Consider the following 112,101-nt stretch of genomic DNA (forward strand, 5'->3'; position numbering starts at 1 on the left):
GCGTCGGCGTCGCTCGCCAGCGCCGCCCAGGCGGGGTCGGGCCGCGCCGGGGCATGCGGGCGGGATGCCGGCGGCGGCGAGCCGCGTCGCCTCCGGCCCCGGCTTCTCGACCGCGGCCTCGACCAGCGCGGCAACCCCCGGGCGCAGCGCGGCGAGCGTGGCGTCGAGCGCGGCGCCGTCGCCCGCCATCACCTCCCGCGCGGCGGCTTCCTGCAGGCGGCGCAGCGGCAGCAGCGCCTCGAGCCGGGTGGCGGCCGGGGCGGGGGCGGCGTCGATCGCGGCGGCCGCCTGCTCGATCCCGAACAGCTCCGCCGCGATCCAGGCGGCGCGCACCACGGCAGCGCCGGGGTTGCTCGCGCCCGCCAGCCGCGACAGGCCGGCGACGCCCAGCCGGTTGGCCACCGAATTGGCCAGGATCGTCGCCAGCAATTCCCGCCGCAGCCGGTGGCGCGGGATCAGCGCGGCGAAGCGTTCGCGCAGCGCGGTCGGGAAATAGGCGACCAGCAGAGGCGCCAGCGCGGGCTCGTCCGGCAGGGTGCTGTCCTCGATCGCCTCGGTCAGCCAGAGCTTGCCGAAGGGCAGCAGGGCGGCGAGTTCGGGCCGCGTCAGCCCCTCTCCGGCCGCGGCGCGGGCGCGGATCGCGGCGGCATCGGGCAGCCCCGCCACCGCGCGGTCCAGCAGCCCTTCGCCTTCCAGCCGCGCCATCAGGGCGGAATGGGCCGAGAGATCCTCCGCCGCCGTCAGCGCCTCGAGGCTGATCGCCAGGGACTGCGCGTGGTTGTCGGCCAGCACCAGGCGGCCGACCTCGTCGGTCATCTCGGCCAGCAGCGCGTCGCGCTGGCGGCGCGTCAGCGCGCCCTCGCGCTCCGCCTCGGCCAGCAGGACCTTGATGTTCACCTCGTGGTCCGAGGTGCTGACGCCGGCCGAGTTGTCGAGCGCGTCGGTGTTCAGCCGCACGCCCGCGCGCGCCGCCTCGATCCGGCCGGCCTGGGTGACGCCGAGATTGGCGCCTTCGCCGAGCACGCGGGCGCGCAGGTCGCGGCCGTCGACGCGGATCGCGTCGTTGGCGCGATCCCCGGCCTCGGCCTGGGTCTCGGTGCTTGCCTTCACATAGGTGCCGATGCCGCCGAAATAGAGCAGGTCCACCGGCAGGGTCAGGATGGCGCGCATGATCTCGGCCGGTTCCGCGCGGTCCTTGTCGAGGCCGAGCATGGCGCGGGCCTGCGGCGACAGCGGCAGGGACTTCGCGTTGCGCGGCAGCACCGCGCCGCCGGGCGAGAGCAGCCGCGGCTCGTAGTCGGCCCAGGAGGAGCGCGGCAGGCGGAACAGCCGCTCGCGCTCCGCGAAGGACGCCTCGGGGTCCGGGTCGGGGTCGAGGAAGATGTGCCGGTGGTCGAAGGCGGCGACCAGCCGCGTCCGGCGCGACACCAGCAGCCCGTTGCCGAAGACGTCGCCCGACATGTCGCCGACACCCGCGCAGGTGAAGGGCGCGTCCGCCACGCCCGCGCCGCGGGTTTCCTGGAAGTGGCGGTCGATCATCACCCAGGCGCCGCGCGCGGTGATGCCCATGCCCTTGTGGTCGTAGCCCGCCGATCCGCCGCTGGCGAAGGCGTCGCCCAGCCAGAAGCCGTATTCGGCCGACAGCCCGTTGGCGATGTCGCTGAAGGTGGCGGTGCCCTTGTCGGCGGCGGCGACGATGTAGGGGTCGTCGCCGTCGCGGCGCACGACCTCGGGCGGGGTCGCGATGCCGTCGGCGGTGATGTTGTCCGTCAGGTCCAGCATGCCGCGAACCAGCGTTTCGTAGCAGGCGATGCCCTCGGCCTGGAACGCCTCGCGGTCGACGGCGGCGGGCGGGCGCTTCAGGATGAAGCCGCCCTTGGCGCCGGTCGGCACGATGACGACGTTCTTCAGCCGCTGCGCCTTCATCAGGCCCAGCACCTCGGTGCGGAAGTCCTCGCGCCGGTCGGACCAGCGGATGCCGCCGCGCGCCACCGGGCCGGCGCGCAGGTGGCAGCCCTCCATGCGGGGCGAATGGACGAAGATCTCCCGCCAGGGGCGCGGCGCCGGCATGTCCCCCGCCCGCGCGCTGTCGATCTTGAAGGCGAGGTAGTCCTTCGCCTGGAAGAAGTTGGTGCGGAGCATCGCGTCGAGCAGCGTGCGCAGCCGCGACAGGATGCGGTCCTCGTCCGGGTTGGCCACGCCGTCCAGCAGCGCGCGCCAGGCGGCGTCCGCCCCCGCCTCGTCGCGGTCCGCCTCCCGCGGGGAGAAGCGCCGATGGAACAGCTCCACCAGGATGCGCGCGGCATCCGGATGCGCGGCCAGGGCGGCCTCAACGCTTTCCTGCGCGAAGGGGAATCCCACCTGCTTCAGCCAGCGGTACATCGCCCGCAGCAGCCAGCAGTCCCTCCACGACAGGCCCGCGCGCAGGACCAGGCGGTTGAAGCCGTCCGCCTCCACCTCGCCGCGCAGCAGGGCGTGCAGCGCGGCGGCGATGTCGGGGAAGCGGTCCTCGGGGCAGTCGGCCCGCGCTTCCAGCCGGTAGACATGCAGCACCACCACCGGGCCGCCGGCCGGGGTCAGGCGGTGCGGCACCTCCTCGATCGCGCGGAGGTCGAGGCTCTCGAACAGCGGCAGCGCGTCCGAAAGCGGCAGCGGCCCGTCCGGGCTCGCCAGCCGCAGCGTCAGCGTCCTGAGATCGGCGCCGGCGGGGCGGGAGAGTTCGGCCCGCGGCCGGCCGCCATGGGCCAGCCCCTCGGCCAGGACCAGGTCGGCGACGCCCTGCGCCGCGCTTTCCGCCTGGCGGTAGGCGGGGGGAAAGGCCTCGCGCCAGCGGGCCAGCCGGCGGGGCGCGTTGGCCTCTCCCACCGCCTGCAGCAGCGCCTCCTCAAGCCGGTCGCGGAAGCCGCGCGTGGCCTGGACGATCGCGGCCTCGAGCGCGGCTTCCTCCACCGCCGGCAGGCCGCCGGGGGTGGTGCCGATCACGTAGTGGACCCGCGCCAGCGGCGCATCGCCGAGCAGCGTGTAGAAGGCCGAGAGCCGGCCGCCGAAGGCGCGCGCCAGCATCCCGCCGACCCGTTCGCGCATCTGCGTGTCGAAGGTGTCGCGCGGGAGCCAGGCGATGGCGGAGACGAAACGCTCGAACGGGTCGCGCCGCAGCACCAGCGCGGCGCGCGGCCTGATCTGGAGGTCGAGCGCACGGCGGCAGCCGGCGAGGATGGCGTCCTCCGGCGCCTGGAACAGCTCGTCCCGCGGCCAGGTGTCGAGGATGTTGCGCAGCGCGCGGCCGTCATGGCTGTCGGGCGCGACGCCGGCGGCGGCGAGGATGCGCAGCACCTTCTCCCGCAGCAGCGGGATGGAGCGCGGGTTGCGGTTGTAGGCCGCGGCCGCGAACAGGCCGTAGAACAGCCGCAGCCCGGTGATGCGCCCGGCGGCATCGGCGATGCGCGTCATCACCACGTCGGCGTGCTGCGGGCGGTGGACGGTGGCGCGCATGTTCGCCTTCACCACCGTCACCGGCTCGACGCGGGTGAGGTTGGCGCGCACCGCGGGCGGCACGTCCGGCAGGTGGCGCAGCGCGTCGAAGACCGGCACGGCCGGGTCGCGCAACAGGCCGAGGTCGTCCTCCGCCGCGACCGACAGCGCGTCCCCGTCCACATCCAGCCGGCGATGGCCGAGCAGCACGAAGTTCTCCTCCGCCATCCAGCGCAGGAAGGCCGCGTTCTCGCCGCCGCCCACCTCCGCCTCGGCGGCCTGCAGGCGGGCGAGCATGGCGGGGAAGTCGCCGACGGCAAGCCGCACATCGGCCATGGCGCGGGCCAGCGCCGCTTCCAGCGCCGCCCACTCCTCCTCGTCGGACGCAGGCGCCGGCCCGCCCGCGCCGAGCATGGCGCCCGACCCGCCGGCCAGCGCGATGCGCATCATGCTCTCCCGCGTCGGCGACGCCTCGTCGATGGCGACCAGCCGCCCGGCCCCGTCGCGCCGCACCGGCACGACCGGGTGCAGCAGCTGGCGCACCACGCGGCCGCGCAGCGTCAGCGCGGCCAGCGCGCTGTCCACCAGGAAAGGCATGTCGTCGGTCACGATCTCCGCCACCGCGCCGGCGCCGCGGGCGGGGGGCAGCACGCGCAGCCGCGCCTCCCGCGGGGGGCGGCGCTCGGCGAAGGCGAACAGGCTGGCCGCCGCCTCGGCCAGCGCCTCGGGCGGGGTGGCGGCAAGTTCGGCGGTGGGCACGGCGGCGTGCAGGCGGCGCAGCAGCTCCGCCGCCGCGGGCGGCAGGGCGGGGGCGAGGCGCCGCAGCGCGGCTTCGGCGGCGCGCATCACCTCCGGCCGGACGCCGTCCTCGGGCATGGGTGCGTCGGTCATCGGCGGTCCTCCCGGGTGGACCCTGAGGGTTCGGGGGCCCGTCCGCAAGCATGGCCGCGCGTCACTTACCCTCGGGTTGCCGCTGCCCGGATGCGCGGGGCTTTGCTAGAGTTCCCCGCATGATCGCCGACCTCGCCGCCCTGCTCGCCCCGGTCACGCCGGACGCCTTCTTCGCCGACCACTACGACAAGGCGCCGCTGCATGTGCGCGGCGACCCGGCCAAGTTCGCCTCCGTGCTGTCCTGGCGGGGCATCAACCGGCTGCTGGACATGACCCATGCCTGGACCGGCACGTCCCTGAAGCTGGTGCTGGACAGCCAGACCATCCCGCCCGAGTCGTACTGCATCCGCGCCCAGGGCCGCGACGGCGGCGCGCAGCTGCTGCAGCCCGACGCGCGGCTGGTGCAGGGCTGGATCGCCAAGGGGGCGAGCGTGGTGATGAACGACGTGGACAGCCTGACGCCGGGGCTGGCCAGCGTGTCCAACGCCCTGGAATCGGCCGGATTGGGCAAGAGCCAGGCGAATGTCTACATCTCCTGGCAGAGCCACAAGGCCTTCCGCACCCATTACGACACCCACGACGTCTGGGCGGTGCAGGTGGAGGGCGAGAAGACCTGGAACATCTGGGAAGGCCGCGCGGACTGGCCGATCCCCCACCCTGCCTTCCGCGGCCAGCCGCAGGACCACCACGACCAGGCCCGCGGGAAGCTGCGCGGCACGGTGCTGATGAAGCCGGGCGACCTGCTCTACCTGCCGCGCGGCTGGTACCACGACGCTCTGGCGGAAGCCCCGGCGAGCGTCCACATCGCCTATGGCGTCCACGCGCCGCTCGGGATGGACCTGGTGAACATCCTGGTGGAGCGGGTGCTCTACGACGCCGAGTTCCGCCGCCCCCTGCCGCGCCAGGACGGCAGCGCCCCGGCGCGCTTCGCGCTGACGCAGCGCGCCGGGCTGCTCGGCCAGCGGCTGGCGGAGCTGTGCCGCGACCCGAAGGTGCTGGAGGTGCTGGCCCAGTTCGTCGCCGGCTACCGCCACCAGCGCGGCGGCTACGACATCCTCGCCTCCCGCGGGATCGCGCCGCCCTCGGCCGGCGATGCGGCGGGCGGCGACGCGCCGGCCTTCCGGGTGGTGGCGGGCGGCGCCAAGCCGGTGCGGCGGGGCGCGGAATGGGTGGTGAAGACGGCGTCGGGCACGCTGCCGCTGACGCCGCCGGAGGCCGATGCCGCGGCCTGGCTGCTGGCGCGCCCCGACATCACCGCGGCGGAACTGGCGCAGGCGCATCCGGGCATCGACGCCGCGGCACTGGTCGGGCGGCTGGCCGGCGCCGGGCTGCTGGCGCCCGCGGCATGAGGCGCTTCCTCGCTGCGTTCCTGCTGCTGCCGGGCCTCGCCGCCGCGCAGCCGCGCCCTTTCAACTGCGTTGGCGCCGAGCAGTTGGAGGACGACGTCCTCGCGGTTCCCTTCGCGCGCGGCAGCGCGACGCTGCGCGAGGCGGGGCGCGCCCCGATCGCCGCCGCCGCCGAACTGGCGAAGGAGACGCCGGAGCGCAACATCTGCGTCCTTGGCCATGCCGACCGCAGCGCGGGGGCGGAGACCTCCACCCAGCTCGCCGCCCAGCGGGCACGGGCGGTGGCCAATGCGCTGGCCGCGCAGGGGGTGGAGCGCGACCGCATCCGGGCCGAGGCGCGGGTCGGCGCCTATAGCGGGCGGGGGGCGGAGCCGGGCGCGCGGGCCGTCACCATCGTGGTGCTGCCCGCCCCGCCCTGACGCCGGTGGCCGCCGGCGATTCCACCCCGGCAGCTCGGCCGCCAAGGATCCGGCAACGGATTCCTGAATAATTGATCATGTCTGTCGGTCCGTGATGGGCAGCCCATGAAGGCTGCGCCATCATGCAGGGGTTGAGGGGAGAAGCGGCCATGCCGAACCAGCCGGAGAATGACGACGGGCGGGAGACGCCGCCCCTGCGCCGGCGGCTCCTCGTGCTGAAGCTGGCGGCGCTCGGCGGCATCACCACCGCGACGGCGGCCTGCGTGCCGCAGCAGGGCCCGGTGGTCTACGCCCCCGCCCCGGTGGTGCGGCGCGGCACCGGCATCAGCGACAGCGACCCGTCGGATGCGCCGGGCAACGGCCGCGGCGGGCATCGCGGCAGCGGCATCAGCGACAGCGACCCGAGCGACGCCCCCGGCTATGGCCGCGGCGGGCGGCGCGTCAGCGGCGTGTCGGACAGCGACCCGTCGGACGCGCCCGGCCGCGGTCGCGGCGGCGGATACCGCGGGACCGGCATCACCGACGCCGATCCGTCGGACGGTCCCGGCCGCGGGCGCGGCGGCGGATACCGCGGCAGCGGCATCACCGACGCCGACCCGTCGGACGGACCGGGGCGCGGGCGCGGCGGGGCACGCTACCGCACCGGCGCGTCCGACAGCGACCCGTCGGACGCGCCCGGCCGCGGCCGCCGCGGCTGGTGAGGCAGCGGGCCCCGGCCCGCCGCCGCGCCCGGCAACCCCCCCCCGCAGGATCCCTTCCCGGTGACATCCCCCACCCTGGCCGAGGCCGCCTGGGCGCAGGCCTTCGGCGACCTTTCCGTGGATGACGGCCTGGCGTTGCGCGAAGGCACCGCCTGGCGCCACTTCCCCGCGCCCGATCCGGCGCGCCATGCCGGGCTGCTCTCCATCGCCGATCTCGACGCCTTCCTGGCCACGGACGCCGCGCGCGCGCCGCGGCTGTCCATGGCCGATGGCAGCCGCAAGGGCAGCGCCGCCGTGCCGCCGGAGGACTATCTGCGCGACGACGGCCGCGCCGACCTGCCGAACCTGTTCCGCCGCTTCGACGCGGGGGCGACGCTCGTCGTCTCGCAGTTCCACGAGATGCACCCGGCGCTGCAACGCTTCTGCCGCGGGCTGGAACAGGTCTTCCTGCATGCCGTGCAGGCCAACATCTACCTGACCCCGCCCGGCGCGCAGGGCTTCCGCGTCCACTACGACACGCATGACGTGCTGGTGCTGCAGGTGACGGGCGAGAAGAAGTGGCGGTTGTGGGACCACCAGCCCTTCCCGCAGCCGACGCGCCGCACCCCCTGGCCCGGCAACATCCAGCCGGAGGGCGAGCCCACGCATCTGACGCTGCGGCCGGGCGATTCGCTCTATGTCCCGCGCGGGGTCATGCATGACGCGGCGGCGCAGGACGGCGACGCGCCTTCGCTGCATGTCACGGTCGGGCTGCTCGAACCCTCCTTCGCGGCCGTGCTGCGCCTGGCGGTGGACCTGCTGGAAGGCAGCGACCCGGCGCTGCGCGCCGCCTTCCCGACCTGGCGCCTGGCGGAAGGCCCCGGGGCGCTGGCCGCGCTGGCGCAGCCGCTGGCGGCCCGGCTGGCCGAACCCGCGGCACTGGAGCGCACGGCGCTTGCCCTGCTGGACCGCCTGGCAGAGGACCGGCCGCCGCTGCTGTCGCGCGGGTTGTTCGTGGCGGCGCCGGCGCCGGGCGCGCCGCTGCGCATCGCCGCGGGCGCGCTGCACGCCCTGGTGCCGGATGCGGCGGGCGGCGCCAGCCTGCGCTGGGCGGGCGACCCGATCGCGCTGGACGGGACTCAGGCCGGCTGGGTGGAGCGCCTGGCCGAGGGCGCGAGCCCCGCGGAGCTGGGCGAGGGCGCGGCGGAGTTCTGCGCACGCCTCCTGCGGCTCGGCCTGCTGGAAGCGGCGCGGCCGGACTGACGGCGGCGGCCAGCGGCGGGAAGGCGCGCCCTGGACCGCCATCCTCGCTTCGATCAGCGCGGGTCATGGTCCAGGCTCTTGTCCTGTCGCGGGATTCACGCCCTATTGCGCGGCCACCGGGCGCAGCGGCGGCGCGGCCTCCTGCCAGAGCTCGGGGCGCAGTTCCTCCCGCCGGTCGGGGAAGAACAGCGCGCCGGCCAGCGTCACCACCCCGAAGGCCGCGAGCACGGCCAGCACCGCGGCCGACCCGCCGGCCGAATCATGCAGCCAGCCGACGATGGGGGACGCCGTGGCGGCCCCGAGGAAGCCCACGGAGAAGCGGATGGAATACAGCTTCGCGCGCAGCGCGGGGGCGACGTAGCGCGCCGTCATCGTCTCGTTCACCGTCACCTGGCCGAAGACGGAAGCGCAGACCAGCGCCGCCAGCAGCAGCACCGGCCAGCCCGATACCTGCGTCAGCGCCAGCAGCAGCGGCGCCTGCACGATGGCGAGCGGCAGGAAGACGCGCCGCAGCGTCATGCGGTCGATCATCCGGCCCACCGTGAACTGCGTCAGCCCGCCGCAGATCGTCACCAGGAAGGCCAGCAGCCCCACCACCGGCAGCAGGTCCGGGCTGCCGGCCAGCCTCTCCTCCATCAGCTTCGGCAGCAGCAGGGTGAAGCCGTTGAAGACGAAGCCGCTGGTCGTGGCGATCGCCAGCAGCACGATCACCGCGCGGCGGACCACGGCGGGCGGGATCTCGGGGAACGGCCGCGCCGCCGCCTTGGCCTTCGCCACGTCGGTCAGCCCGTTGGCCAGGTAGAGCAGCCCGCAGCCGATGCAGAGCAGCCCGGGCAGGATGAAGCCCCAGCGCCAGCCGAGGAAGGCGGAGCAGGCCGCCGTCACCACCGGCGCCAGCGCCACGCCGAGATTGCCGAAGACGCCATTCACCCCGACCGAGGCGCCGACCCGGTCACCCGCCGCATCCACCAGCATCGCCGTGCCGATCGGGTGGTAGATCGCGCTGAAGGCGCCGGCGACGAACAGCGCCGCCGCCAGCGTCCAGGGCCCGGCCGCCAGCCCGGCCAGGACCATCCCCGCCCCGGTGCCGAGGAAGAAGGCCAGCAGCAGCGCCGGCCGCCCCGTGCGTTCCGCCAGCCAGCCCATCGGCAGCGACCCGAGGCCGTAGACCACGAACATCCCCGTCCCCAGCGCCAGGATGGGCCCGTAGACCGTGCCGAAGGTCGCGCCGTCCTGCACCACCATGGCGAGGACCGCCGTGGCCAGGATCAGCAGCCCGTAATGGGTGAAGACATGCGCCGCGTTGACGAAGACGATCTGCCGCCTGGCCGCATCCATGGTGTCCGTCCGCTTCCGTCCGATGCGCCGCATGCTAGCCTGGCGGGGAAACGACGGGACGACAGTTCATGTCGCGAATCCGCCAGCCTTCGCCCCGCCGCGACCTGCCGCAGGACCAGGTGGACCGGCCGCTTTCCGCCTTCGCCCGCGACTATGCGGACGGGGAGGCAGTGCCGCGCCACAGCCATGAGAGGTCGCAGCTTCTCTACGCCACGCGCGGGGTCATGCGGATCGCGACCGATGCGGCGGGCTTCGTCGTGCCGCCCGGCCATGCGCTGTGGATGCCGGCCGGCGAGCCGCACCGCGTCGCGATCGAGGGCGAGGTGGCGATGCGCGCCCTGTTCCTGCGCGCCGATGCCGCGGCGGCGGGCCCGCCTGCCACCACCGTCCTCGCGGTGTCGCCGCTGCTGCGGGAACTCATCCTCGCCGCCTGCGCCGAGCCGCTGGAATGGGACCCGGCCGGGCGGGGCGGGCACCTGGCCGCGCTGACCCTGGACGAGATCGCGCGCGCCCGCCGCCTGCCCTTCCGCGTGCCCGAGCCGCGCGACCCGCGCCTGCTGCGCCTGGCCGCGGCCCTGCGCGCCGACCCCGCCAGCCCGCGCCGGCTGGACGAATGGGCGGACCTGGCAGGCGCCAGCCCGCGCACGCTGGAGCGCCTGTTCCGCACCGAGACCGGCATGGGCTTCGCACGCTGGCGGCAGACCCTGCGGCTGACGGAAGCGGCGGCGCGGCTGGCGGGCGGCGAGGCGCCGGCGCGCGTCGCCGCGGCCGTGGGCTATGCCAGCGCCTCGGCCTTCGGCGCGGCCTTCCGCGCGGCCTTCGGGGTGACGCCCGGGGCCGCGCGGTAGGGGCGCTATCCGTTCGCCCAGTCCGGCGCGAAGGCAGGGTCCACGAAGCGGCGGTCCTTCGGAAGTGCCGCGATGGCGGCCAGGTCCTCGGCGTCCAGCGTGATCCGCAGCGCGTCCAGGTTCTCCCGCTGGCGGTGGGCGGAGGCGGCCTTCGGCACCATCGCGACGCCCTCCTGCGCCAGCAGCCAGGCGAGCGCGACCTGCGCCGCCGTCGCGCCGTGCTTCTTCGCGATGCGCTGCAGCTCCGGCTGGTCCGGCGCCTGGCCCTTGGCCAGCGGCGAATAGGCGGTCAGCACCATCCCCGCCGGGCGCAGGATGCCGAGCAGCTTCGACTGGTCGAGCAGCGCGTGGCATTCCACCTGCAGGGCGGCGAGGCCGACATCCGCCTCGATCGCGCGGCGCAGCAGGCGCGGCGGGAAGTTGGACACGCCGATGGCCCTGGCGCGCCCTTCCGCGCGGATCGCGGCCAGCCCGCGCAGCGCGTCGGACAGTTGCAGCTCCGGGCTCGGCCAGTGGATCAGCAGCAGGTCCACATGCGGCGTCGCCAGCCGGTCCAGGCTGGCATCGAAGGCGCGGCGGATCGCGGCGCCGTCGGGCTTGTCGTACCAGATCTTGGTGGTCAGGAAGATCTCGTCGCGCGCCACGCCGGATGCGGCGATGCCGGCGCCGACCTCCGCCTCGTTGCCATACATCTCGGCGGTGTCGATGTGGCGGTAGCCGAGCGCGAGGGCGCCTTCCACGGCGCGCTGGCATTCCGCGCCCTTCATCGGCCAGGTGCCGAGGCCGAGGCGCGGCATGCGCAGGCGGGCGGTCTCAAGGACGGGCATGGTGACGGCCATCGGGGAACTCCTCAGCGGCGGGCGAGGTCGATCAGGCCGGCATGGCCCGATTCGGTGCCGAAGGCGAGCTGCGCGCCATTCGCGCTCCAGGCGAGCGAGGTGACGGCGCCGCCCCTCGGGGGGGCGATCGGCACCACCTTGCCGCTGGCGATCTCCGCCATCAGCACCAGCCCGTCGCCGAAGCCGGCGGCCACCACCTCGTGCTGCGGGTGGCAGGCCACCGCGCTGCACAGCACCTCGTCCCCGCCGGCGATCTCGGTCGGCGCCTTGCCCATCGGGCCGCCGCCGAAGAAGGGCCAGAGCACCACGCTTTCCGCCCCGCTGGTCGCGAGCCAGCGGCCGCGTGCGGTGAAGGACAGGCTGCGCGTCTTCGACGGATAGCCGGACATGCGCATGTGCTGCCCATCCGCCAGCCGCCAGCCATGCAGCGACGGCTCCTGCATCGCGGTGACCACATGCGTCCCGTCGGGCGAGAAGGCGATGCCGTGGTGGCTGCCCTTCCATTCCAGCAGCTTCGGCTTGTCCTCCTTCGCGCCGACGAACCACAGCGACGCGCCGTTGTAGTGGCTCGCTGCCAGCCGCTTGCCCTTGGCGTCGAAGGCGAGCCCGCCGACGGAGGACGGATGCGGGAGCGACTTCAGCGCCCGGCCCGCGCCGTCCAGCAGATGGGCGACCTTGCCGACCGAGGCGGCGCGGACCCCCGCCTCATGCGCGGCCACATGGTCCACCCACTTGCCGCGGTAGTCGGCCACCAGCGCGGCCGCGCCATCGGGTGCTATGCGCATCAGCTTCCCGTCGTCGCCGCCTGTCAGCCAGCCGTCGCGCGCATCGGCGCAGGCGGACAGCACCGCGCCGTCGTGCGCCGCGACGGCGCGCCATTCGCCGGCCAGCGCGCCGAGATGCAGCGTGCCGTCCGCCAGCGCGAAGGCCGGGCGGCCGGCGCGGTCGAACATCGCCGCCACCACCCAGGCGCCGAGCTCCCGCGCGGTCCCGCGGGAGGCGAGGAGGAAGTCGGCTTCCGCGACCTCAGCCATGGGACGCGGCCCCGCAGCCGCGGCCGGCGCGCGCCGTCATGCGGGCACCTGGCAGGCCTCGAACCCGCGCCGCAGCTGCGGGCGGTTCAGGTCGCGGCCGATGAAGACGATCTTGGATTTCCGCGGATCGCCTTCCTTCGCCTCGCCGATGTAGTCGCCATCCGCGATCATGTGGACGGCCTGGAAGGCGAAGCGGCGGCTGTCGCCCTGGTAGTGCAGGATGCCCTTGGTGCGCAGCAGGTCCTGGCCCTTGGTCTGCAGCAGCTCGTTGATCCAGGCGTTGAACCTCTCCGGGTCGATCGGGCGCGACACCTCGAAGGACACGCTGTTCACCGCGCTGTCGTGCTCGTGGTGGTCCTCGCCCGAGAGGAAGTCGGGCTCGCGTTCCAGGATGCGGGCGAGGTTGAAGGCGTCGCGGCCGATCACCGCGTCGATCGGCACGTCGGACTTCGTGCTGCGGCGGATCTCGGCATAGGGGTTGATGCCGCGGATCAGGCGCTCGACCTCGGCGGCCTCCTGCTCGCTCACCAGGTCCATCTTGTTCAGCACGACGATGTCGGCGAAGGCGATCTGCTCCTGCGCCTCGCTGCTGTCCTTCAGCCGCGCGGGCAGGTGCTTGGCGTCCACCACGGTGACGATGGCGTCGAGCCGGGTGGCGCGCTTCACGTCCTCGTCCGCGAAGAAGGTCTGCGCGACCGGGGCGGGGTCGGCGAGGCCGGTGGTCTCCACGATGATGCCGTCGAACTTCCCCTTGCGCCGCATCAGCCCGCCGATGATGCGGATCAGGTCGCCGCGCACGGTGCAGCAGATGCAGCCGTTGTTCATCTCGAACACCTCCTCGTCGGCGTCGACGACGAGGTCGTTGTCCACGCCGAGCTCGCCGAACTCGTTGATCACCACGGCGAATTTCCGCCCGTGGTTCTCGCTGAGGATGCGGTTCAGCAGCGTGGTCTTGCCGGCGCCGAGATAGCCGGTCAGCACCGTGACGGGGACCTGCGGGTCCTGGCTCTGGGACATGGAGTGGCTTCCCGAATGACCTGTGTTGGCGGCGTTATATGGTAACGCCGCCCCGCTTCCACCCCCGGCGCCTTCACGACGCCTGAGATGGGCCCGGCGAGAGGGCCGGCGCGGCGCGTGCGGCGCGCGCGCCCTCCAGCGCCGCCAGCAGTTCCGCCCCCCCGACGGGCTTGACCAGGTGGCCGTCCATCCCGGCGGCCAGCGCCGCCGCCCGCAGCCCTGCCCCGCCATGGGCGGTCACCGCGATCACCGGCAGCCCAGCCGCCGCGCCCGGCAGGGCCCGGAGGCGGCGCGTCGCCTCCAGCCCGTCCAGGCCCGGCATCTCCAGGTCCATCAGCACCGCGGCATAGGGACGCTCCGCGACGAGGGCGAGCGCCGCCTCGGCGTCGCCGGCCTCCTCATGCGCGAAGCCCGCGCGGTCCAGCAGGGCGGAGAGCAGGCGGCGGTTCACCGCCACGTCGTCCACCACCAGCACGGGCGGGGCGGCCACCGGGGGCGCCGCGTCCGTCGGCCGGGCGGGGGGACGGGGCGGCGTCGGCGGCGCCTCCCCGGCCGGGGCCTGCGGCAGCGGCAGGGTGACGGTGCAGGCGGTGCCCCGGCCGGGCGCGCTCCGCACCTCGATCCCGCCGCCCATCCGCGCGGCGAGATCCCGGCAGATCGACAGGCCGAGCCCGGTGCCGCCCTCGCTGCTGCCGAAGCGGTCGAACAGATGCGCCATCCGTTCCGGCGCGATGCCGCGCCCGGTGTCGGAGACGCGCAGCTCCAGCGCGCCGGCCGCATTCTCCCGCGCCTCGATCCGCACCTCCCCGCCTTCGGTGAATCGGAGCGCGTTGGAGACCAGGTTGGTCAGGATCTGCCGCAGCCGCGCCGGGTCGCCGTGCCATGCGGGCGGGGTGCCGGCGGCGACGGCGGTGGCCAGGCGGTTGCCCCCGGCCCGGGCGCGGGCGCCGAGCAGGCCGACCACCTGTTCCATCACCTCGTCCACGCGGAAGGTCACGGCTTCCGGCGCCGCGGCGGCGCCGGCAGGCACCTCGATCAGGTCGCGCAGCAGCAGGGCGAGGTCGTCCGCCGCCTGCCGCGCCGCCGCGGCATCGGCGCGGGCGCCGCGGGGCAGCGGCGCCGCCAGGACGAGGTCGAGCAGGCCGATGACGCCGGCCAGCGGCGTGCGGATCTCATGCGCGGCGGTGGCCAGCAGTTCGGCGCGGCGGCGCGCCTCCTCGGCCGCCAGGGCGGCCTGGGCGTCCCGGCCGGCCGCCCCGGCCCGCGCCGCCGCCTGCCGGAAGCGCCGCGCCACGAGCCACAGCGCGCCCGCGCCGGCCGCGCATTGCAGCCCGAGCATGGCGCCGAGCCACGGCCCCGGCGCCAGGCCCAGCAGCAGCCCGGCCGCGCCGAGGATGGCCGGGGCAGGCAGGACCAGGAGGACGAGGGGCGGGACCAGTTGCGGCGGCTCCGGAAGACCCGCGAAGGGAACACCGCCGTGTCGGGCCGGGCAAGGCCGGCCTCAGCGCAGGGGGCCGTGGCGCCACCCCGATGGCCGCATGGCCGCCCGCAAGGCCGGCCTCAGCGCAGGGGGCCGTGGCGCCACCCCGATGGCCGCATGGCCGCCCGCAAGGCCGCCCCGGACGCCGCCAGACGGTCCTCGGGCGTCGCCGCCGCGGCGCCGCGCAGGAACTGGGGCTGCCCGGTCCGGGTGCCGCCGTTCGGCCGGTCCTGCGCCGCGAGGGAGAGCGGCAGCAGCAGCGCGACGGCGAGCATCACGCGGGCATGGGTCGGCTTGTCGGACACCAGGCGTCCTCCGGCAGGGGTGGCGGTGGGGGCGGAAACGCCGCAGCGCAACGCGGGCGCGGCCCGGCATCCAGGGTCACGGGAATATCATTGCGTAACGGGGATACCGCGCGACCCGCCCTTCGTTGGAGTGCCACATCGGTCATGCGAGGCGACGGCCGGCCCTCCGGCCCACCCCGCGGAGCCTTCGTCCGGCCGATACCATGTGCCGCAGCACCTTGAGCCCCGCCGGCCCAGGCCGGCGGGGCGGATGCGGTCTTCAGCGCCGCTCCACCCGCCCCCCGGCCCGGCCGCGGTCGTCATAGAGCCGCGTCGTGCCGCCGCGCGTCTCGCCCCTTCCCTCGTAGCGCCCGCGTTCGTCGTAGAAGCGCGCCGTCCCGTCCCGCGTCTCGACCCGCCCGATGTTCCGGCCGCGGTCGTCGTAGCGGTGGATGGTGTCGCCGCGCCGTTCCTCCCGCCCGGTGCTGCGGCCGCGGTCGTCGTAGAGCCGCGTGGTGCCGCCGCGCGTCTCCGCCCGGCCGATGTTCCGGCCGCGGTCGTCGTAGAAGCGGGTGGTGTCGCCGCGGGTCTCGGCGCGCCCGGTGAAGCGGCCGCGGTCGTCGTAGCGGCGTTCGGTCTGGGCGGTGGCGGGCAGAGCCAGCAGCAGGGCGAGCAGGACGGGGACGATGCGCGGGATCATGGCGGGCGGTGCCTCCTCCGCCCCATGCTACCGCAGGGGTTGCGGCAAGGTCAGGGCAGGAAGCGGGCGATGGTGACCACGCGCTCCGTCCGGTCCTCCAGTTCCAGCGTGGTCGCCACGCGATGGGTGGCGACGGGCGCGAGCCCTTCCCGCGGAAGATAGGCGCGGCCGGGATCGGCGAGCCAGACCTCGGCCGCCGCGGCCAGCCCGCGCAGCCAGGGCAGGATATGCGCGGTCATCGGCGCCTCGTAGCAGACATCGCCGGCCAGGATGACGTCCCAGCGGCAGGCCTCCCCCACCACGTCGCGTTCGGTCACCGCGATGTCCACGCCGTTCAGCGCCGCGTTCAGCCGCAGCGCGGCGGCGGCCAGCGGGTCGATCTCCGCCGCCTCGACCACCGCGCCCGCCCGCGCCGCGGCGATGGCGGCGATGCCGCAGCCCGCGGCGAAATCCAGCACCCGCTTCCCCGCCAGCCGCGCGGGGTCGTCGAGGATGGCGCGCGCCAGCGCCTGCCCGCCGGGCCAGGCGAAGGCCCAGAAGGGCGGCTCGATGTTGCGGGCCTTCAGCCATTCCTCCGTCGCCTGCCAGATCGGCGTGATCTGCGTCGCCAGGTGGAGCGCCACCTCCGGCACCAGCGACGCATGGGCGATGGCGGTATGGGCGCGGACGAAATCCTCGTGCATCACGCGCGCCCCGCCAGGAAGGCGAGCGCGACGGCCAGCCCGACCTCCCGGTTCAGCCGGAACAGCGCCAGGCAGCGCGCCGGGTCGTGGATGTCGAGGGTGGCGACCTGCCAGGCCAGCAGCGCGCCCGGCAGCAGCAGCGCCGGCAGGAAGGGCCAGGACAGGCCGCCGAGCCAGCCCGCCGTCGCCAGCAGCGCCAGCGCGGCGGCGTAGCAGGCGACGAGGAAGGGCTTCGACCTCTCGGCGAATTTCCGCGCGGTGGAACGGATGCCGACCTGCGCGTCATCCTCCCGGTCCTGATGCGCGTAGATGGTGTCGTAGCCGAGGATCCAGAAGAAGCCGGCGGCCCATAGCACGAAGGCCGGCGCAGCCAGCCCGCCCGTCGCCGCCGCATAGCCGGTCGGCGCCGCCCAGGAGAAGACGAGGCCGAGCACCGCCTGCGGCCAGTCCGTCACCCGCTTGGCCAGGGGATACAGCGCGATCAGGAACAGGGAGAACAGCCCCACCACGATCGCCGCCCGCGGCAGTTGCACCAGCACCGCCGCCCCGATGGCGGAGAGCGCGGCCAGGAAGGCGACCGCCTGCCCCGGCCGCACCGCGCCCGAGGCCAGCGGCCGCCCCCGCGTGCGTTCCACCTGCCGGTCGAGGTCGCGGTCCCAGAGGTCGTTCACCACGCAGCCCGCCGCCCGCATGGCGAAGGCGCCGAGCAGGAACAGCAGCGCGAGGCGCAGCCCCTCCCCCCAGCCCGGCGCCGCGAGGGCGAAGGCCCAGAAGCCGGGCAGCACCAGCAGCCAGGCGCCGATCGGCCGGTCGAAGCGGCCGAGCAGCGCATAGGGGCGCCAGGCTGCCGGCAGCCTCGCCACCCAGCCGCCGGCGCGGATATCCGTGAAGCCCGTCATGGGCGATACCTGTCCGCGGAGGCCGCCAATGTCCATCCCACGCCTGTTCCTGGACGAGCCCCTGTCGGAGGGCGCCGAGATCGAGGCCGCGCCCGGCCAGGCGCATCACCTGGGCACCGTGCTGCGCCGGGCCGCGGGGGATGCGGTGCGCGTCTTCAACGCCGGCGACGGCGAGTGGGAGGCGCGGATCGCCTTCCTGCGCAGGGACCGCGCGCGCTTCGCGCTCGGCCCCCGCCGCCGCGCGCCGGCGGCGGAGCCGGAGCTGCGCCTGCTGGTCGCGCCGCTGAAGCGCGACGCGATGGACTGGCTGGTGGAGAAGGCGACGGAACTCGGCGCCACGCGCATCCTGCCCGTGATCACCCGCCGCAGCATCGCCGACCGCAGCAACACCGCGCGGCTGGCCGCCATCGCCCGCGGCGCGGCCGAGCAGTGCGAGAGGCTGTCGGTGCCGGAGGTGGCGGAGGCCGCGCCGCTGCACCGCGTGCTGGACGGCTGGGACGGCGCGGGGCTGGTGGCGGCGATGGAACGCAGCGCCGCGCCGCCGCTGCGCGAGGCCGCCGCGCGGCTCGCCCCGCCGCTGGCCCTGCTGGTCGGGCCGGAAGGGGGGTTCGAGGGGGCGGAACTTGACGACCTGCGCCGACGTGCCTTTGTTGTGCCGGCCGCGCTCGGCCCCCGCATCCTGCGGGCCGAGACCGCGGCGGTGGCCGGGCTCGCGGCGCTGCAGGCGCTGGCCGGGGACTGGGCGAATCGCCCCGCGGACTGACGGCGGGGATCATGCATCCGGCGGGGGGCTCCACCCGCGCCGACGCCAGGAAGAGAACACGGGTCCATGTCGAATCCCGGCGAGGCCGACCTCACGCCGATCACCTCCACGCGCCAGCTGGCGGAGTGGTTCGCGGCCGGCAGCAAGCCGCGCGGCGACTGGCGCATCGGCACCGAGCACGAGAAGTTCGGCTTCCGCCGCGCGGGCCTCGCCGCGCCCGCCTATGAGGACCGCGGCATCCGCGCGATGCTGGAGGGGCTGGGGGCGAAGGGCTGGGAGCCCATCCTCGACCGCGGCAACCCGATCGGGCTGAAGCGCGACGGCGCATCCGTCAGCCTCGAGCCGGGCGGGCAGTTCGAGCTGTCGGGCGCGCCGGTCGCGGACCTGCACGAGACGCGGATGGAACTCGCCTCCCACCTGCGGGAGGTGCATGAGGTGGCGGGGCCGCTCGGCCTCGGCTTCGCGCCGCTCGGCTTCCACCCGCTGGCCACGCGCGACGAGATGCCGTGGATGCCGAAGGGGCGCTACGCGATCATGCGCCAGTACATGCCCCGCGTCGGCGGCATGGGGCTCGACATGATGCTGCGGACCTGCACCGTGCAGGTGAACCTCGACTTCGGCGACGAGGCGGACATGGTGGAGAAGCTGCGCGTCTCGCTCGCGCTGCAGCCGCTGGCCACGGCCCTGTTCGCCAATTCGCCCTTCCTCGAGGGCCGGCCCTCGGGCTGGCTGACGCTGCGCGGCAGGACCTGGACCGACACCGACCCCGACCGCACCGGCATCCCCGCCGTCGCCTTCGAGCAGGGCTTCGGCTTCGAACGCTTCGCGCAGTTCGTTCTCGACGTGCCGATGTACTTCATCATGCGCGAGGGCCGCTGGATCGACTGCGCGGGCGTGCCCTTCCGCGCCTTCCTCGAAGGCCGTGCGGGCGGCGCGCTGGCGGGGATCGAGGCGACGATGGGCGACTTCGCCGACCATGTGACCACGGTCTTCACCGATGTCCGCCTGAAGCGCTTCCTGGAGATGCGGGGCGCGGATGCGGGCAGCGCGCCGATGCTGCTGGCCAAGCCCGCCTTCTGGACCGGCCTGCTCTACGACGACGCGGCGCAGAAGGCGGCGGCGGCGCTGGTGCGCGGCTGGCGGGTCGAGGAGATGCAGGCGCTGCGCATGGAAGTGCCGCGGCAGGCGCTGTCGGCGACCATCGCCGGGCGTGCGCTGCGCGACGTGGCGCGCGACGCGCTGGCCATCGCGCGCGGCGGGCTCGCGGCGCGCGGCCTCGGCGAGGAAGTCTACCTCGCCCCGCTCGACGAGATCGCGGAGAGCGGGCTGACCCAGGCCGAACGCTGGCTGCACCGGGCGGAGCGCGCCTGGGGCGGCGACGTGTCGCGCATCTTCGCGGAAGCGGAGGTGTAGCGCGCCCGGCCCGGACGGGGTCCGGGCCGTCCCCTCCCTATTCCGCCTTCGGCACCATGCGGCCGACGCGGCGGCCGCCGAAGACGTGGACGTGGAAATGCGGCACTTCCTGGCCGCCATCCTCGCCCATGTTGGACAGGATGCGGTAGCCCGTCGCCTCCAGGCCGAGCTCGCGCGCCACCTGCCCCACCGCGCGCCAGAAGCCCGCGACCTCGGCCTCGGTCGCCTTCGCGCTGAAATCCGCGAAGGAGACATAGGGCCCCTTCGGGATCACCAGCACATGCACGGGCGTCTGCGGGTAGATGTCGTGGAAGGCGAGCGCGAAGTCATCCTCATGCACGCGCCTGCACGGGATCTCCCCGCGCAGGATGCGGGCGAAGATGTTGGTGTCGTCGTATGGCGGCAGGCCGGTCACGCGCATGGTCGGTCAGGCTCCATCCCTCGATGTCCGTGGGCGCGATGAAGCCCCCGCCCGCCCCCGCCCGCAAGCGGGGACGGGCGCGGCCTCACGGCAGCTTCGTGGTCTGCGCCGCGCGGATCAGCCCCTTCGGCCTGGCCGCCTTCTCCGCGATGCCGGAGATGCCCTGCCGGCGGGCAAGCTCCGCCCAGACCTCGTCGGGCCGGATGCCCGCATCGACCCAGACCACGACGAGGTGGTACAGCAGGTCCGCGCTTTCCAGCACGGTGGCGCCGCGGTTGCCGAGCGTCGCCTCGATGACGCATTCGACCGCCTCCTCGCCCAGCTTCTGCGCCACCTTCGGCGTGCCGCGCGCCAGCAGCCGGGCGGAATGGGAATGCTCCACGTCGCCGGCCGCGCGCCGCGCCTCCACCGTGCGCCAGAGCGCATCGAGGATCGACGCCCCGGCGCCCGGCACGCTGAAGGGGGAAAGCGCGGTGGCGCCGGCGCGCAGCGCCTCGGGCGGGGTGATCCGCGCCGGGGCGGGGATGGCCGGCGGCAGCGGCAGCGCGACCTTCGGCGCCTTCTTGGGCTTCGCCTTCGGGGCCTTGGGCGGCTTCGCCTTGACGGGCTTGGCCTTCGGGACCTTCGCCTTCGGAGCCTTCTTCGCAGCCTGCTTCGCGGCCTTCGCCATCACGCCACGCCCTCGGACAACGGGCGGACCGGCAGGCCGGCGGCCGCAAGCGCCGCCTTCGCCTCGGCGATCCGCATCTCGCCATAGTGGAACACGCTTGCCGCCAGCAGGCCGGTCGCGCCGGTGCGCGCGCCGTCCACGAAATGCGCGACGCTGCCGACCCCGCCCGAGGCGACGATGGGCAGCCGCACCGCGGCCCGCACCGCGCGCAGCAGGTCGAGGTCGAAGCCGGACTTCGTGCCGTCCCGGTCCATCGAGGTCAGCAGGATCTCCCCCGCGCCGCGGGCCTCGGCCTGGCGCGCCCAGTCGACCGCGTCGATGCCCGTGCCGCGGCGGCCGCCATGGGTGAAGACCTCCCACCGCCCGGGCGTGACCATGCGGGCATCCACCGCGACGACGATCGCCTGGCTGCCGAAGGCTTCCGCGCCGCGCGTCACCAGCGCCGGGTCGGCGATGGCGGCGGAGTTGACGGACACCTTGTCGGCCCCGGCCAGCAGCAGCCGGCGCATGTCCTCCACGCTGCGGACCCCGCCGCCCACGGTCAGCGGGATGAAGATCTCCGCCGCCGTGCGGGAGACGACGTCGAGCATGGTGTCCCGCCCCTCATGCGAGGCGGTGATGTCGAGGAAGGTGACCTCGTCCGCGCCTTCGCGGTCGTAGATGCGGGCCTGCTCCACCGGGTCGCCGGCGTCGCGAAGCTCCAGGAAGTTCACGCCCTTCACGACGCGGCCGTCCTTGACGTCGAGGCAGGGGATCACGCGCAGGGCGAGCACGGGGGGCGCTCCGCTGTGGACCAGGTGTCCGGGTTGGCGGGTTCCGCGCAGGGGCGCGAACGGGGGCGCGTGATGCGCTGCCCCGGCGTCCCGGTCAAGCGAGGATCGGGATCGCCGCTACCCCGCCGCCAGCGCCAGCGCGGCCGCCGGGTCCACCCGCCCGTCATACAGCGCGCGGCCCAGGATGGCGCCGGCCACCACGCCTTCGGCCTTCAGCGCCACGATGTCGTCGATGGAGGCGACGCCGCCCGAGGCGATGACCGGGACCGCGGCCGCGCGGGCCAGCGCGGCGGTGGCGGCGACGTTGACCCCGCTCAGCATCCCGTCGCGGGCGATGTCGGTGTAGACGATGGCGGCCGCGCCGGCATCGGCGTAGCGGGCGGCCAGGTCATGGGCGGTGATGCCGCTGGTCTCGGCCCAGCCCTCGGTCGCCACGTAGCCGTCGCGCGCGTCGATGCCGAGCGCGACGCGCCCGGGGAAGGCGCGGCAGGCGGCGCGGGCGAAATCCGGGTCCTTCACCGCCGCGCTGCCGAGGATGATGCGCGCCACGCCGGCGGCCAGCCAGGCTTCCGCCGTCGCCATGTCGCGGATGCCGCCGCCGAGCTGCACCGACAGGCCGGCCGTGGCGGCGAGGATGCCGCGCACGGCTTCGGCATTCGCGGGCCGGCCGGCAAAGGCGCCGTCGAGGTCGACCACATGCACCCAGGCGAAGCCCTGCCGCGCGAAGCCGGCGGCCTGCGCCGCGGGGTCGGCGGCATAGACCGTCGCCTGGTCCATCTCGCCGCGCCTCAGGCGCACGACCTGCCCGCCCTTGAGATCGATGGCGGGATACAGCGTGAAGCTCATGTGCCCCCGATCAGGCTCTCGGTCTTCCGGCCCCGGCCGGGCTCGACCAGCTTGTAGTAGAAATGGCCGGCGACCGTCCGGCCCTCCACCCGCGCATAGGCGGGGTGGGTGCCCCAGCGCGTGTAGCCCAGCCCCTCGAACAGCGCGATCGCGCTTGCCTGCGTCTCCCGCACGTCGAGGTTCAGCACGCGGATGCCGGTGGCGGCCGCGTGTTCCTCCACCCGCCGCACCAGCTTGCGCGCCAGCCCGTGGCCGCGCGCATAGGGAGCGATGTAGGCGTGGGTCAGCTGCGCGGCGAAGGCCTGGGCCTCGTTGTTGCGGGGCTGGCGGACGAGCTGCGCGGAGCCCACCACCGTGCCGTCCAGCCGCGCCAGGAACAGCGTGCGGTCGGGCACCAGCAGCACGCCGCGGAAATGCCGCGCCAGCGCGCCACGGTCCTGGCTCTGCACCCAGCCGAAGCCGCCGCCCTCGATGATGGCGGCGTTGGTCGCCTCGCACAGCTCCTCGAGGTCGTGGGGGGCGATCTCGCTGACGATCTCGACGCCGAGAAGGTGTTCCCCCGGGCTCCGCAGCCCGGTGCTCACGGCACCCACCGCAGGAAGTTCGCCAGGATGCGCAGCCCCACCGCGCCGCTCTTCTCGACATGGAACTGCGTGCCGGCCAGGTTGCCGCGGCCGACCATCGCCGCGACCTCTCCCCCGTAGTCGGTGGCGGCCAGCAATTCCCCCGGCAGGCCGGCGGCGAGCGCGTAGGAATGCACGAAATAGGCGTGGTCGCCCGGCGCGATGCCGTCCAGCAGCGGATGCGCGGAGGCCGGGCGCAGGCCGTTCCATCCCATCTGGGGCAGCGGCAGCGGGGCGCCCGCGGCGTCGCGCGGGTCCATCGGCGCGATCTCCCCCGCGATCCAGCCGAGCCCCGGCGTCACGCCGTGTTCCAGCCCGCGCTGCGCCATCAGCTGCATGCCGACGCAGATGCCGAGGAAGGGCTTCCGCGCGCCGATCACCTCCGCCTCCAGCGCGTCCACCATGCCGGGCAGGGCGTCGAGCCCGCGGCGGCAGGCGGCGAAGGCGCCCTGGCCGGGCAGGACGATGCGGTCCGCCGCGCGCAGCGACGCGGCCTCGGTGGTGACGTCGATCTCCGCCGCCACCCCCTCCTCCCGCGCGACGCGTTCCAGCGCCCGGCGGACGGAGGCGAGGTTGCCCGAGCCGGGATCGACGACGGCGATGCGCTGCCGCGCAGGGCCGGGGGCGCCGGGCCTGCGTTCTTCGCGGGCGGTCACGGCAGGCCCCGCACCAGGTCGGGCCGTTCCTGCGCCAGGCGGAACCAGGCGATCTCGAGGTCGGGGGCGGCGACGACGCCCACCATCGGCCGGCCGCGGCGCGCCAGGCGCGCGCGCAGCGCATCCCGCGCCTCCATCCCCGCCAGCACATGCAGCGCGAGGCCGATGACGGCGGAGCCCTCCTCCGGCAGCAGCAGTGCCGCCGCGACGGTCAGCCCCAGCAGGCCCGCCGCCCACCACCACAGCCCGTTCCAGGCGAACCAGAACGGGCCGAACAGGAAGGCCCAGGGGCTGAACCCCTCCCGCAGCAGCACGGGCGGGCGCGGCGCGGCGGCGCCCGGCGTGGAGCCGGCCTCCGGCACCGACGCGGCGCGGGCGGGGGCGGCATGGACGGTGTAGAGCTTCAACTCAGCCCTCCAGCACGCCCTTGGTGGAGGGCACGACGCCGGCCGTCCGCGGGTCGTGCTCCGCCGCCATGCGCAGCGCGCGCGCCACCGCCTTGAAGCAGGCTTCCGCGACATGGTGCGCGTTGGTCCCGGCCTTCAGCGTCACATGCAGGGTGATGCCGGCGTTGAAGGCGAGGGCGCGGAAGAACTCCTCGACCAGCTCGGTGTCGAACTCGCCGATCTTCGGGCGTTGGAAGGGCACGCTCCAGGCGAGGAATGGGCGGCCGGAGATGTCGATCGCGGCCTCGGCCAGCGCCTCGTCCATCGGCAGCAGGCTGTGGCCGAAGCGGCGGATGCCGCGCTTGTCGCCGAGCGCCTGGCGCAGCGCCTGGCCGAGCACGATGCCCACATCCTCGGTCGTGTGGTGGAAGTCGATGTGCAGGTCGCCCTGCGCCGCCACCGACAGGTCGATCAGGGCGTGGCGGGCGAGCGCGGTCAGCATGTGGTCGAGGAAGCCGACCCCGGTCGCGACCTCCGCCCGGCCGGTGCCGTCGAGGTCGAGCGCCAGCCGGATCGAGGTTTCCGACGTCGTGCGGGAGAGGCTTGCCACCCGCGCGGGGGCGGCATCCTTCGCGTCATGGTTGAGCTCGGCGTCCATGGCGCCTCTCTACGCCCGGGGGGGCTGCTTGGCCAGCGGTCAGGCAGGGTCGCGCAGATAGGGCTCGACGGTTCCCTGCAGCTTGATGGTCAGCGGGTTGCCCTTGCGGTCCAGCGTCTTGCCGACCGCCACGCGGACCCATCCCTCGCTCACGCAATATTCCTCCACATTCGTCTTCTCCGCCCCGTTGAAACGGATGCCGACGCCCCGCTGCAGCAGGGCGGCGTCGTGGAACGGGCTGCGAGGATCGGTGGAGAGCCGGTCGGGCAGGGTCGGGGTGTCGCTCATGGCGGCGGGTGCATAGAGCAGAATGGAGGCGGGGCAAAGCGGCGCACACGGCTCCGTCCGGGGCCAGCGGGCGCCGATGCCGTCTTCCCCGTGCGCAGGCCGACATGATATCACCGGTTTGATTACGATTCGTTGACGTTCCGCTCGGCGCATCATCGGGGTGCGCGAGCCCGGAGCCGTCCTGGTCAGCCGGAGCCGGGGTTGAACGCGACAGATCCGACCCGCGCGGGCGAAGCCCAACCTGCGCCGCCGCCGGCGGCGCCGGATGTGCGCGCCGGCGCCCCGCACCCCGCCGAGCCCTATGGAGCCCCTGCCGCATGACCATCGCCATCTCGACCAATGCGGCCGGCCAGGCGGACGGGACCGTGGTGCGCGTGCCGACGCTGAATGGCGGCGTCGCGGGCGGCGGCATGAACGGCATCTCCTTCTCGCCCGACGGCACGCGCGTGCTGTTCTCCAACGTCAGCGGCACCCTGGTGGAGGGCGACACCAACGGCACCTGGGACGTCTTCGTCTGGAACCTGGTCAGCAACGTGGTCACGCGCGTCTCGACGGCGGCGGATGGCGGGCAGGGGAACGGGGAATCCTACGACGCGGCCTTCAGCGCGGATGGCGGCAAGGTGGTCTTCTCCAGCCGCGCGACGAACCTCGTCGGCAGCGATGTCAGTCCTTGGAACGACATCTTCATGAAGGACCTGGCGACCGGCGCCGTCACGCGCCTGTCCACCACGGCAACGGGCGGGGAAGCCAACGGCAACTCCTACGCCCCGAGCCTTTCGGCGGATGGCCGGCTCCTGCTGTTCAGGAGCGACGCCAGCAACCTCGTCGCGGGCGACACCAACAACACGGCCGACGTCTTCGTCAAGAACCTGGCGACGGGAGTGGTCACGCGCGTTTCCGCCACCGCCACCGGGGTGGGGGCGAACGGGTACCTCGGCGACGCCGTGCTCTCGCCCGACGGGACGCGCGTCGCCTTCGCAAGCTCCGCCACGAATCTCGGCGGCCCCGGCGATGGCCGCTACCAGGTCTATGTGAAGACCCTCGCGACCGGGGCCGTGCAGCTGGTCTCCACCAGCGCGGCCGGCCAGGTCGGGGACAGCGATGCGATCGGCGACATCGCCTTCTCCCCGGATGGCAGGCTGCTGGCGTTCAGCAGTTCCGCGACCAACCTCGTGGCGGGCGACACCAACCTCCAGTCGGACCTGTTCATCAAGAACCTGGCGACGGGTGCCGTCACCCGCGTCTCCACCGGTGCCGGCGGGCAGCAGGCGAGCGGGGCATCCTACAATCCCGCCTTCTCCGCCGATGGCGGCTCCATCCTGTTCCTGTCCACGGCGCCCGACCTCGTGGCGGGCGACACCAACGGCCAGTCCGACCTGTTCATCAAGAACCTGGCGACGGGCGCCATTACCCGCGTGTCCACCGCCGGGGGCGGCGGGGAGGCGACCGGCAGCATGGGCCGCGCCGCGCTGTCGCCGGATGGCCGCCTGGTCGCCTTCGACAGCACCGCCTCCAACCTGGTCCCCAACGCGCCGGCGGCCTTCACCCTCTATGCGAAGTCGCTGGTGGAGGGGACGTCCGCCCTGACCCTCTCGGGCCCCGCGGCGCCGGTGGAGGAGGGCAATGCCGGCACGACGCCCGCCGTCTTCACCATCACCCGCAGCGGCGACCTGTCCGGCCCCGTCAGCGTCGCCTGGGGGGTCACGTCCGCGGGCAATCTCGGCGTGCAGGCCAGCGACTTCGCGGGCGGGGTGCTGCCGGGCGGCACCGTCTCCTTCGCCGCCGGGCAGTCCAGCGCGAGCTTCACGGTGGACATCGCCGGGGACCTGCTGGCAGGGCCGGACGAGGCGTTCAACGTCACCATCGCCAGCCTGTCGCTCTCCACCCACCTGGATGTGGCGAGCGTGACGGCGACGATCCGGAACGACGACCAGCCCGTTGTCCCGGGCGGCGCGCTGCGGCTCGTCTCCTCCAGCGCGGCGGGGGTGGCCGGGGATGCTTGGTCCGTCGCGCCCGTCTTCTCCCCGGACGGAACGCGCATCGCGTTCCAGAGCAGTTCCACGAACCTGGTGCCGGGCGACACGAACAACGCGCTCGACGTCTTCATCAAGGACCTGGCGACGGGCATCGTCACGCGCGTGTCCACCGACGCCGCGGGCCGGGCGGGCATGCATGGCGGCAGCGCGCCCGCCTTCTCCCCGGACGGCACGCGCATCGCCTTCCTCAGCGCCTCGCCGGACCTGGTGGCCGGGGACACGAACACCTCGACCGATGCCTTCGTGAAGGACCTGACGACGGGCGCCATCACGCGCGTCTCCACCACGGCAAGCGGCGGGCAGGTGGTGGGGGATACCCAGTCCATCGTCTTCTCCCCGACCGGCGACCGGGTGGCCTTCGCCAGCTTCGCGCCCGGGCTCGTTGCGGGCGACACGGTCGGCGGCACCACGGACATCTTCGTCAAGCACCTCGGCACCGGGGCCGTCACCCTCGTCACCGCCAATGCCGCGGGGCAGGCGGTGGGCGGCTGGACGGAGCGCGTGGCCTTCTCGCCGGATGGCGGGAAGATCGCCTTCGTCACCGGCGCCGCGCTCGTGGCGGCCGACACCAATGCCTGGCACGACGTCTATGTGAGGGATCTCGCGACCGGCGCCGTCACGCTCGTCTCCGCCAGCGCGACCGGGCAGGTGGGCAACCAATGGTCGCCCGGGGAGATGAGCTTCTCGCCCGATGGCACGCTCGTGGCCTTCAGCTCCGACGCGTCGAACCTCGTCGCGGGCGACACCAACGGCGTGCCGGACATCTTCGTCAAGAACCTGGCGACGGGCGCCATCACGCGCGTGTCCACCGACGCGGCGGGCGGGCAGGTGAACAGCAGCAGCGCAAGTCCGGTCTTCTCGCCCGATGGCACGCGCATCGCCTTCACCAGCGGCGCCGGGAACCTCGTGGCCCGGGACACGAACGGCAACTGGGACGTGTTCGTGAAGGACCTCGCGACCGGCGCGGTTACCCTGGTCTCCCGCAGTTCGGAGGAACAGACGCCGGCCGGCGGCGTCAACGGCCGGCTGTCCTTCTCGCCCGACGGCACATCGCTGGCCTTCGTCAGCATCGCCGCCAACCTCGTCCCCGGCGTCACGGCCGCGACGGGGCAGGTCTATGTCGCCACGCTCGCCCCGCTGCAGGGCGGGCTCTACATCGCCGGCCCGGCCGCGCCGGTGGAGGAAGGGCAGTCCGGCGCGACGCCCGTGACCTTCACCGTCACCCGTACGGGCGATGCCGGCGCGGCGGCCAGCGTGGCGTGGAACGTCACCGGCGCCGGCGCGACCGCATCGGATTTCGCGGGCGGCGTGCTGCCGGGCGGCACCGTCAGCTTCGCCGCCGGCCAGTCCAGCGCGACCATCACGGTCGAGGTCGCGGGCGACCGGGACCTGGAAGGCGACGAGGGCTTCGCCGTGGCGCTTTCCGCCCCGAGCGGCGCCGTGCTGGGCGTGGCGCGCGCCCTGGCCACGATACGCAACGACGACGCGCTGCTGACCCTCGCGGGCGGCGGCAGCGTGGCGGAAGGCAGCGCCGGGACCACGCCCGTCACCTTCACCGTCACCCGCACCGGCGACCTGCGCGGCACCGCGGGCGCGAGCTGGGGCGTCACGGGCGGCACCGCCACGGCGGAGGACTTCGCCGGCGGCGTGCTGCCGGGCGGCACCGTCAGCTTCGCCACCGGGCAGGCCAGCGCCACCATCACCGTCACCCTCGCCGCCGACACGGCGCTGGAAGCGGACGAGGCCTTCACCGTCACGCTGTCCGACGCCACCGGCGCGGTCGCGGCACCGGCCGGAGCGACGGCGACGATCCGCAACGACGATGCGGGCCTGTCCATCGCCGGCCCCGCCGCGCCGGTGGCGGAAGGCAGCAGCGGCAGCGCGGCGGCAACCTTCACCGTCACCCGCACGGGCGACCTGTCCCGCGCGGGGTCGGTCGGGTGGTCCGTGGCGGGCAGCAGTCCCGATGCGGCGAATGCGGCCGACTTCACGGGCGGCACGCTGCCGGCCGGCACGGTCAGCTTCGTCGCCGGCCAGGCCAGCGCCACCATCACCGTCAACATCGCCGGCGACACGGCGGTGGAGGCGGACGAGGCCTTCGCCGTCACGCTGTCCAACCCCGTCGGCGCCACGCTGCTGGCCGCGGCCGCATCCGCCACGATCCGCAACGACGATGCGGGCCTGTCCATCGCCGGCCCCGCCGCGCCGGTGGCGGAGGGCAATGCCGGCACCACGCCCGTGGCCTTCACCGTCACCCGCGCGGGGGACACGAGCGGCACCGCCACCGCGCGCTGGACGGTGACGGGGACCGGTGCCGCGGCCGCGGACTTCGCCGGCGGCGTGCTGCCGACCGGCACGGTCAGCTTCGCCGCCGGGCAGGCCAGCGCCACCATCACCGTCAACCTCGCCGCCGACACGGCGCTGGAAGCGGACGAGGCCTTCACCGTCACGCTGTCCAGCCCGGTCGGCGCGGTGATCTCGACCGCCACAGCCACGGCCACCATCCGCAACGACGACGCGACGCTGTCCATCGCCGGCCCGGGCGCGAGCGTCGCGGAAGGCCAGGCCGGCACCACGCCGGTGACCTTCACCGTCACCCGCACGGGGGACACCGGGGGCGCCGCCTCGGCCAATTGGGCGGTCACGGGCAGCGGCACCGCCGTGGCGAATGCGGCCGACTTCGCGGGCGGCGTTCTGCCCTCCGGCGCCGTCGTCTTCGCGCCCGGCCAGTCCAGCGCGACGATCACGCTGGACATCGCCGGCGACACGGAGGTGGAGCCGAACGAGGGCTTCACCGTCACCCTGTCCGGCGCCGCGGGCGCCACCCTGGCGATGGCGAGCGCCACGACCAGCATCCGCAACGACGACGCCGCCTTCACGGTCACCGGCCCGGCCTCCCCGGTGACGGAAGGCAATGCGGGCAGCACGGCGGCCAGCTTCACCGTCACGCGCAGCGGCGACACCTCCGCCGCCGGGACCGTGGCGTGGAGCGTCGCGGGCAGCGGCGCCAACCCCGCTTCCGACGCGGATTTTGCAGGCGGCGCGCTGCCGGCCGGGACGCTGGCCTTCGCCGCCGGCCAGACCAGCGCCACCATCACCCTGGGCCTGGCCGGCGACACCACCTTCGAGCCGGATGAGGGCTTCACCCTCAGCGTCACCGGCCCCGGCGGCACCACCAGCGCGGCCGCCACGATCCGCAACGACGACGCCTTCCTCTCGATCGCCGATGTCGCGGCCGGGGTGGTGGAGGGGCATTCCGGCACCAAGGCCGTGGCCTTCACCGTCACCCGCGGCGGCAACACCGCCGGCACCGCCAGCGCCGCCTGGGCGGTGACCGGTAGCGGGGCGAACGCGGCCGACTTCGCCGGTGGCGTGCTGCCCACTGGCACGGTCAGCTTCGCCGCCGGCCAGGCCAGCGCCACCATCACCGTCAACATCGCCGGCGATTCGGCGCTGGAACCGGACGAGACCTTCGCCGTCACGCTGTCCAACCCCGTCGGCGCGTCGCTCGGCACGGCGACCGGCACGGCGACCATCCGCAACGACGACGCGACGCTGTCCATCGCCGGCCCCGCGCTGCCGGTGGCCGAAGGCAATTCCGGCAGCACGCCCGCGACCTTCACCGTCACGCGGGCGGGCGACGTCTCGGCCACCGCCTCCGCCGCCTGGGCGGTCACGGGCAGCGGCGCGACCGCGGCGGATTTCGCGGGCGGGGTGCTGCCGGCCGGCACGGTCAGCTTCGTCGCCGGCCAGGCCAGCGCGACCATCACCGTCAACATCGCGGGCGACGTCACGCCGGAAGGCGACGAAGGCTTCACCGTCACCCTCTCGAACCCCTCCACCGGGGTCACGCTGGCGACCGCCGCGGCATCCGGCACGATCCGCAACGACGATGCCAGCTTCACCGTCGCCGGCCCCGCCGCGCCGGTGGCGGAAGGCAATTCGGGCACCACGCCCGTCACCTTCACCATCACCCGCGGCGGCGACCTCTCGGCCCCGGTCACCGCGACCTGGACGGTCGGTGGCGGCGTCGATGCCGCGGATTTCGCGGGCGGCGTGCTGCCGGGCGGCACCGTGGCCTTCGCCGCCGGCCAGTCCAGCGCGACGGTCACGGTCGAGGTGGCCGGCGACACGGTGACCGAGGGCGACGAGGCCTTCTCCTTCAGTGTCGCGGGCGGCGGCGCCGCGGCCAGCGCGGGCGCCACCATCCGCAACGACGATGCGACCCTCTCCCTCGCCGGGCCGGCCGCTCCGGTGGCGGAAGGGCAGTCCGGCAGCACGCCCGTGACCTTCACCGTCACCCGCACGGGCGACACCAGCGGCGCGGCCTCGGCCGCCTGGGCCGTGACCGGCCAGGGCGCCGGCGCGGCGGACTTCGCGGGCGGCGTCCTGCCGGGCGGCACGGTGGCCTTTGCCGCCGGCCAGGCCAGCGCGACCATCACGGTGGAGCTTGCGGCGGATGCGGTGCTGGAGCCGGACGAGGGCTTCACCGTCACGCTGTCCGACCCCGCGGGCGCCACGCTCGGCACCGCCAGCGCGGCCGCCACGATCCGCAACGACGATGCGGTGCTGTCCATCGCCAGCCCGGCCGCGCCGGTGACGGAGGGCAACACTGGCAGCACGCCGGTCACCTTCACCGTCACGCGCGGCGGCGACCTGTCCGGCGCGGCCAGCGCCGCCTGGGCGGTGACCGGCGGCGGCGCGACCGCGGCGGACTTCACCGGCGGCGTCCTGCCGGCCGGCACGGTGAGCTTCGCCGCCGGCCAGGGCAGCGCGACCATCACCGTGAACGTCGCCGGGAACACGGTGGCGGAACCGGACGAGGCCTTCACCGTCACGCTTTCCGATCCCTCGCCGGGAATCGCCTTCGGCATGGCGAGCGCGGCCGCCACGATCCGCAACGACGATGCGGGCCTGTTCGTCACCGGCCCCGCCGGGCCGGTGGAGGAAGGCGATGCCGGCGCCACGCCCGTGACCTTCACCGTCACGCGGGCGGGCGACATCTCCACCGCCTTCGCCGCATCCTGGCGGCTGTCCTACGAGGGCACCTTCCCGCTCGTGCAGCCCGACCTCGCCCCGATCACCGGGCGCCTCTCGGGCACCATCAGCCTGGCGGCCGGGCAGGCCGCCACGACCGTCACGGTCGAGGTCGCGGGCGATCCCTTCCACGAGCCGGACGAAGGCTTCATCCTCGAGGTGCGGAACAGCGCCGGCACCGCGACGCTGGCCCGGTCGGACATCGTCGTCATCAGGAACGACGATGCGGAGACGCCGCCCGGCGACCTGCTCCGCGTCTCCACCGCCGCCGACGGCGCGCAGGCCGACGGCGCCTCGGCGGCGCCCTCCTTCTCCCCGGACGGGCGCCGCGTGCTGTTCCAGAGCGATGCGACGAACCTCGTCCCCGGCGACTTCAACCGCCGCACCGACATCTTCCTCAAGGACCTCGACACCGGCGCGGTGACCCGCGTCTCAACCTCGGCCACTGGGGAGGGCGGGAACGAGCTGTCGATCTACCCCGTCTTCTCGCCGGACGGCGGCAGGGTGGCCTTCGCCAGCGCCGCGTCGAACCTGGTGGCGGGCGACAACGGCGTCGTCGACGTCTTCGTCAAGGACCTCGCCACAGGTGCCGTGACGCTGGTCTCGCGCGAGGTGACCCCCGACGGGATGCGGGGATCCTCGGGCCTCAGCTCGCCTTCCTTCTCGGGCGACGGGCGGCTGCTGGCCTTCGCCTCCGAATCCGAGAACCTCATCATCGGCGACACCAATGCGCGCGCCGACATCTTCCTGGCCCGGCTGGACACGGGCGTGGTCACCCGCGTCTCGACCACGGGCGCGGGGGCGCAGGCCAACGGCGCGTCCTTCCACCCCGTGCTGTCGCCCGACGGCACCCGGATCGCCTTCGCGAGCAGCGCGACGAACCTGGTGGCGGGCGACACGAACGGTTCGGTCGACTTCTTCGTGAAGGACTTGGTGACGGGGGTCGTCACCCGCGTCTCCACCACCGCCACCGGGGCGCAGGCGAATGGCAACATCGCGGGCAACGGCACGGCCCGGTCCGCCTTCTCGCCCGACGGGACGAAGCTGGCCTTCGAGGGTTCCTTCACCAACCTCGTCCCCGGCGACACCAACGGCATCCACGACATCTTCGTGAAGGACCTGCTCAGCGGCGCGGTCACGCGCGTGTCCACCACCGCGGCGGGCGGACAGGCGAACAGCGCCTCCTACGGGCCGGTCTTCTCGCCCGACGGCGGGAAGCTGGCCTTCCTCAGCTGGGCGACCAACCTGGTGGAAGGGGACACCAACGCCAAGGTCGATGTCTTCGTGAAGGACCTCGCCACCGGGGCGGTGACGCGCGCCTCCGCGACCGCGGACGGGCTGCAGGGCGATGACCTGGCGCTGGATTTCCCGTCCGGCGGCATCGCCTTCTCCCCGGACGGGTTGCGCATCGCCTTCACCGGCCGGGCGGGCAACCTGACGCCGGGCGACACCAACGGGGTCGGCGACATCCTCCTCCGCGACCTCGCGCTGCCGCCGGCCTCGCTCTCCATCGCCGGGCCGGCGGCGCCGGTCGAGGAAGGCGATGCCGGCTGGACGGATGTGACCTTCACCGTCACGCGGGCGGGCCCTGCGGCCGAGGCCGCCTGGGCGGAGTGGTCCGTGGCCGCCGGCAGCGCCGCAGGTGCCGCGGATTTCGCGGGCGGCGCGCTGCCCGCCGGCACCGTCACCTTCGCCGCCGGACAGACGAGCGCGACGGTCACCGTCACCATCGCGGGCGACACCGATGTCGAGCCCGACGAGACCTTCGCGCTGGTGCTGTCGAACCCGACCGCGAACCTGACGATCGGCAACGGCACCGCGGCCGCGACGATCCGCAACGACGACGCGGCGCTGTCGATTTCCGGGCCCGCCCTGCCGGTGCGGGAAGGCACCGGCGGCGACACGCCCGTGGCCTTCACGGTGACGCGGACCGGCGATGCCAGCGGCACCGCCTCCGTCGCCTTCGCGGTGACGGGCGGCGGCGCGGCCGGCGCGGGCGCGGCCGACTTCCCCGGCGGCGCGCTGCCGTCCGGCACCGTCGAGTTCGCGGCGGGGCAGACGACCGCGACCATCACCATCACCTTCGCCGGCGACGCGCTGCGCGAGGCGGACGAGGCCTTCGCCGTCACGCTGTCGGACGCGGCCGGCGCGTCCATCGCCATCGCCCTGGCGACGGTCACGATCCTGGACGACGACACGCCACCCACCGGCCCCACGTCCGGCGCGGACACGCTGCCCGGCACGCCCGGCCCGGACATGGTGGACGGCCTCGCCGGGCGCGACCGCCTGTCCGGCGGCGCGGGCGCGGACACGCTGCTCGGTGGCCTCGACCACGACACGCTGCTGGGCGAGGACGGCGCGGACAGCCTGGACGGCGGCGCGGGGGCGGACAGCCTCGTCGGCGGCGCGGGCGACGACGCCTATGCCTTCGGGCTGGGCGACGCGATCCTGGAAGCCGTGGGCGGCGGCGCGGACACCGTCTTCGCCTCCGTCTCCATCCTGCTCGCCCCGAACATCGAGACGCTGGTCCTGACCGGCGCCGATTCCATCGGCGGCACCGGCAACACCCTCGGCAACCTCATCATCGGCAACGATGCGCCGAACGCCCTGGTGGGGAACGGCGGCGCCGACACGCTGGTCGGCGGCGCCGGCAACGACTCCTACCGCGTGGACAACCTCGACCGGATCGTGGAGCTGGAAGGCGGCGGGCAGGACACCGTGGTCGCGCTCACCAACTTCAGCATCGAGACGATGGACCATGTCGAGGTGCTGCAGCTTGCCGGCACCGAGATGACGAACGGCATCGGCAATGCGCGCGACAACCTCGTCATCGGCAACACGCTGGCCAACCGCCTGCACGGGCTGGCCGGCGATGACACGCTGTCCGGCGGCGCGGGCGACGACTGGCTGCGCGCGGGCGATGGGAATGACAGCCTGGTGGGCGGCGCAGGGCTGGACCGGCTGGATGGCGGCGCCGGCAACGACACGTATTCGCTCGCCGACGCCGACACGATCGTCGAGGGGCTGGACGGCGGCACCGACCTGGTGGTGAGCCTGGTGACCGCCGTGCTGGGCGCGAATGTCGAGAACCTGAGCCTGACCGGCGGATCGGCGATCGACGGCACCGGCAACGGCCTGGCCAATGTCCTGATCGGCAATGCGCTGGCGAACCGGCTGGACGGCGCGGGCGGGGCGGACAGCATCGCGGGCGGGAACGGCGCGGACACGCTGGTCGGCGGGGCCGGCGCGGACACGCTGGCCGGCGGCCCCAGCGACGACATCTTCCTCCTCCGCAATGCGGCGGAAGGGGGCGACCTCCTCACCGACTACGTGGCGCGCTTCGAGCAGCTCGCGGTCAGCGCCGCGGGCTTCGGCGGCGGGCTGGCGCCGGGGATGGACCTCAACACGCCGGGGCGCTTCGTGGCCAACCTGACGGGGCTGGCCATGGGCCCGGCCGGCACCGGGCAGTTCATCTACGAGACGGACGCCCTCACGCTCTGGTGGGACGCGGACGGCACCGGCGCGCTCGCGGCGCAGCGGCTGGTCGTCTTCGCGGCCGCGGTGGCCGGGTTCAACGGCGCGGAGATCTCGGTGATCGCGTAGCGCGGCATGGCGCGGGGTTCAGCCGGCCGCCGGCACCCCGCGCCAAACCGCCCCGCCCCGCATCACGAAAGCGACCCGCCGCACCAGGGAGATGTCGCGCCGCGGGTCGCCGGGCAGGCCGAGGATGTCGGCTTCCAGCCCCGCCGCCAACGCCCCCGTGCGCGCGCCGAGGCCGATCGCCGCCGCGCCATGCGCGGTGCCGGCCAGCAGCGCCTGCTCGGCCGGCATCCCGGCCTCGACCAGCCATTCCATCTCCATCGCGTCGGGGCCGAGCGGGGTGATGGGTGGCCCCACGAAGTCAGTCCCCGCCGCGATGCGCACGCCGTGGCGCAGCGCGACCTCGATGGAGCGTCGCTGCACCTCGCGGTGGCGGCGCCAGCCCATCGCGATGGCGGGCGGCGCACCCGCCGCGCGCAGCGCCGGCAGCGACAGGGTGGGCACCAGCCAGGTGCCGAGGTCGGCCATCCGCCGCGCCGTCTCCTCGCCGATGCCGTGGCCGTGCTCGATGCTGTCCACCCCGGCGTCCAGCGCCTGGCGCACCGCCTCCTCCCCGATCGCATGGGTGGCGACGGGCAGGTGGTTGCGGTGCGCCTCCTCCACCGCCGCGCGCAGTTCCTCATCCGACCAGGCGAGGCGCAGCCGGGCGGGGTCGTTGCCCCAGGGGCGCAGCGCGTCCGAATGCTCGCCGACCGAGCCGCCGACCTTCAGGAAATCCGCGCCCTGGCGCAGCCTCTCGCGCACGCGGCGGCGGATCTCCTCCGGCCCGTCGGCGAGGATGCCGAGCCGCTCGACCCATTCGAGGGGCCAGAGCGCCTGGTCCCAGGTGCCGGCGCGCGAACAGACGAAATCCCCCGCCGCGACGATGTGCGGCCCGGGCAGCGCCCCTTCCCGCACCGCCCGCGCCAGCGAGGGGCCGAGCGGCCCGCCGCAGCAGCGCACCGCGGTGATCCCGCCATCGAGCAGCGCGCGGAGTTCCGCCGCCGCGCGCGCCGTCCGGTAGGCCATGGGCCAGTTCCACAGCGCCGAGGGCTCGGCATGGTCGAGGCCCCAGAGGTGCAGATGCGCGTCCACGAAGCCCGGCACCAGCCAGAGGCCGCCGAGGTCGATCACTGCCGCGCCTTCCGGCGCCGGACGCTCGCCCTGCCGGCCGATCCAGGCGATGCGGCGGTCCTCCACATGCAGCTCCGCCGGCGCCACCACGGCGCCGTCGCGGGCGGTCCAGGCGGCGGCGGCGCGCAGGATGGTCGGCGGCATGGGGGCTCCTCGGCGGCCTTGTGACTAACCAGGCGGAACATTATTGTCCGCGCGTCCAGACAACACCATCGGCCGTGCCGGGCCGCAGCGTCCAGGCCGCCCCAGGGAGGAAAGACAGATATGATCCTGTCCCGTCGCACCATGCTCGCCGGCACCGCGGCGCTCGGCGCCCTCGGCGCGCGCGGCGCCGCCGCGCAGGGCGCCTGGCCCAGCCGCCCGGTGGCGGTGATGGTCCCCTTCGCCCCCGGCGGCTCCACCGACTTCGTCGCGCGGCTGCTCTCGCAGGAACTCTCGACCGCGCTCGGCCAGCAATTCGTGGTGGACAACCGCGCGGGCGCGAGCGGCACCGTGGGCATGACCTTCCTCGCCCGCGCACGGCCGGACGGCTACACGCTGGGCGTCGTGCCGAACGGCACCTTCGCCATGGCGCCCGCGATGTTCGAGCGCCTGCCCTACGACAACGAGAACGCCTTCGCGCCGGTCGGCATGCTGGCGACCAACGCGATGTTCCTCTGCGTCGCGCCCGACAGCCCGCACCGCACCCTCGCCGACCTGCTGGCGGCGTCGCGCGCCGCGCCGGGCAGGCTGAGCTTCGCCTCCGCCGGGTCGGGGGTGGCCAACCACCTCGGCCCCGAGCTGCTGCAGGAAATGGCGGGCGTGAACTGGCTGCACGTCTCCTACCGCAGCGGCGCGGCCGGCGTGCAGGCGGTGATCGCGAAGGAGACGACGCTGTCCTTCGTCGATTCCGTCACCGCCATCCCCTTCCTGCGCGACCGCACGCTGCGCGCGCTCGGCTTCTCGGGCGCGGAGCGCAGCCCGCAGATGCCGGACGTGCCGACCATCGCGGAGCAGGGCTTCCCCGGCTACCGCGCCAGCACCGATTTCGGGCTGTTCGCGCCCGCCGGCACGCCCGCGCCGATCATCGAGAGGCTGGGCGCGGAGATGCGGCGCATCATGCTGTCCCCCGCCACCAAGGCCCGGCTGGAGCCGCTGGCGATCGACCCGGTGGGCGGGACGGTGGCCGAATTCGGCCCCTATGCCGCGGCCGAGCGCGCGAAGTGGGGCGACCTCATCCGCCGGCGCAACATCAAGCCGGAGTGATCCGCGCGGCGCCCCCCGGCCCGCCGGGGGGCGCTGGCGCCGGCATGCATCGCTCCGCTACGCTCCCCCGCGGGACCGATGGCTCAGGGGAGGAACGCGCGTGACGGGAACCGTGATGCCGCGGCGTGCCGCGGTTGCCAGCCTGCTTGCCCTGGCCGCCGCCCCGGCGCTGGCGCAGGACGCGCCGACCCCGCGGGAGGCGAGCTGGATCGCGCGGGACTTCCGCTTCCACACCGGCGAGGTGATGGCGGAACTGCGGATCGGCTACACCACGCTCGGCGATCCGTCCGGCATCCCGGTGCTGATCCTGCACGGCACGGGGGGATCGGCCGCCAACATGCTGGCGCCGGCCTTCGCGGGCCCGCTGTTCGGCCCGGGCCGGCCGCTCGATGCCGCGCGGCACTTCATCATCATCCCCGACGCCATCGGCACGGGGCGGTCCAGCAAGCCGTCCGACGGGCTGCGCGCCGCCTTCCCGCGATACAACTACGACGACATGGTGCTGGCGCAGTGGCGCCTGGTGACGGAAGGGCTCGGCATCCGCCGGCTGCGGCTGGTGCTCGGCAATTCCATGGGGGGCATGCATGCCTGGCTGTGGGGCGTGACGCATCCCGACATGATGGACGCCATCGTGCCGATGGCGGCCCAGCCCACCGAGATGTCGGCCCGCAACTGGATGCTGCGCCGGCTGATGGTGGAAAGCATCCGCCGCGACCCCGCCTATCGCGACGGCAACTACGCCGAACAGCCGCCCTCGCTGCGGACGGCCAACGTGTTCTACGCGACAGCGACGAATGGCGGCACGCTGAACCTGCAGTCCATCGCCGCCACCCGCGCCGCCGCCGACCGGCTGGTGGAACAGCGCATCAATGCGGCGCCGCCGGCGGATGCCAACGACTTCATCTGGCAATGGGACAGCTCGCGCGACTACAACCCGGCGCCGCGGCTGGACGCCATCAAGGCCGCCGTGCTGGCGATCAACGCCGCCGATGACGAACGCAACCCGCCCGAGACCGGGCTGATGCAGGCGGCGATGGCGCGCATCCCGCGCGGGCGGCTGCTGCTGATCCCGGCGAGCGCCGAGACGCTCGGCCACGGCACCACCGGCAATGCCCGCTTCTGGGCGGAGGAGCTGCGCGCCTTCCTGACCGAGGTCAGGTAGCCGCGCGCGGCTTCAGCCCGGCCCGTCCAGCCCTTCGCGGTCCACGCGGAAGGCATCCGGCGGGTCGGCATTGGCGGCCAGCCAGGCCGGCCCGCCATGGGCGATCCAGCAGCCCGCCGCGATGCGCGACGCCGCGACCAGGATCGCCAGGTCCGCCTTCCGCATCGTCCAGCGCGCCTGCGCCGCCATGATGAGCTGGCCGTGGAACTCGCCCCTCCACATGATCGGCGCGAAGATGGTGGACCCCATGCGCGACGTCTTCAGGTACTGCCGGAAGGTGCCGTGGTCGTCCGTGTTCTCCAGCAGCAGCTTGCTGCGGTTGGCGTAAACCCAGCCCGGATGGCCGCCGTCGATCGGCACCATCAGCCGCCGCTGCTCCGGCGGGAAGCCGATGCTGCCGACCAGCATGTGGTGGCGCCGGTCGGGCGTGACGAAGAAGGCGCCGGCGACGAAATACTGCCGCTCCCCCGGCTTCAGCGCGCCCGGCGTCAGATGCGCGTCGCGGTCGCCGAGCAGGCCGTGGCAGCCGCGCGCGAGCGCGGCCATCGCCTCCTCCGGCCCTGCCGCGTCCAGCGCCTCCGTCCCGGCCGTCTCCAGCATGGAGAGGCCGGCCGCCATCAGCTGATCGGTCATCCGCGCGCCTTCAGCTCCTCGATCCGGCGCACCAGCGCGCGGCCGTCGTTGCCGGCGCGTTCGCAGCGCTGGTACCAGTTGTCGAACACCGCTTCCACGTTCGGCTGCGCGAAGAGCCGCGCGAGTTCCTCGGGCGGCGCCACGTAGTGCTGCATGCCGGAGGCGGTGAGCCGCGCGATCGCAGCCGCGCTGAACGGCGCGTGGTTGGCGAAGTGCTCGTCCTCCACCTTGCGGAATTCCGCCTGCACCACCGGCTTCAGCGCATCCGGCAGGCGGTTCCAGACATTCTGGTTCACCACCAGCGACCAGGGCACGATGGTGCCGATCCGCCAGGTGGAGAAGTGCTGCGCCACGTTGTGGAAGCCGAAGCCGCCGGCGGTGCCGACCGAGGTCATCACCAGGTCCACGATGCCGCGCTGCAGCGCTGGCACGATCTCGCCGAAGGGCACCGGCGTCGGCGCCGCGCCCAGCCGCTGCATCAGCGCGCCCGCCTCGGTGTTGTGGACGCGGACCTTCTTCCCGTTGAAGTCGCCCACCACGCGCAGCGGCGCGCGGGAGATGATGCACTGGTCCTCGAACACCCCGGTGGCGAGGTGGATGCTGCGGTATCGGCCGCGCCAGACCGCCGACATCTCCTCCCTCAGCAGCGGGTCGAGCATGCGCTGGTACTGCGCCACATCGGTCAGCAGGCCGGGCAGGTGGCCGAAATTCATGTAGGGCGCCTCGGCGCTCAGCCAGGGCGTGACGGCGAAGCTGCCGTCGAGCCTGCCGTCCCGCACCGCCGCGGGCTGTTCGGGGCCGGCGACCAGCGTGTCGTACAGCTCGATCGTCAGGCGCCCGCCGGTGGCCTGCGCGATGCGCTGCGGCACCGGGCGCAGCGTCTCCACGTACGAACTCCCGGTGGCGTTCACGAAGCCGATGTTCCAGCGGACCGACGCCTGCGCGCGGACGAGGCCCGGGGCGCCGAGCGTCCCGCCCGCGGCGAGGGAAAGGGCCAGCACCTGCCGGCGGGTCGGCGCCATCCTGCGCATCACGCTCTCCCCCTTGTCATTGTCCGGACAAATCTTCACGCTCGCCGCCACGGCCTGTCAAGCGCGAGAGACGGAGCGACCCCGGATGTCGTCACAGCCTGCCGCGGCATCCGCGGCGGAACGCGCCGCGACGGCGGTCGCGCGGATCCTCCTGGTCGTCGCCGCGCTCGGCGTGGCGGCGATGACGGCCTCCACCGTCTGGGACGTGGTGGTGCGCTACCTGTTCAATGCGCCGACCGTCTGGGCGACGGAGCTGAGCACCTACTTCCTGATCGCCACCATCTTCCTCGGCGCGGGCTGGGCGCATCTGGCGGATGCGAATGTCCGGGTGGAGCTGGTGCTGAACATGCTGCGGCCCGGCCCGCGTCGCGACCTGGAGCTTGCGACCGCCTGGGTCGGGCTGCTGGTCGTGCTGCTGGCCGCCTGGCAGTCGGCGCTGATGGTCGTCTCGGACTACGAGAACGGGGCGCGCGTCTTCTCGCTGCTGCTGACGCCGACCTGGATGCCGAAGCTGCCCATCGCCATCGGCCTCGGCGGGCTGGTCCTGGCGCTGCTGGTGGAGATCGAGCGGCTTTCGGCCGGCGTCTCGGCCTGGCGGCGCATCCTGCCCCATGGGCTGGTCGCCGCGCTGGCCCTGCTGCTGCTGGCCTTCGGGCGGGACGTGCCGGACTCCGGCCTCGGCCGCATCGACCTGGGCAGCCTGCTGGCGCTGGCCGTGGTGCTGGGCGGCGCCTTCCTCGGCGGGGTCCGCGCGGGGCTGCTGACGGCGGCGATCCTGCTCGGCGGGATCGCGACCTTCGCGCTGGGGCGCGACCTCGGCGCGGGGACGGTGACGCTGCTGCTGTTCGCCGCCATCGCGGTGTTCCTGGCCATCGGGCTGCGGATCGCCTTCGCGCTGGCCGTCGTCGGCATCCTGGCGATCTACCTGCTGCTGCCCGCGCCCTTCCCGATGACCATCGCGGAACGCACCTGGTCGGGGGTCAATTCCTTCTCGCTCACCGCCGTGCCGCTCTATGTGCTGATGGGGGCGCTGCTGGTGCGGTCGCGGCTGTCGGACGAGCTGTTCGTGGTGATGGCGAAGCTGCTGGCGCCGCTGCCGGGGGGGCTGGCGCATGCGGCCACCGCGGGCTGCGGCATCTTCGCGGCCGTCTCCGGCTCCTCCGTCGCCACCGCCGCCACGGTCGGGTCCGTCGCCTGCCCGGAGATGACGCGGCGCGGCTACAGCCCGGCGCTCGCCTACGGGTCGGTCGCGGCGGGCGGCACGCTCGGCATCCTGATCCCGCCGAGCGTGCCGATGATCATCTACGCGACCACCGTCGGCGTCTCGATCGTGGAGCTGTTCCTGGCCGGCATCCTGCCGGGGCTGCTGATGATGGGGCTGTTCATGGCCGTCATCCTGGGCTGGGCCTGGCTGCGGCCGGGCGCCGCGCCGCGGCTGACGCGCGCGCAGCAGCCGCCGCTGAGACGTGCGGGGCTGGTCGATTCCGCGCTCGTGCTGCTGCTGATCGCGATGGTCATCACCTCGCTCTACGCCGGCATCGCCACCGCGTCGGAGACGGGGGCGGTGGGCGCGGCGGCGGCGCTGCTGGCCTGCGCCCTGCGCGGCAGGCTGGGCCGCGCGATGCTGTGGGCCTGCCTGGTGGAGACGGTGGTCGTCACCTCCTTCATCTTCCTGATCGTCGTCGGCGCCAACATCATCACCTACGGCTTCGACTTCCTGAAGGTGTCGCAGCAGGTGATGTCGCTGGCGGCGGTCGCGGGGCTGGACCGCTGGGTGGTCTTCCTGCTGATCGTGGCCGTCTACGTCATCCTCGGCATGTTCCTCGATTCCATCTCCATGCTGGTGCTGACGCTGCCGGTGGTCTTCCCGCTGTCGCAGTCGCTGGGCTTCGACCCGATCTGGATGGGCGTGATCCTGGTGATCATGGCGGAGGTCGGGCTCATCACTCCGCCGGTCGGGATGAACCTCTTCGTGCTGCAGGGCATCGGCAAGGGCGTCCCGATCCGCACCATCGCGGCCGGCGCGATGCCCTTCCTGGGCGCGATGCTGGCGACGGTGGCACTGCTCTGCCTCTGGCCATCCATCGCGCTGGTGCTGCCGGCGGCTCTCAGGTAGCGCGGCACCGCCGCGCCCCGGCGCGCGTTACGCCCGGCCAGGAGAGCTCCCATGTCGGACCAGCCAGCCCCGCGCGCCGCCCGCAACATCGACGAGATCATCCGTCGCGAGGAGGAGGAGGCGCGGCGGCGCCCGCCGTCCAGCCGCGTCGCGGACCTGGTCGCGGGCTTCGCGGGCCACCCCTCCTTCATCCTGGCGCATGCGGCGCTGATCGCCGCCTGGGCGGCGCTGAACCTCGGCGCGGTGCCCGGCATCGAGCCCTTCGACCCCTGGCCCTTCGGGCTGCTCGGCGGCTTCTTCTCGCTGGAAGGCGTGCTGCTGGCGGCCTTCGTGCTGATGAAGCAGAACCGCATGGCGGCGCGGGACGAGGAACGCGCGCATCTCGACCTGCAGGTGAGCCTGCTGGCCGAGCAGGAGGTGACGAAGGTGATCCAGATGCTGGACCGCATCAGCCACGCGCTGCGGATCGAGGACCAGGTGGTGGACGAGGAATCGAGGGAGTTCGGCCAGCAGACCGCGGTCGGCAACCTCGCGCAGCACCTGCATGACCGGCTCCACCCCGGGGAGGAGGCGTGAGCGCCGCCGAGGATCCCGGCGCGGCCTGGATGCGCCACATGCGCCGCGGCGCGTGGGAGGAGGCGTGGCGCATCGGCGACGCCGCCCTTGCCCGCCCGCGGGACTGGACGCTGCCGCGGCATCTCCAGGCGGTGTGGGACGGGTCGCCGGTGGCGGGGCGGCGCGTGCTGGTGCGGTGCTACCACGGGCTCGGCGACACCATCCAGTTCATCCGCTTCGTCCCGGCGCTGCGCGCCATGGCGGTGGAGGTCGCGACCTGGGCGCAGCCGGCGCTGATCCCGCTGCTGCGCACCATGCCCGGCATCGGCCCGCTGCTGCCGCTGCATGACGGCGCGCCCGATGGCGGGCACGACCTCGACGTCGAAGTGATGGAGCTGGCGCATCTGCTGCGCGTCACGCCCGCGGCGCTGCCCGCTTGCGTGCCCTACTTCCACCCGCCGCGCCGCGCCCTGCCGCCGGGCGCGCTGCATGTCGGCCTGGTGTGGCAGGCGGGCGATTGGGATCCGTCCCGCACCGTGCCGCCGGCGCTGCTCGCCCCCCTCGCGGACATTCCCGGGGTCGCGCTGCACATCCTCCAGCGCGGCCCGGCGCTGGCGGACTGGCCGGCGGAGGCCGGCACGGTGGATGGCAGCGACGACGTGCTGGAGGCCGCGTCGCTGGTCGCCGCGCTCGACCTCGTCGTCAGCGTCGATTCCATGCCCGCGCACCTGGCCGGCGCGCTCGGGCGGCCGGTCTGGACGCTGCTGCGCCACGATGCCGACTGGCGCTGGATGGAAGGGCGCGACGACAGCCCCTGGTATCCGACCATGCGCCTGTTCCGCCAGGCGCGCCCCGGCGACTGGGCCGGCGTGGCGGCGCGGGTGGCGGCCGCGCTCAGCCGCCTCGCCGCGCGAGTTCCGGGTGGCGCGCCAGCCCGATGACGACCGGCACGGCGTCGTCATTGGCGGGCGCGGGCACATTCGCCTCCCAGCGCCCTTCCTCGGCGAACCAGGCGATGGTGGATTTCAGCCCGGCATCGAGGTCCACCCGCGGCTGCCAGCCCAGCAGCCGCCGCGCGAGCGAGATGTCGGGCCGCCGCCGCCGCGGGTCGTCCACCGGCAGCGGCCGCCGCACGACGGCAGAGCGCGAGCCGGTCATCGCCACCACCCGCTCCACCAGTTCCGCCACGTTCAGCTCGACCGGGTTGCCGAGGTTCACCGCGCTCGGCGGCGGCGGGTCGAGCCGGCACAGCCGCGCCAGCCCGTCCACCAGGTCGTCCACGTAGCAGAAGGACCGCGTCTGCGTGCCGTCGCCATAGATGGTGATGTCGTCGCCGGCCAGCGCCTGCGTCACCACGTTGGACACCACGCGCCCGTCATCGGCGCGCATCCGCGGGCCGTAGGTGTTGAAGATGCGCGCCACCCGCACCTCCGCCCGGCCGGCGCGCTGGTAGTCGAAGCTCAGAGTCTCCGCCGCGCGCTTGCCCTCGTCGTAGCAGGCGCGGGGGCCGGTGGGGTTGACGTGGCCCCAGTAGTCCTCGCGCTGCGGATGCACCTCCGGGTCGCCATAGACCTCGCTGGTGGAAGCCAGCAGGAAGCGCGCGCCCTTCGCCTCGGCCAGCCGCAGCAGGTTGCGGGTGCCGAGGACGCAGGTGAGCATCGTGTGCTCGGGGTCGGCCTGGTAGTGCGGGGGGGACGCCGCGCAGGCCAGGTTGTAGATCGCGTCGATGTGCAGCGGCCCGGCGAGGAGCCGTGCCGGCAGCGGGTCCGCGATGTCGGCCTCCAGCACGTCGACGCGCGGGTCGCGCTCCAGGTGGCGAAGGTTCTGCCGCCGCCCGGTCTGGAAGTTGTCGAGGCAGATCACCTGCGCGCCGTCCGCCGCCAGCAGGTCGCACAGGTGCGAGCCCAGGAATCCCGCGCCGCCTGCGACGACGACGGTCTTTCGCTTGCCGTTCCTCACAGCGACACCCTCTCCTCTGCCCTGGCCGACCGCGACGCGCCGGCCGGGTGGCGGTGATGCGCCATCGCCGCCCGCAGGTGGCGTTCGAGTTCGGCGGCCCGGTGGGCCGCGGTGTGGGCGGCCAGCACGCGCGCGCGCGCCGCCCGCCCGATGCGCCGGCCCCGGTCCGGCCCGGCATCCCGCAGCACGGCCAGCACCTGCTCCGGCGTCGTCGCCAGCAGGATCTCCTCCTCCGGCCGGAACAGCGTCTCGATTCCGTCCCAGACGTCGGAGATCACCGGCGTGCCGCAGGCGCCGGCCTCGAACAGCCGCACGCTCGGGCTCCAGCCCGCGCGCACCATGTCGGCGCGGGTGACGTTCAGCGTGAAGCGGCTGGCGGCGTAGAAGGCGGGATGGTCGGCCGGGCCCACATGCTCCAGCCGCTCCACATTGGCAGGCCAGTCGATTCCTGCCGGATACTGCGCGCCCGCCACCACGAAGCGCAGCCCGGGCGCGCGGCGCGCGGGCTCGATCAGCAGGCGTTCCAGCACCGGCTGCCGGTCCGGGCTGTAGGTGCCGAGATAGGAGAGGTCCCAGCGCGGCGCCACGCCAGGCACCGGCCGGTACTGCGCGGCGTCGGCCGAGCAGTACAGCACCTCCGCCGCCGGCGCGCCCCAGCGCAGCCGCAGCAGGTCCAGCACCGGCCCGCCGGTGAAGGAGAGGTAGACGTCGTAGCCCGGGATGACCGCGGGGGAGACGTATTCGTGGTCGCCCCGGTCGAGCTTCGCCAGCGTGACCGGCGTGTCGATGTCGTAGAAGGCGGTTGCGCCGCGCGCCGTGCGCTGCACGAACTGCCCCACGGCCACGCCTTCCGGCACGTAGGAGCCGACCAGCACGGCATCCGCCGCCGCGATCTCGCCCTGCCAGCGCGCCAGGTCGCCAAGGTCGCGGTAGAATTCCAGCCGGCACCAGGGCGGGTCCGCCAGGTCGCGCGCCGAGGCGTACCAGGGCACGTCGCGTTCCAGGAAGGTCACGGCATGGCCGCGCGCCGCGAAGGCGCGCAGCAGCGCGCGGTAGGTGGTGGCATGCCCGTTGCCCCAGGCCGAGGACAGGCTGAGCCCGAGCACGACGAGCTTCATCGGCGCGCTCATGCCGCCGCCCTCTCGCGCCTGCGGGCCGCTTCCTCGCGCAGCAGCGCATCCACCTCGGCGCCGCGCCGGGCATAGGTATGCTCGGCCAGGATGCGCGCCCGCGCGGCGTCGCCGATGGCCCGCGCGCGTTCCGGCGTCAGCGCCGCCAGGTGCGCCGCCACGTCGGCGCCGTCGCGCGCCGACAGCACCTCCTCGCCCTCGCGCAGGAACATCTCCAGCCCGACCCAGGCATCGGTGATGAGGCAGGCGCCCGCGCCCGCCGCCTCGAACACCCGCGTCGCGGGGGAGAAGCCGACCTGCGCCATGCTGTCGCGCGCGATGTTCAGCACGGCGAGCGGCGTGGTGTTGAAGGCGTTGTGCTCCCGCGTGCCGACATGGCCGAGCTGGCGCACATTCGCCGGCATCGGCTTGTCGTGCCAGCCATTGCCGCCGATCAGGAAGCCGCGTCCGGGCAGCATCGCCGCGGGGCGCAGGAAGAACTCCTCCACCCTTGCCTCCCGGTCCGGCAGGCGGTTGCCGAGGAATGAGAGGTCGGCGGCGAAGCGCGGATCGGCCGGCGCGGGGTGGTGGGTCGAGGGGTCGAGCGCGTTGTAGACCGGCACGCAGCGCCGCGCGCCGAACGCCTCATACGCCTCCACCACCGGCGGCCCGCCGCCATAGGTCAGCACGAGGTCGAGCCCAGGCAGCGCGGCATGCAGCGGGTGGTCCGGCGCGGCGCGCAGCTCCGCCAGCGTCGCCGGCGCGTCCACGTCCCAGAAGATGCGGATGGCGTCGGGCCGGGCCTCCGCCATGACGCCCCGCAGCAGCTCCGCGTCGTAGACGCCGACGCCGCTGGCCTTCACCACCACATCCGCCTCCCCCGCGCGGGCCAGCGCGGCGCGCAGCCCTTCCCCGGTCGCGGGCCAGACATTCACCTCCGCCCAGTCCGGCGGGTCCATGTCGCGGTGCTGCTGCCGGCCGAAGGCGTCCGGCTCATGGAAGGTCACGCGGTGGCCGCGCCGCGCGAGGTCGCTCAGCAGGCCGCGGTAGTAGGTGGCGGCGCCGTTCCAGTAGGAGGACAGCAGGCTCGATCCGTAGAAGGCGATCCTCATGCGGCCTGCTCCGGCTGGTGGGTGGCGTGCAGCGTGGCGAGGATGCGCAGCAGCTCGTCCACGCGGTGCGTGCAGGAATGCCGGGCGCGGATGGTGGCGAGCCCGCTGGCCGAGAGCTGCGCCCGCAGGTCCGGGTCGTCGCGCAGCGCGCGCAGGTGGCGCGTCATCTCCGCGCCGTCGCGCGCCACCAGGTAGTCCTCGCCCGGGCGGAACAGGCCCTCCGCGTCGTCCCAGGGCGCGCAGGCCAGCGGGATGCCGCAGGCCAGCGCCTCGAACACGCGGATGGTGGGGATGCCGGGCAGCGCCCGCACGTAGAAGCGCCGCGGGACATGCACGGTGGCCAGGTGCCGCGCGAAGACCCCCGGCGCCGCCGCATTCGCCAGCCAGCCGCGGTGCCGCGCGCCGTGGGCGCGGAGCGTCGCCAGCGCCTCCTCCGGATAGCGCACGCCGTGGATGTCGAGCGGGAGGCCCGCCTCGGCGGCGGGGCGCAGCAGGAAGGCCTCCAGCTCCTCGCCGCGCTCGCCGTCGCCCCAGTTGCCGATCCAGACCAGGCCGTCGCGATGGCCTTCCCGCACCGGCGGGCGGAACAGCCGCGTATCCGCCGCCTCGTGCCAGGTGAAGACGCGCGCACCCCAGCCCCAGCGGCGATAGACCTCGGACAGTGCCTCGCCGAAGGCCAGCACACCGTCGTAGCCGTCGAGGTCGAAGGCGCGGATCGCCTGCGGGTCGCTGACCGCGCGGTGATGCGTGTCGTGGAACAGCAGCGTGAAGCGCGCGCCACGCCGCCGCATCCGGCCGAGCGCCGCGACCACCCAGGGGTCGCTCCATTCATGCACGACCACCACCTCGGCGTCCTCGACCAGCGGCGCCAGGTCGGCCTCATCGGCATAGCGGCGCGAGGACAGTTCGGGATAGGCCTGGCGGTACTCCACCAGCCCCGCCTCGCCATGGTCGCGCAGCAGGTTCGCAAGACTCCAGGCGCCCTCCGGCTCGGCCGCCGTCACCTCATGCCCGCGCGCCAGCAGGTCGCGCAGGACGCCGCGCAGGAAATGCGCGTTGCCGTGGTTCCAGCAGGAGGAAAGGGAATGGGTGAACCAGACGAACCTCACGCGGCTTCCCTTCCTGAACGAGGCCCGACCCGCGCGAGGAGCCGGCGGTGGATGCGGTGCACGCCATCGGCCATCGCATCCGGGCCGTGGCGGCAGGCTCGTTCCCGGGCTGCAACGCGGAGTTCCGCGCGGCGTTCCCGGTCCCGCAACAGCCCCCCGATCGCCTGCGCGAAGCCAACGTCGTCGCCGGGCGGCACGAAGACCGCCGCGCGGTCCCACAGCTCGCGGAAGGTCGGGATGTCCGACAGCACCAGGGCGCAGCCGGCCTGCGCGGCTTCGAGCACCGCGAGGCCGAAGGGCTCGTATCGCGCGGCGGAGACGAAGACGGGGCCGCGCGCCAGTTCCGCCCGCAGCGCCGCGTCGTCGAGCGTGCCGAGCAGGCGCAGATGCGCCAGCGGCACCGCCGCGCCGTTCGGGCCCCGCACCGGGCCCGCCGCCAGGACCGGCGCATCCAACCGCGCCGCCGCGCGGTCCAGCGTCACGAGGTCCTTGCCCTCGTCCCAGAGCCGCCCGGCGGTGAAGGCGAAGGCGCCGTCCGCGTGGGCCGGCACGCCGCCCGCGCGGCCGTTCGGCACCACCTCGGGCGGCCGCGCCAGCGCATGGGCGCGCCGCGTCGCCTCGGCGAAGGCGTGCGTCGGCGCGACCAGCGCATCGGCCGCCGCATAGCCGCGCGACAGCAGCGCGGTCCGCCATGCGAAATCCGCCGGCAGCGGCCCGCCGCGCACCGCCTCCCACCAGGTCGCCAGGCAGGAATGGCAGGCGCCGAGCACCGGCACGCCGAAGTGCGCCACGGCCAGCGCCGGGCTGTTGAGATGCACGAGATCGACGCCGAGCGCCGCCGCGCGCGCCGCGACCGCCTGCCCCGCCGCCTCCACCTCCGCCGGCGTCCCCGCCAGCCAGTCGAGCGGCAGGCCCGTGACTTCGAGCGCGAGGCCCGGCACGGCGGCGGCCGCGGCGCGCTGCGCCGCGTCCGGCGCGGGGCCGAGCACGGCGAGCGTGGTCCGCACGCCGCGCGCCGCCAACCCGCGCGCGAGGTCGAGCGCATAGCCCCACACGCCGCCCACCGCATCCGCGGTCATCAGGATGTGCCGGGGCGCGCCGGTCACGCCGCGCACGCGGCCTCCAGCGCGTCCAGCGCCAGGGGGCGCTCCTCCTGGATGTCGGAGAAGCCGGTGAACTGCGCGAGGTAATGCGCATGCGCGCGTTCCCAGGCGCGGTCGTCCGGCTCGCCCCACAGCCGGCGGTAGTCGGGCGAGGACGGGTAGGGATAGAGCGGCACGGGGTCGTTCGCCCAGACGCCGCCGGCCTGCAGCTTCGCCCGCCAGGCCGCCACCAGCGCCTCGTCGTCGCCGCTCATCTCGATGAGGTTGGCCTGCACGAAGGGCACGAAGCGGCGCGCATGCAGCAGCCGCTCCGCCAGCTCGTCCGTGGTCATCCGGCAGTTCTTGTCGAGCGCGGCGCGGCCTTCCACCGTCAGGCTCTCCACCCCCGCCTCGATCGAGACGCAGCCGGCGCGGCCCAGCAGCTCCAGCATCTCCGGCTTCCACAGGTCGATGCGGGTCTGCATGCCGAACTGCAGCCCGCGCCCGACCAGCGCCTCCAGCAGCGCCTTCTGGGGCAGGAAGATCTCGTCGATGAAATACAGGTACCCGACCCCCTGCGCGCGCAGCCCGTCGATCTCCTCGATCAGGAGCGCGAGGTCGCGGCGGCGGTACTTGTCGCGGAAGTCGATCTTCGCGCAGAAGGTGCAGTTGTAGGGACACCCGCGGGAGGCCTCGACCTCCGCCCCCGGCACGTCCGGGCGGCTGTCGAAGCGGTGGTGGTGGTGGCGGTGCCGCAGCACCCATTCGGAGGGCCAGCGCAGCGCGGGCAGCTTCGTGAACTCGCCGGCATGCGGCGCGCCGGTGACGCGGATCTCCGCGCCGTCGCGATAGGCGATGGCCGGCACCCGCGACAGGTCGCCGGCGGCGGCGAGCATCGCCACCACCTCCTCGCATTCGCCGCGCACCACCACGTCGCAGCCCAGCTTCCGCAGCGCCGCGGCGGGCGTGACGGACCCGTGCGGCCCGACCGCCACCACCCGCCCGCCGCGGCCGCCGAGCGCGGCGACGAAGGCGCGCGGTACGCGCAGCTCCGGCTGGGCGCAGCGCCAGAACAGGTAGGTCGGCGCCGTCGCCACCACCGTCATCGCCGGCGCGAAGGACGCCACCTGCGCCGCCGCGTCGTCATTGGCGATGCCGCAGAGATGCGCGTCCAGCAGCAGCACCTCGTGCCCCGCCGCTTCCAGCAGCGCGCGGGAATAGCCGAGTTCCAGCGGCAGGTGCGGCTCTCGGCAGCCGAAATAGATGCTGCCAGCGAAGTCCCAGGGCGGGTTGACCAGCGCGACCCTCATGGCAGCACCAGCGCAGCATCGGCGTGCAGCCCCCGCGCCTCCCTCAGCCAGACGGCCAGGTCGCGCAGCCCGTCGCGCCAGCCGCGCGGCGCGGCGAGGCCGAGTTCCGCCGTCGCCCGCCGCGTGTCGGAGACGTACCATCGCTGGTCGCCGGCGCGCCAGTCGTCGTGCCGCAGCTCCACCCGCCGCCCGGCGATCGCCTCGATCTCGCGCAGCACCTGACGCAGGCTGACCGCGTTGGCCGGCCCGCCGCCGAGGTTGAAGGCCTGGCCGGAGACGCGGCCGATGCGCCGCCATGCGGCGACCCAGGCCGCCACCGCGTCCTCCACATGCAGCACGTCGCGCACCTGGAAGCCGTCGCCGAAGATGCTGATCGGCTCGCCCCGCAGCGCGCGGATCAGGAAATGCGCGACCCAGCCCTGGTCCTCGGTGCCCATCTGGTGCGGGCCGTAGATGCAGCTCATCCGCATCACCACGCCGGGCACGCCGAAGCTGCGGGCGTAGTCCAGCACATACTGGTCCGCCGCGCCCTTCGAACAGCCATAGGGCGTGTGGAAGTCGAGCGGCCGCGTCTCCGCCACGCCCGCGCCGCGCAGCGCCGCATCCTCCGGCACCCAGGTTTCGCCCCGGCGTTCCATCGCGACGTCGACGAGGTTGCCATACACCTTGTTCGTGCTGGCGAAGACCACCGGGCAGGGCCCGCCGGGGCGGGTGCGGATCGCCTCCAGCAGGGCGAAGGTGCCGGCGAGGTTGACGCCGAAATCCTCCGCCGGGTCGGTCATGCTGGTGGTGACGGCGACCTGCGCCGCCAGGTGGAAGGCCGCCTCCGCCCCCGCCACCGCCGTGCGGAGCGCCGCAGCGTCGCGGATGTCGGCGCGGACCGGGACGATGCGCGCGCCGTGGCGGCGCTGCAGCCAGGCGAGGTTCGCCTCCACCCCCGGGCGCTTCAGCGCGTCGTAGACCACCACGTCGTGCCCGGCGGCGGCGAGGTGGTCGGCGAGGTTCGCGCCGATGAAGCCGGCGCCGCCGGTGACCAGGACCCGTCCCGCCGCCGTCACGCCACCAGCCCCCGCGCCTCGAGCTCCCTGCGCGCCTGCTGCACGCGGTCCTCCGCCTGCTGCCGCGCCACCCATTCGGCCAGCTCCGCCAGCCCGTCGCGGAAGTCCCGCGCGGCGGCGTAGCCCAGCCGCGACCGGGCCAGCGACAGGTCCGGGATGCAATGGCGGATGTCGCCCGCGCGCGCCTTGTCGGTGATCTCCGGCGCGATGCCCGGGCGGCCCATCGCCTCGGCCAGCAGGGTCGCCACCTGCCGCACGTTGCGGAATTCCCCGCTGCCGATGTTGAACACGCCGCCCGCCGCCTGCGGATGGTCGAGCGCGAGGAGGAAGGCGCGGGCCACGTCGTCCACATGCACGAAGTCGCGCATCTGCTCGCCATCCTCGAAGATCATCGGCGGCTGGCCGTTGTGCAGCCGCGCCGCGAAGATCGCGAGCACGCCGGTATAGGGGTTGGACAGCGCCTGCCCGGGCCCGTAGGCGTTCCACAGCCGCAGCGCGACGCCTTCCATCCCGTAGGCGGGGGCGAGCGTCAGCGTCAGGCGTTCCTGGACATACTTGGTGATGGCGTAGACCGAGGCGAGCGCCGGCCGCTTGCCCTCCGGCGTCGGCACCGGCTTCAGCGGCCGCCCCTGCGCGTCCAGCGGGTCCCAGGGCTTGCCGGGGCGGCGGGTGATCTCCTCGTGCAGCGTCCCGTCCTCGCCGCGGTACAGCCCCTCGCCGTAGATGCTCATCGAGGAAGCGACGACGACGCGCTTCACCGGCCTGTCGATCAGCGCCTGGAACAGCACCGCCGTGCCGTGGTCGTTGACCGAGACGTAGCGGTCCACCGCATACATGCTCTGCCCGACGCCGACCTCGGCCGCGAGGTGGACCACCTTGTCCACCCCGGCCAGCGCGCCGCGCAGCACCGCCTCGTCGCGCACGTCGCCGACGATAAGCTCCGCCTCCGCATCCAGGTCGCGCGGGCGGGCGGCGTCGCCGTGCACCTGCGGGATCAGGCTGTCCAGGATGCGGACGCGGCGGCCGTCCTGCAGCAGCAGCCGCGTCAGGTGGCGGCCGATGAATCCGGCTCCGCCGGTGACCAGGATCCGCTCCGTCACGCCGTGTCCCCTCCGCCCGTTCTACTTACCTCAGCCGCCGAACGCCCCGCATCGCGCAGGGTGAGTCCCCGGCGGCGTCACATTCCGGTGTCCTGGCCGTCCCCGTCTCCTGTCCCGGGAACGCATCCGCATCCGACGGGTTTCGGCGCCGGAACGCGCCGCAGTCGCGGTGTTGCGGGGGAGATGCGGGCCTTGCCATCGGGATCGCTGCGTGTCGGCATCGTCGGCGTGGGGAACTGCGCCTCCTCCTTCGTGCAGGGCCTGTCCTTCTACCGCGACGCGCATGCGAACGAGCCGCCGCCAGGGCTGATGAGCGCGGAGATCGGCGGCTACCACGTCGCCGACATCGAGGTCTCGGCCGCCTTCGACGTCTCCGCCGCCAAGGTCGGGCGCGACCTCGCGGAGGCGATCGCCGCGCCGCCCAACAACACGCACCGCTTCGCCGAGGTGGCGCCGCGCGGGGTGCGCGTGGAGCGCGGCCCGACGCTGGACGGGCTCGGCCGCTACCTCGCGGGGGAGGTCGAGGAATCGCCGGCCCCGCCCGCCGCGGTGGCGGACGTGCTGCGGCGCAGCCGCACCGACATCCTCGTCTCCTACCTCCCCGTCGGCTCGCAGCGCGCGACCGAGCACTATGCCGAGGCGGCGCTGGAGGCGGGCTGCGCCTTCGTCAACTGCATCCCGGTCTTCATCGCCTCCGACCCCGGCTGGCGGGCGCGGTTCGAGCAGCGCGGCCTGCCGATCATCGGCGACGACATCAAGAGCCAGGTCGGCGCCACCATCGTCCACCGCGCGCTGGCCAACCTGTTCCGCGAACGCGGGGTGCGGCTGGACCGCACCTACCAGCTCAACTTCGGCGGCAACACCGACTTCCTGAACATGCTGGAGCGCGAGCGGCTGGAATCGAAGAAGATCAGCAAGACCAACGCGGTGACCAGCCAGATGGACGTGGTGCCCGCGGCCGCCGACGTGCATGTGGGGCCGAGCGACTTCGTGCCCTGGCTGACCGACCGCAAATGGGCCTATATCCGCATGGAGGGCACGGCCTTCGGCGGCGTGCCGCTGAACCTCGAACTCAAGCTCGAGGTGTGGGATTCGCCCAATTCCGCCGGCATCGTCATCGATGCGGTGCGCTGCGCGAAGCTGGCGCTGGACCGCGGCATCCGCGGCGCGCTGGCCGGCCCCTCGGCCTGGTTCATGAAGTCCCCCCCGCGCCAGTTCACCGACCACGAGGCGCATGAGATGACGACGCGCTTCATCGCCGGCGAGGCATGACGACGCTGCTGCTGGCGCGCCATGCCAGCCATGACGTGGTGGGCAGCGTGCTGTGCGGCCGGATGCCGGGCGTGCATCTCGGCGCGGCCGGCCGGGCGGAAGCCGCCGCGCTCGCCCGCCACGTCGCCGCCGCGCGCCCCGCCGCGCTGTTCGCCAGCCCCCAGCCCCGCGCGCGGGAGACGGCGGCCGTGATCGGCGCGGCCTGCGGGATCGAGCCCGCCGAGGAGGCCGCGCTCGACGAGATCGACTTCGGTGCCTGGACCGGGCGCGCCTTCGCCGAACTCGACCGCGACCCGCATTGGCGCGTCTGGAACGCCGACCGCGCGACGGCGCGCCCGCCCGGCGGCGAGGCGATGTTCGAGGTGCAGGCCCGCATCCTCGCCTGGGTCGAGACGCTGCCGCGCCGCCACCCGGGCGTCACCGTCGCGGCCGTCAGCCACGCCGATGTGATCAAGGCGGCGCTGATGGCCCATCTCGGCCTGTCGCCGGACGCGCATGGCCGCTTCGAGGTCGCCCCCGCCTCCCTCAGCGCGATCGTGTTGTGGCCGGGCGGCGGGCGCGTGCGATCCATCAACGAGACGCCCGCACCAGCGCAGGAATGACCATGTCCGCCACCACAGACCGCGACGAGATCCGGCGCCGCGCCGCCGCGCTCGGCCCCTGGTTCCACAACCTCGACCTGCACGGCGTGCGCACCGCGCCCGACCACTTCCTGGGCGACTATCCCGCCATCAAGTGGCGCCACTTCGCGCATGCCATCCCGCAGGACCTGACCGGCCGCAGCGTGCTCGACATCGGCTGCAACGGCGGCTTCTACGCGATCGAGATGAAGCGCCGCGGCGCGGCGCGCGTGGTGGGCATAGACTCCGACGACGACTACCTGGCGCAGGCGCGCTTCGCGGCCGAGGTGACGGGCGCCGAGATCGAATTCCGCAACCTCTCGGTCTACGACCTGGCGCGGCTGGGCGAGCGCTTCGACATCGTGCTGTTCATGGGCGTGCTCTACCACCTGCGCCACCCGCTGCTGGCGCTGGACCTGGTGCACGAGCATGTCGCGCGCGACATGCTGGTCTTCCAGTCCATGCAGCGCGGCTCGGCCGAGGTGGCGCCGCTGCGGGAGGACTACGACTTCGCCGAGACCGCGCATTTCGACGCGCCGGGCTACCCGAAGCTGCACTTCATCGAACGCCGCTACGCGCATGACCAGACCAACTGGTGGGCGCCGAACCGCGCCTGCACGGAAGCGATGCTGCGTTCCGCCGGCTTCGAGATCGCCGACCATCCGGAAGCCGAGGTCTACATCTGCCGCCGCGTGGAGCCGCCCGAAGGCGCCGGCGCGGTCTATCCCGCGCGGGGGGCGGGCGCATGATCGAGGCGGCGATGATCTGGAACGAGCCGAACAACAAGTCCCACTGGGACCCGGCGATCGACCCGGACTGGAGCCAGTTCGCACGCATGGCCTGCCTTGCCGGCCAGGCGATCCACGCGGAGAACGCGGCGCTGCCGCGCGTGCTCGGCGGCATGTCGCCGATCGACCCGACCTTCGTGCAGAACCTCGCCTCGAAGGGCGTGATGGAGCATGTGGACGTGGTCGCCGTCCACGGCTTCCCGCTCGACTGGAACCTCTGGCAGATCGGCGAATGGCCCGCGAAGATCGAGGAGATCCGCGCGGTGACCGACAAGCCGATCTGGGTGAGCGAGGTCGGCGTGTCCTCCTTCGGGGCGGAGGAGGTGCAGGCCTGGGGGCTCGCGCGCACGGCGGAACTGCTGAAGGGCCGCGTGCCGCGCATCCACTGGTACAGCCTCTGCGACCTGCCGCGGTCCTGGGAGGCGACGACCCGCCACCGGGAGGCGGAGGGATCGTCCTACTACCGCCACTTCTACATGGGCCTGGTGCGCGAGGACGGGACGCCGAAGCCGGCCTTCGAGGAGTTCGCGAAGCACACGCCGGCGATGGGGCTCTGCCAGTGGTTCCACTTCGAGGACCACCGGCTGGACGACGCGGTGGCCTGGATGAAGCGGCTCGGCGTGCGGCACCTGCGCACCGGCCTGTCCTGGGCGGACAGCTTCCGCCCCGACGCGCTGGCCTGGTTCGACCGGCAGATGGAGGCGCTGCGCGACTTCGACGTCACCGTGACCTTCTGCTTCACGCCCGAACACCGCGGCCCCGGCCGTCACCACACCAGCCCGCCCTACGAGCCCGCCGAGTTCGCCGAATTCTGCGCGGCGATGGTGCGGCGATACGCGCCCGGCTAGCCCGCGATCGCCCCCACTGTGCACGCCGAAGGCGGGCATGGTGGGGGCGTGAATCGCCGGGCTCACGAGGGGCTGGACCCGAGTGGCCCGGACACAGTTCGGGCCACTCGGGTCCAGGGCAGGCGGAACCGCCGGGGCGCGCCGGGTGTTCGGGATTCCCGACCCGCTGCCAGGGCCCGCCCCATGCCCCCAGAAGACACCGCCGCCGCCGCTCCCATCGTCGCCCCGCGCGAGGCGGCGGAGGAGGCGGGGCTGCGCTACGTCTCGGACGAGGCGCCCGGGATCTCCCGCCGCCGCACCGGCAAGGGGTTCTCCTACCGCCTGCCGAAGGGCGGGCCGGTGAAGGACAGGGCGGCGCTGGCGCGCATCCGGACGCTCGCCATCCCGCCGGCCTGGACGCAGGTCTGGATCTGCCCGCACCCGGACGGCCACATCCAGGCGACGGGCCGCGACGAGAAGGGCCGCAAGCAGTACCGCTACCACCCGCGCTGGCGGGAGGTGCGCGACGCCGCGAAATACGACCACATGCTGGACTTCGCGAAGGCCCTGCCCGCCATCCGCGCCCGCGTGGAGGCCGACCTGAAGCGGCCCGGCCTCCCGCGGGAGAAGGTGCTGGCCACGGTGGTGCAGCTGCTGGAGACGACGCTGATCCGCGTCGGCAACGACGACTACGCGAAGGCCAATGGCAGCTACGGCCTGACCACGCTGCGCAACCGCCATGTCGAGGTGGACGGCGCCGAGCTGCGCTTCGCCTTCAAGGGCAAGAGCGGGAAGACATGGCAGCTCGGCGTCGCGGACCGGCGGGTGGCCCGCATCGTCCGCGCCTGCCAGGACCTTCCCGGGCAGGAGCTGTTCGCCTATCGCGACGCCGACGGCACGCCGCGTGACGTCACCTCGGCCGACGTCAACGCCTATCTGCGCGAGGTCTCGGGTCGCGACATCACCGCGAAGGACTTCCGCACCTGGTCCGGCACGGTGCTGGCGGCGCTGGCGCTGCGCGAATTCGAACGCTTCGACAACCAGGCGGCGGCGAAGCGCAACGTGAAGCGGGCGATCGAGCGGGTGGCCGCGCGGCTCGGCAACACGCCGACCATCTGCCGCAAATGCTACGTCCACCCTGCCGTGATCGACGGCTACCTGGACCAGGGGCTGGTGGCGGAGATGGAGGCGGAGGCGCGGGCGGAACTCAGCGGCGAACTGGCGAAGCTGCGGCCCGAGGAGGGCGCGGTGCTGGTGCTGCTGCTGGAGAGGCTGAAGGCCATGGAAGGCGCGAACGACAACCGCCGCGCCCCGCCCCGCGCCGCGAACGACGCCGGCACCGCCCGCGCCAGCGCCTGACCCCGCGCGAGGCAACCGGAAGGTTGCAGCGCCGTTCTCCCGCACGGAGCGGAGAGGAGCGTCGCGCGCGATGAAGCTGGTCGTGTTCGGCCTGACCGTGACCTCCTCCTGGGGGAACGGCCATGCGACGCTGTGGCGGTCCCTCATCCGCGCCCTGGCGCGCCGCGGCCATGCCGTGACCTTCTTCGAGCGCGACGTGCCCTGGTACGCGAATGCGCGCGACGCCTTCGACATCCCCGGCCTCACGGTCGTCGCCTATCCCGACTGGCAGGCGGCGCTGCCGCAGGCGCGCGCCGCGCTGCGCGGCGCGGATGCCGCGATGGTCACCTCCTACTGCGCCGACGGGGTCGCGGCTTCCGACCTCGTGCTGGGGGAGGGGCGGGGCGCACGGGTCTTCTACGACCTCGACACGCCGGTCACGCTCGACCTCCTCGCGGGGGGGAAGCCGCCGGACTGGCTGCCGCCGCAGGGGCTGTCGGGCTTCGACCTGGTGCTGAGCTACACCGGGGGCGAGGCGCTGGCGCGGCTGCGGACGGAGCTTGGCGCGCGCCGCGTCGCGCCGCTCTACGGCAGCGTGGACCCCGACGCGCACCGCCCGGCGGAGCCTGTGGCGGCCTACCGCGCCGACCTCTCCTATCTCGGCACCTATGCCGCCGACCGCCAGGTGGCGCTGGAGCGGCTGTTCGTGGAGCCGGCGCGGCGGCGGCCCGGGGGGCGCTTCGTCATCGGCGGCGCGCAGTATCCGCAGGACTTCCCCTGGACGCCGAACATCCACTTCGTCCGCCACATGCCGCCGCCCGAGCATCCGGCCTTCTTCTCCTCCTCGCGCCTCACGCTCAACGTCACGCGCCGCGCCATGGCCGCGCTCGGCTGGTGTCCCTCCGGCCGGCTGTTCGAGGCGGCGGCCTGCGGCACGCCGGTGCTGAGCGACGCGTGGGACGGGCTCGACCACTTCTACGCGCCGGGCGAGGAGATCCTGGTCGCGCGCGACACCGCCGATGCGCTCGCCGCGCTCGACCTGCCGGAGGCGGAGATCCGGCGCATCGCGCGCCGCGCGCGCGACCGCACGCTGGCCGAGCATGCCGGCGACCGCCGCGCGGCGGAGCTGGAGGCGGCGCTCGAGGGCATCCGCGCACCCGTGATGGAGGGCTGAGCATGTGGGGCATCATCCCGGCCGCCGGCATCGGCAGCCGCATCCAGCCGCTGGCCTTCTCGAAGGAACTGCTGCCGGTCGGCTGCCGGATGGAGGGCGGGGTGGAACGCCCGCGCGCCGTCAGCGAACACCTGATCGAGCGGATGCTGGCGGCGGGGGTGACCAAGCTCTGCTTCGTCATCGCGCCGGGCAAGAGCGACATCGTGAACTACTACGGCGCGCGCATCGGCGCCGCGCGCATCGCCTATGTGGTGCAGGCCGAACCCGCGGGCCTGTGCGACGCGATCTTCTGCGCCGCGCCCTTCATCGGCCCCGACGAACAGGTGATGGTCGGCCTGCCGGACACGGTGTGGTTCCCGCGCGACGGGCTTGCGCTGCTGCCGCGGGACACGCTGTCCTTCCTGCTGTTCCCGGTGGAGCGGCCGGAATTCTTCGACGCGGTGGTGACCGACGCCGCGGGCCGCGTGCAGGAGATCCAGGTGAAGCAGCAGGACGCGCGGTCGCACTGGGTCTGGGGCGCCTTCGGCATGCCAGGCCGCGTCCTGCACGACCTGCACGCGCTGTGGCGGGAGCCGGGGCGCGGCGACGAATATGTCGGCACGCTGGTCAATGCCTGGCTGGCGCGCGGCGGCACCGCGCAGGGGGTCCGCGCGGGCACCACCTATGTCGACGTGGGCACCATGCATGGCTGGCGCGCGGCGGTCGCGATGCTGGGGGCGGAGCCGCCCGACGCCGCGAATGACGCGCTGCCCTACCGCGCGCTGCAGCAGCGCGCGACGCTGCGCGCCGCGGCGGCGCGGGCCGACCAGCCCGCGGCCGAATGACCCGCGCCCTCCTCCTCGTGCTCGACAGCGTCGGCTGCGGCGCGGCGCCCGATGCGGCGCGCTACGGGGACGAGGGGGCGGACACGCTGGGCCACATCCGGCGCGCCACCGGGCTTCGCCTGCCGGTGCTCGACGCGCTCGGCCTCGACGCCATCCTGGGCGGCGCGGCGCCGGCCGGTGCCGCGCATGGCCGGATGCGCCCGCGCGCCACCGGGAAGGACAGCACCACCGGCCACTGGGAGATCGCGGGCGCCGCGCCCGCCGCCCCCTTCGCCACCTTCGACCGCTTCCCCGACGCGCTGGTCCGCGCGATCGAGGAGGAGGCGGGCGTCGCCTTCCTCGGCAATGTCGCGGCCAGCGGCACCGCCATCATCGACGAACTCGGCGCCGAGCACCTGCGCAGCGGGCGGCCCATCCTCTACACCTCGGCCGATTCCGTGCTGCAGGTCGCGGCGCATGAGGAGGTGATCCCGCCCCGCCGCCTCTACGCCCTGTGCGAGGTGGCGCGCCGCCATGCCGATGCCTGGGCGATCGGCCGCGTCATCGCGCGGCCCTTCGAGGGCACGCCCGGCGCCTTCCGCCGCACCGCGCGCCGGCACGACTTCTCCATGCGCCCGCCGCGCACCGTGCTCGACGCCATCACCGAAGCCGGCCGCCCGGTCATCGGCATCGGCAAGACCGGCGACCTGTTCGCCGGGCAGGGCCTCGGGGCGTCCCACCCCACCGCCTCCAACGCCGAGGGCATGGCCCGCACCGCGGCGCTGTGGGAGGAGATGCGGGAGGGCCTGGTCTTCACCAACCTGGTCGATTTCGACACGCTGTTCGGCCACCGGCGCGACGTCGCGGGCTATGCCGGCGCGCTGGCGGAATTCGACGCCTGGCTGGGCGGCTTCCTGCCCGCCTGCGGGCCGGAGGACCTGGTGATCCTCACCGCCGACCACGGCAACGACCCGACCTTCCGCGGCACCGACCACACGCGGGAGGAGGTGCCGCTGCTGGTCCTGCACCGCGGCCGGCGTGACGCGCTCGGCACCCGCGACGGCTTCGCCGACGTGGCGGCGACGCTCGCCGGGGCCTTCGGCCTGCCGCCATGGCCATCCGGGCGTTCGTTCCTGGCCTGACGGCCGCCCGTTAGCATCCCGGTCACGATTGCGCGCGACTGTCACGCACCCCTGCCCGGAGCCCTGCCATGCCCGTCCCCCTGCCCTCCGAGGAGGACCGCCGCATCGCCGCCCTGCGCAGCCTTGCCCCGGCCGGCACCGCCGGCGACCCCGCGCTGGCCGACCTGGCGCAGCTGGCCGCGCAGGTCACCGGCTGCCCCTTCGCGACGATCACCCTTGTGGAGCGCGACACGGCGCGCTGCGACGCCGCCTTCGGCCTGCCGCCGGCCGCCTTCCCGCGCGCCGCGTCCTTCTGCGCCGAGGCGATCCGCCAGCCCGCGCAGCCCCTGGTGGTGCCCGATGCCGCGGCCGATCCACGCTTCGCCGCCAACCCCCTGGTGGCCGGCGCGCCCGGCATCCGCTTCTACGCCGGCAGCGCGCTGCTGACCGGGGATGGCCACGCCATCGGCGCGCTCGGCGTGATGGACACCGCGCCGCGCGACATGGCGGCCGGGACCGCGGCGTTGCTGCCGCGGCTGGCCCGCGCCGTCGTCACCACGCTGGCGCTGCGGCGGGCCATGCGGCAGGCCGAGGACCTGGCGCTGGTGGACGCGCTGACGGAACTGCCGAATCGCGCCTCGCTGCGGATCGGGCTCGGCCAGGCGATCGCCCGGCAGCGGCGCGACCGCCGCCCCTTCTCGCTGCTGTGCCTCGGGCTCGACGGGATGGGCGCGCTGAACGAGAGGGAGGGCCGCGCCGCCGGCGACCTCGCGCTGCGGGAAGCAGGGACGGCGCTGATGCTCTGCCTGCGCGAGGAGGACACGGCCGCCCGGCTGGAAGGGGACCGCTTCGCCGCCCTGCTCGTCGGCGGCGACGGCGCGGAGGCGGCGGTGGTCGGCGAACGCGTGCGGCATGCGGTGCAGGAGACGATGGCCGCGCATGGCTGGCCGGTGACCGCCTCGGTCGGTGCCGCCTGCTTCCTCGACCCGCCCGAGGACGAGGAGCACGCGCTGTCCTTCGCGGACGACCTGATGGGCCGGGCCAAGTCGCGCGGCGGCAACCGCGTGGTCTGCGTGGACCACGCGGCGGCCGCCTATCGCGGCGGGGCGCGCCATGCCCGCCCCCTCGCGCGGCGGGTCTCCCCGCACTGATCCGATTCCTCGCTCCGGCGATTCCACCTCCGCGGATGGGGCGCTAGGCTTCCCGCACCACGAGGGAGCCCGCCCGATGCCACGTCCGGACCGCCGCCTGCCGACGCCCCGCGCCATGATCGTCGCGCCGCAGCCGGAGGCGGTGGAAGCCGGCGCGGCGGTTCTGGCCGCCGGCGGGTCGGCGGTGGATGCGCTGCTGGCCTGCGCCTTCACCCAGGGCGTGGTGGACCCGCTGATGTGCGGCGTCGCCGGGCTCGGCGTGCTGCAGCTGCACGACCCCGCCAGCGGCGCGACCACCGTGCTGGACGGCCTGTCCACCTGCCCCGCCGCCTGCACGCCCACCATGTGGGAAGCCGCCTTCGAGCGCGAGTGCAGCGACGGCTACGGCTATGTCCTGGCGAACCGCGCGAACGAGATCGGCCACGGCGCGGTCACCACGCCCGGCATCCTGCGCCTGCTGGCGGAAGCGCATCGCCGCTGGGGGCGCACCCCCTGGCGCGACCTGTTCGGCCACGCCATCGGCTTCGCCGAGGGCGGCTGGATCATCCGCCCGCATGTCCACACCATGATGACGGCGAACGAGGCGGCCTATGGCCGCCTGCCCTATGTCGACAAGCTCGCCCTCACCCCCGACGGCCGGCGGCTCTACGTCCGGGAGGACGGGACGCCGCGGCGGATGGGCGAGGTGGTGCGGAACCCCGACCTCGCCGCGACCCTCGCCGCCATCGCGCGCGACGGGGCGGAGGCCTTCCATGCGGGCGACATCGCCGCGCGCATCGCCGCCGACATGCGCGCCCATGGCGGGTTGCTGACCGAAGCCGACCTCGCCGGGTTCCAGCCGCGGGAGACGGCGCCGATCCGCGTGGCCTATCGCGGCTTCACCGTCTCGCTCCCCGCGCCGCCCGCGGGCGGCATCGTGGTGGCGGAGGGGCTGCGCATCCTGGAACGCTTCGACCTCGCGGCGCTCGGCCACAACACGCCGCGCTACATCCACATCGTCTCGGAAGCCATGCGCATCGCGCTGCGCGACCGGGAGGAGCATATCGGCGACCCCGCCTTCCACCCCCCGCCGCTCGACCGCCTGCTGTCGGACGCCCATGCGGATGCCTGCGCCGCGCGCATCCGCGACGGCGAGGCGGCGCCGAGGCGACATGCGGCGGGCGAGCCGCGGGACACCACCACCGTCTCCGTCGTGGACCGCGACGGCATGGTGGCCAGCCTGACCCACACGCTCGGCGTGCCGTCGGGCGTCATCCCGCCCGGGCTCGGCTTCATGCTGAACGGCGCGATGAACTGGTACGACCCGCGCCCCGGGCGGCCGGGCTCCATCGCGCCGGGGAAGAAGCGCTTCTCCTCCATGGCGCCCACCATCGTCTTCCGGGGTGCGACGCCGGTCGCCACGCTCGGCGCGCCGGGGGGCGCATGGATCGGGGTGGCGCTGCTGCAGGTCCTGCTGAACATCCTGGATTTCGGCATGACGATGCAGGAAGCGGTGATGGCGCCGCGCTTCAGCGCCACCACGCCCGCGATCGACATCGGCAACCGCATCCCGCACGCCGTCCAGCGGGAGCTGGAGGCGATGGGGCACGAAGTGCGGCGCGCCTTCCATTCCTACCCCTTCGCGGCGCCGCACGGCATCGCGGTCTGGGACGGGGTGCCGGAAGGCGGCGCCGACCCGCAGCGCGACGGCCTGGCGCAGGGCGTGGCCTGACGCCGGCGGCGGATCACACGGCGTTCACAGCCACGCGCCACCCTCGGCGCCGGCGGGGCCTTTCCCGCCGGTGCCGGGGTCCATGCCGAACGCCACGCCCGACGCGCCCGCCCTGCGGGGCGCCTTCGACGAACAGGACGCCGAGGCGCCGCTGGTGGACCGGCGGGTGCTGGCCTTCCGGCGGGCGGCGCTGGTCTCCGCCATGGAGAATTGCGGGCGCGTGCTCGGCGACATGCCGCCGGGCGCTGTCCTGTCCGCCGAACCGCAGCCCGACCGCCACCAGATCCGCTTCGTCGTGCAGCAGGACGGCACGCCGCTGGTGCGCTGCGTCGGCGGATCGCGCCTGGCGGCGCTGCTGATCGCCTGGTGCGGCCTGGTGCGGATCCCGCTGCCGGCGCGAGCCGCCAAGCGCATCGTGGTGGACGAGGCCGGCGCGCTGCTGACCTTCACCACCACGCTGCGCCGCGTGCCGCGCGTGTTCCACCACGACCTTCGCGGCCGCTGATCCCGGGCGGGGTCAGGCCGTCCAGGGACGCAGCGGTTCGGGGATGCGGAAATCGGCAGGCACGTCGAGGTCCCGCGCCGCGCCGCGGCTGCCCTCCACGCCGCGCGGCAGGCCGCTGCGCGTGGCATAGCGGCGCACGGCGCGGCGCTGCCTGCCGCGGTCCACCTCCTCCGTCCGCAGCGCCTCGGCGCAGACCAGGTCCAGCACCGTCACGCCCAGCACCGCCGCCAGCCCCAGCGCGACGCCGCCCGGGCGGCGGTTGCCGGGGATGGCAGCCAGCAGCGTCGCCACGTCCAGCGCGTCGCCGCCGACACGCCCCATGATCCAGGGCCGCCGGTCGCGCGCCGTGAGGATGCCGATGCCGGTCGCGATCTCCCGCACGCCATAGGCGCGCAGCAGCCCTTCCGCGCCGCGAATGCCGAGGCCGCGCGCCAGCGGGCCCGCGGCCGCGATCTCCAGCACGCCGAGCCCGATGGAGAACCAGCCGAGGCCCTCCGCCATGCGCCCGGCACTGCCGCGGCGCGGCATGGCGGGCATGGGCATCCGCCGCGGCATGGCGGGCGCCGGCAGCGCGCGGCGTGGCGCTTCGCGATGCGCGCTCATGGCTTCAGCACCACCTTCACGCAGCCATCCTGCTTGTCGCGGAAGGTCTTGTACATCGCGGGCCCCTGGTCCAGCGGGACGGTGTGGGTGATGACGAAGGACGGGTCGATCTGCCCCTCCTCGATCCGGCGCAGCAGGTCGTCGGTCCAGCGGCGCACATGCGTCTGGCCGGTGCGGATGGTGAGGCCCTTGTTCATCACCAGGCCCATCGGGAACTTGTCCACCAGCCCGCCATAGACGCCCGGCACCGACAGCACGCCGCCCGGCCGCGCGAGGTACACCATCTCCCGCAGCACATGCGACCGGTCGCTGGTCAGCATCATCGCCTGCTTCACGCGGTCATAGACGGAATCGAGCGTGGCGGTGGCGTGCGCCTCCATCCCCACCGCGTCGATGCACTTCTCCGGCCCCTTGCGGTCGGTCAGCTCGTCGATGCGGTCCATCACGCTTTCTTCGTCGAAGTTGATCGGGATGGCGCCGTTGGCCTGCGCCATCGCCAGGCGCTCCGGCACGCGGTCGATGCAGATGACCTGCTTCGCGCCGAGCAGCACGGCCGACATCACGCACATCAGCCCGACCGGCCCGGCGCCCCAGATGGCCACCGTGTCCTCCGGCTGGATGTCGCACTGCACGGCGCCCTGCCAGCCGGTGGGCAGGATGTCCGACAGGAACAGCACCTGCTCGTCCGTCAGCGTGGACGGCACCTTGATGTGCGTCTCGTCCGCATAGGGCACGCGCAGGTATTCCGCCTGGCCGCCCGGGTAGCCGCCGGTCAGCTGCGTGTAGCCGAACAGGCCGGCGCCGACGCGGCCGAACACCTTCTCCTGCAGGGCCGCGTTGCGGTTGGTGGTCTCGCAGAGCGAGAAGTTGCCGCGGCGGCACTGCCAGCACTGGCCGCAGTTGATGGTGAAGGGGATCACCACGCGGTCGCCGACCTTCAGCTTGCCCTTCGCCTCGGGCCCGACCTCCACCACCTCGCCCATCGTCTCGTGGCCCATGACGTCGCCGGATTTCATGGCGGGGATCATGTTGTCGTAGAGATGCAGGTCAGATCCGCAGATGGCGCAGGAGGTGACGCGGATGATCGCGTCGCGCGGGTGCTCGATGCGCGGATCGGGCACGGACTCGCAGCGTATGTCTTCCTTGCCGTGCCAGCAGAGTGCCTTCATCGCCATGCGCTCCCGCGGCGGCGCCGGGACGGCGCGCCCTTGCCGAGCGCGGAACACCCGCCGCGCCGGGCGGTTCCGTCCGCGGCGCCGGGCGGCGGGGCTACACGCGCTTCGCCGCCATCACGGCCGCCGCCGAGCCGGCGCCCACCATCCAGGCCCAGCCGCGCAGCAGCGCGCCCGGCGGCGCGCCGGCCAGCGCGCGCGCCTCGTCGCGGTGATGCACCTCCTCCTCCTGGCACTGCGCGAGGAGGGCGCGGATCGCGGGGTGGATGCCTTCCGCGTCCAGCCGGTCGATCTGCTGCTGGTAGTGGTGGTCGACGAAGCTCTCCACCGCGTCGATCGTCACATGCACCGCGCGCGGCCCGAACAGCGCCGGCAGCGCGCCGGTCAGGAAGCCCGCGACGCGCCAGACGGGCAGCAGGCGGGACCGCCGCGCGGGCGGCAGCAGCCCCTCCAGCAGGTCGAGATGGCCCTGTTCCGTCGCGCGGTGGCGGGCGGCGAAGTCGCGCAGCGCCGGGTCGCGCGCGACGGCGAGGATGCCGCGGTAGATCATCACCGCCCCCGTCTCCCCCGCATGGTCCGACCGCAGTTCCCCCACCAGCCAGGCGGGCAGGTCGGGGATGGCGGGCGGCGCGGCGGGGCGGTGATGCGTCATGGCGGCGCGCATGTGGCCTGCGGGGGCGGCTTGGCAAGCCTGCGGCTTGCGTCAAGCTGCGCGGCATGACCGCCTCCCCCCTCGCCGCGACGCTGGCGCGCACCGGCGCGCCGCGCACCGCATCCTTCATCGTCACCATCTGGGGCGATGCGGTGGCGCCGCGCGGCGGCTCGCTCTGGCTCGGCTCGCTGCAGGCCATCCTGGACCGCTTCGGCTGCAATCCCGGCCAGGTCCGCACCGCCATGTCGCGCCTGACGGAAGAAGGCTGGCTGGCGCGCAACCGGGTGGGGCGGCTGTCCTACTACCGGCTCGGCCCGCGCGGGATGGAAAGCTTCGGCGCCGCCGCCGCCCGCATCTACGCCATCACACCGCCCGCCTGGGACGGCGTCTTCCGCCTGGTCCTCAACCCCGACCCGGCGGAGCGCGAGGCCCTGCTGGCGCGCGGCTTCGGCGAGCTGCCGGGGCTGCTGGTCGGCCTGCACGGCGCGGCGGAGGAATTGCCGCACCTCGCCCCCGTCCTGCTCGCCACGCCGCGCAGCGCGGAGGAGGCGCGCGCGGCGGCGGCGCAGGCCTGGCCGCTCGCCGTGCTCGGCGCGGGGCATCGCCGCTTCCTCGCGGCCTTCGCGCCGCTGCACGATGCGGCGGTGCCGGCGGGGGAGGCGCTGCCGCTGCGGCTGCTGCTGGTGCATGAATGGCGGCGCCTTGCGCTGCGCGACCCGCTGCTGCCGGCGGCGCTGCTGCCGCCGGACTGGCCCGGACATGCGGCGCGCGAACTGGCCGCCGCGCTCTACCGCCGGCTCGATCCCGCGGCGGAGGCCTGGCTGGATGCCGAGGGCCGGAACGAGGACGGGCGGCTGCCGCCGTCTGACGCGCACCGCTTCGGCGCGGGATGACGCGTTACGTTTTTTGCTTGCGCCCATCTGAACATGTGACGTATCTACGGCCAGTCCCGAAAGGGAGGGAATGTCCCGTGTACACCCAAGCCCTGAACAACAGGGACGCCGCCCCCGCCACGACGCCGGCGGACCCGGAGCGGCTTGCCCGCTTCGAGGCCCGCGTCGCGGCGGAGGAGAAGGTCGAGCCGAATGACTGGATGCCGGAGGCCTATCGCCGCACGCTGACGCGGCAGATCAGCCAGCACGCGCATTCCGAGATCGTCGGCATGCTGCCCGAGGGCAACTGGATCACCCGCGCGCCGTCGCTGCGGCGCAAGGCCGCGCTGCTGGCCAAGGTGCAGGACGAGGGCGGGCATGGCCTGTACCTCTATGCCGCCGCCGAGACGCTCGGCACCTCGCGCGAGGAGCTGGTGGACCAGCTCCTGTCGGGCAAGGCGAAATACAGCTCCATCTTCAACTACCCGACGCTCACCTGGGCGGATATCGGCGCGATCGGCTGGCTGGTGGACGGCGCGGCGATCATGAACCAGATCCCGCTCTGCCGGACTTCCTTCGGCCCCTATGCGCGGGCGATGATCCGCATCTGCAAGGAGGAGAGCTTCCACCAGCGCCAGGGCTACGAGATCATGCTGACGCTGTGCCGCGGCACGGCGCAGCAGAAGGCGATGGCGCAGGACGCGCTGGACCGCTGGTGGTGGCCCTGCCTGATGATGTTCGGCCCCCCCGACGCGGTGAGCGAGCACACCGACCAGTCGATGCGCTGGAAGATCAAGCGCTTCACCAACGACGCGCTGCGCCAGCAGTTCATCGACGCGACGGTGCCGCAGGGCCACCATCTCGGCCTCGCCTTCCCCGACCCGGAACTGCGCTTCGACGAGGCGACGGGCCATTGGCGACATGGCCCGATCGACTGGGCGGAGTTCCGCCGGATCCTCGCCGGCGACGGTCCCTGCAACCGCGAACGCCTGGAAGCCCGCCGCCGCGCCCATGCCGAGGGCGCCTGGGTGCGCGACGCGGCGCTGGCCCATGCGGCGAAGCGCCGGGCGCGCGCCGTCGCCCCCAGGCTCGCCGCGGAGTGACGCCGATGCCCGAGGCGAAGATGCCGATCTGGGAAGTCTTCATCCGCGCGCGTTCCGGCCTGGCGCATCGCCATGCCGGCAGCGTCCACGCCCCGGATGCCGAGATGGCGCTGCAGGCCGCGCGCGACACCTACACGCGCCGCGGCGAGGGCCTTTCGCTCTGGGTCGTGCCCTCCTCCGCCATCACCGCGAGCGACCCGGCCGACCGGGACAGCCTGTTCGAGCCGACGGCCGACAAGATCTACCGGCACCCCACCTTCTACGAGGTGCCCGAGGAAGTGGGCCACATGTGACGGCCCCCGCCGCGCCCCGGGATCCGGGGCGCGGCGGGCCGGCACGGACCGCGCCGCGGAAGGGACCAGGCATGACCACCATCGCCGTCGCACCGGCGCCGCTGCTGAACGCCATCCTCGCCCGCGCCGACGACGCGCTGGTGCATGCGCACCGCCTGTCCGAATGGTGCGGCCACGCGCCGATGCTGGAGGAGGACCTGGCGCTGGCCAATGTCGCGCTCGACCTGCTCGGCCAGGCGCGGTCGCTGTACCAGCACGCCGCCGCGCTGGAAGGCATGGGCCGCAGCGAGGACGACCTCGCCTATCTCCGCGACGCGCCGCAGTTCCGCAACCTGCTGCTGCTGGAACTGCCGCGCGGCGACTTCGCCGACACCATCGCGCGGCTGTTCCTGCATTCCGCCTTCCTGCTGCCCTGGTGGCGCGCGGCGATGCGGTCGGGCGACGCGACGCTCGCCGCCATCGCGGCGAAGGCGGAGAAGGAGGCGACCTACCACCTGCGCCATGCGGGCGAATGGATGATCCGCCTCGGCGACGGGACGGAGGAGAGCCACGCCCGCCTGGCCGCCGCGCTGGACCGGCTGTGGCCCTACACAGGCGAGATGTTCGCCGCGGAGGCGGAGGAATCCGCCCTGGTCGAGGCCGGCATCCTGCCCGACCCCGCCGCGATCCGCGTGGAATGGGACGCCACCGTGCAGCGCGTGCTGGGCCCCGCGACGCTGGCGCGCCCGCGCGACGGCTGGATGCAGTCGGGCGGGCGGCGCGGCGTGCACACCGAACATCTCGGCCACATGCTGGCCGTCATGCAGCACCTCCAGCGCGCCTATCCGGGGGCCGCATGGTGAGCACCGCGCTGCATCCCCCCGCCCCCGCCACCGCGGACGTCCCGCCGCCGGCAGGGGACGGCGCGCAGCTCGTCGCCCGCGCGCTGGCCGTGGCAGGCGCCATCCCGGACCCGGAGATCCCGGTGCTGACCATCGCCGACCTCGGCGTGCTGCGCGATGCGCGGGTGGCGGTGGATGGCGGGGTGGAGGTCGACATCACCCCCACCTATTCCGGCTGCCCCGCGATGAACATGATCGCACTCCAGGTCGAGATCGCGCTTGCCGCGGCCGGGCTGCCGCGACCGCGCGTGCGGCTGGTGCTGTCGCCGGCCTGGACGACCGACTGGATGACCCCGGCCGGGCGCGACCGGCTGCGCGCCTACGGCATCGCGCCCCCGCCGCCGCAGGCATCCCGACGGGCGCTGTTCGGCGCGGAGGAGGAAGTCGCCTGCCCGCGCTGCGGCAGCGCCGCCACCGAGAAGCTCAGCGAATTCGGCAGCACCGCCTGCAAGTCGCTCTGGCGCTGCACCGCCTGCCGCGAGCCCTTCGACCACTTCAAGTGCCTCTGACCGTGCCGCGCCAGGGCGCGTCCCGGCACCACGCCGCCGGCGGCCGTGCGGCGGCGATCGAGCAAGGGAGTGCCGGATGAACGCCGTGGTCTCCACCCGCTTCCACCCCCTCCGCGTCGTCGCCGTCACGCGCGAGACGCCGGATGCGGTCGCCATCACCCTCCGGCCGCCCCCGCAGGCCGAGGCGCTGTTCCGCTTCGCGCCGGGACAGTATCTCACGCTGCGCCGCGTCATCGACGGCGCGGAACAGCGGCGCAGCTATTCCATCTGCTCGGCGCCCGAGGACGGGACCCTGCGGATCGGCGTGAAGCGCGTGCCCGGCGGCCTGTTCTCCACCTGGGCAGTGGAAGGGCTGAAGCCGGGCGACGTGGTGGAGGCGATGCCGCCCGAGGGCCGCTTCGGCCTGCAGCCCGACGCCCCGGCGCCGCGCACGGTGCTGGCCATCGCCTGCGGCAGCGGCATCACCCCCGTGCTGTCCATCCTCTCCAGCCTGCTGGCGCGGGACCCGGCCAGCCGCGCCGTGCTGCTCTACGGCAACCGCAGCGCCGCCGACATCATGTTCCGCACCGCGATCGAGGACCTGAAGGACCGGCACCTGTCGCGCCTGTCGGTGGTGCATGTCCTGTCGCGCGAGAAGCACGAGCTGGCCGCGCTGCACGGCCGGCTGGACGCCGCGCGCATCCGCGCGCTGCTGCCGGGCCTGGTCGAGCCCGCGGCGATCGACGCCGCCTTCCTCTGCGGCCCCGCCGGCCTGCCGGACGCCGCGGCGGAGGCGCTGGCCGCGCTCGGCGTCCCGCCCGGCCGCATCCACACGGAACACTTCACCGCGGCCGGCCCGGCCCGCGCCGCCCCGGCCCCGCCCCCTGCCGCCGCAGCCGAACCGGCCGCGACCGCCGCCATCACCCTCGACGGCGTCACGCGGGAGATCGCGCTCCTGCCCGGCGAGACGGTGCTGGAGGGCGGGCTCCGCGCCGGGATGGACCTGCCCTGGTCCTGCCGCGGCGGCATGTGCTGCACCTGCCGCGCCCGGTTGACGGAGGGCGCGGTGGCGATGGACGCGAATTATTCGCTGCAACCCTGGGAACTCGCGGGCGGCTACGTGCTGACCTGCCAGTCCCGCCCCACCACGAAGACGCTGGCGCTGGACTACGACGCGGCCTGAGGCGCGGGGGGGCGGGGTGCCCGGAACCCGCACCCCCCCGGCCGCGTCCCAGCGGCATGACGATGCTCGGATGGCAGATCTGCCGCCCCCATGAGGTCGAAAGCTCCGGCAAGGCCTGCCTCGACAAGGCGGGCCGGTGGAACAGCGGCGGCAGCCGGATCGTCTACCTGTCCGAGCATCCCGCGCTCGCGGTGCTGGAGGCCCGCGTCCATCTCGACATGGAGCACCATGAGATGGAGCACGACCACCTGCTGCTGCGGGTCGCCCTGCCGGCCCACAGCATCGAGGAACTGGAGGAGATGCCGGCCGACCCGGCCGCCTTCGGCGATGCCTGGCTGCGGGACGGCCGCAGCGCGGTGCTGCGCGTGCCCTCCATCGTCGTACAGGAAGGGCGGAACCTGCTGCTCAACCCCGACCACCCGGAAGGCCGTGCCGCGCGGGTGGTGCAGGCCACGCCCTTCCGCTTCGATCCGCGATTGTGGCGGGACGGCGCACCGCGCAATTCCGGCGGGCCGTAACAACTCCCACGCGAACTTGATCTGAACCGGAACAGTCCTGCCGCGTCCCTACCGCGTCCGACATCGGAGGGACACGATGGCCATCATCAACGGAAGCGGCCGCATCGACGGCACCAGCGCGGCAGACACCCTGACCGGCGCAGGCGACAGCGACACCATCATCGGCTTCGAAGGGGCCGATCGGCTGGAAGGCGGCGACGGTTTCGACTTCGCCGGCTATTTCGACAGCCCCGGCGCGGTCAATGTCGCCCTTGCCACCGGCATCGTCAGCAACGACGGCTATGGCAGCGTGGACACGCTGTCCGGCATCGAGGGCGTGATCGGCTCCGGCTCGAACGACGTCATCTCGGGCCGGGACGACTTCGACGTGCTGCTCGGCATCGGCGGCGACGACCTGCTGTCGGGGCTTGGCGGGGACGACCTGCTGAACGGCGGCGCGGGCGACGACAACATCGACGGCGGCGGCGGCACCGACACCGCGTACTACACCGGCGTGCGGAGCCTCTACACCGTCACCGCCACGATCGGCGGCGCGATCATCACGGACACGCGCGGCGGGCCGGACTCGCAGGGCACCGACGTCGTGGTCAACACGGAGTTCTTCCGTTTCAGCAACGGCACCGTCAGCCTGTCGGAGCTGCTCGCCGGCACCGCCCCGCGTCCGGCGCCGCAGGCCCCGGTCTACGACTTCGGCGCCGACGGGCGGGCCGACGTGCTGTTCCGCACCGGCGACGGCACGCTCGCCGCCGTGAACCTCAACGGCGCCTTCGTGGAGAGCGCGACGGAATTCTCCCTCGCCACGCCGACCGGCGCGCGGCTGGGCGGCAGCGGCGACTTCAACGGCGACGGCCGCGCCGACATCGTCTGGCGCGGCGAGGACAGCAGCGTCAACATGTGGTTCATGGACGGCGCCAACGTGGCCGCCCAGGGCACGATCTCCTTCGTGCCGGACGAAAGCTGGCAGATCGAGGGCACCGGCGACTTCAACGGCGACGGCAAGTCCGACCTGCTGTGGCGCGACGTGTTCGGCAACATCGGCGTCTGGCTGATGGACGGCGCCAACATCCTGAACGCCGGGATCGTCGGCCCGAATGCCGGCAACAACTGGCAGATCGCGGACACCGGCGACTTCAACGGCGACGGCAAGGCCGACGTGCTGTGGCGCGACGTGCTCGGCAATGTCGGCGTCTGGCTGATCGACGGCCTCAACCTCCTCAACGCCAGCGTCGTCGGGCCGAACCCCGGCAACAACTGGCAGATCATCGGGGCGGGCGACCTGAACGGCGACGGCAAGTCGGACATCGTCTGGAACGACAACTTCGGCAACATCGGCCAGTGGCAGATGGACGGCCTGCAGCTCGCGGGCGCCAGCCTCTACAACCCGCCGCCGGCCGGCTGGTCGATCGAGTCGATCGGCGACTACGACGACAACGGGCGGGCCGACCTGTTCTGGCGCGGCCCGGCCGGCGAATACGGCGTCTGGACGGTCAATGGCGGCCAGGTGGAGAGCGCGGTCCTGCTCTCCTCCGCGATCGCCTCCGACTGGCAGGTGGCGCTGATCTGAAGGCGCCGCAGCCCGGCGGGGCCGCTGGGTCCCGCCGGGCGATGCGCCCGCATCCGCCGGGGCCGAGCGGCCCCGGCGGGCCTCCTCATAGGGTCGGTCGAATGCTTCGACCGACCCTATGCCCTTGTCGGACCCTCAGGCGCCGGGCGCGGCCTCCGGCCACTTGGCTGCGCGCCAACTGGCGTAGCGGCCGTTCGGCCAGCTGCGCTGGCCGCATGGGTCGGTGCATGATGCCGGGCGTATCAGCCCGCCTCCTGCGGCTCCCGCAGCGTCGCCACCGCGCCCGCCGCGCCTTCCGCCACCAGCGCCGCCGCCATCCGCGCATAGTCGTGCCGCGACAGGCCCCGCCCCTCGCGGTGCCACAGGTGGTGCCAGTTCAGCATCGCGAAGAAGCTCATCGTCAGCGGGACCAGCAGCCTGCGGTCGCGCGCCGCATCCGCGTTCAGCGCCGCGACCAGCACCGCGGCCTCGGCGACCAGCTCGCGCTCCATCGCCTTCAGCGCCTCCTGCCGCGCGGGGGAGAGGAGTTTCATGCAGTTCAGCTGCACCTGGTGCACCGCATCCGCGTGGCGATAGGCATCCAGCAGGCGGAAGGCCAGCGCCTCCAGCCTGCGGCGCGGCGGCTCGGCCGCGTCGCCCGTGCCGCGCGCGACCTCCACCAGCCGCCGCAGGTGCTGCGCCAGCACGTCGAACAGCAGTTCCTCCTTGTCCTTCCAGTAGTGGTAGAACAGCGCCTTCGAGACCTGCGACGCCTCCGCGATCATCGCCATGCTCGCGCGGTCGTAGCCGTGGCGCGCGAACAGCTCCGCCGCGCGGTCCAGGATGGCCTGCCGCCTTTCCCCGTGGTCCTCGGCCCTCGCGCGCGGCATCTACGCCTTCGGCCTCCGGTCCACCACGCGCCGGGCCTTGCCGACGCTGCGCTCGATCGCGCCGGGGTCGCGCAGCTCGATCCGCGCGCTGACGCCGATCATCGCCTTGACGTGGTGCGCCAGCGCCTTCGCGGCCCCCGCGCGCTCCGCCTCGTCGGTGCCGGGCTCGCATTCCACCGCGATGGTCATGGAATCCATCGGGCCTTCCCGCGTGAGGATCAGCTGGTAATGGGGGGCGAGGTGCGGGACACGCAGGATCTGCTCCTCCACCTGGCTCGGGAACAGGTTGACGCCGCGCAGGATGATCATGTCGTCGCTGCGGCCGGTGATCTTCTGCATCCGCCGGAAGGCCGGCCGCGCCGTGCCGGGCAGCAGCCGCGTCAGGTCGCGCGTGCGGTAGCGGATGACCGGCATGGCCTGCTTCGTCAGGCTGGTGAAGACCAGCTCCCCCGGCTCGCCGTCCGGCACGGGCGCGCCTGTCTCGGGGTCCACGATCTCGGGGTAGAAGTGGTCCTCCCAGACATGCGGGCCGTCCTTCGTCTCGACGCATTCGTTGGCGACGCCGGGGCCCATCACCTCCGACAGGCCGTAGATGTCGACGGCGTGGATGCCGAAGGCGTCCTCGATCTGCGCGCGCATCGCCTCGGTCCAGGGCTCGGCGCCGAAGATGCCGATCTTCAGCGAGGTCGCGCGCGGGTCCTTGCCCTGCCGCCTGAACTCGTCGAGCAGGGCGAGCATGTAGGACGGCGTGACCATGATGATGTCGGGGCGGAAATCCTCGATCAGCTGCACCTGCCGCTCCGTCATGCCGCCGGAGACGGGGACGACGGTGCAGCCCATCGCCTCCGCCCCGTAATGCGCGCCGAGCCCGCCGGTGAACAGCCCGTAGCCATAGGCCACATGAACCATCATCCCCGGCCTGCCGCCGGAGGCGCGGATGGATCGCGCGACGAGGCTGCTCCAGACCTCGATGTCGGACTTCGTGTAGCCGACCACGGTCGGCTTGCCGGTGGTGCCGGAGGAGGCGTGGATGCGCGCCACCTCCTCCATCGGGACGGCGAACATGCCGAAGGGGTAGTTGTCCCGCAGGTCCGCCTTGGTGGTGAAGGGGAACCGCGCGATGTCGGGCAGGTCGCGGAAGTCGTCCGGCGTGACCCCGGCGGCGTCGAAGGCGCGGCGGTAATGCGGCACGTTGGCATAGGCATGGCGCAGCGTCGCCGCGAGCCGTTCGTGCTGCAGGGCGCGCATCGCGCCGGGGTCCATGCGCTCGGCCTCGTCGAGCAGGGCGGCGGGCGGCGGTTCTGCCGGCATCACTGTGCGTCCTCCACGAGATGGCCTTCGATCACCCGCGACAGGCCGCGGAAGACGGCGACGGGCCTGCCCTCCCCATCGGTCACGGTGACGTCGGTGATGCCGCTGCGCCCGGCGGACGCGGTCTGCACCGCGCGCGCCGTCAGCCGGTCGCCGAGCCGCGCGGGGCGCAGATAGGTGATGGTGTTGCTCTGCGCGACAGCGCGGCGGTTGAAGGAATTGCAGGCGAAGGCGAAGGCGGAATCGGCCAGCGCGAAGATGAAGCCGCCATGGGCGATGCCGTGGCCGTTCACCATCCGCTCCTCGATGCGCATCGTCATGTCGCATTCGCCGGGCGCGATGCGCGCGATCTCCATGCCGAGACCGGCCGAGGCGCGGTCCTCGGCCCACATCGCCCGCGCGCAGGCCTCGGCCATCTGCCCCGGCGTCATTCCGGCGCCCCTTCGAAGCGCGCGGGGCGCTTCTGCTGGAAGGCGGCGACGCCTTCGGCATAGTCCGCGCCGCGGCCGAGTTCGCGCTGGATGCCGGCCTCCAGCGCCAGCTGCTGCACCAGCGTGTTGCCCTCCGCCGCGTCCAGCGCGCGCTTGGTCGCGGCCAGCGCCTTCGCCGGCAGGCGCGCGAGCCGGGCGCAGACGGCCTCGGCCTCCGCCATCAGCGAGGCCGCCGGGACCGCGCGGTGGACCAGCCCCATCGCCGCGGCCTCCACCCCCGTGACGGGTTCGCCGAGCATCGCCATCGCCCGCGCGCGGGCGGGGCCGACCAGGCGCGGCAGGGTCCAGGTGGCGGCGGAATCGGGGATCAGCCCGATGCGGATGAAGGCCTGCACGAACCTGGCATCCTCGGCCGCCAGGGTGATGTCGCAGGCGAAGGCCACCGACGCGCCCGCCCCCGCCGCCGTGCCCTGCACCGCGCAGACCACCGGCTTCGGCAGGTCGCGCAGCGCGCGGACCAGGCGGTTCCAGCCGCGTTCCAGCACCGCGCCGAGATCGACGCCGGCCTCCGTCAGCCCGGGTTCCGCCAGGTCCTGCCCGGCGCAGAAGGCCCGCCCGGCGCCGGCCAGCAGCACGGCGCGGCAGGCGGGATCGGCCGCCGCCTCCTCCAGCGCCGCCAGCAGCGCGGCATGCAGCGCGGCATCGAAGGCGTTCAGCCGCTGCGGCCGGTTCAGCAGCAGCAGCCGCCAGCCGTCCCGCCGCTCGACCAGCAACGGCCCTGCGGTCTCTCCCATGACGTCCTCCGCCGTTCCTTCTTGGCGCGGGACGCCAGACCGGGTGGCCCCGTGCCGCCGCCACGACGCTATTGACTGACCGTCCGGTCAGCTTATTGTCGCAACCACCGCAGGTCAATCGCGGGGAGGAAACGGGCATGACGGGGTTCTCCACGACGCATGCGGAGACGCTGCGCAGGGCCATGGCGGCCGCCCGGTCCCGCGGCCATTTCTCCGCCTACCCCGAGGCGCCGTCCGGGAAGATCTACGGCGAGACCGCCAAGGCCGAGGCGGAGGCCGCCTTCGCCGCCCTGCTCGGCAAGCCCTTCGAGGCGGGCGACACCCTCCTCGGCGACGAGCATTCGCCCTGGGGCCCGAGGCTCGGCATCACCTATCCCGCGCATGGCGTGGAGACGCTGGTGGCCCGCGCCGCCGCCGCCGCGCCCGCCTGGGCCGATGCGCCGGGCGACACCCGCGCGGGCGTCTGCCTCGAGATCCTGCACCGGCTGAACCGCGCCAGCTTCCTGATGGCCAATGCGGTGATGCACACCACCGGCCAGGCCTTCGTGATGGCCTTCCAGGCCGGCGGCCCGCACGCGCAGGACCGCGGGCTGGAAGCGGTGGCCTATGCGATGGACGAACTCTCCCGCATCCCCGGCGAGGCGAGCTGGACCAAGCCGATGGGGAAGGAGGCGGTGACGCTCCGCAAGTCCTTCCGCGCCGTGCCGCGCGGCATCGGGCTGGTCATCGGCTGCGCCACCTTCCCCACCTGGAACGGCTATCCGGGCCTGTTCGCGAGCCTGGCGACCGGCAATGCGGTGATCGTCAAGCCGCACCCCGCCGCCATCCTGCCCCTCGCCCTCACCGTCCGCACCGCGCGGGAGGTGCTGGCCGAGGCCGGCTTCAGCCCGGATGTGGTGCAGCTTGCCCCCGACATGGCGGAGGCGCCGATCGCGGGGGCGCTGGCCACGCATCCCGCCATCGGCATCGTGGATTTCACAGGCGGCCCCGCCTTCGGCGCCTGGCTGCGCGCCCATGTCGGCGGCCGCAAGGCGCTGCACACCGAGGAAGCGGGCGTGAACCCGGTGGTGCTGCACTCCACCGCGGATCTTGCGGGGCTGTGCCGCAACCTCGCCTTCTCGCTCTGCCTCTACGCCGGCCAGATGTGCACGGCGCCGCAGAACATCTTCGTCCCCGCCGGCGGCATCGCGACCGACCGGGGCCACATGTCCTTCGAGCAGGTGGGCGCCGCGCTGGTCGCCGCCATCGACGCGCTGCTGTCCGACCCCGCCCGCGCCGCCGGCGTGCTCGGCGCCATCCAGAACCCGGCGACGCTCGACCGCATCGCCGCCGCGCGCGGGCTCGGCCGCGTGCTGCGCGACAGCGCGCCGGTGCCCGGCCAGGACGCCGCCCGCACCGCGACGCCGCTGCTGGTCGAGGTCGATGCCGGGGACCGTGCCGCCTGGGGCGAGGAACGCTTCGGCCCCATCGCCTTCCTGATCCGCTGCGCCGATGCCGATGCCGCGCTCGCCCTCGCCGCCGGCTCGGCCAGCGCGCGTGGCGCCATCACCGCGCTGGTCCATTCCACCGACGAGGCCTTCCTGGCACGCGCCGAGGACGCCTTCGCGCGCGCCGGCGCGGCGCTGAGCGAGAACCTGACCGGTGGCGTCTTCGTCAACCAGTCCGCCGCCTTCAGCGACTACCACGTCAGCGGCGCCAATCCCGCGGGCACCTCCTGCCTGACGGATGCGGCCTATGTCGCGAACCGATTCCATATCGCCATGGCGCGCCGCCCCGTGGCAGCCTGACCACCACGACAAGCAACAGGGAGGAGTTCACGATGGGTCTCGGCACGATGCTCCGGCGCGGCGTGCTCGCGCTCGGCGCCGCGGCGGTCCTGGCGTTCCCGGCGCTGGCGCAGGGCAACAACCCGATCCGCATCGGCGCGGTGCTGTCCGTCACCGGCCCCGCGAGCTTCCTCGGCGACCCCGAGGACAAGACGCTGCGGCTCTACGTCAACCGCATCAACCAGGCGGGCGGCATCAACGGCAGGCCGATCCAGCTGATCGTCTACGACGATGCCGGCGACGCCAACCGCGCCCGCACCTTCGCGACGCGGCTGGTGGAGGACGACCGCGTGGTCGCCATGGTGGGCGGCACCACCACCGGCACGACGATGGCGATGCGCCCCGTCTTCGAGGATGCGCGCATCCCCTTCATCAGCCTCGCCGGCGGGATCGAGATCGTGGACCCCGTCTCCCCCTTCACCTTCAAGACGCCGCACACCGACCGCATGGCCTGCGAGAAGATCTTCGCCGACATCCGCGCGCGCGGCCTGTCGCGCATCGCGATGATCAGCGGCACCGACGGCTTCGGCCAGTCCATGCGCGGGCAGTGCCAGCGCGTCGCGGGCGCGGCCGGCATCACCATCGTCGCGGAGGAGCAGTACGGCCCCCGCGATTCCGACATGACCCCGCAGCTGACGCGCATCCGCAACGCGGCCGGCGTGGAGGCGGTGGTGAACCCCGGCTTCGGCCAGGGCCCGGCCATCGTCACCCGCGGCTACGCCCAGCTCGGCATCCGGCTGCCGCTCTACCAGTCGCACGGCGTGGCCAGCGCGGAGTTCATCAGCCTCGCCACCCCCGCCGCGGCGGAAGGCGTGCGCCTGCCGGCCGCGGCGCTGCTGGTGGCGGAGCAGCTGCCCGCGGGCGACCCGCAGCGCCAGGTGCTGATCGACTACAAGACCGCCTTCGAGCGCGAGTTCAACCAGCCCGTCTCCACCTTCGGCGGCCATGCCTATGACGGGCTGATGATCCTGGTGGAGGCGATCCGCCGGGCGAACTCCACCGACGGCACGCGGCTGCGCGACGCGATCCGCGCCACCCGCGGCTTCGTCGGCACCGGCGGCGTGGTGAACATGAGCGCGACCGACCACATGGGCCTCGACCTCAGCGCCTTCCGCATGGTGGAGATCCGCGGCGGGCAGTTCACGCTGATCGGGAACTGAAGGGGCTTTCCCATGCCCTTGGACGCCGGGCGGCCGCTCCGCGGCCTTGGCTTCGCCGCGCCGCTGGCGCACCAGCTGGCAGGCCTCATCGGCTGCGGGCCGCTTCGCGGCCTCGGCGTGGGCGAAGACGCCCGCGCCGCGATCCCCGGCGGGCGCACACCATGACCGCCGGATTGCTGCAGTTCCTCGTCTCCGGCCTGACCGTCGGCGCCGTCTATGCGCTGGTCGCGCTGGGCTTCACCCTGATCTACAACGCGTCGGACGTGGTGAACTTCGCGCAGGGCGAATTCGTCATGCTGGGGGGCATGGCGACCGTCTTCCTGACGGCGGCGGGCATCGCGCTGCCGGTGGCGGCGCTGCTGGCAGTCCTGGCGGCGGTCGCGGTGGGGCTGCTGCTGCACCGGCTCGCGATCGAGCCGGCGCGAGGCGCGTCGGCCGTCACGCTCATCATCATCACCATCGGCGCGTCGATCTTCCTGCGCGGCATCGCGCAGATCGTCTTCGACAAGCGCTTCCACCAGCTGCCGGCCTTCAGCGGGTCCGACCCGATCATGCTGGCCGGCGCGGCGATCCTGCCGCAGAGCTTCTGGGTGCTGGGCGGGGCGCTGCTGGTCTTCGCCGGGCTGTTCCTGTTCCTCGAGCGGACGCTGCTCGGCAAGGCGGTGCTGGCGACGGCGGCGAACCGGCTGGCGGCGCGGCTGGTCGGCGTCGACACCTCCTTCGTGCTGGCGCTGTCCTTCGGGCTCTCGGCGGCGATCGGCGCCTTCGCGGGCATCCTGATCACGCCGATCACCCTGACCTCCTTCGATGTCGGCACGCTGCTGGCGCTGAAGGGCTTCGCCGCCGCGATGCTGGGCGGCATGGGCAGCCCGCTCGGCGCCGTGGTGGGCGGGCTGGCGCTGGGGCTGCTGGAGAGCTTCGCGGCCGGCACCATCTCCTCGGCCTACAAGGACGCGGTGGCCTTCCTCGTCATCCTCGGCGTGCTGTTCGTGATGCCGCAGGGCCTGTTCGGCCGCCGCGGCGTGGAGCGGGTGTGATGGGCACGCGGTGGGGCACCCTGCTGATCCTCGCCGTCGTCATCGGCACCATCCCCTGGTTCTTCCCTTCCGGCTTCTACTTCCGCGTCGCGGCCCTGGTCTGGGTGACGGCGCTGGCCGCCATCGGGCTGCAGGTGCTGATGGGCCAGGCGGGGCAGGTCAGCCTCGGCCATGCCGGTTTCGTCGGCATCGGCGCGTATTCCATGGCGCTCGGGCCGAAATACCTGGGGCTCGACGTGCTGGCCTGCCTGCCGCTCGGCGCGGCGGTGGCGGCGGCGGTGGCCTTCCTGGTGGGACGGCCGATCCTGCGACTGAAGGGGCACTACCTCGCGGTCGCCACGCTCGGCTTCGGGATGCTGGTGACGATGGTGCTGGTCAGCGAGGTCGCCGTCACCGGCGGCCCCGACGGCATCCGCATCCCGCGCGCGGAGCTGTTCGGCTGGCGCATCCGCGGCGGCGAGACCTTCTACTGGATCACCGGCGGCGCGCTGCTGATCGGCACCTGGATCGCGCTGAATCTGCAGGACAGCCCCTCGGGCCGCGCGCTCGCCGCGCTGCATGACAGCGAGGTGGCGGCCCGCACCGTCGGCATCGACGTCGCGCGCCACAAGCTGCGCGCCTTCGTCATCGCGGCCGTCTACGCGGCCGTGGCGGGCGGGCTGCTGGCCCTGCTGAACGGCTTCGTCACGCCGGATGCGGCGGGGTTCCTCGCCTCGGTCGAATACGTGACGATGGTGGTGATCGGCGGGCTGGCCAGCGTGCCGGGCGCGGTGGTGGGTGCGGCGCTGCTGGTGCTGCTGCCGCAGGCGCTGACCGTCCTCCACGACTACGAGCATGCGGTGCTCGGCCTGCTGATCATGCTGTTCATGATCTTCCTGCGCATGGGCATCGTGCCGGGCCTGGCCGCGCTGCTGCGGAGGCGCGCGGCATGAACGCGCTGCCGCCCCGCGGGAAGGTGGTGCTGGCGGCGGAGGGCATCGGCATCTCCTTCGGCGGCCTGCGCGCGCTGGACGGCGTCGGCTTCTCCGCCCGCGCGGGGGAGGTGCTGGCGATCATCGGGCCGAACGGCGCGGGCAAGACCACGCTGTTCAACATCACCTCCGGCCTCTACCGCGCGACGGAAGGGCGCATCACGCTCGACGGCGTCGACGTGACCGACGCGTCGCCCCACCGCCTCGCCGCGCTCGGCCTGTCGCGCAGCTTCCAGAACCTGCAGATCTTCTTCCGCATGACGGCGGCGGAGAACGTGATGGCCGGGCGCCACCTGCGGGAGGGGTCGGGCCTGCTGGCCGACCTGTTCCGCCTTCCTGCCGCCCGCCGCGCCAACGCGGCCACGCGCGACGCCGCGATGGCGCTGCTGGAGGAGGTCGGGCTGGCCGCCCATGCGGGGACGCCGGCAGGGGGCCTGCCCTATGGCGCGCTGAAGCGGCTCGAGATCGCGCGCGCCCTGGCCACCGATCCGCGCGTGCTGCTGCTGGACGAACCGGCCGCCGGCTGCAACCCGGTGGAGACGGAGGAGATCGACCGCCTGATCGCGCAGGTCGCCGCGCGGGGCGTGGCCGTGGTGCTGATCGAGCATGACATGAAGCTGGTGATGCGCATCAGCCGCCATGTCGTCGTGCTGAACCAGGGCCGCATGCTGGCCGAGGGCACGCCGGAGGAGGTGCGCGCCAATCCGGAGGTGGTCGCCGCCTATCTCGGCACCCATGGCGCGAGGGAGGCCGCGCGCGGCACCGCCGATGCTTGAGGTGACGGATCTCCGCTCCGCCTATGGCCGCATCCTGGCCCTGAAGGGCGTGTCGCTGCGCGTCGAGACCGGGGAGATCACGGCGCTGGTCGGCGGCAACGGCGCGGGCAAGACGACCCTGCTGCGCTGCCTGTCCGGCGTGCAGCCCGTGGCCGCCGGGCGCATCGCCTTCCACGGCGAGGACATCACCGCCTGGCCGGCGCATCGGCGCGTCGCGGCCGGCATCGCGCAGTCGCCGGAAGGGCGGCAGGTCTTCGGGCCGCTGGGCGTGGAGGACAACCTGCGCCTCGGCGCCTTCCGCCGCGGCCGGGCGGAGGCGGAGGTCGGGCTCGACCGCGTCTACGACATGTTCCCGGTGCTGCGGGACAAGCGCGCCCTTCCGGCGGCCGGGCTCTCGGGCGGGCAGCAGCAGATGCTGGCCATCGGCCGCGCGCTGATGAGCCAGCCGCGCCTGCTGCTGCTGGACGAGCCGAGCATGGGCCTGGCGCCGGTGCTGGTGGACCAGATCCTGGACGCCGTGGTGGCGCTGCGGCGCGCGGGCGTGACGGTGCTGCTGGTGGAGCAGAACGCCAGTGCCGCCCTGGCCATCGCGGACCGCGGCTACGTGATGGAGACCGGGCACATCGCGCATGGCGGCACCGGCGCCGCCCTGCTGGAGGACCCGGCGGTGCGGGAGGCGTATCTGGGCCTGTGATCCCGCGTCCGCCGCACCGTCCCTGACGGGGCCGCCGGGCGATGCCGCGGGGCGACGGGCCTGCGCCGCCCAACCGCCCGGCTGCCTCCTCCGCCCCCGGCACGCCGGACCGCCCTGCGCCGAGAGATCCGCCCGAGGCCACCGGCTGGACATGGGTGGGGAATTGGGGCGCCAGGATTCGAACCTGGGAATGGCGGTACCAAAAACCGCTGCCTTACCGCTTGGCGACGCCCCAGCCGGCGCCCGGTTAGCGCGGAAGCGTCCGGCGCACAACCTCGTCCCTGCGCTTCACCTCCGCTTCACCCGCGGCGGCTAGGGTGGCCGCACGGGGGTCGCGTGCCGGCGGCTCCCGGCTGCCCCGCAGGATGCGGAAGGCAGGCCCGGGCGTCCGGTTGCCGCATCCGATGCGGGCCAACCGGCCGGGGCCGACCGTGCCGGCCCGGTCCGCAATCCCATGTGCTGGTTGTGCCTTGCCGGCGACACGCAGGGCGCCCCCGCGGGCGCCGATCCCGGCGACCTGACGCGGCAGCGCGCCGAGCCGGCCGGCACCGCGGCGCGGCTGCACCTCGTCGCCTCGGGCCGGGCCGAGGTGGATGCGCTGCTCAGCGGCTTCGCCTGGGCCGAGGGCGACCCCGTGACCTTCGCCTTCCCGGACTCGGCGGCGGATTACGAGCCCTTCTACGGCGCGTCCGAACCCGCCCGAGGCTTCGCCCGGATCGGCGAGGCGATGCGCGACGCGGTGCGGCTGATCCTGACGGGAGAGGACGGCGGCGCGGCGGGCGCGCCCGGCAGCCCCGGCGCCCCGGTCACCGGCTTCACCCTGCTGTCCCTCGTCGAGGCGGCCATCGATGGCTGGGCGGATCTCCGCATCTCGCGCTCCTCCGCCCCCGTCACCGCCTGGGCCTACTACCCGAACGGGCGGGAAGGCGGCGACGTGTGGTTCGGCAACCGCCACGGCTTCGATGCGCCGCGGCTCGGCACCTACCAGTTCGCCGTCGCGGTGCATGAGCTCGGCCACGCGCTCGGCCTCAAGCACCCGCATGAGAGCTGGAACGGCTACGGCGCGCTCGAGGCCGGGTGGGACAGCCTGGAATTCACCGTGATGTCCTACCGCTCCCGCATCGGGGCGGCGCTGGACGGAGGCTACACCAACGGCACCCACGACTACCCCCAGGGCTGGATGATGCTGGACATCGCGGCGCTGCAGGCGCTCTACGGCGCGGATTACGGGCATCTCGCCGGCGACACGCGCTATGCCTGGAACCCCGCGACCGGGGAGACGATCATCGACGGCGCCGGCCAGGGCGCGCCGGGTGATGGCTGGGGCGGCGCGGCCAACCGGGTGTTCCTCACGGTCTGGGACGGCGGCGGGACCGACACCTACGACCTCTCGGCCTATGCCGGCGGCGTGTCCGTGGACCTCGCCCCCGGCGGCCATTCGGTGCTGGCGGCGCAGCAGCTCGCGGTGCTCGACGCGCTGTCGGGCACGGTCGCGCGCGGCAACGTCTTCAACGCCCTGCTGCATGGCGGCAACCCGGCCTCGCTGATCGAGAACGCGACCGGCGGCGCGGGGGCCGACACGCTGTCGGGCAACCAGGCGGCGAACCGGCTGGAAGGCGGGGCGGGCGGCGACCTCCTCTCCGGCCTGGCGGGGGATGACCTGCTGGACGGCGGCGCGGGCGCCGACACGCTGCGCGGCGGGGCGGGGGACGACCGCTTCGTCGTGGACGACCGCGACCTGGTGCAGGAGGAGGCGGGCGGCGGGCTCGACATGCTGGTGCCGGTGGCGGCCGCCATGGTCGTGCTGCCGGCGCAGGTGGAGATGCTGCGGCTCGGCCCGGGCGGCTGGGGCGGCGCCGGCAACGGCGCGGCCAACTGGCTGGCCGGCAATGCCGGCGCGAACCGGCTGGAGGGCGGCGGCGGCGCGGATGTGCTGGAAGGCCGCGGCGGCGCCGACACGCTGGCTGGCGGCGCGGGGCCTGACAGCTTCGTCTTCCGCCGCGGCGACGGCGCCGACCGCATCGAGGACTTCGCCCCCGGGCTCGACCGGCTGGTGCTGACCGGCTTCGGGCTGGACGCGGCGCAACTCCCCGCGCGCATGGCAGACCTGGCGGAAGGCGTGCGGATCGACCTCGGCGGGGGCGACCTGGTGCTGCTCGCCGGCCTCACCGCGGCGATGATCCCGGCGTCGGACCTGGTGTTCTAGGCGTTCGATCCGCGGAAGCGGGACCGCCGGGCCGGCCGCTCGGGCAGGGGTTATCCCCAGGCGGCGCGCGGCATCGGCTCCATCGCGCCCGCATCCGGCTCCTCCGCCGCGCCGAGGCCGGGCACGCCGAGGCTGCCGATCTCCAGCATGCCGTCCCGGATCGCGAGCCGCGGGCCGCGCGGCGTGTCGGCGTAGAGGTCGGGATGCGCTTCGAGGAAGCGGTACGCCTCGGCCCCCGGCCGACCGGCGAAGCCGTCGACGAAATGGTGGCCGTTGCGCTCGACATGCGGCAGGCCGAGCAGCGCGACGAGCGCGAGGTCCTGCTGCACGCAGACGCCGGCCAGCGTCGTCAGGTCCTCGGCCGACATGAAGTAGCGCTCCCGCCCCTCCCCGGCATTCCAGGCTCGGCACCGCGCAAGGTTGACCAGCGACCGCCACACCCCCTTGCAGGCCTTGGACGACACGCCGGCATAGCCCAGCGCCCGGCCGGTGACGAAGGCATCCAGCGGCCCGTCGCTCTCGTCGATGATGACGGGGCGCGCGGCCGCCAGGGCGGACATGCCGGTCTCCAGCGCGCGGGCGCGCTTCACCGGCTGCTCGATGTAGAGGATGGAGGCGCAGAGCTTCCTCAGCCGCGGCTCCGCCTCCATCGCGCGCCAGAGCGCCAGCGCACCCTCCGCATCCTCGTACTGCTCGTTGCCGTCGAGGCTGGCGTGGTAGCCGCCATGAAGGCGGTCCAGCACGGCGGCGATGCGCGACAGGCGCTCCACATCCGCCTCGACATTGCCGCCGACCTTCAGCTTCCAGTAGCGGTGGCGGTAGGTGGCGGCGACCTCCTCCAGCGTCTCGGGCAGGCCGTCGCCGACGCGCTCCGCCTGGTCCGCGGCGGTGATGGGATCGACCAGGCCGACGGTGTGGCGGGCGTGCAGGCGCGCCAGCGGCGTGGCGGCGGCGAGCATCGCGGCGAAGTCGAAGCCGGCGAGGTCGGGGGCCACCGCATGCGGCGCCATGCCGCCGATATTGGCGCGCATCCCGGCCCAGAAGCCGACGCGCTGCGCCTTCAGCAGCGCATCCAGCATCGCCCGGTCCAGCAGCGCGCGGCCGTAGCTGGCGACCAGCGGGTTCAGCCCTTCCGCCGCACCGGCGGCGGTGACGGCGGCGTAGCTGTTGGCGAAGTGGCCGAAGGCGGTGTCGGCGCCCGCGGCCAGCGTTGCGGCCTCGGCCAGTTCCAGGGCGCGGCGCAGCTGGTGCTCGTTCTGCGCGTCGGTCAGCGCCGGGTCCTTGTCGAACCACTTCGCCGCCAGCGTCTCCGCCGCCACGCCCCATCCCTCGCGCCCGTCCTCGAGGCGGATGCGCGCGCGCACCACCGCCTGCCGGCCATGGGTGACGGTGATGACGCCGAAGCGGAAGGGCAGGCGCAGCCGGAACGGCCATTCCAGGCGCTGCGTCTCGACCAGCGCGAAGCGCGGTGCGTGCGTCATGCCTCCAGGATCCCCCGCAGATAGCCGATGGCGCGCGCGGCGCTGGTCGCGCCGTCCGGGTGGTAGTCGAAGGGCTCCACCGCGCAGAAGCCGCCATACCCCGTCTCCCGCAGGGCGACGAGGACGGGGGCGAAGCGGTCGCCCCCCTGGCCCGGGCCGCGGCGGTTGCGGTCGTTGAGGTGGACATGGGCAATCAGGCCGGTGGGAACGAAGCGGCGCAGCAGCGCGGCCGCGGGCTCGGCCTCGCCATTCCCGGCGGCGCTCACATCCAGCATCGTCCGCAGCCCGGGCGAGGCAACGCGCCGCACGATCTCCACCGCCTCGGCCACCGTGCGCGCCCAGTTGGTCTGCCCGGCATCGAGCGGCTCCAGGCAATAGGTCAGGCCATGCTCCGCGGCCCAGGCGCCGGCCATCGCCATCGCCTCCTCGGCCCGCGCGGCGTCGCCCTCCGCCGCGACGTGGCGCTGCTTCGGCGAACCATGCACCAGCAGCCCCGCGCCGAGGTCGGCCGCCAGCCCGACCAGCCGCTGCATCACGTCGAGCGTGCGCGCGCGGATCGCGGGATCGGCGGTGGTGACGGACAGCCCCGCCGGCGCGACCAGCAGCCAGTGGAGCGAGGTGACGGGCGCGCCCTCGGCTTCCGCGATGCGGCGCAGTTCCGCGCGGCGCGATGCGGGCAGCAGATGCGGCGCCTCCGCGTCGAGCGTGAAGGGCGCGACCTCCAGCCCGTCATAGCCGAGCGCGGCGGCAAGCCGCGCCTGCCCCGCGAAGGGCAGCGCGGCGACGACCTCGTTGCAGAGCGATATCCTCATCGGACGCACCTCGACCAGCGGTCCTTCATGCGCGGAACGGCGCGCCGCGTCCAGGATGCGGCGCGGCGGCGTGCAGCCGGCGGCGGCGCCGCGCGTTCAGCCGGCATGGACAGCGCCGAACGCCGCACCGAACTGGCCGCCGACCGCACCGTGCTGGCGGCGGAGCGCACCTATGCCGCCTGGGTCCGCACCGGGCTGACGGCGCTGGCCAGCGGTGTCGGCGCCAAGAAGGTGCTGGGCGGCGTGCTGCCGGAATGGGGGGTGGTGCTGACCGGCTCCGTCCTGGTGGTGTTCAGCGCCGCCTGCTTCGCCGCCGCGGTCTGGCGCGAGATCGCGCCCGACATCGACGCGCCGAAGCCCGAGGTGCGGCGCATCCCGCGCGCCGTCCTGTTCACGCTGAACGGCTTCCTGATGCTGGTGTCCCTCGCCGCGCTGCTCGGCGTCTGGTTCGGCGAGACCGGCGGGGATTGACGCCCGCGCGGGCGGCGCGTGTGCTTCGTGCCGATGCAGCCGCGCCCGATGACCGAAGCCGACCTGCCCCGCGCCGCCGCGCTGTCCGCCGCCGCCGGGTGGAACCAGGTGGCCGCGGACTGGTCGCTGTTCCTGCATGGGGGGGAGGTGCGGGTGCTGGACGACGGCGACCCCGCATGCCTGGCCGCCAGCGCGGCGGTGCTGCCCTACGGGGCGGATCTCGCCTGGATCTCGATGGTGCTGGTGCGGCCGGACCGGCGCCGGGCGGGGCTGGCGACCGCGCTGATGCGCTGGGCGGTCGGGCGGCTCGCGGGCATGCGGCACGTCGCGCTGGATGCCACGCCGGCGGGGCGCGAGGTCTATGCGCGGCTCGGCTTCCGCGACCTCCTCGGCTTCGCGCGCTGGTCGGTGCCGCGGGACCTGCCGGCGCCCGCCCGCGCGGTGCGGCCATTGCGGCCGGAGGACTGGCCCGCGCTGCTGGCGCTGGACGCCGCCGCCTTCGGCGCGCCGCGCGCGGCGCCGCTGCGGAACTTCGCCCGGCGCCGGCCGGATGCCGCCTTCGTCACGCCGGACCTGCGCGGCTTCGTGCTGGCGCGGGACGGGCTGCGCGCGCCGCAGATCGGCCCCGTGGTCGCGCCGGACGAGCCGACGGCCATCGCGCTGGTCGCCGCGGCGCGCGCCGCGCTCGGCGTGCCGGCGGTGCTCGACCTCGCCGATTCGGCGGGCGGGGTCGCGGCGGCGCTGGCCGCGCAGGGGGGCGAGAGGCTGCGGCCCTTCACGCGCATGGTGCTGGGCGATGCCGGCTTCGGGAAGGCTGAACGAAACTTCGCCTTCGCGGGCCCCGAGTTCGGTTGACCCCCGCGGTGCCCCGCCGCACCATCCACGGTAACCGGTGGGTTACCCGCCACGGAAGGGAAGGGAGAACAAGAATGACCACCACTCGCCGCACGCTGCTCGGCGCCGCCGCCGCCGGGCTCGCCGCGCCCGCGCTGGCCCAGGGCGCCGCCTGGCGTCCCGACCGTCCGGTGACGCTGATCGTCCCCTGGGCCGCGGGCGGCTCCACCGACCAGATGGCGCGCATCGTGGCGGCGGAGCTGGAAGCCGCGATCGGCACCCGCTTCGTGGTGGTGAACCAGCCCGGCGCCTCGGGCTCCATCGGCACGCGCAACGCGCTGGAAGCGGCGCGGGACGGCATGACCTGGGCGGCTGGCGCGGCGGTGGATGTGGGCTGCTACAAGGTGCTCGGCCTGCTGGACACGCAGCTGCAGGACTGGAACCTGTTCTTCGCGGTGGCCAACGTGAACACGCTGGTCGCCAACCCGCAGGCCGGCATCCGCGACTTCGGCGCGGCGATGGAGGCCTTCCGCGCGCGCGGCGCCTCCCTCGCGGTCGCCACCGCCGGCGTCAGCTCGGCCGGGCACAACATGATGTCGGCGGTCCGCGCGGCCACCGGCATCAACTACCGCCACGCCACCTATGACGGCGGCAACCCCGCCATGATCGCGACGGTGGGCGGCGAGACGCCGATGGGCGCCGTGCTGCTGGTGGAAGCCGCCGAGATGATCCGCGCGCGCCGCCTGGTGCCGCTGGCCGTGCAGTCCGAACAGCCGGTGACGCTGCAGGGCTTCGGCGAGATCCCGCCCATCACGCGCTGGCTGCCCAACGTGCCGGCGCCGCTGAACTACTTCGGCGTCTGGTGCCCGAAGGGCGTGCCGCAGAACGTGGTGGACACGGTGTCGCAGGTCTGGCGGGACCGGATCGCCAACAGCCAGCGCCTGAAGGACTACGCCGCGCAGCGCGCCGCGGTCTTCGCGCCGCTGCATGGCCAGCAGGCGCATGACGAGGCGTGGAAGATGGTCCGCCAGACGGCCTGGCTGTATTTCGACGGCGGCACCGCCCGCGTCAGCCCCGACACGCTCGGGATCCAGCGGCTTTGAGCGACGGCGCGCAGCCCGGCGAAGGGGCGCCGTCCCCCTTCGCGGGCGACCGTGCGCCGCTGCCGCCGCGGGTCGATCTCTGGACCGCGGCGGTGCTGCTCGCCTTCGGGCTCGGCGTCGTCGCCCTCGCCTGGCGGATGCCGACCTTCGTCGAGCAGTCGCATACCGGCCTGACCGCGCCCGGCATCGTGCCGGGCTTCCACGGGCTGGTGATCACGCTGCTGGCGGTGCTGCTGGGCCTGCGCGCGGTGCGGCGCGGCGCGCTCGGCGACCGGCGCGCGCATGGCCCGGCGCTCGACCCCGGCGATGGGCGGCGGCTGCTGGCGGCGGCGGTGCTCGGCACCGTCTATGCCGGGGTCCTGGTCGGGCGGCTGCCCTTCTGGATGGCAAGCGCGCTGTTCGTCTTCGCCTTCACCGCGATCTTCGAATGGGGCAAGGGGCCGGAACGGCGGGCGCGGCGCCTGGCCGAGGCGGCGGCGCTCGGCCTCGGCACCGGCATCGCGGTGATGCTGGTCTTCGAACGGATCTTCCTGGTGCGGCTGCCGTGAACGACCCCTTCTCGATGCTGGCGGGCGGCTTCGCCCATGTGCTGCAGGGCGGCGCCATCTTCCATGCCTTCTGGGCGGTGCTGATCGGCATCGTCATCGGCGCTCTGCCGGGGCTGACCGCGACGATGGGCGTGGCCCTGCTGACCACGCTGACCTTCACCATGGGCCCGCAGGTGGCGATGCTGGTGCTGGTCTGCGTCTATGTCGGCGCGATCTACGGCGGCAGCCGCAGCGCCATCCTGCTGAACATCCCGGGCACCCCCGCCTCCGCCGCCTCCACGCTGGACGGCTTCCCGCTGGCGCGGAAGGGGCTGGCGGGGCGGGCGATGGGCATCTCCACGCTCGGCTCCTGGCTGGGGACGCTGTTCGGCACGCTGATCCTGGCGGTCTTCGCCCCCACCTTCGGCGAATTCGCCCTGCAGTTCGGCAGCTACGAGATGTTTTGGGTGGCGCTGTTCGGCATCGTCATCGCCGGCAGCCTGTCGGGCGGCGACCCGCTGAAGGGCTACATCGCCGGCTTCCTCGGCCTGCTGGTCGCGACCGTGGGGCAGGAGACGAACCACGCCTATCCGCGCTTCGCCTTCGGCAACGGGGACCTCGCCGGCGGGCTCGGCCTGCTGCCCGTCCTGGTCGGCGTCTTCGGCGTGGCGGAGGTGCTGAATTCCATGCGCGGCCCGGCGGTGGCCGCGGTGTCGTCCAAGCTCGACAGCGTCATCCCGCGCATCCGCGACGTCGTGCAGTACTGGCGCACCATCCTGCGTTCCGGCGCGATCGGCACCTTCATCGGCGCGATGCCCGGCCTCGGCGAGGACATCGCCGCCTGGACCAGCTACGCCGCCGCCAAGCGCGCCAGCGCGGAACGCGCCGAGTTCGGCCGCGGCAGCGTCGAGGGGCTGATGTCCGCCGAGACGGGCGAGAGCGCCTGCGTCCCCGGCGCCATCATCCCCGTCCTGACGCTGGCGGTGCCGGGCAGCGCGCCGGCCGCCGTGCTGATGGCGGCGATGATGATCCACGGCCTGCAGCCGGGCCCGATGCTGGCGATCACCGCGCCGGAGTTCATCTACCAGATCGTCGCGATGCTGGTCGTCGCCGACATGGTGAAGCTGGTCTACGGGCTGGTCCTGGTGAAGCCGCTGCTCTGGGTGCTGCTGATCCCGCGCGAGAGGCTGATGCCGGTGGTCTTCGTGCTCTGCACCGTCGGCGCCTTCGCCATCACCTCGCGCCTGTTCGACATCTGGGTGATGCTCGGCGCCGGCCTGGTCGGCTTCATCCTGCGGGAGTTGCGCTTCCCGATGGCGCCGCTGGTGCTGGGCATCGTGCTGGGCGACCTGCTGGACAAGAACCTGCTGCGCGGGCTGACGCTGACGGGCGGCGACGTCACGCCCTTCTTCACCCGGCCGATCAGCGCGGCGCTCTGCGCGCTGACGGTGCTGGCCGCGCTCTGGGCGGTGCCGGGGCTGCCGGGGCGGGTCGCGGGGCTGTTCCGGCGCGGGGCCGCGGCCTGAGCGGCGGCGCCCCGCGGCGCCGCTACTCCATCTTCAGGTCCAGCTCGCGGATCTTGCGGCCCCAGAAGCCGCTCTCCTCCCGCACCGCCTGGAAGAACTGCGCGCGCGGCCGCACGGGCGAGGGCTCGAGCCCGTCCTGCTCCAGCCGCCCGGCGAAGCGCGACGCCGCGGCGGCCTGGCGGGCCGCGGCCTCCAGCCGGTCCAGCAGGTCGGGCGGGGTGCCGGCGGGGGCGAAGATGCCGTGCCAGCCGGTGATGGACACGCCCGGCAGCCCGGCCTCCGCCAGGGTCGGCACGTCCGGGATGGCGGGCATCCGGCGGTCGCCGGTCACCGCGATGGCGCGCAGCCGCCCTTCCCGCGCCAGCTGGATGGCGGGCGGGGGGGAGGAGAAGTTCATGGTGATGCGCCCCGCCACCACATCCAGCAGCGCGGGCCCGGTGCCGCGATAGGGCACGTGCTCCATCTCGATTCCCACCGCGTCGGAGAACAGCACCCCCGCCAGGTGGTTGGCGTTGCCGACCCCGCCCGAGGAATAGGTCAGCGTCCCGCGCGGCTGCGCGCGGGCATGGGCGATGAGCTGCCGCAGGTCGGTGATGGGCAGGCGCGGGTCGATCACCAGGACATACTGGTAGGAGGTGATCTGCGCGACGGGGGCGAGCACCTGCAGCAGGTCGATGCCGTCGCGCTGCATGTGCGGGTTGACGACGAGGTTGGTGGAAACGGCGAAGAGCAGCGTCGTCCCGTCCGGCCGCGCGCGGGACACGCCGAGCGTGCCGATATGCCCGGCCGCGCCGCCGCGGTTCTCGACGATCACCGGCTGGCCGCCCAGCGCCTCGCTGAAGGTGTGGGCGAATTCGCGGGCGGTCAGGTCGGTGCCGCCGCCAGGCGCATAGGGCACCACCAGCACGATCGGCCGCGCGGGCTGCGCGCGGGCCGCGCCGGCCAGGACCAGGGGAGCGGCGAGCGCGGCGCCGAGCAGGGCGCGGCGGGGCGGGGTCGGGGCGTCGGTCATGGACTTCTCCTCCGGCGGGGCGCGGCGGGGCCACGGCCCCCCCCCGCGTCATCGCCGAGGCGGCGGGCGGCGTCCACCCCCGTCTCGCGGCCGGGTCAGCAGGCGCGGACGCGGCCTTCGGCGAAGTCGAGAAGGCAGGCGGCGTAGCGCAGGGTGAAGCGCCAGTCATTGCCGCCGCCATGGCCCTGGATGCCCGCCGGCCGGTCAAGCAGCAGCAGCGACCCGGTGCGGCCGGTCAGCGCGCCGAAGATGGCGGCGCGGCCGGGCGGGTCGGGGTCGTATTCGTCGCCGGCGAAATTGGCCACGACGACGCGGGTGGCGGGCGCGCGCGCCGTGGCGACGATGCGGCGCAGGTCGTCGAGCGCCCAGGCATGGGCGGGGCTGCCGGTCGGGCCATGGGCGGCGGGCGCGATGGCGATGACGGCATCCGCCAGGCCGGGCTCCGCCAGCGCCTGCAGGGCGTTCCAGGCGCCGCGGGACTGTCCGGCCGCCACCACCCGCGCATAGCCGCGGCGCCGCAGCTCCGCCAGCGCGTGGCGCATGGCGACGGCGCCGGCTTCCGTCTCGTCGTTCAGCGGGTCGCGGTCCAGGCGGAAGACGTCGTAGCCGGCATTGTTGAAGGCGCGTACATGCGGCTGCGGCTGGCCGCCGCGGCTGTCGGCACCGCCCGCCGCGCGCCCATGCGCCCAGAGATAGGCACCGCGCGCGCCCTGCGCGCCCTGCCACAGGAAGCGTCGGTCGGGCGTCAGCGACCAGTGGCGGCCGGCGGCGAAGGGGGTTTCGGGCGCGGCCTCGGCGGCCGCCTCCCGCCCCGGCCAGACCACCGACAGGTCGCGCACATAGGCGCGGCAGCCGCGGCCACCCCAGCGGGCGCAGTTGCGCAGCGCGGTGGCCTCCGTCGCGGCGGCATCGTCGTCGATCGCGGCCGCCCAGCCCCAGCTGCCATCGGGCGACAGGGCGAAGACGCGGGGCGTGGGCTGGAGCAGGAAGCGCTGGTAGTCGGCCCGCCCCTCGGCGCCGAGATGGGGCAGCGCGGCGGGATCGAGCAGGGGCGGCAGGTCGGCGCGCGCGGCCGGGGAGGCTGCGAGGGCCCCGAGGAGGATCACGATGCGGTATATCGTGTTCAACATGCCGTGATCCAGGAAACCACAGCCGCCCTGCGGATGTCCAGCGGGCTTTTCAACCTTTTCGCGAACGCAGAAGCGCCGCCCGCGCCGTCAGCAGGCCCGGGGCGGGTCCGGCGCGGTGGCGAAGCGGTACAGGCACAGGCCGAAGCGGTCGTTGAAGGCGACCGTCGCCCCCGCGGCATGGCCCGCCAGCCCCTCGGGCCGGTCGATGGCGAGGAAGGCGGCGGCGCGGGGGGCGAATTCCCGCAGCAGGTCGGCACGGCCATCCGGCGCCGCGTCGAAGGGGTCGTCGCGGAAGCTCGCCACCGCCAGCCGGATGCTGGCAGCGCCCCGCGCCGCGCCCAGCACCTCCCGCAGGTCGTCGAGCTGGCGGGCATGGTTCGGGCTGCCGGCCTCGCCATGCGCGGCCGGCGCGATGGCGATCGCGGCATCCACCAGCCCGGGCGTCGCCATCGCCATCAGCGCGTTCCACCCGCCGCGCGACTGGCCCGCCGCCACCACCTGCCGGTAGCCGCGGCGGCGCAGCTCCGCCAGGTCCGCGCGCAGCCATTCGGCCGCGCGGCGCGTCTCGTCCGTGGCGGGGTGGCGGTCGAAGCGCCAGACATCGAAGCCGGCATTGTTGAAGCGCCGCGTCCAGGATTGCGGCTGCCCGCCGCGCGCATCGGCGCCGCGGGCGTTGCGCCCATGCGCCCAGACCAGCACGCCGCGCGCGCGGTCCGGGCCCCACCACAGGAAGCGCGGATCGGGCAGCGTCTCATGCCCCCAGGAGGTGAAGCGCGCGCCGGAAGGCGGTTCGGCCGCCGCCCAGGCCTCGCCCGGCGCCACCACGGCCAGATCGCGCGCCTGGATCCAGCAGGGCGCGCCGCCGCTGCGGCGCCGGCAGCTTTCCAGCGCCTTCGCCTCCAGCTCCTCCGGCGGGCCGCCGGCATGCCAACCGAAGGCGCCGTCCGGTCCGAAGGCCAGCGCGCGGGGCAGGTTCATCCGCAGGAAGCGTGCCACATTGGCGCGGTCCGCCTCCCGCAGCCCCGGCGCCTGCGGCAGGTCCAGCAGCGGCGCCTGGGCCAGGGCCGGCGCGGCCAGGAGCAGGGCGAGGAAGGGCAGGAAGGTGCGGCGGCGCATCGCGGGCGGATCGTTGCGGGGCAAGTGTCGCGCGCCCTGCACGCCCCCGTCCAGGGGCGCACTTGCCCCTCCCGCGCGCCGGCGGCATGTTCCGGCGCCTTTCTACCCCCAAGGGATGCCCCCTCGATGCGCGTCAAGGACGTGAAGAAGGTCGTGCTCGCCTATTCCGGCGGGCTCGACACCAGCGTGATCCTGAAGTGGCTGCAGACCACCTACCGCTGCGAGGTGGTGACCTTCACCGCCGATCTCGGCCAGGGGGAGGAACTGGGCCCGGCGCGCGACAAGGCGCTGCTGCTCGGCATCCGGCCCGAGAACATCTTCATGGACGACCTGCGCGAGACCTTCGTGAAGGACTTCGTCTTCCCGATGTTCCGCGCCAATGCGCTGTACGAGGGGATGTACCTCCTCGGCACCTCCATCGCGCGCCCGCTGATCGCCCAGCGCCAGATCGAGATCGCGGAGCAGATGGGCGCCGACGCGGTGGCGCATGGCGCGACCGGCAAGGGCAACGACCAGGTCCGCTTCGAGCTGAGCTACTACGCGCTGAAGCCCGACGTGAAGGTCATCGCCCCCTGGCGCGAATGGGAGCTGACGAGCCGCACGAAGCTGATCGAGTTCGCCGAGGCCCATCAGATCCCGATCGCCAAGGACAAGCGCGGCGAGGCGCCGTTCAGCGTGGACGCGAACCTCCTCCACTCCTCGAGCGAGGGGAAGATCCTGGAGGAGCCCTGGGACGCGCCGGACGAGATGGTGTGGCAGCGCACCATCAGCCCCGTCGACGCGCCCGACCGCGTGACCGAGATCACGGTCGAGTTCGAGCGCGGCGACGCCGTCGGCATCAACGGCGAACGCCTGTCGCCGGCCGCCCTGCTGACGAAGCTCAACGCGCTCGGCCGCGAGAACGGGATCGGCCGGCTGGACCTGGTGGAGAACCGCTTCGTCGGCATGAAGTCCCGCGGCTGCTACGAGACGCCGGGCGGCACGATCCTCTACGTGGCGCATCGCGCGATGGAGAGCATCACGCTCGACCGCGAGGCCTGCCACCTGAAGGACAGCCTCATGCCGCGCTACGCGGAGCTGATCTACAACGGCTTCTGGTTCGCCCCGGAACGCCGCATGCTCCAGGCGCTGGTGGACGAGAGCCAGCACAGCGTCACCGGGACGGTGCGGATGAAGCTCTACAAGGGCAACACCATCGTCACCGGGCGGCAATCGCCGCACAGCCTCTACTCGATGAAGCACGTCACCTTCGAGGACGACCAGGGCGCCTACGACCAGTTCGACGCCCAGGGCTTCATCAAGCTGAACGCGCTGCGCCTGCGGCTCGGCGCCATGGCGGGACGCAGGGGCGGCGCGCTCTAGCCCGCATCAAGCGGGACGAACCGGTGGGTTGCGGCAGCGCCGCGATCCACCTTCCAGCGATGGGAAACTTGCCCGCTGTTGCGTATCTGGCCGCGCCTCATCTTCCCGTGAAACGCTCCGTTACACTCGTCTGTCAATTTCATACGAAGCTACGCATGCTTATCTTGTGACCTGGTCACAACGAGCGGCTCCGCCATGGGCGGGGTTGAGGAAGACAGGCATGCAGCGCGTCGCGAAACGAACGGCCGGGAGAGTTGCGCCGGGGGTCGTTCCGGCCATGGGCGAGGCGCCGCCCTCCCTTGCGTCCGCCATCCGCCCCGGCGCCGCGGTGCCGCGATGAGCGCCGCGGTCGACACGCGCGGCAGCGACCAGCAGGAGCTGTGGGTCGCGCAGCTCCGCCGCTGCTTCGACGCGCAGGCGGGGCTGTTCGCACGCCAGATCCGCGACGGCGCCTGGGCCCCGGTGCTGGGGACGGAAGCGATCACCAGCACCGCCATCTGCCTCATCGGCCTCGACCGCGCCGGCATCCCGGTGGAGCCGGTGGCCGGCCCGGCCGCCGACCTGCTTCGCCGTGCCGCGCGGCAGGCCCGCGAACAGGCCTATCCGGGCGGCCTCGGCCTCGTGCTCTGGGCCGGCGCGGCGACGCGCGCGGCCGCGCCGCTCGACCTCCTCGCGGAGGCGGGGCTCGACCCGGCCTCGCTCGAAGCGGCGATCCCGGCGATCACCACGATGGAGGTCGCGTGGCTGGTCAGCGGCCTGCTGCATGCCGACCATCCCGCGCTGGCCAACGCCACCGCCGCGGCCCTGCGCGAGCTGCAGGGGCGGCAGGGGCCGAGCCTCGCCTTCCGCCACGCTTCCGCCGCCGCGCCGCTGCGCCACCGGGTGCGGGCGCGCGTCGCGAATTTCGCCGACCAGGTCTATCCGCTCCAGGCGCTGGCCTTCGCCGCGATCGCCCAGGGCGACGCGTCCTGGCTGAAGCTGGCGGAACGCGCGGCCGGGCACCTGGTGGGCCGCCAGGGGCCGCTCGGCCAGTGGTGGTGGCACCATGACGCGCTGACCGGGCGCGTGGTAGAGCCCTTCCCCGTCTATTCCGTCCACCAGCACAGCATGGCGCCGATGGCGCTGCGCGCGCTCTCCCTCGCCGGCGGCACAGACCATGCCGAGGCGGTGCGCCGCAGCCGCGCCTGGCTGTCGCGCAACGAGCTCGGCATCCCGATGGAGGATCCGGCGACCGGCATCGTCTGGCGCAGCATCGAACGGGCCGAGGCCGGCCCCGCGCGGCTGCTGCGCCGCGGCCGCATCGCGCTCGCCCGCCCGGCGGACGTGGCGGCGGCGCCGCCCGCGCTGGTGCTGAACCGCGAGATGCGGCCCTACGAATGGGGCTGGCTGCTCTACGCGCGCGCCATCGAGGAATCGCCGCGCCGCGGCGGCCACATCGCCTGACCGGGAGGACGCCATGGAACCCCCCCCGGCCCCGCGCCGCGACCCCGCCCGCATCCTCGGCTGCCCGGTGGACGAGCTGACGATGCAGGGCGCGCTCGACTGGTGCCTCGATGCCTGCCGCGCCGGCGGGCCGCCGCGCATCGTGCTGACCGCCAACGCCTCCCACCTCGTCGCGACCCAGGACGATGCCGGCCTGCGCAACGCGGCGGAAGCGGCGGACCTGGTGACGGCGGACGGCATGTCGCTCGTCTGGGCCGGGCGGCTGCTCGGCTGGAACCTGCCGGAGAGGGTGACCGGCATCGACCTCATGGACCGGCTGCTGCAGGCCGCGCCGGGGCGGGGGCTGCGCGTCTTCTTCCTCGGCGCCAGGCCGGCGGTGCTGGAACGCTTCCTCGCCCATTGCCGCACCGCCTATCCGGGGCTGGAGGTCGCCGGCGCGCGCGACGGCTATTTCGGCCCGGAGGACCACGCCGCGGTGGTGCGCCAGGTGGCGGAAAGCGGCGCGGACATGCTGTTCGTGGCCATGCCCTCGCCCTTCAAGGACATCTGGTGCGAACGCTACCGCGACCGGCTCGGCGTGCCGCTCATCATGGGCGTGGGCGGCGCCTTCGACGTGATGGCGGGGGTGGTGCGGCGCGCGCCGGTGCTGATGCAGCGCGCCGGGCTGGAATGGGCCTGGCGGCTGATGCTGGAGCCGCGGCGCCTGTGGCGGCGCTACCTTGCCGGCAACAGCCGCTTCGTCTGGCTGGTCCTGCGCGAGGCGCTGGGCCGCGACGTCACGCTGCCAGCCCGAGTGCGCGCAGAAGCCCCGGGTCTGCTGGTGCGGACTGGGGGCCCGGCCGGGACGGGAAGCCCATGATGTCGCCGAGGCCCCAGAGCGCCCATCCCATCCCCTCGGCCTCGGCGCCGCGGCGCACCGCCTCGATATAGGCCGCGCGCGCCGGCGCGTTCAGCGCGGCATGCGCGCCGAATTCCAGCAGCAGCACCGGCGCGCCCGCGCGCCGGCCCCAGGCCGCGGCGCGCGCCAGGTTCCCCCGCACGCGCGCCGCATCCCACCCTTCCTGGCAGTACCAGGCACCGAGGTCGCGCGTGCGGGCATGCCCGGTGCGCGCGGCCACGGCGCGGCAGGCGGCGCGGTCGGCCACCGGAAAGGGCAGCCGCGCCAGCGCGTCGCGGTCATGCCCCTGTTCCCACGACGCCAGATGCGCGAACACGCCCGGCGTGTAGTCGTGCACGCTGTAGAGCACGCGCGGATCGCCGAGCGGCGGCAGCCGCAGCAGCCCGTCGATGCTGCCCCAGTCGGCGCCCTGCGCGATGACGAGGTGCCCCGGCAGCACGCCGCGGATCTCGCGCAGCACCTCCGCCTGGAGGGCGTGCCACTTGGCGTGGTCGTCGAAGACGGGCTCGTTCATGATCTCGACGAAGACGGCGGCGGGGTCGTGGCGGGCGAGGTGCGGCGCCATGCCGCGCCAGAAGTCGAACAGGCCCTGCCGGTCGGCCTCCCGCTCCTCCGGCCGCCAGCTTTCGGGATGCGCGTCCACGATGACGGCGAGCCCCGCGCGCCGGATGCGCGCGACGGCGTCGAGCACCACCGCCAGCCGGTCGCCGTCCAGCCCGCCGCCCGCCCGCAACAGGATCTGCGGCTGGATGCAGAGGCGGATGAAGGTGAAGCCCGCGGCGCGGATGCCGTCCAGCGTCGCATCCGGCACATGGGCGCGCAGCGCCGCAGGGTCGAGGCTGGCGGGGAAGCGGAACCAGTTGGTGATGTTGAGCCCGCGCCGCAGCACCGCCGGCGTCTCCGGCGCCGCCGCCTGCCCGCGCGCGAGGGCAGGCGCGCACAGCGCCGCACCGGCCGCGAGCAGCCCCTTCCCGATCCGTCGCCGTTCGATCGCCATGCGCCCTGTCCTCCTGCGCGGAAGATCGGGGGCGCGGGGGCGGGCGCCAAATGAACAGCGCGTGGGGCCGCGCGCGACCTTCAGGCCGCCGAGCCTTTCCGGTGATCCGATGGCGGCCGTCAGGCCGCGGGCAGGTGGACGATGAAGCGCGCGCCGGTGACGTTGCCGGCCGCGTCGCGCCGGTTCTCGGCGCTGATGCGCCCGCGCAGCCCCTGCACGATCTGGCGCGAGATCGACAGGCCGAGCCCGGAATGCTGCCCGAAGCGTTCGCCGTGCGGGCGTTCGGTGTAGAAGCGGTCGAAGATGCTCTCGAGCTTCGCATCCGGGATGCCCGGGCCCTCGTCCTCGACCACGAATTCCACCATCGCGCCGGCGGGGCGCGCGCGCACCGTCACCAGCCCGCCCGGCGGGCTGAATGACACGGCATTGCCGATCAGGTTGCGGAACACCTGCACCAGGCGGCCTTCCACGCCGCGCACCGTCAGGCCGCCGGCCGGCGCCTCGATCTCCACCACCGGGTCGCGCTCGCCGCGCGTGGCGGCGTGGAGTTCGCCGAGCGCGGCGAGGATGGGCGCCACGTCGACCGGCACCGCGACGGTGCGCGACAGCTCGGCATCGACCTTGGAACTGTCGGAGATGTCGGCGATCAGGCGGTCCATCCGCACCGCGTCGTCGCCGATGATCTGCAGCAGCCGCTGCCGCTTCTCCGGGTCCTCGATGCGGCGCAGCGTCTCGATCGCGCTGCGGACGGAGGTGAGCGGGTTGCGGAGTTCGTGCGCGACATCGGCGGCGAAGCGTTCGTTGGCGTCGATCCGCGCCCAGAGCGCGCGCGCCGCCGTCTGGAGGTCCCGCGCCAGCACCCCGATCTCGTCGTCGCGCTTCAGCAGCCCGGCCGGCACGCTGCCGCCGCGCCCCTCGCCTTCCCGCATCGCCGCGGCGGACTGCGCGAGCTGGAGGATCGGCGTCGCCAGCGTCCGTGCGAGGTAGAGCGACAGCAGCACGGTGAGCACGAGGGCGAGGGCGAAGAGCGCGAGGACGGAGACGCGGATCTCCAGCAGCCGCGCATCCACCTCCCGCGCCTCGCGCGTCAGCAGCACGATGCCGACGGAAGCGGCGCCGCGCCGCGCGGGCTCGGCCACCGAGACCAGCAGCCGGCCGTCGGCGGTGCGGCGGATATAGGGGCGCACCCCGCCCTCGAGCGCGAGGCGCAGCTCCTCCCGCCGGTCGGAGCCGGACTGGCCGGCGCCCGGCCCGCCGAATTCCGGCTGCCAGTCGAAGGACGGCGCATCGGGGTTCACGTCCACCACCACCTCGCCCCCCAGTTCGCGCGGCAGCAGGGCGAGGATGCGGTCATAGGCGCCGGCGATGGTGCCGGCGAAGGCGCCGCGCGGCTCCGGCGGGGGCAGCGGCTCGGTCACGATGGCGCCGCCCGGGCCTTCGCGGACGCGGCTGTCGGCCACCAGCAGGCCGGTGGTGTCGAACAGCCGCGCCTGGGTGTTGGGCGAGGGCTCGACCAGGCGGCGCAGCAGCGGGCGCGCGGCGTCGGGCACCAGGATGATGCGGTCGTCGCGCGGGCGCGTCGCGGCCTCGGCGATGGCGCCGGCATAGATGCGCGCCTGGGTGCGCAGCGCCGCCACCTCCGCCGCGAGCAGGCCGTTCTGGTACTGGTCGAGGTAGAGCAGCGCCGCCGCCAGCAGGGCGGGCGGCAGGGCGTTCAGCAGCAGGATGCGGCGCAGCAGCGGCGACAGCCAGCGGCGGCGCTTGGTGTCCTGGGTCAGCGGGGGCGGCGGGGAGCCGCCGGCATCGGGCATGGGGTCCGCTTGGGCCGTGGGGCGCCAGGGTAGCCCGCCGGGCCGGGGAGGGCCACCGCAGTTGCGCGCCCGCCGCGGCGGGGCAAACTAGGCCCCATGCATCCGCCGCGCCGCGCCGCGCGTCACGCAGGCGCCACCAGCGGCGGCAGGGGGGACACGACGATGCTCGGACTGATGCAGGACTGGCCGCTGCGCATCCACCGCCTGATCGACCATGCGGCGCGCCACCACGGGGCGCGGCGCGTCGCGAGCCGCAGCGTGGAAGGACCGTTCCACGCGACCGACTACCGCACCATCCGCGCCCGCGCGCTCCGCCTCGCGCAGCGCCTGGCGCGGGAAGGGGTGGCGCCGGGCGACCGCATCGCCACCATGGCCTGGAACACCTGGCGCCATGTCGAGGCGTGGTACGGCATCACCGGCGCGGGCGCCGTCTACCACACGCTGAACCCCCGCCTGTTCCCCGACCAGATCGCCTGGATCCTGAACCACGCGGAAAGCCGGATGATGCTGGCGGACCTGACCTTCGTGCCGTTGCTGGAGAAGCTGGCGCCGGCCCTGCCGCATGTCGCGCGCTACGTCATCCTGACCGACGCCGCGCACATGCCCGCCACCACCCTGCCCGGAGCGGTGGACTACGAATCCTGGCTGGCCGAGGCCGATGGAGACTTCGACTGGGTGGAGGTGGAGGAAGGCGCGGCCGCCGGGCTCTGCTACACCTCCGGCACGACGGGGGAGCCGAAGGGGGTGCTCTACTCCCACCGCTCCAACGTGCTGCACGCGATGGCGAGTTCCACGGCCGACATGTTCGGCCTGCGCGCGGTGGACCGGGTGATGCCGGTGGTGCCGATGTTCCACGCCAATGGCTGGTGCCTGCCCTTCTCCGCCGCGCTGACCGGCGCGGGGCTGGTGCTGCCGGGCGGGCGGCTCGACGGGCCGTCCCTGCATGAGCTGATGGAGCGGGAAGGCGTGACCTTCACCGCCGCGGTGCCGACCGTGTGGCTGGCGCTGCTGCAGCACCTGGAAGGCACCGGGGCGGAGCTGTCCACGCTGAAGCGCGTGGTGATCGGCGGCAGCGCCTGCCCGCGCGCCATCACGCGCGCCTTCGCGCAACGCGGCGTGCAGGTGATGCATGCCTGGGGCATGACCGAGACCTCGCCCATCGGCACCATCTGCGGCGTGAAGCCCGAGGTGGCGGGCCGCGACGAGGAGGGGATGCTGGACCTGCAGGAGAAGCAGGGATTCCCGCCCTTCACGGTGGACATGCGCATCGTCGGCGACGACGGCGCCGAGAAGCCGTGGGACGGGACGACCTTCGGCAACCTCCAGGTCCAGGGCCCGACGGTGACGCGCGGCTACTTCCGGCAGGACCGCGACGCGCTGACCCCGGATGGCTGGTTCGAGACGGGCGACGTCGCGACCATCGACGGGGATGGCTACATGCACATCACCGACCGCACCAAGGATGTCATCAAGTCCGGCGGCGAGTGGATCAGCTCCATCGAGCTCGAGAACCTCGCCGTCGGCCATCCGGACGTGGCGGAGGCCGCGGTGGTGGCCGCGCGCCATCCGCGATGGGACGAGCGGCCGCTGCTGGTGGTGGTGCCGAAGGCCGGGCGCAGCATCGACAAGCAGGCCCTGCTGGACCACATCGCGCCGCATGTCGCGAAGTGGTGGATGCCCGACGACGTGGTGGTGGTCGAGGAGATCCCGCACACCGCCACGGGCAAGATCCTGAAGACGAAGCTGCGCGAACGCTTCGCCGGGCATTTCGGCGCGGCCTGACCGGCGGCGCGCGGGCGCCGCCGGTGCCCGCGCGTCAGGCGAAGACGAAGTCGCCCTCGTCCAGCGCGGCGACGCCGGGCAGCCAGACCTCGCCCACCGTGCCGTCCGGGGCGGCGATGCGGACGGTGGTGCCCGCGCCGTCCGGGCGGCTCGTCCAGCTCACCGCCTCGGCCGCAATGCCTTCGAAGCGCAGCAGGTCCTCGTCCGCGGCGAAGTCCAGCACCACGTCGCGCCCCGCGCCGCGGCCCGCATCGAAGCCGAAGGCGGCCGGGGCGGAGGTGATGCCGAAGACGAAGACATCCGCATCCTCGCCGCCGATCAGCCGGTCGGCGCCGAGCCCGCCGCGCAGCGTGTCCGCGCCCGCCCCGCCCACCAGGCGGTCATTGCCCCAATCCCCCATCAGCCGGTCGTCGCCGAGCCCGCCGAGCAGGATGTCGTCGCCGCCCGCGCCGGAGATCACGTCGTCCCCCGCGCCGCCATCCAGCCGGTCCGCCAGGTCGTCGCGGGCGTAGAAGGCGCCGCTTGCGCCCGGGGCCTGGGTGGTGCCGCTGCCGAACAGCGTGTCGTTCCCCGCCCCGCCCAGCACCGTGTCGGAACCATAGCCGGCAAAGACCAGGTCGTCCCCGCCGCCGGCCAGGACCAGGTTGCCCGGCCCCGGGCGCGTATCGGCCGGATCGCCGAGGATCAGCTCGGCCGCGGCGCTGCCCCGCAGGGTGTCGCCGCTGTCGGTGCCGGTGAGCGTATCCATGATCCATCTCCGTTGAAGATGGATTGCATACTATCTACCCATGGTCGCGCTGCCGCCTCACGAGGACAGGAGCGCGGCTCAACTGACCGGGAGGGTTACGGGGCCAGTTCGATCAGCACGGGAACATGGTCCGAGCATTTCTGCCAGTCCCGTGCGTCCTTCAGCACCGCATGGCGCCGCAGGCCGCCGGCGAGATCGGGCGAGACCCAGATGTGGTCGAGCCGCCGCCCGCGGTCCGAGGCGCGCCAGTCCGCCGCCCTGTAGGACCACCAAGTGTAGAGCTTCTGGTCCTGCGGCACGAAGTGGCGCAGCGCGTCGTGCCATTCGCCTGCCCGCTGCATCGCGCCGAGCGCCTCGACCTCGACCGGGGTGTGGGAGACGACGTCGAGCATCTGGCGGTGGGACCAGACGTCATGCTCCAGCGGCGCGATGTTGAGGTCGCCGACCAGCACCGCGCGCCGGAACCCGCCCGCCGCCTGGCGCTTCGCGGACCAGGCGGTTGCTTCCGCCACGAAGTCCAGCTTGTGGGCGAATTTCGGGTTGGCCGCACGGTCCGGCACGTCGCCGCCGGCGGGGATGTAGAAGTCGTGCAGTTCCAGCGGGCCGCCCGGCGCGTCGAGATCGACGGCGATGTGCCGGCAATCCCCCTTGCCGCACCAGTCCGGCTCCCGGCTGGCGCGGAGCGCGAAGGGCAGCTTCGACAGGATCGCGACGCCGTTGTAGCCCTTCATGCCGCGGATGGCGCGATGGGCGAAGCCGAGCGCGTCCGCGCCCTCATGCGGGAAGTGCTCGTCAGGGCACTTCGTCTCCTGCAGGCAGATCACGTCGGGGTCGAGCGCCGCGACGAGATCCGCGAGGAGGGGCAGCCGCAGGCGGACGGAATTGATGTTCCAGGTGACGATGCGCAGCGGGCGCCGGCCCTGGACCATCGCAGGGGCGGCCGGTGCCGCCCCATTCCTGCCTGCGGCCATCGCGCTCAGACGATCCGGGTGCGGACTTCGCCGACACCCTCGACCATCCCTTCCAGCAGGTCGCCCTTCACCACCGCGGCGACGCCTTCCGGCGTGCCGGTCATGATGAGGTCGCCCGGCTCCAGCCGCACCAGGCCGGACAGGTTGGCGATCACCTCGGGCACCGACCAGATCAGCTTGGAGAGGTCGGAGGTCTGGGTGACCTTGCCGTTCACCTTCAGCTCGATCTTTCCCTTCGACCCGTCGAAGGACCCGCCCGCGCGGACCAGCAGGCCCATCGGCGCGGAATGGTCGAAGCCCTTGCCCATGTCCCAGGGGCGGCCGGTCTTCTTCGCCTCGTTCTGCAGGTCGCGCCGCGTCATGTCGAGGCCGCAGCACCAGCCCCAGACATGCTTCAGCGCATCCGCCTGGGCGATGTTGGTGCCGCCCGTGCCGATGGCGACGACCAGTTCCATCTCGTGGTGGAGCGACTTCGTCGCGGCCGGATAGGGCATGTCGGCGCCGTCGATCACCACCGCATCGGCCGGCTTCGCGAAGTAGAAGGGCGGCTCGCGTGTCGGGTCGGAGCCCATCTCGATCGCATGTTCCGCATAGTTGCGGCCGACGCAGTAGATGCGCCGCACCGGGAACCTGCCGCCGCCCTGGACGGACAGGTAGGGCACCGCGGGCGGCGGAAGGACGAAGTCGGACATGCGGACGGTTTCCCCTGGATCTGGAGTCCCGCCGTCATAGCGGGTGGCGCCGCCTGCGCAAGATCGTGGGGGGCGGGTTTCGATCCACCGGCGTGGACGCGAAAGAAAAGCGCCCGGTCAGGGGGGTGACCGGGCGCCATTTTTTTACTTCCGATCGGAATGGTCGGGCGAGCCGGCAGGGGAACCGGTTCACCGCCGGCAAGTCGGCCGGCAAGCGCAGAGTAGCGTGTCCACAGCGGGCCATGCAAAAGGCGAATGCATGATGCGGCCCCGGAATCGCCTTCACAGCCCCGGTTTCGCGAGATCTTGACCACGAAGACGCTGGTCCGTTGCCGTCTTGTCACGCCCGCGTGTCAGGCGGCGGCGCGCGCGGTCCCTTCCGCAGGGGGGCGGCGCCCCTCGGCCCAGGCGGCGGCGGCGGCACCGAAGGCCTCGAAGATGGCGCGGCTGAAGGGATCGCTCTCCCAGTCGTATTCCGGGTGCCACTGGACGCCGAGCGCGAAGCCCGGCGCATCGGCGACCCGCACCGCCTCGATCGTGCCGTCGGGCGCCCAGGCTTCCGCGATCAGGCGCGGGGCGAGGCGCGCGATGCCCTGGTTGTGCAGGGAATTCACCGGCACCGCCTCGTGCCGGAAGCGCAGCCCGGCAGCGGCCCAGATGCGGGCCAGCTGGGCGTCCGGCGCGATCCGCACGGGATGCGCCTTGCCCGTCCGCACCCGCGGCAGCTTCTGGTCCGACGGGGTCGAATGGTCGAGCCGGCCCGGAAGGTCCTGGATGCGCTGGTCGAGCGACCCGCCGAGCGCGACGTTCAGTTCCTGGAAGCCGCGGCAGATCGCCAGCACCGGCAGGCCGGCGGCGATGGCGGCGCGGATCAGCGGCAGGGTGGTGGAATCGCGCTGCGGGTCCTCGGGCGTGCCCTCGGCATGGGCGGGGCCTTCGTAGTGGTCGGGATGCACGTTGGACCGGCTGCCAGTCAGCAGCAGCCCGTCGAGCCGCGGCAGGATCTGCGGCACCAGCGCCTCGCCCGCCGCGGGCAGCAGCACCGGCACGCCGCCCACGGGACCGAGGGAGACCCGGACATAGCTGTCCGACGCCGCGTGGTTCGGGGTGGCGAAGATGCCGAACCCCTTCACGCAGCAGGAGATACCGACCATCGCGCGCATGGCTGCAAATCTCATGCAGCGATGTGGCAGGATCAAGACACTGTTTCGCCCCGTGCGGCGCGGCGGGCGCATGGCTGGCGCCGCATCCGCGCGCGTCACACAATGTCATCGCTGGGAGAGGAGGCACGCATGCCGGGACGTCGCGAGGTTCTGACGGGGATCGGTCTGGCCGCGCTCGGGGGCGCGGGCGCGCGGGCGCAGGGGGCCTGGCCGGACCGGCCGATCCGCTGGATCGTGGGCTATCCGCCGGGCGGCGCATCGGACACCTTCGCGCGGCTGATCGCGGGGCAGATGGGCCCGCGGCTCGGCCAGAACGTGGTGGTCGAGAACCGGCCGGGCGGCGGCGCGGTGGTCGCGTCCGAGATGGTCGCGCGGGCGCCGGCCGACGGCTACACCTGGATGCATGTCGACAACGGCATCCTGACCTACAACCCCGCGCTCTACAGCCGCCTTCCCTATGACGCGGACCGGGACTTCGCGGGCATCGGCTTCATCGGCCTGTTCCCGCTCTATGTCGTGGTGCGCCCCGATGCGCCCTGGCAGGACCTGGCCGGGCTGATCGCCGCGTCGCGCGTGCGCGCGCCCACCTATGGCACGCCCGCCGTCGCCTCGCCGCACCACCTCGCGATGGAGCTGCTGAAGCGCCGCAGCGGGCTGGCGGCGGAACACGTGCCCTATCGCGGCGGCCCGGCGGCGATGCAGGACCTGCTGGCGGGCAACGTGGACGTGGTGGTGATCGACACCGCGACCGGCACGCCCTTCATCCGCGACGGCCGCGTGCGCACCCTCGTCGCGCTGACCGAACAGCGCACCCGCCTGGCCCCCGCCGTGCCCACGGCGCGGGAGCTGGGGCACGACGCGGTCGCCTATGGCTGGCAGGGGATGAGCGTGCCGGCCGGCACCCCCGCCCCGGTGGTCCAGCGCCTGTCGGAGGAGATGATCCGGGCGATGCAGTCCGACGCGATCGCGCCGCGGCTGCGCGACCTCGACATCGACTACCGCCCCTGGTCGCCGGCGGAATTCCAGGCCTTCGTCGGGCGGGAGAACACGCTGTGGCGCCCGCTGATCCGCGACCTCGGCATCCGCCTCGACACCTGATCGCGCAGGCGGCCGGGCCGTTCGGCGGGCCCGGCGCCGGCCGGCCCGCGCCGGGCCGGCCACCTGCCGCGCCGCGGCCTGCCGCCGGGCATCATACTGACCGGCGTGAATGCTGACACATTCACGCCCCTCAGACGCCGGGCGGGCCGCATCCGCGTCCCCCGGCTTCGCCGCAGATGCGGCGGCCGCCATCCGGCGGCTCGGCGGGCGTCGCCCGCCGCCATCGGATCACCTTCAACGCCGGCCGGTATCACACGTCGAGGTTGGCCACCTTCAGCGCGTTGCCGACGATGAAGTCGCGGCGGGGTTCCACCACGTCGCCCATCAGGGTCGAGAAGACCTGCTCGGCATCCTCCACATCCTCGACGCGGACGCGCAGCAGGGTGCGGACCGCCGGGTCGAGGGTGGTCTTCCACAGCTGTTCGGGGTTCATCTCGCCCAGTCCCTTGAAGCGCTGGATGGTCAGGCCCTTGCGGCCCTGGGCGATGATGCGGTCGAAGGCCAGCAGCGGGCCGGCCTGCCGCGTCTCCGCCGCCTCGAAGCCGAGCATGGCGGCCCCCGCGCCGTAGTCGCGCGCGAAACCCTCCCGCCGCTCGTCGAGCCAGCGGGCCTCCGCGCTCTTCAACGCGGCGGGGTCGAGGGCGTGGCGCTCCGTCACGCCGCGCACCGTGCGGAACAGGGCGAGGCCGGTGGCATCAGAAGTGGCCTTCCAGCCGCGCTCGTTCTCCGGCGCCAGCGCGTCGAGCCGCTGCGCCAGGACCGCCGCACCCGCCAGCGCGCGTTCGGGGTCGAGCGTCAGCGCGCCGGCGACGGCCGCCTGTTCCACGATGCCGGCCGGCACCTGGCTGGCCAGGCGGCGGATGCGCGCGGCCACCTGGCGCAGGCGCTCCGCCTCCTCGGCCAGTTCGGGCCCGCGCAGTTCCCGCCCGTCCTCGAAGCGCAGCCGCGCGCCGGCCAGCGCCTTCTCGAGCAGGAAGTCCTCCAGCGCGCGGTCATCCTTCAGGTAGCGCTCGTCATGGCCGCGCTTGGCGCGGTAGAGCGGCGGCTGCGCGATGAACAGGTGCCCGCGCTCGATCAGGGCGGGCATCTGGCGGAAGAAGAAGGTCAGCAGCAGCGTGCGGATATGGCTGCCGTCCACGTCGGCGTCGGTCATGATGACGATGCGGTGGTAGCGCAGCTTGTCGGCGGAGAAGCCGCCCTTCTCCACGGGTCCCGTGCCGATGCCGGTGCCGAGCGCGGTGATGAGCGTGCCGATCTCGGCGGAGGACAGCATCTTGTCCATCCGCGCGCGCTCCACGTTCAGGATCTTGCCCTTCAGCGGCAGGATCGCCTGGAAGCGCCGGTCGCGCCCCTGCTTGGCGGAGCCGCCGGCGCTGTCGCCCTCGACGATGAAGAGCTCGGACTTCGCCGGATCCTTCTCCTGGCAGTCGGCCAGCTTGCCGGGCAGGGTCGATACGTCGAGCGCGCCCGGGCGCACGACAAGGACGCGCGCGCGCTCGGCCGCCTTGCGGGCGGTGGCGGCGAGAACGACCTGCGCGATGACCTGCTTGGCTTCGGTCGGATGCGTCTCGAACCAGTGGGACAGCGCGTCGGCGACGGCGACATGCACCACCGGCTGCACTTCGGAACTGACGAGCTTGTCCTTGGTCTGGGAGGAGAATTTCGGGTCCGGCACCTTCACCGAGAGAACGACTGTCAGTCCCTCGCGGATGTCCTCGCCGACCAGCTCCACCTTCTCCTTCTTCGCCATGTCCTCGGCATACTTGGCCACCACGCGCGTCAGCGCCTGGCGGAAGCCGGCCTGGTGGGTGCCGCCGTCGCGCTGGGGGATGTTGTTGGTGAAGCACAGCGCCACTTCGTGCTGGCTGTTGTTCCACCACATCGCGAGTTCCACGCGGATGCCGTCGCTGTCCTTGCTGACCAGCGAGATGGGCGGCTTGAAGATCGGCTGCTTGGACCGGTCGAGCCATTCGACGAAGGCGACGAGCCCGCCCTTGAAGCAGAATTCCGTCTGCTGCGCCGGGACGTGGCGGTCGTCCTTCAGCGTGATGGCGAGCCCGCTGTTGAGGAAGGCGAGTTCACGCAGCCGCCGCTCCAGCACCGCGAAGTCGTATTCGACCTTGGTGAAGGTGCCGGAGGACGGCTTGAAGGTCACCTCCGTCCCGTTCGCGTGGCCCGACGGGCCGACCACCTTCAGCGGCTGGACGGTGTCGCCATGCTCGAAGCGGATGAAGTGCTCCGTCCCGTCGCGCCAGATGCGGACTTCCATCCATTCCGACAGGGCGTTGACCACCGCGGCGCCCACGCCGTGCAGGCCGCCCGAGACCTTGTAGGAATTCTGGTTGAACTTGCCGCCGGCATGCAGGCGGGTCAGCACCACCTCGGCCGCGCTGACGCCTTCCTCCGGGTGGATGTCCACCGGGATGCCGCGCCCGTCATCGGTGACGGTGACGGAACCGTCGCCGTTCAGCACCACGTCGCAGCGCGTGGCGAAGCCGGCCTGCGCCTCGTCCACCGCGTTGTCGATGATCTCGAACGCCATGTGGTGCAGGCCGGAGCCGTCATCGGTGTCGCCGATATACATGCCCGGCCGCTTGCGCACGGCTTCGAGGCCCCGCAGCACGGTGATGGAGGCGCTGTCATAGGCCTCCGCCCCGTCATGGGCGGGAAGGGGCGGGGTGGCGCGCGCGGCGGCGTCGGACATGCCGGCGGAAGCTCCTGAAGGTGCGGCTGGATGCCAAGAGTATATAGTGACTCAGGCGGGATTGGACACGCGGAAATCGGGCATCGGAACGAGCCCCTGCGGGGTCGCCCGGAAACCCTCCGCCGTGCCGCGCAGGGGGGCGAAGATATCCGCTTCGGTGCCGGTCAGGAACACCTGCGCCGGCAGCCCCGCCAGCGCGGCGTAGAGCGCCACCCGCCGGGCCTGGTCCAGATGCGCCGCCACCTCGTCCAGCAGCAGCAGCGGCGCGAAGCCCCGCGCGGCGCCGATGAGGGCGGCATGCGCCAGCACGACGGAGACGAGCAGCGCCTTCTGCTCCCCGGTCGAGCACAGTTCCGCCGGAAGCGCCTTCGGCAGGTGCGTCATGGCGAGGTCGGTGCGGTGCGCGCCGAGCGCCGCCCCGCCGGCGGCGGCATCCCGCCCCCGGTTCGCCGCAAGCTCCCCCCGCAGCCAGTCCTCCACGGCCAGCGCGGGGGAGGCTTCGAGCGCGGCGGCGACCGGGTCCGAGAGGTCGAGCCGGGCGGCGGGGAAGGCACCGGTGGCGGCGCCCCCCTCCAGCACCGCGTTCAGGCGTGAGACGAGCGCGCGGCGGGCGGCGACGGCGGCCACCGAATGCCGCGCCATCGAATCCT

Annotated in this window: 99 protein-coding genes and 1 tRNA gene (1 of these 100 only partly in view); 49 read left to right on the forward strand and 51 right to left on the reverse strand. The window is 73.8% G+C overall.

What is annotated here, in order from left to right:
- Positions 1–4,362: NAD-glutamate dehydrogenase (locus ACK8OX_RS08640; protein ID WP_430663585.1), on the reverse strand; the 4,362-nt coding region annotated here is incomplete at its 3' end.
- Between the two features lie 119 nt (positions 4,363–4,481).
- On the opposite strand from ACK8OX_RS08640, the gene ACK8OX_RS08645 reads away from it, so the two are divergent.
- The 4 genes from ACK8OX_RS08645 to ACK8OX_RS08660 all read left to right on the forward strand — a co-directional run bounded on the left by ACK8OX_RS08645 (position 4,482) and on the right by ACK8OX_RS08660 (position 8,070).
- On the forward strand, positions 4,482–5,711 hold the full coding sequence (locus ACK8OX_RS08645; protein ID WP_430663586.1) for a cupin domain-containing protein: 1,230 nt from the start codon (positions 4,482–4,484) through the stop codon (positions 5,709–5,711).
- Complete coding sequence (locus ACK8OX_RS08650; protein WP_430663587.1) at positions 5,708–6,127, forward strand: OmpA family protein; 420 nt, start codon at positions 5,708–5,710, stop codon at positions 6,125–6,127. Before ACK8OX_RS08645 ends, ACK8OX_RS08650 begins: the two co-directional genes overlap by 4 nt.
- A 149-nt stretch (positions 6,128–6,276) precedes the next feature.
- Positions 6,277–6,828 (forward strand): hypothetical protein, encoded by a 552-nt coding sequence (locus tag ACK8OX_RS08655; protein ID WP_430663588.1) that lies wholly within the window; start codon positions 6,277–6,279, stop codon positions 6,826–6,828.
- Positions 6,829–6,888: 60 nt separating this feature from the next.
- Positions 6,889–8,070 carry a cupin domain-containing protein gene (locus tag ACK8OX_RS08660; RefSeq protein WP_430663589.1) on the forward strand — a complete coding sequence of 394 codons (1,182 nt, stop codon included), beginning with the start codon at positions 6,889–6,891 and terminating at the stop codon, positions 8,068–8,070.
- A gap of 102 nt (positions 8,071–8,172) precedes the next feature.
- Here ACK8OX_RS08660 and ACK8OX_RS08665 read toward each other — a convergent pair whose 3' ends face one another.
- The gene (locus tag ACK8OX_RS08665; protein ID WP_430663590.1) at positions 8,173–9,408 is read right to left on the reverse strand and encodes an MFS transporter; all 1,236 of its coding nucleotides are present in this window, start codon (positions 9,406–9,408) and stop codon (positions 8,173–8,175) included.
- A gap of 68 nt (positions 9,409–9,476) precedes the next feature.
- On the opposite strand from ACK8OX_RS08665, the gene ACK8OX_RS08670 reads away from it, so the two are divergent.
- The gene (locus tag ACK8OX_RS08670) at positions 9,477–10,256 is read left to right on the forward strand and encodes a helix-turn-helix domain-containing protein (protein ID WP_430663591.1); all 780 of its coding nucleotides are present in this window, start codon (positions 9,477–9,479) and stop codon (positions 10,254–10,256) included.
- 5 nt (positions 10,257–10,261) lie between these two features.
- Here ACK8OX_RS08670 and ACK8OX_RS08675 read toward each other — a convergent pair whose 3' ends face one another.
- From ACK8OX_RS08675 to ubiA, 8 genes are all read right to left on the reverse strand, one after another.
- Positions 10,262–11,095 carry an aldo/keto reductase gene (locus ACK8OX_RS08675; RefSeq protein WP_430663592.1) on the reverse strand — a complete coding sequence of 278 codons (834 nt, stop codon included), beginning with the start codon at positions 11,093–11,095 and terminating at the stop codon, positions 10,262–10,264.
- Positions 11,096–11,106: 11 nt separating this feature from the next.
- Complete coding sequence (locus ACK8OX_RS08680; RefSeq protein WP_430663593.1) at positions 11,107–12,129, reverse strand: WD40 repeat domain-containing protein; 1,023 nt, start codon at positions 12,127–12,129, stop codon at positions 11,107–11,109.
- A 36-nt stretch (positions 12,130–12,165) separates the two neighbouring features.
- Positions 12,166–13,146, reverse strand: coding sequence for a CobW family GTP-binding protein (locus ACK8OX_RS08685; protein WP_430663594.1), 981 nt, complete (start codon positions 13,144–13,146; stop codon positions 12,166–12,168).
- 73 nt (positions 13,147–13,219) lie between these two features.
- The gene (locus ACK8OX_RS08690) at positions 13,220–14,485 is read right to left on the reverse strand and encodes an ATP-binding protein (protein ID WP_430663595.1); all 1,266 of its coding nucleotides are present in this window, start codon (positions 14,483–14,485) and stop codon (positions 13,220–13,222) included.
- 221 nt (positions 14,486–14,706) lie between these two features.
- Positions 14,707–14,931: a hypothetical protein gene (locus ACK8OX_RS08695; protein ID WP_430663596.1), complete on the reverse strand. Its 225-nt coding sequence runs from the start codon at positions 14,929–14,931 to the stop codon at positions 14,707–14,709.
- Positions 14,932–15,190: 259 nt separating this feature from the next.
- Positions 15,191–15,610 (reverse strand): hypothetical protein, encoded by a 420-nt coding sequence (locus tag ACK8OX_RS08700; RefSeq protein ID WP_430663597.1) that lies wholly within the window; start codon positions 15,608–15,610, stop codon positions 15,191–15,193.
- A 50-nt stretch (positions 15,611–15,660) separates the two neighbouring features.
- Positions 15,661–16,293, reverse strand: coding sequence for a class I SAM-dependent methyltransferase (locus tag ACK8OX_RS08705; RefSeq protein WP_430663598.1), 633 nt, complete (start codon positions 16,291–16,293; stop codon positions 15,661–15,663).
- Positions 16,293–17,192, reverse strand: coding sequence for a 4-hydroxybenzoate octaprenyltransferase (gene ubiA, locus ACK8OX_RS08710; protein ID WP_430663599.1), 900 nt, complete (start codon positions 17,190–17,192; stop codon positions 16,293–16,295). Before ubiA ends, ACK8OX_RS08705 begins: the two co-directional genes overlap by 1 nt.
- Positions 17,193–17,220: 28 nt before the next feature.
- On the opposite strand from ubiA, the gene ACK8OX_RS08715 reads away from it, so the two are divergent.
- Positions 17,221–17,955: a 16S rRNA (uracil(1498)-N(3))-methyltransferase gene (locus ACK8OX_RS08715; RefSeq protein ID WP_430663600.1), complete on the forward strand. Its 735-nt coding sequence runs from the start codon at positions 17,221–17,223 to the stop codon at positions 17,953–17,955.
- A gap of 66 nt (positions 17,956–18,021) precedes the next feature.
- Positions 18,022–19,368 carry a glutamate--cysteine ligase gene (locus tag ACK8OX_RS08720; protein WP_430663601.1) on the forward strand — a complete coding sequence of 449 codons (1,347 nt, stop codon included), beginning with the start codon at positions 18,022–18,024 and terminating at the stop codon, positions 19,366–19,368.
- A gap of 37 nt (positions 19,369–19,405) precedes the next feature.
- Here ACK8OX_RS08720 and ACK8OX_RS08725 read toward each other — a convergent pair whose 3' ends face one another.
- From ACK8OX_RS08725 to ACK8OX_RS08765, 9 genes are all read right to left on the reverse strand, one after another.
- Entirely contained in the window at positions 19,406–19,789 is a 384-nt protein-coding gene (locus ACK8OX_RS08725) for a histidine triad nucleotide-binding protein (protein ID WP_430663602.1), read from the reverse strand.
- Between the two features lie 85 nt (positions 19,790–19,874).
- A complete protein-coding gene (locus ACK8OX_RS08730) occupies positions 19,875–20,459 on the reverse strand; it encodes a phosphoribosyl-ATP diphosphatase (RefSeq protein ID WP_430663604.1) in 585 nt (194 codons plus the stop codon).
- Positions 20,459–21,232 (reverse strand): imidazole glycerol phosphate synthase subunit HisF, encoded by a 774-nt coding sequence (gene hisF / locus ACK8OX_RS08735; protein ID WP_430663605.1) that lies wholly within the window; start codon positions 21,230–21,232, stop codon positions 20,459–20,461. Before hisF ends, ACK8OX_RS08730 begins: the two co-directional genes overlap by 1 nt.
- 117 nt (positions 21,233–21,349) lie before the next feature.
- A complete protein-coding gene (gene hisA, locus ACK8OX_RS08740) occupies positions 21,350–22,078 on the reverse strand; it encodes a 1-(5-phosphoribosyl)-5-[(5-phosphoribosylamino)methylideneamino]imidazole-4-carboxamide isomerase (RefSeq protein ID WP_430663606.1) in 729 nt (242 codons plus the stop codon).
- Positions 22,075–22,662: an N-acetyltransferase family protein gene (locus tag ACK8OX_RS08745; RefSeq protein WP_430663607.1), complete on the reverse strand. Its 588-nt coding sequence runs from the start codon at positions 22,660–22,662 to the stop codon at positions 22,075–22,077. The genes hisA and ACK8OX_RS08745 overlap by 4 nt, the downstream gene beginning before the upstream one ends.
- The gene (hisH, locus tag ACK8OX_RS08750) at positions 22,659–23,357 is read right to left on the reverse strand and encodes an imidazole glycerol phosphate synthase subunit HisH (RefSeq protein ID WP_430663608.1); all 699 of its coding nucleotides are present in this window, start codon (positions 23,355–23,357) and stop codon (positions 22,659–22,661) included. The genes ACK8OX_RS08745 and hisH overlap by 4 nt, the downstream gene beginning before the upstream one ends.
- Complete coding sequence (locus tag ACK8OX_RS08755) at positions 23,354–23,764, reverse strand: DUF2628 domain-containing protein (RefSeq protein ID WP_430663609.1); 411 nt, start codon at positions 23,762–23,764, stop codon at positions 23,354–23,356. Before ACK8OX_RS08755 ends, hisH begins: the two co-directional genes overlap by 4 nt.
- A 1-nt stretch (position 23,765) precedes the next feature.
- Positions 23,766–24,401 carry an imidazoleglycerol-phosphate dehydratase HisB gene (gene hisB / locus ACK8OX_RS08760; protein ID WP_430663610.1) on the reverse strand — a complete coding sequence of 212 codons (636 nt, stop codon included), beginning with the start codon at positions 24,399–24,401 and terminating at the stop codon, positions 23,766–23,768.
- Positions 24,402–24,440: 39 nt separating this feature from the next.
- A complete protein-coding gene (locus ACK8OX_RS08765) occupies positions 24,441–24,689 on the reverse strand; it encodes a DUF3297 family protein (RefSeq protein ID WP_430663611.1) in 249 nt (82 codons plus the stop codon).
- Between the two features lie 317 nt (positions 24,690–25,006).
- On the opposite strand from ACK8OX_RS08765, the gene ACK8OX_RS08770 reads away from it, so the two are divergent.
- Positions 25,007–35,365 carry a Calx-beta domain-containing protein gene (locus ACK8OX_RS08770; RefSeq protein ID WP_430663612.1) on the forward strand — a complete coding sequence of 3,453 codons (10,359 nt, stop codon included), beginning with the start codon at positions 25,007–25,009 and terminating at the stop codon, positions 35,363–35,365.
- 18 nt (positions 35,366–35,383) lie between these two features.
- Here ACK8OX_RS08770 and ACK8OX_RS08775 read toward each other — a convergent pair whose 3' ends face one another.
- Positions 35,384–36,619: an amidohydrolase family protein gene (locus tag ACK8OX_RS08775; RefSeq protein WP_430663613.1), complete on the reverse strand. Its 1,236-nt coding sequence runs from the start codon at positions 36,617–36,619 to the stop codon at positions 35,384–35,386.
- 120 nt (positions 36,620–36,739) lie between these two features.
- Between ACK8OX_RS08775 and ACK8OX_RS08780 the strand changes: the two genes are divergently transcribed.
- Entirely contained in the window at positions 36,740–37,720 is a 981-nt protein-coding gene (locus ACK8OX_RS08780; RefSeq protein ID WP_430663614.1) for a Bug family tripartite tricarboxylate transporter substrate binding protein, read from the forward strand.
- A 100-nt stretch (positions 37,721–37,820) separates the two neighbouring features.
- The gene (locus ACK8OX_RS08785; RefSeq protein ID WP_430663615.1) at positions 37,821–38,882 is read left to right on the forward strand and encodes an alpha/beta fold hydrolase; all 1,062 of its coding nucleotides are present in this window, start codon (positions 37,821–37,823) and stop codon (positions 38,880–38,882) included.
- A gap of 12 nt (positions 38,883–38,894) precedes the next feature.
- On the opposite strand, the gene ACK8OX_RS08790 is transcribed toward ACK8OX_RS08785, so the two are convergent.
- Both ACK8OX_RS08790 and ACK8OX_RS08795 read right to left on the reverse strand, forming a co-directional pair.
- The gene (locus tag ACK8OX_RS08790; protein WP_430663616.1) at positions 38,895–39,515 is read right to left on the reverse strand and encodes a GAF domain-containing protein; all 621 of its coding nucleotides are present in this window, start codon (positions 39,513–39,515) and stop codon (positions 38,895–38,897) included.
- Positions 39,512–40,546, reverse strand: coding sequence for a TRAP transporter substrate-binding protein (locus ACK8OX_RS08795; protein ID WP_430663617.1), 1,035 nt, complete (start codon positions 40,544–40,546; stop codon positions 39,512–39,514). The genes ACK8OX_RS08790 and ACK8OX_RS08795 overlap by 4 nt, the downstream gene beginning before the upstream one ends.
- Before the next feature lie 85 nt (positions 40,547–40,631).
- Here ACK8OX_RS08795 and ACK8OX_RS08800 point away from each other — a divergent pair, with 85 nt between their 5' ends.
- From ACK8OX_RS08800 to ACK8OX_RS08810, 3 genes are read left to right on the forward strand one after another with little or no spacing between them, the layout of a single operon-like run.
- Complete coding sequence (locus tag ACK8OX_RS08800; RefSeq protein ID WP_430663618.1) at positions 40,632–42,662, forward strand: TRAP transporter large permease subunit; 2,031 nt, start codon at positions 40,632–40,634, stop codon at positions 42,660–42,662.
- Between the two features lie 51 nt (positions 42,663–42,713).
- Positions 42,714–43,238: a DUF1003 domain-containing protein gene (locus ACK8OX_RS08805; RefSeq protein WP_430663619.1), complete on the forward strand. Its 525-nt coding sequence runs from the start codon at positions 42,714–42,716 to the stop codon at positions 43,236–43,238.
- Positions 43,235–44,158: a glycosyltransferase family 9 protein gene (locus ACK8OX_RS08810; protein ID WP_430663620.1), complete on the forward strand. Its 924-nt coding sequence runs from the start codon at positions 43,235–43,237 to the stop codon at positions 44,156–44,158. Before ACK8OX_RS08805 ends, ACK8OX_RS08810 begins: the two co-directional genes overlap by 4 nt.
- Here ACK8OX_RS08810 and ACK8OX_RS08815 read toward each other — a convergent pair.
- The 8 genes from ACK8OX_RS08815 to ACK8OX_RS08850 are packed head-to-tail and all read right to left on the reverse strand — an operon-like array spanning position 44,112 to position 53,056.
- Positions 44,112–45,176 carry a UDP-glucuronic acid decarboxylase family protein gene (locus tag ACK8OX_RS08815; RefSeq protein WP_430663622.1) on the reverse strand — a complete coding sequence of 355 codons (1,065 nt, stop codon included), beginning with the start codon at positions 45,174–45,176 and terminating at the stop codon, positions 44,112–44,114. The two genes, ACK8OX_RS08810 and ACK8OX_RS08815, sit on opposite strands and share 47 nt — an antisense overlap.
- Positions 45,173–46,306 (reverse strand): CgeB family protein, encoded by a 1,134-nt coding sequence (locus ACK8OX_RS08820; RefSeq protein WP_430663623.1) that lies wholly within the window; start codon positions 46,304–46,306, stop codon positions 45,173–45,175. Before ACK8OX_RS08820 ends, ACK8OX_RS08815 begins: the two co-directional genes overlap by 4 nt.
- Positions 46,303–47,397, reverse strand: a complete 1,095-nt coding sequence (locus ACK8OX_RS08825) for a CgeB family protein (RefSeq protein WP_430663624.1) — start codon at positions 47,395–47,397, stop codon at positions 46,303–46,305. Before ACK8OX_RS08825 ends, ACK8OX_RS08820 begins: the two co-directional genes overlap by 4 nt.
- Positions 47,394–48,506 (reverse strand): CgeB family protein, encoded by a 1,113-nt coding sequence (locus ACK8OX_RS08830; protein WP_430663625.1) that lies wholly within the window; start codon positions 48,504–48,506, stop codon positions 47,394–47,396. Before ACK8OX_RS08830 ends, ACK8OX_RS08825 begins: the two co-directional genes overlap by 4 nt.
- Positions 48,503–49,621, reverse strand: coding sequence for a glycosyltransferase family 4 protein (locus ACK8OX_RS08835; RefSeq protein WP_430663626.1), 1,119 nt, complete (start codon positions 49,619–49,621; stop codon positions 48,503–48,505). Before ACK8OX_RS08835 ends, ACK8OX_RS08830 begins: the two co-directional genes overlap by 4 nt.
- A complete protein-coding gene (locus ACK8OX_RS08840) occupies positions 49,609–50,898 on the reverse strand; it encodes a TIGR04295 family B12-binding domain-containing radical SAM protein (protein ID WP_430663627.1) in 1,290 nt (429 codons plus the stop codon). Before ACK8OX_RS08840 ends, ACK8OX_RS08835 begins: the two co-directional genes overlap by 13 nt.
- Positions 50,895–51,956, reverse strand: coding sequence for an SDR family NAD(P)-dependent oxidoreductase (locus ACK8OX_RS08845; protein WP_430663628.1), 1,062 nt, complete (start codon positions 51,954–51,956; stop codon positions 50,895–50,897). The genes ACK8OX_RS08840 and ACK8OX_RS08845 overlap by 4 nt, the downstream gene beginning before the upstream one ends.
- Complete coding sequence (locus ACK8OX_RS08850) at positions 51,953–53,056, reverse strand: NAD-dependent epimerase/dehydratase family protein (protein WP_430663629.1); 1,104 nt, start codon at positions 53,054–53,056, stop codon at positions 51,953–51,955. Before ACK8OX_RS08850 ends, ACK8OX_RS08845 begins: the two co-directional genes overlap by 4 nt.
- A gap of 183 nt (positions 53,057–53,239) precedes the next feature.
- Here ACK8OX_RS08850 and ACK8OX_RS08855 point away from each other — a divergent pair, with 183 nt between their 5' ends.
- From ACK8OX_RS08855 to ACK8OX_RS08905, 11 genes are all read left to right on the forward strand, one after another.
- The gene (locus ACK8OX_RS08855) at positions 53,240–54,328 is read left to right on the forward strand and encodes an inositol-3-phosphate synthase (protein ID WP_430663630.1); all 1,089 of its coding nucleotides are present in this window, start codon (positions 53,240–53,242) and stop codon (positions 54,326–54,328) included.
- Positions 54,325–54,930 (forward strand): histidine phosphatase family protein, encoded by a 606-nt coding sequence (locus ACK8OX_RS08860; RefSeq protein ID WP_430663631.1) that lies wholly within the window; start codon positions 54,325–54,327, stop codon positions 54,928–54,930. The genes ACK8OX_RS08855 and ACK8OX_RS08860 overlap by 4 nt, the downstream gene beginning before the upstream one ends.
- A gap of 2 nt (positions 54,931–54,932) precedes the next feature.
- Positions 54,933–55,697, forward strand: a complete 765-nt coding sequence (locus ACK8OX_RS08865) for a TIGR04290 family methyltransferase (protein WP_430663632.1) — start codon at positions 54,933–54,935, stop codon at positions 55,695–55,697.
- Entirely contained in the window at positions 55,694–56,584 is an 891-nt protein-coding gene (locus ACK8OX_RS08870) for a beta-xylosidase (RefSeq protein ID WP_430663633.1), read from the forward strand. The genes ACK8OX_RS08865 and ACK8OX_RS08870 overlap by 4 nt, the downstream gene beginning before the upstream one ends.
- Positions 56,585–56,767: 183 nt before the next feature.
- Positions 56,768–57,922: a DNA topoisomerase IB gene (locus ACK8OX_RS08875; protein ID WP_430663634.1), complete on the forward strand. Its 1,155-nt coding sequence runs from the start codon at positions 56,768–56,770 to the stop codon at positions 57,920–57,922.
- Between the two features lie 70 nt (positions 57,923–57,992).
- Positions 57,993–59,075, forward strand: coding sequence for a CgeB family protein (locus ACK8OX_RS08880; protein WP_430663635.1), 1,083 nt, complete (start codon positions 57,993–57,995; stop codon positions 59,073–59,075).
- A 2-nt stretch (positions 59,076–59,077) separates the two neighbouring features.
- Positions 59,078–59,899, forward strand: a complete 822-nt coding sequence (locus ACK8OX_RS08885) for a nucleotidyltransferase family protein (RefSeq protein WP_430663636.1) — start codon at positions 59,078–59,080, stop codon at positions 59,897–59,899.
- Complete coding sequence (locus tag ACK8OX_RS08890) at positions 59,896–61,020, forward strand: phosphopentomutase (protein ID WP_430663637.1); 1,125 nt, start codon at positions 59,896–59,898, stop codon at positions 61,018–61,020. The genes ACK8OX_RS08885 and ACK8OX_RS08890 overlap by 4 nt, the downstream gene beginning before the upstream one ends.
- Before the next feature lie 68 nt (positions 61,021–61,088).
- A complete protein-coding gene (locus ACK8OX_RS08895) occupies positions 61,089–62,150 on the forward strand; it encodes a GGDEF domain-containing protein (RefSeq protein ID WP_430663639.1) in 1,062 nt (353 codons plus the stop codon).
- A gap of 76 nt (positions 62,151–62,226) precedes the next feature.
- Positions 62,227–63,861 (forward strand): gamma-glutamyltransferase family protein, encoded by a 1,635-nt coding sequence (locus tag ACK8OX_RS08900; protein WP_430663640.1) that lies wholly within the window; start codon positions 62,227–62,229, stop codon positions 63,859–63,861.
- 82 nt (positions 63,862–63,943) lie between these two features.
- Complete coding sequence (locus ACK8OX_RS08905; RefSeq protein WP_430663641.1) at positions 63,944–64,366, forward strand: hypothetical protein; 423 nt, start codon at positions 63,944–63,946, stop codon at positions 64,364–64,366.
- A 12-nt stretch (positions 64,367–64,378) separates the two neighbouring features.
- On the opposite strand, the gene ACK8OX_RS08910 is transcribed toward ACK8OX_RS08905, so the two are convergent.
- From ACK8OX_RS08910 to ACK8OX_RS08920, 3 genes are all read right to left on the reverse strand, one after another.
- On the reverse strand, positions 64,379–64,969 hold the full coding sequence (locus ACK8OX_RS08910) for a hypothetical protein (protein WP_430663642.1): 591 nt from the start codon (positions 64,967–64,969) through the stop codon (positions 64,379–64,381).
- Positions 64,966–66,090: a zinc-dependent alcohol dehydrogenase gene (locus ACK8OX_RS08915; RefSeq protein WP_430663643.1), complete on the reverse strand. Its 1,125-nt coding sequence runs from the start codon at positions 66,088–66,090 to the stop codon at positions 64,966–64,968. The genes ACK8OX_RS08910 and ACK8OX_RS08915 overlap by 4 nt, the downstream gene beginning before the upstream one ends.
- A 148-nt stretch (positions 66,091–66,238) precedes the next feature.
- On the reverse strand, positions 66,239–66,793 hold the full coding sequence (locus ACK8OX_RS08920; RefSeq protein ID WP_430663644.1) for a demethoxyubiquinone hydroxylase family protein: 555 nt from the start codon (positions 66,791–66,793) through the stop codon (positions 66,239–66,241).
- A 65-nt stretch (positions 66,794–66,858) separates the two neighbouring features.
- On the opposite strand from ACK8OX_RS08920, the gene ACK8OX_RS08925 reads away from it, so the two are divergent.
- From ACK8OX_RS08925 to ACK8OX_RS08960, 8 genes are all read left to right on the forward strand, one after another.
- Positions 66,859–67,686, forward strand: a complete 828-nt coding sequence (locus tag ACK8OX_RS08925; protein WP_430663645.1) for a PaaX family transcriptional regulator C-terminal domain-containing protein — start codon at positions 66,859–66,861, stop codon at positions 67,684–67,686.
- Positions 67,687–67,763: 77 nt separating this feature from the next.
- Entirely contained in the window at positions 67,764–68,768 is a 1,005-nt protein-coding gene (gene paaA, locus ACK8OX_RS08930) for a 1,2-phenylacetyl-CoA epoxidase subunit PaaA (RefSeq protein ID WP_430663647.1), read from the forward strand.
- Between the two features lie 20 nt (positions 68,769–68,788).
- Positions 68,789–69,061, forward strand: coding sequence for a 1,2-phenylacetyl-CoA epoxidase subunit PaaB (paaB, locus tag ACK8OX_RS08935; protein ID WP_430663648.1), 273 nt, complete (start codon positions 68,789–68,791; stop codon positions 69,059–69,061).
- Positions 69,062–69,132: 71 nt separating this feature from the next.
- Positions 69,133–69,903, forward strand: coding sequence for a 1,2-phenylacetyl-CoA epoxidase subunit PaaC (gene paaC, locus ACK8OX_RS08940; protein WP_430663649.1), 771 nt, complete (start codon positions 69,133–69,135; stop codon positions 69,901–69,903).
- Positions 69,897–70,451: a 1,2-phenylacetyl-CoA epoxidase subunit PaaD gene (paaD, locus tag ACK8OX_RS08945; protein ID WP_430663651.1), complete on the forward strand. Its 555-nt coding sequence runs from the start codon at positions 69,897–69,899 to the stop codon at positions 70,449–70,451. Before paaC ends, paaD begins: the two co-directional genes overlap by 7 nt.
- A gap of 76 nt (positions 70,452–70,527) precedes the next feature.
- Entirely contained in the window at positions 70,528–71,613 is a 1,086-nt protein-coding gene (locus ACK8OX_RS08950) for a 2Fe-2S iron-sulfur cluster-binding protein (protein ID WP_430663652.1), read from the forward strand.
- Between the two features lie 56 nt (positions 71,614–71,669).
- Complete coding sequence (locus ACK8OX_RS08955) at positions 71,670–72,131, forward strand: RES family NAD+ phosphorylase (protein WP_430663653.1); 462 nt, start codon at positions 71,670–71,672, stop codon at positions 72,129–72,131.
- A gap of 76 nt (positions 72,132–72,207) precedes the next feature.
- Positions 72,208–73,695, forward strand: a complete 1,488-nt coding sequence (locus ACK8OX_RS08960) for an FG-GAP repeat domain-containing protein (RefSeq protein WP_430663654.1) — start codon at positions 72,208–72,210, stop codon at positions 73,693–73,695.
- 242 nt (positions 73,696–73,937) lie between these two features.
- Here ACK8OX_RS08960 and ACK8OX_RS08965 read toward each other — a convergent pair whose 3' ends face one another.
- From ACK8OX_RS08965 to ACK8OX_RS08980, 4 genes are read right to left on the reverse strand one after another with little or no spacing between them, the layout of a single operon-like run.
- Positions 73,938–74,564: a TetR/AcrR family transcriptional regulator gene (locus ACK8OX_RS08965; RefSeq protein ID WP_430663655.1), complete on the reverse strand. Its 627-nt coding sequence runs from the start codon at positions 74,562–74,564 to the stop codon at positions 73,938–73,940.
- Positions 74,565–75,875 carry a phenylacetate--CoA ligase PaaK gene (gene paaK / locus ACK8OX_RS08970; RefSeq protein WP_430663656.1) on the reverse strand — a complete coding sequence of 437 codons (1,311 nt, stop codon included), beginning with the start codon at positions 75,873–75,875 and terminating at the stop codon, positions 74,565–74,567.
- Entirely contained in the window at positions 75,875–76,306 is a 432-nt protein-coding gene (gene paaI, locus ACK8OX_RS08975; protein ID WP_430663657.1) for a hydroxyphenylacetyl-CoA thioesterase PaaI, read from the reverse strand. Before paaI ends, paaK begins: the two co-directional genes overlap by 1 nt.
- Positions 76,303–77,100, reverse strand: a complete 798-nt coding sequence (locus tag ACK8OX_RS08980; protein ID WP_430663658.1) for an enoyl-CoA hydratase-related protein — start codon at positions 77,098–77,100, stop codon at positions 76,303–76,305. Before ACK8OX_RS08980 ends, paaI begins: the two co-directional genes overlap by 4 nt.
- 137 nt (positions 77,101–77,237) lie before the next feature.
- Here ACK8OX_RS08980 and paaN point away from each other — a divergent pair, with 137 nt between their 5' ends.
- The 6 genes from paaN (at position 77,238) to ACK8OX_RS09010 (ending at position 83,564) form a co-directional block, all read left to right on the forward strand.
- Entirely contained in the window at positions 77,238–78,887 is a 1,650-nt protein-coding gene (gene paaN / locus ACK8OX_RS08985) for a phenylacetic acid degradation protein PaaN (RefSeq protein WP_430663660.1), read from the forward strand.
- A gap of 32 nt (positions 78,888–78,919) precedes the next feature.
- Entirely contained in the window at positions 78,920–80,086 is a 1,167-nt protein-coding gene (locus tag ACK8OX_RS08990; protein ID WP_430663661.1) for an ABC transporter substrate-binding protein, read from the forward strand.
- Between the two features lie 161 nt (positions 80,087–80,247).
- Positions 80,248–81,123 (forward strand): branched-chain amino acid ABC transporter permease, encoded by an 876-nt coding sequence (locus ACK8OX_RS08995; RefSeq protein ID WP_430663662.1) that lies wholly within the window; start codon positions 80,248–80,250, stop codon positions 81,121–81,123.
- Entirely contained in the window at positions 81,123–82,055 is a 933-nt protein-coding gene (locus tag ACK8OX_RS09000) for a branched-chain amino acid ABC transporter permease (protein WP_430663664.1), read from the forward strand. Before ACK8OX_RS08995 ends, ACK8OX_RS09000 begins: the two co-directional genes overlap by 1 nt.
- Entirely contained in the window at positions 82,052–82,870 is an 819-nt protein-coding gene (locus tag ACK8OX_RS09005; RefSeq protein WP_430663666.1) for an ABC transporter ATP-binding protein, read from the forward strand. The genes ACK8OX_RS09000 and ACK8OX_RS09005 overlap by 4 nt, the downstream gene beginning before the upstream one ends.
- Positions 82,863–83,564, forward strand: coding sequence for an ABC transporter ATP-binding protein (locus tag ACK8OX_RS09010; RefSeq protein WP_430663667.1), 702 nt, complete (start codon positions 82,863–82,865; stop codon positions 83,562–83,564). The genes ACK8OX_RS09005 and ACK8OX_RS09010 overlap by 8 nt, the downstream gene beginning before the upstream one ends.
- A gap of 163 nt (positions 83,565–83,727) precedes the next feature.
- Here the strand turns inward: ACK8OX_RS09010 and ACK8OX_RS09015 are convergent.
- Positions 83,728–83,799, reverse strand: a tRNA-Gln gene (locus tag ACK8OX_RS09015).
- A 219-nt stretch (positions 83,800–84,018) separates the two neighbouring features.
- On the opposite strand from ACK8OX_RS09015, the gene ACK8OX_RS09020 reads away from it, so the two are divergent.
- Positions 84,019–85,770 (forward strand): M10 family metallopeptidase, encoded by a 1,752-nt coding sequence (locus ACK8OX_RS09020; RefSeq protein ID WP_430663669.1) that lies wholly within the window; start codon positions 84,019–84,021, stop codon positions 85,768–85,770.
- A gap of 50 nt (positions 85,771–85,820) precedes the next feature.
- Here the strand turns inward: ACK8OX_RS09020 and ACK8OX_RS09025 are convergent, their stop codons facing one another.
- A complete protein-coding gene (locus ACK8OX_RS09025; protein WP_430663670.1) occupies positions 85,821–87,251 on the reverse strand; it encodes a mandelate racemase in 1,431 nt (476 codons plus the stop codon).
- On the reverse strand, positions 87,248–88,063 hold the full coding sequence (locus tag ACK8OX_RS09030) for a sugar phosphate isomerase/epimerase family protein (protein ID WP_430663671.1): 816 nt from the start codon (positions 88,061–88,063) through the stop codon (positions 87,248–87,250). Before ACK8OX_RS09030 ends, ACK8OX_RS09025 begins: the two co-directional genes overlap by 4 nt.
- Positions 88,064–88,168: 105 nt before the next feature.
- Here ACK8OX_RS09030 and ACK8OX_RS09035 point away from each other — a divergent pair, with 105 nt between their 5' ends.
- From ACK8OX_RS09035 to ACK8OX_RS09055, 5 genes are all read left to right on the forward strand, one after another.
- Positions 88,169–88,534, forward strand: a complete 366-nt coding sequence (locus ACK8OX_RS09035; protein ID WP_430663672.1) for a YidH family protein — start codon at positions 88,169–88,171, stop codon at positions 88,532–88,534.
- A gap of 48 nt (positions 88,535–88,582) precedes the next feature.
- Positions 88,583–89,389, forward strand: coding sequence for a GNAT family N-acetyltransferase (locus ACK8OX_RS09040; protein WP_430663674.1), 807 nt, complete (start codon positions 88,583–88,585; stop codon positions 89,387–89,389).
- Positions 89,390–89,463: 74 nt separating this feature from the next.
- Positions 89,464–90,471: a tripartite tricarboxylate transporter substrate binding protein gene (locus tag ACK8OX_RS09045; protein WP_430663676.1), complete on the forward strand. Its 1,008-nt coding sequence runs from the start codon at positions 89,464–89,466 to the stop codon at positions 90,469–90,471.
- Positions 90,468–91,019 carry a tripartite tricarboxylate transporter TctB family protein gene (locus tag ACK8OX_RS09050; protein WP_430663678.1) on the forward strand — a complete coding sequence of 184 codons (552 nt, stop codon included), beginning with the start codon at positions 90,468–90,470 and terminating at the stop codon, positions 91,017–91,019. Before ACK8OX_RS09045 ends, ACK8OX_RS09050 begins: the two co-directional genes overlap by 4 nt.
- Positions 91,016–92,524 (forward strand): tripartite tricarboxylate transporter permease, encoded by a 1,509-nt coding sequence (locus tag ACK8OX_RS09055; protein ID WP_430663680.1) that lies wholly within the window; start codon positions 91,016–91,018, stop codon positions 92,522–92,524. The genes ACK8OX_RS09050 and ACK8OX_RS09055 overlap by 4 nt, the downstream gene beginning before the upstream one ends.
- A gap of 22 nt (positions 92,525–92,546) precedes the next feature.
- On the opposite strand, the gene ACK8OX_RS09060 is transcribed toward ACK8OX_RS09055, so the two are convergent.
- The 3 genes from ACK8OX_RS09060 to ACK8OX_RS09070 form a co-directional block, all read right to left on the reverse strand.
- Positions 92,547–93,536, reverse strand: coding sequence for a Bug family tripartite tricarboxylate transporter substrate binding protein (locus ACK8OX_RS09060; protein WP_430663682.1), 990 nt, complete (start codon positions 93,534–93,536; stop codon positions 92,547–92,549).
- A gap of 95 nt (positions 93,537–93,631) precedes the next feature.
- Positions 93,632–94,666 (reverse strand): hypothetical protein, encoded by a 1,035-nt coding sequence (locus ACK8OX_RS09065; protein WP_430663684.1) that lies wholly within the window; start codon positions 94,664–94,666, stop codon positions 93,632–93,634.
- 87 nt (positions 94,667–94,753) lie between these two features.
- A complete protein-coding gene (locus ACK8OX_RS09070; RefSeq protein ID WP_430663686.1) occupies positions 94,754–95,782 on the reverse strand; it encodes a hypothetical protein in 1,029 nt (342 codons plus the stop codon).
- A 126-nt stretch (positions 95,783–95,908) separates the two neighbouring features.
- Here ACK8OX_RS09070 and ACK8OX_RS09075 point away from each other — a divergent pair, with 126 nt between their 5' ends.
- The 3 genes from ACK8OX_RS09075 to ACK8OX_RS09085 all read left to right on the forward strand — a co-directional run bounded on the left by ACK8OX_RS09075 (position 95,909) and on the right by ACK8OX_RS09085 (position 99,446).
- On the forward strand, positions 95,909–97,144 hold the full coding sequence (locus ACK8OX_RS09075) for an argininosuccinate synthase (RefSeq protein ID WP_430663687.1): 1,236 nt from the start codon (positions 95,909–95,911) through the stop codon (positions 97,142–97,144).
- A gap of 336 nt (positions 97,145–97,480) precedes the next feature.
- Positions 97,481–98,587 carry a hypothetical protein gene (locus ACK8OX_RS09080; protein WP_430663688.1) on the forward strand — a complete coding sequence of 369 codons (1,107 nt, stop codon included), beginning with the start codon at positions 97,481–97,483 and terminating at the stop codon, positions 98,585–98,587.
- 13 nt (positions 98,588–98,600) lie between these two features.
- Positions 98,601–99,446: a WecB/TagA/CpsF family glycosyltransferase gene (locus tag ACK8OX_RS09085; protein WP_430663689.1), complete on the forward strand. Its 846-nt coding sequence runs from the start codon at positions 98,601–98,603 to the stop codon at positions 99,444–99,446.
- On the opposite strand, the gene ACK8OX_RS09090 is transcribed toward ACK8OX_RS09085, so the two are convergent.
- Together ACK8OX_RS09090 and ACK8OX_RS09095 are read right to left on the reverse strand one after the other, a co-directional pair.
- Complete coding sequence (locus tag ACK8OX_RS09090; RefSeq protein WP_430663690.1) at positions 99,364–100,482, reverse strand: glycoside hydrolase family 5 protein; 1,119 nt, start codon at positions 100,480–100,482, stop codon at positions 99,364–99,366. The two genes, ACK8OX_RS09085 and ACK8OX_RS09090, sit on opposite strands and share 83 nt — an antisense overlap.
- 119 nt (positions 100,483–100,601) lie before the next feature.
- Positions 100,602–102,293 (reverse strand): stimulus-sensing domain-containing protein, encoded by a 1,692-nt coding sequence (locus ACK8OX_RS09095; RefSeq protein ID WP_430663691.1) that lies wholly within the window; start codon positions 102,291–102,293, stop codon positions 100,602–100,604.
- A 162-nt stretch (positions 102,294–102,455) separates the two neighbouring features.
- On the opposite strand from ACK8OX_RS09095, the gene ACK8OX_RS09100 reads away from it, so the two are divergent.
- Entirely contained in the window at positions 102,456–104,075 is a 1,620-nt protein-coding gene (locus ACK8OX_RS09100) for a long-chain-fatty-acid--CoA ligase (RefSeq protein WP_430663692.1), read from the forward strand.
- A gap of 34 nt (positions 104,076–104,109) precedes the next feature.
- Here the strand turns inward: ACK8OX_RS09100 and ACK8OX_RS09105 are convergent, their stop codons facing one another.
- The 4 genes from ACK8OX_RS09105 to ACK8OX_RS09120 all read right to left on the reverse strand — a co-directional run bounded on the left by ACK8OX_RS09105 (position 104,110) and on the right by ACK8OX_RS09120 (position 107,649).
- The gene (locus ACK8OX_RS09105) at positions 104,110–104,823 is read right to left on the reverse strand and encodes a calcium-binding protein (protein WP_430663693.1); all 714 of its coding nucleotides are present in this window, start codon (positions 104,821–104,823) and stop codon (positions 104,110–104,112) included.
- Between the two features lie 95 nt (positions 104,824–104,918).
- Positions 104,919–105,752 carry an exodeoxyribonuclease III gene (locus ACK8OX_RS09110; protein ID WP_430663695.1) on the reverse strand — a complete coding sequence of 278 codons (834 nt, stop codon included), beginning with the start codon at positions 105,750–105,752 and terminating at the stop codon, positions 104,919–104,921.
- A gap of 47 nt (positions 105,753–105,799) precedes the next feature.
- Positions 105,800–106,486: a fumarylacetoacetate hydrolase family protein gene (locus ACK8OX_RS09115; protein ID WP_430663696.1), complete on the reverse strand. Its 687-nt coding sequence runs from the start codon at positions 106,484–106,486 to the stop codon at positions 105,800–105,802.
- Positions 106,487–106,839: 353 nt separating this feature from the next.
- Positions 106,840–107,649, reverse strand: coding sequence for a gamma-glutamyl-gamma-aminobutyrate hydrolase family protein (locus ACK8OX_RS09120; protein WP_430663697.1), 810 nt, complete (start codon positions 107,647–107,649; stop codon positions 106,840–106,842).
- A gap of 129 nt (positions 107,650–107,778) precedes the next feature.
- Here ACK8OX_RS09120 and ACK8OX_RS09125 point away from each other — a divergent pair, with 129 nt between their 5' ends.
- Positions 107,779–108,747: a Bug family tripartite tricarboxylate transporter substrate binding protein gene (locus ACK8OX_RS09125; RefSeq protein WP_430663698.1), complete on the forward strand. Its 969-nt coding sequence runs from the start codon at positions 107,779–107,781 to the stop codon at positions 108,745–108,747.
- Positions 108,748–108,997: 250 nt separating this feature from the next.
- Here the strand turns inward: ACK8OX_RS09125 and gyrB are convergent, their stop codons facing one another.
- Both gyrB and recF read right to left on the reverse strand, forming a co-directional pair.
- Complete coding sequence (gyrB, locus tag ACK8OX_RS09130; protein WP_430663699.1) at positions 108,998–111,451, reverse strand: DNA topoisomerase (ATP-hydrolyzing) subunit B; 2,454 nt, start codon at positions 111,449–111,451, stop codon at positions 108,998–109,000.
- Between the two features lie 51 nt (positions 111,452–111,502).
- On the reverse strand, positions 111,503–112,101 hold the 3' end of the coding sequence (gene recF / locus ACK8OX_RS09135; RefSeq protein ID WP_430663700.1) for a DNA replication/repair protein RecF. Its footprint extends 637 nt past the window's final position; only the last 599 of its 1,236 coding nucleotides appear in the window; its start codon lies off the right edge, out of view — the gene reads right to left on this strand; the stop codon is at positions 111,503–111,505.

It is taken from the genome of Falsiroseomonas sp. CW058 (assembly GCF_050563535.1).
GTDB lineage: Bacteria > Pseudomonadota > Alphaproteobacteria > Acetobacterales > Acetobacteraceae > Falsiroseomonas.

Bases quoted from the DNA above. Each gene is read 5' to 3' on its own strand.
- ACK8OX_RS08730 (WP_430663604.1), bottom strand. From the start codon at position 20,459: ATGGCGAAGGCCGCGAAGCAGGCTGCGAAGAAGGCTCCGAAGGCGAAG.
- ACK8OX_RS08720 (WP_430663601.1), top strand. From the start codon at position 18,022: ATGTCGAATCCCGGCGAGGCCGACCTCACGCCGATCACCTCCACGCGC.
- ACK8OX_RS09090 (WP_430663690.1), bottom strand. From the start codon at position 100,482: ATGGCGATCGAACGGCGACGGATCGGGAAGGGGCTGCTCGCGGCCGGT.
- ACK8OX_RS08905 (WP_430663641.1), top strand. From the start codon at position 63,944: ATGCCGAACGCCACGCCCGACGCGCCCGCCCTGCGGGGCGCCTTCGAC.
- ACK8OX_RS09010 (WP_430663667.1), top strand. From the start codon at position 82,863: ATGCTTGAGGTGACGGATCTCCGCTCCGCCTATGGCCGCATCCTGGCC.
- ACK8OX_RS08690 (WP_430663595.1), bottom strand. From the start codon at position 14,485: ATGCTCGGGCTGCAATGCGCGGCCGGCGCGGGCGCGCTGTGGCTCGTG.
- ACK8OX_RS08680 (WP_430663593.1), bottom strand. From the start codon at position 12,129: ATGGCTGAGGTCGCGGAAGCCGACTTCCTCCTCGCCTCCCGCGGGACC.
- paaI (WP_430663657.1), bottom strand. From the start codon at position 76,306: ATGACGCCGGGGCAGATGGCCGAGGCCTGCGCGCGGGCGATGTGGGCC.
- gyrB (WP_430663699.1), bottom strand. From the start codon at position 111,451: ATGTCCGACGCCGCCGCGCGCGCCACCCCGCCCCTTCCCGCCCATGAC.
- paaK (WP_430663656.1), bottom strand. From the start codon at position 75,875: ATGCCGGCAGAACCGCCGCCCGCCGCCCTGCTCGACGAGGCCGAGCGC.
- ACK8OX_RS08805 (WP_430663619.1), top strand. From the start codon at position 42,714: ATGTCGGACCAGCCAGCCCCGCGCGCCGCCCGCAACATCGACGAGATC.
- ACK8OX_RS08675 (WP_430663592.1), bottom strand. From the start codon at position 11,095: ATGGCCGTCACCATGCCCGTCCTTGAGACCGCCCGCCTGCGCATGCCG.
- ACK8OX_RS08920 (WP_430663644.1), bottom strand. From the start codon at position 66,793: ATGACGCATCACCGCCCCGCCGCGCCGCCCGCCATCCCCGACCTGCCC.
- paaC (WP_430663649.1), top strand. From the start codon at position 69,133: ATGACCACCATCGCCGTCGCACCGGCGCCGCTGCTGAACGCCATCCTC.
- ACK8OX_RS09070 (WP_430663686.1), bottom strand. From the start codon at position 95,782: ATGCGCCGCCGCACCTTCCTGCCCTTCCTCGCCCTGCTCCTGGCCGCG.
- ACK8OX_RS09115 (WP_430663696.1), bottom strand. From the start codon at position 106,486: ATGTCCGACTTCGTCCTTCCGCCGCCCGCGGTGCCCTACCTGTCCGTC.
- ACK8OX_RS09080 (WP_430663688.1), top strand. From the start codon at position 97,481: ATGAGCGCCGCGGTCGACACGCGCGGCAGCGACCAGCAGGAGCTGTGG.
- ACK8OX_RS08895 (WP_430663639.1), top strand. From the start codon at position 61,089: ATGCCCGTCCCCCTGCCCTCCGAGGAGGACCGCCGCATCGCCGCCCTG.
- paaN (WP_430663660.1), top strand. From the start codon at position 77,238: ATGACGGGGTTCTCCACGACGCATGCGGAGACGCTGCGCAGGGCCATG.
- ACK8OX_RS08645 (WP_430663586.1), top strand. From the start codon at position 4,482: ATGATCGCCGACCTCGCCGCCCTGCTCGCCCCGGTCACGCCGGACGCC.
- ubiA (WP_430663599.1), bottom strand. From the start codon at position 17,192: ATGACGGGCTTCACGGATATCCGCGCCGGCGGCTGGGTGGCGAGGCTG.
- ACK8OX_RS08775 (WP_430663613.1), bottom strand. From the start codon at position 36,619: ATGCCGCCGACCATCCTGCGCGCCGCCGCCGCCTGGACCGCCCGCGAC.
- ACK8OX_RS08705 (WP_430663598.1), bottom strand. From the start codon at position 16,293: ATGCACGAGGATTTCGTCCGCGCCCATACCGCCATCGCCCATGCGTCG.
- paaB (WP_430663648.1), top strand. From the start codon at position 68,789: ATGCCGATCTGGGAAGTCTTCATCCGCGCGCGTTCCGGCCTGGCGCAT.
- ACK8OX_RS08900 (WP_430663640.1), top strand. From the start codon at position 62,227: ATGCCACGTCCGGACCGCCGCCTGCCGACGCCCCGCGCCATGATCGTC.
- ACK8OX_RS08875 (WP_430663634.1), top strand. From the start codon at position 56,768: ATGCCCCCAGAAGACACCGCCGCCGCCGCTCCCATCGTCGCCCCGCGC.
- ACK8OX_RS08725 (WP_430663602.1), bottom strand. From the start codon at position 19,789: ATGCGCGTGACCGGCCTGCCGCCATACGACGACACCAACATCTTCGCC.
- ACK8OX_RS09075 (WP_430663687.1), top strand. From the start codon at position 95,909: ATGCGCGTCAAGGACGTGAAGAAGGTCGTGCTCGCCTATTCCGGCGGG.
- ACK8OX_RS09020 (WP_430663669.1), top strand. From the start codon at position 84,019: ATGTGCTGGTTGTGCCTTGCCGGCGACACGCAGGGCGCCCCCGCGGGC.
- ACK8OX_RS09120 (WP_430663697.1), bottom strand. From the start codon at position 107,649: ATGCGCGCGATGGTCGGTATCTCCTGCTGCGTGAAGGGGTTCGGCATC.
- ACK8OX_RS08995 (WP_430663662.1), top strand. From the start codon at position 80,248: ATGACCGCCGGATTGCTGCAGTTCCTCGTCTCCGGCCTGACCGTCGGC.
- ACK8OX_RS09125 (WP_430663698.1), top strand. From the start codon at position 107,779: ATGCCGGGACGTCGCGAGGTTCTGACGGGGATCGGTCTGGCCGCGCTC.
- ACK8OX_RS09105 (WP_430663693.1), bottom strand. From the start codon at position 104,823: ATGGATACGCTCACCGGCACCGACAGCGGCGACACCCTGCGGGGCAGC.
- ACK8OX_RS09065 (WP_430663684.1), bottom strand. From the start codon at position 94,666: ATGTTGAACACGATATACCGCATCGTGATCCTCCTCGGGGCCCTCGCA.
- ACK8OX_RS08655 (WP_430663588.1), top strand. From the start codon at position 6,277: ATGCCGAACCAGCCGGAGAATGACGACGGGCGGGAGACGCCGCCCCTG.
- ACK8OX_RS08855 (WP_430663630.1), top strand. From the start codon at position 53,240: ATGCGGGCCTTGCCATCGGGATCGCTGCGTGTCGGCATCGTCGGCGTG.
- ACK8OX_RS08860 (WP_430663631.1), top strand. From the start codon at position 54,325: ATGACGACGCTGCTGCTGGCGCGCCATGCCAGCCATGACGTGGTGGGC.
- ACK8OX_RS08670 (WP_430663591.1), top strand. From the start codon at position 9,477: ATGTCGCGAATCCGCCAGCCTTCGCCCCGCCGCGACCTGCCGCAGGAC.
- ACK8OX_RS09030 (WP_430663671.1), bottom strand. From the start codon at position 88,063: ATGAGGATATCGCTCTGCAACGAGGTCGTCGCCGCGCTGCCCTTCGCG.
- ACK8OX_RS08795 (WP_430663617.1), bottom strand. From the start codon at position 40,546: ATGCGCAGGATGGCGCCGACCCGCCGGCAGGTGCTGGCCCTTTCCCTC.
- ACK8OX_RS09045 (WP_430663676.1), top strand. From the start codon at position 89,464: ATGACCACCACTCGCCGCACGCTGCTCGGCGCCGCCGCCGCCGGGCTC.
- ACK8OX_RS08950 (WP_430663652.1), top strand. From the start codon at position 70,528: ATGAACGCCGTGGTCTCCACCCGCTTCCACCCCCTCCGCGTCGTCGCC.
- ACK8OX_RS08910 (WP_430663642.1), bottom strand. From the start codon at position 64,969: ATGAGCGCGCATCGCGAAGCGCCACGCCGCGCGCTGCCGGCGCCCGCC.
- hisB (WP_430663610.1), bottom strand. From the start codon at position 24,401: ATGGACGCCGAGCTCAACCATGACGCGAAGGATGCCGCCCCCGCGCGG.
- ACK8OX_RS08925 (WP_430663645.1), top strand. From the start codon at position 66,859: ATGACCGCCTCCCCCCTCGCCGCGACGCTGGCGCGCACCGGCGCGCCG.
- ACK8OX_RS09025 (WP_430663670.1), bottom strand. From the start codon at position 87,251: ATGACGCACGCACCGCGCTTCGCGCTGGTCGAGACGCAGCGCCTGGAA.
- ACK8OX_RS09100 (WP_430663692.1), top strand. From the start codon at position 102,456: ATGCTCGGACTGATGCAGGACTGGCCGCTGCGCATCCACCGCCTGATC.
- ACK8OX_RS09095 (WP_430663691.1), bottom strand. From the start codon at position 102,293: ATGCCCGATGCCGGCGGCTCCCCGCCGCCCCCGCTGACCCAGGACACC.
- ACK8OX_RS08885 (WP_430663636.1), top strand. From the start codon at position 59,078: ATGTGGGGCATCATCCCGGCCGCCGGCATCGGCAGCCGCATCCAGCCG.
- ACK8OX_RS08780 (WP_430663614.1), top strand. From the start codon at position 36,740: ATGATCCTGTCCCGTCGCACCATGCTCGCCGGCACCGCGGCGCTCGGC.
- ACK8OX_RS09110 (WP_430663695.1), bottom strand. From the start codon at position 105,752: ATGGTCCAGGGCCGGCGCCCGCTGCGCATCGTCACCTGGAACATCAAT.
- ACK8OX_RS08980 (WP_430663658.1), bottom strand. From the start codon at position 77,100: ATGGGAGAGACCGCAGGGCCGTTGCTGGTCGAGCGGCGGGACGGCTGG.
- ACK8OX_RS08800 (WP_430663618.1), top strand. From the start codon at position 40,632: ATGTCGTCACAGCCTGCCGCGGCATCCGCGGCGGAACGCGCCGCGACG.
- ACK8OX_RS08840 (WP_430663627.1), bottom strand. From the start codon at position 50,898: ATGAGGGTCGCGCTGGTCAACCCGCCCTGGGACTTCGCTGGCAGCATC.
- ACK8OX_RS08820 (WP_430663623.1), bottom strand. From the start codon at position 46,306: ATGAGCGCGCCGATGAAGCTCGTCGTGCTCGGGCTCAGCCTGTCCTCG.
- ACK8OX_RS09035 (WP_430663672.1), top strand. From the start codon at position 88,169: ATGGACAGCGCCGAACGCCGCACCGAACTGGCCGCCGACCGCACCGTG.
- ACK8OX_RS08770 (WP_430663612.1), top strand. From the start codon at position 25,007: ATGACCATCGCCATCTCGACCAATGCGGCCGGCCAGGCGGACGGGACC.
- ACK8OX_RS08765 (WP_430663611.1), bottom strand. From the start codon at position 24,689: ATGAGCGACACCCCGACCCTGCCCGACCGGCTCTCCACCGATCCTCGC.
- ACK8OX_RS09005 (WP_430663666.1), top strand. From the start codon at position 82,052: ATGAACGCGCTGCCGCCCCGCGGGAAGGTGGTGCTGGCGGCGGAGGGC.
- ACK8OX_RS08990 (WP_430663661.1), top strand. From the start codon at position 78,920: ATGGGTCTCGGCACGATGCTCCGGCGCGGCGTGCTCGCGCTCGGCGCC.
- paaD (WP_430663651.1), top strand. From the start codon at position 69,897: ATGGTGAGCACCGCGCTGCATCCCCCCGCCCCCGCCACCGCGGACGTC.
- ACK8OX_RS09060 (WP_430663682.1), bottom strand. From the start codon at position 93,536: ATGACCGACGCCCCGACCCCGCCCCGCCGCGCCCTGCTCGGCGCCGCG.
- ACK8OX_RS09085 (WP_430663689.1), top strand. From the start codon at position 98,601: ATGGAACCCCCCCCGGCCCCGCGCCGCGACCCCGCCCGCATCCTCGGC.
- ACK8OX_RS08870 (WP_430663633.1), top strand. From the start codon at position 55,694: ATGATCGAGGCGGCGATGATCTGGAACGAGCCGAACAACAAGTCCCAC.
- hisA (WP_430663606.1), bottom strand. From the start codon at position 22,078: ATGAGCTTCACGCTGTATCCCGCCATCGATCTCAAGGGCGGGCAGGTC.
- ACK8OX_RS08665 (WP_430663590.1), bottom strand. From the start codon at position 9,408: ATGGATGCGGCCAGGCGGCAGATCGTCTTCGTCAACGCGGCGCATGTC.
- ACK8OX_RS08685 (WP_430663594.1), bottom strand. From the start codon at position 13,146: ATGTCCCAGAGCCAGGACCCGCAGGTCCCCGTCACGGTGCTGACCGGC.
- ACK8OX_RS09000 (WP_430663664.1), top strand. From the start codon at position 81,123: ATGGGCACGCGGTGGGGCACCCTGCTGATCCTCGCCGTCGTCATCGGC.
- ACK8OX_RS08965 (WP_430663655.1), bottom strand. From the start codon at position 74,564: ATGCCGCGCGCGAGGGCCGAGGACCACGGGGAAAGGCGGCAGGCCATC.
- ACK8OX_RS08955 (WP_430663653.1), top strand. From the start codon at position 71,670: ATGACGATGCTCGGATGGCAGATCTGCCGCCCCCATGAGGTCGAAAGC.
- ACK8OX_RS08700 (WP_430663597.1), bottom strand. From the start codon at position 15,610: ATGATCCCGCGCATCGTCCCCGTCCTGCTCGCCCTGCTGCTGGCTCTG.
- ACK8OX_RS08880 (WP_430663635.1), top strand. From the start codon at position 57,993: ATGAAGCTGGTCGTGTTCGGCCTGACCGTGACCTCCTCCTGGGGGAAC.
- ACK8OX_RS08865 (WP_430663632.1), top strand. From the start codon at position 54,933: ATGTCCGCCACCACAGACCGCGACGAGATCCGGCGCCGCGCCGCCGCG.
- ACK8OX_RS08960 (WP_430663654.1), top strand. From the start codon at position 72,208: ATGGCCATCATCAACGGAAGCGGCCGCATCGACGGCACCAGCGCGGCA.
- ACK8OX_RS08825 (WP_430663624.1), bottom strand. From the start codon at position 47,397: ATGAGGATCGCCTTCTACGGATCGAGCCTGCTGTCCTCCTACTGGAAC.
- ACK8OX_RS08715 (WP_430663600.1), top strand. From the start codon at position 17,221: ATGTCCATCCCACGCCTGTTCCTGGACGAGCCCCTGTCGGAGGGCGCC.
- ACK8OX_RS08790 (WP_430663616.1), bottom strand. From the start codon at position 39,515: ATGACCGATCAGCTGATGGCGGCCGGCCTCTCCATGCTGGAGACGGCC.
- ACK8OX_RS08890 (WP_430663637.1), top strand. From the start codon at position 59,896: ATGACCCGCGCCCTCCTCCTCGTGCTCGACAGCGTCGGCTGCGGCGCG.
- ACK8OX_RS08650 (WP_430663587.1), top strand. From the start codon at position 5,708: ATGAGGCGCTTCCTCGCTGCGTTCCTGCTGCTGCCGGGCCTCGCCGCC.
- ACK8OX_RS09040 (WP_430663674.1), top strand. From the start codon at position 88,583: ATGACCGAAGCCGACCTGCCCCGCGCCGCCGCGCTGTCCGCCGCCGCC.